The following is an 86,482-nucleotide window of genomic DNA, read 5'->3' as shown; positions in this document are numbered from 1 at the left end:
AGACAGTACGAAAAGCGGAGGCTTCTTCCCCAAAAACGGTTATCTAGTTTTGAAGGAATGAATTTCCTGTTGACAAAACCAATGACATGAATATAATAATTAGTGTCTAAGTAAATAAATCATTGCCTAGTGATGATAGCGGAGAGGAAACACCCGTTCCCATCCCGAACACGGAAGTTAAGCTCTCCAGCGCCGATGGTAGTTGGGGCCAGCGCCCCTGCAAGAGTAGGTCGTCGCTAGGCAATGTTGTATCGTTCCGCAATAGCTCAGCGGTAGAGCAACCGGCTGTTAACCGGTAGGTCGTAGGTTCGAATCCTACTTGCGGAGCCATTTTTACGCTTCCATAGCTCAGTAGGTAGAGCACTTCCATGGTAAGGAAGAGGTCACCGGTTCGAGCCCGGTTGGAAGCTCCATTGATTTTTTGGCCCGTTGGTCAAGTGGTTAAGACACCGCCCTTTCACGGCGGTAACACGGGTTCGAATCCCGTACGGGTCACTCTTTTAAATCAACCGTCCTTTTAAGGACGGTTGATTTAAAAACGTATAATTGCTCTCAAAATTGGCATACTGATTATCGAATACAATATCCCTTATGACGTTGGGCTATAGCCAAGCGGTAAGGCAACGGACTTTGACTCCGTGATGCGCTGGTTCGAATCCAGCTAGCCCAGCCATTATTTTTTTGTGCATAAAATGGTACAAGACGTAGGTCAGCATTCTCCCGACGCATCTAAGATCCTTGAATTAGCTAGTAGAGTAAGGGACGGGTAGAGCTAATCGGTACTTTAGAGTGTTATCTTAACCGTGAGCCATTAGCTCAGTAGGTAGAGCATCTGACTTTTAATCAGAGGGTCGGAGGTTCGAGTCCTCCATGGCTCATCATGATGCGGAAGTAGTTCAGTGGTAGAACACCACCTTGCCAAGGTGGGGGTCGCGGGTTCGAGTCCCGTCTTCCGCTTTGAACGGGGCCTTAGCTCAGCTGGGAGAGCGCCTGCTTTGCACGCAGGAGGTCATCGGTTCGATCCCGATAGGCTCCATCAAGAGCAGTCTACTTCGGAATGCGAAGTAGACTGCTCTTTTTTTGCCTCTAGTCTCAGCTAAATGAAAGTAGACGAGGAAGTCCCAAAGGTATAAATATTCGAAAAAGTGTCGAGTTGAGTCATCGCCCCCGTTTCCCCTACAATAAGGGCATAAGGGGAAACGGGAAAGGAGAGAAGACAACATGAAACCAATCTCTATTATCGGTGTACCAATGGATTTAGGACAAACGCGACGCGGCGTCGATATGGGGCCGAGCGCAATCCGCTATGCAGGGGTGATTGAACGGCTGGAACGTCTGCATTACGATATTGAAGATTTGGGCGATATTCCGATTGGAAAGGTGGAGCGGTTGCACGAACAGAGTGCTTCACAATTGCGTAATTTGAAAGCGGTTGCGGAAGCAAATGAAAAGCTGGCGATGGCTGTTGATGAAGTGGTCAAACGAGGGCGCTTTCCGCTGGTGTTAGGTGGTGACCATAGCATTGCGATCGGCACGCTCGCTGGAGTGGCTAAACACTATGAACGGTTGGGCGTCATTTGGTATGATGCGCACGGCGATGTTAATACTGAGGAGACTTCGCCATCTGGAAACATTCATGGTATGCCGCTGGCGGCAAGCCTTGGATTCGGTCATCCAGCGCTGACGGGGATCGGCGGATACAGTCCGAAAGTTAAGCCGGAACATGTCGTATTGATCGGGGTTCGGTCACTTGATGACGGGGAGAAGAAATTTATCCGAGAAAAAGGGATTAAAATTTATACGATGCATGAGGTTGACCGGCTTGGGATGACGAAGGTGATGGAAGAAACAATTGCCTATTTAAAAGAGCGGACGGATGGTGTCCACTTGTCGCTTGATTTGGATGGGCTTGACCCGAGCGATGCGCCAGGAGTTGGTACACCGGTTATTGGCGGGTTGACGTATCGGGAGAGCCACTTGGCCATGGAGATGCTGGCTGAAGCGCAAATCATCACCTCCGCTGAATTTGTTGAGGTGAACCCGATTTTAGATGAGCGCAATAAAACTGCCTCTGTCGCCGTAGCATTGATGGGATCACTATTTGGAGAGAAACTCGTTTGACGGGCTGCTCGGAGAGCAATGTAAAATCGCTTTTTCCTCGCTGTGATTGAGGGGAGGTCATTCGTTTGACCTCCCCTCTTTTTTCAGTTCTATGATACAATAAACATGTTGCATGAAACTTTTCTTCATCAAGCGCCGTAATATAAGATGAGCCGTAAGGGCGGGGGTATTGTATTTTATGGATCTATTTATTAAAAAAAGAATTAGGGCGATCCGAAAAGGCGACCAAAACGCATATGCCGATCTTGTCGATTTGTATAAAGATAAGATTTACCGCCTTTGTTACCGAATGCTCGGAAATCGCCATGAGGCGGAAGATGCGGCACAGGAAGCGTTCATCCGTGCTTACGTCCATATTGACACATACAATCCAAATATGAAGTTTTCGACGTGGCTATACCGCATTGCCACGAACTTAACGATCGATAAGTTAAGAAAGCGAAAACCAGATGTGTATTTGGATGAGGAATTAAACGGTACGGATGGATTGACGATGCAGGCTCAGCTTCCTTCTCGCGAGGCGTCGCCTGAAGAGGCAGTGGAAAGCTTGGAACTACAGGAGACAGTCCAGCGGGCAATTGAGCAGCTGCCGGAGAAATACCGAAGCGTGATCGTACTAAAATACATCGAAGATTTGTCATTGCAGGAGATTAGTGAGATTTTAGGCTTGCCGGTTGGTACAGTGAAAACGAGGCTGCATCGCGGCCGTGAAGCGTTGCGCAGGCAACTGGGCCATTTATAAAAGGGTGGGAGACTATGGAATGTCCGAAAGAAATAGTATCACTTATGCACAGCTATCTTGACGGCGATCTTCAGCCGGATGAGGAGCTACGGCTAAAAGAGCATTTACGTTCGTGCGCCGCTTGTGCTGCCCATTTTCATGAATTAAAAAAGACGGTCGCCTTTCTACAATATGCCTCCCACGTGACCGCACCGTCATCATTTACAGCAACGGTGATGGGGGCCATGCCGAAAGAGAGAAAGACAGTGCGGCTGCGTCGTTGGTTGCACGGGCATCCACTGTTGACTGCCGCTTCTCTGTTTCTTCTTCTCACTGTAGGAAGCGTTGCTTCCTCATGGGGGGGAAAAGGCTCATTTTCCGTTTCGGCTGATGAACCTGTCATCATCCGTGACCATACGGTCATCGTGCCAAAAGGTGAAACTGTCAAAGGGGATATTGTCGTTCGCAATGGATCGATCCGGATTGAAGGAACGGTGGATGGGAATGTGACGGTGATCCGTGGGGAGAAATATATGGCATCGGCCGGGCAGGTGACAGGCGAAGTAGAGGAAATTAATCAAGTGTTTGAATGGATTTGGTATAATATTAAAGAGAAGGCCAGCCGTGCGCTCCAATCACTTGAATGATGGCAGCCATCGTCCGATGGCTTTTTCCATGACCATCAGAAGGTTGGAATTAGAGATAAAGGAAGTGTGAAGATGTCCTTCGAAGAGCTCCCCATCGTGTCGTATTTATTGAAAGTCGTCGACATCCTTGTTGTTTGGTATGTCATTTATAAATTGATTATGATGATTCGCGGGACGAAGGCCATTCAGCTATTGAAAGGTATTTTTTTAATTATTTTAGTTCGTTTTGTGAGTAATTATCTCGGACTTACTACGCTGCAATGGCTGATGGATCAGGCGATCATTTGGGGGTTTCTCGCGATCATTATCATTTTTCAACCGGAACTGCGCCGTGCCCTCGAGCAGCTTGGCCGTGGGCGACTGTTTACCCGCAGTACTGTCAATGAAGATGAAGAGAGGCTGCGGATGGTCGATGCAATTGTGAAAGCGACCGAGTATATGGCAAAACGGCGCATCGGGGCGCTCATTTCCATCGAGCGGGAGACCGGGATGGGCGATTATGTTGAAACCGGAATTATGCTAAATGCACACGTATCGTCCGAGCTGCTTATTAATATTTTCATTCCGAACACACCGCTTCATGACGGGGCGGTGATCATTCAAAAGAATCAAATCGCTGCCGCCGCTTGTTATTTGCCGTTGTCGGAGAGTCCGTTCATTTCAAAGGAGCTCGGGACGCGCCATCGCGCGGCTCTTGGTATTAGCGAAGTGACCGACAGCGTCACCGTCATTGTGTCCGAGGAGACGGGGGCGGTGTCAGTGGCGAAAAACGGCGAGCTGTACCGCGATTTAACGATCGATGAATTCCGGGAACTGTTAACAGGCGAGCTGGCTCCAGCTGCGAAGACCGCCACTTCTTCCCGTTGGCAATGGAGGGGGAAGAAACATGGATAAATTAATGGACCACCCTTGGTTTATTCGCGTTGTTTCTTTATTATTGGCCATCATGCTGTATATGTCGGCCAATGTCGGGGCGAAAACCGGGGAGCAGACGCGCAATACATTTGGCCAGGAAGATACGGAAACATTGATCGATGTCCCGGTTGTTGCTTATTATGATGAGGAGAACTTGATCGTATCTGGTGTGCCGCAATATGTAAATGTCACGCTTCAAGGTCCGGCAAGCATTGTCAAACCAACGGCGCTGCAACGGAATTTCGAAGTGTACGTCGATTTAACGGATTTGCCGTTAGGTACGTATACGGTACCGATCAAATACAAGGACGTTTCCGAGAAATTGAAAGTGAACATTCAGCCCGCTTCGGTGAAAGTGACGATCCGCGAAAAAGTATCGAAACGCTTCCCTGTCAGCGTCGAGTTTTTTAACCGAAACAAAATGCCTGATGGCTATTCTGTCGGCGAACCGACCGTTGAGCCGGGCACTGTGACGATTACTGGATCGAAAGAGCTGATCGATGATATTTCGTTTGTAAAAGCGATCGTCGACCTGGAAGGGGCGACGGAAACGTTGGCGAAAAAAGTGCGAGTTCGGGTATACGATCGCCAAGGCAATGAAATCGATGTTGAGCCGCAGCCATCAGTTGTAGAAGTGACTGTGCCGGTCAAAAGTGCTAGCAAGACTGTGCCACTTCAAGTACAAACAACTGGGGAGCTGCCGGATGGGGTGCGTCTTGTTAGCATCCATCCAGAACCGGAGCAGGTGACGATTTACGGATCAAAAGGCGCATTGGACCGGATTAAACAACTCGATGGGCTGACGGTTGATTTAGATAATGTGAAGGATGATACGACAGTAGAGCTTGATGTTCCACTTCCTGACGGGGTGAAAAGAATTGACCCGTCCAAAATCAAGGTCCACATCGATGTTGAAAAGGTGGAGAAGGCTGAGAACGAAGAGAATAAGGTTGAGAAAGATGAGGTACGTACATGGGAAAACATTCCAATTAATGTTGTCGGCCTATCGGATTCGTACCAGGCCGACTTTTTGGAGCCTGTAGGCGGAAAGATTAACGTCCGTCTCATCGGCCCGCCTGATATCGTCCGTGGTCTGACGAAAGACGACGTTCGTCTCTATGTCGATGTCAGCGGGCTTGATGCGGGTGAGCACCGAGTCACCATTCGATGGGACAAACCGGAACAAGTCCGATGGGAGCCATCGGCAGAAACAGCGATGGTCAATATTAGTGAAAAAGCAGCTGCACAATAAATTGTACAGTAAGGAGAGATTGACCGAATGGGTAAATATTTTGGCACTGACGGTGTACGTGGAGTAGCGAATCGTGAGCTGACGCCGGAATTGGCGTTTAAAATCGGCCGCTGCGGCGGATACGTGCTGACGAAAAGTGCTGAACGTCCGAAAGTGTTGATCGGACGCGATACGCGCATTTCCGGCCATATGTTGGAAGGTGCTCTTGTTGCCGGACTGCTCTCGATCGGAGCGGAAGTGATGCGTCTTGGCGTCATCTCCACGCCAGGTGTTGCCTATTTGACGAAAGCGCTCGGGGCACAGGCTGGTATTATGATTTCTGCCTCCCACAATCCTGTGCAAGATAATGGCATTAAATTTTTTGGTCCGGACGGGTTTAAACTGTCAGATGAGCAGGAGCAAGAAATTGAAACGCTGATCGACAGCCCGGAAGATATGTTGCCGCGGCCGATTGGCTCATCGCTTGGTCAAGTCAACGATTACTTTGAAGGTGGACAAAAGTACTTGCAATATTTAAAACAGACGATTGATGAGGATTTTTCTGGAATGAAAATTGCCCTCGATTGCGCGCACGGGGCGACCTCATCGCTTGCCACCTATTTGTTTGCTGATTTGGAAGCTGATGTCATCACAATGGGCGCTTCACCAAACGGCCTCAACATCAACGAAGGAGTTGGCTCGACCCATCCAGAGGCGCTGGCGGCGTTTGTCAAAGAAAAAGGAGCCGATGTGGGGCTTGCGTTTGACGGAGATGGCGATCGTCTTATCGCCGTCGACGAACATGGCAACGTCGTAGACGGCGACCAAATTATGTATATTTGTGCTAAATATTTAAAAGAAACAGGCCGCCTCAAGCAACAAACTGTCGTCTCGACCGTCATGAGCAATCTTGGTTTTTACAAGGCGCTTGAGGCGCAAGGAATCAGCAGTGTGCAAACGGCAGTCGGTGACCGATACGTCGTCGAGGAAATGAAGAAGAACGGCTATAATCTCGGCGGTGAGCAGTCTGGACACATTATTTTCCTTGACTATAATACGACAGGGGACGGGATGCTGACGGCGCTCCAACTCGTGAATATTATGAAAGTCAAAGGCAAACCGCTCTCCGAACTGGCAGGGGAAATGAAAAAGTATCCGCAGCTGCTTGTGAACGTTCGGGTGACGGATAAAGAAAAAGCGATGGAACATGAACAAGTCAAAAAGGTCATCGCAGAAGTGGAAGCGGAAATGAACGGCAACGGACGCGTTCTTGTCCGTCCATCAGGAACTGAGCCGCTTGTGCGCGTTATGGCCGAGGCCCCGACCGAGGAAGCTTGCCGTACCTACGTCGAGCGGATTGCTGATGTTATTCGTCGCGAGATGGGTGTGGAATAACCGCATGTACTGATGATTAGCCTATGCATAACCGGAACATTATGTTCTGTTTATGCATAGGTTGTTTTATATAAAAAGAAAATGAGAGTTGACGACGATGGGAATGTGCTGTAACATTAACGTTGTTGCCTTTTACTTGAAAGGAGGCGATGGCGGGGCGAAGAGCGGAAATGGATGAACAAATGGCGTGCCGCAACCGTTGGCATGCTCGAAAAAGTGGAATGGTTGCACTGGTTTTGACGACAAAAAAGCGCCTGGACTAAGCGCGGGAACGGACGCGCGCTTAGTTGACGAGGAGGAGGTTTATCGAGGTTTTCGGCGGATGCCTCCCGGCTGGAGCGATGACAGCCGCAAGTCCTCTCTTAAAACAAAGGGGTGACCCTTTGGACAAAGGGGAGGATGTCATCGCACAAAACGAAAGGGGAGTCTGCCGCATTGACGGCGAGGCCCCGTTGTTCTTTGACAACTGAACATGGAAGGATCTCGTTAGCGGCAGCCTCCGACGTTAAAGGAGGAAATATTACCATGTGCGGTATTGTTGGTTATATCGGTTACCAAGATGTGAAAGAGATTTTGTTGCGCGGATTGGAAAAACTCGAGTACCGCGGCTACGATTCGGCGGGGATTGCCGTATTAAATGAGAACGGCGTTCATGTGTTTAAAGAAAAAGGACGGATTGCCGATTTGCGCCGCATCGTCGACTCGGACGTCAAAGCGACGATCGGTATCGGTCATACACGCTGGGCGACGCACGGGGCCCCAAGCCGGGTGAATGCCCACCCGCACCAAAGCGCCTCCGGCCGCTTTACGCTCGTGCATAACGGTGTCATCGAAAACTACGAAATGCTGAAACGCGACTACTTGGCTGGTGTCACGTTCCAGAGCGATACGGATACGGAAGTGATCGTCCAGCTCATCGAAAAGTTTGTGCAAGAAGGGCTGACGACGGAGGAAGCGTTCCGCAAAGCGCTCTCGCTGTTAAAAGGCTCGTATGCGATCGCGATGATTGATGCAGAAAACGAGGAAACGTTGTATGCGGCGAAAAACAAAAGCCCGCTCCTCGCCGGTCTCGGTGATGGGTTCAACGTCGTGGCCAGCGATGCGATGGCGATGCTTCAAGTGACGAACCAGTTTGTCGAACTCATGGACGGCGAAATGTTGATCGTCACAAGCGAGAACGTATCAATTCAAACGTTAAATGGTGAGAAAGTCGAACGGAAGCCATATACGGCAGAGCTCGATGCCAGCGACATTGAAAAAGGGACGTACCCGCATTACATGTTGAAAGAAATTGACGAGCAGCCGTTTGTTATCCGTCGCATCATTCAAAAATACCAAGATGACAACGGAGAATTGGCTATTGACCAAGCAATTGTCAATGAGGTATTGAATGCGGACCGTCTATACATTGTCGCATGTGGAACGAGCTATCACGCAGGCCTTGTCGGCAAACAATTGATTGAATCGTGGGCGAAAATTCCGGTCGAAGTGCACATTGCTAGCGAATTTTCGTACAATATGCCGCTCCTGTCGGAAAAGCCGCTCTTCATCTTTATTTCGCAAAGCGGTGAAACGGCCGACAGCCGTGCTGTGCTTGTGCAAACGAGAAAACTCGGCCATAAAGCCATTACGATTACCAACGTCCCAGGCTCGACGCTGTCGCGTGAAGCGGACTATACGCTGTTGTTGCACGCTGGTCCAGAAATCGCCGTCGCCTCGACAAAAGCATACACGGCACAAATCGCAGTATTGGCGATTTTAGCGGCGAGTGCAGCGAAAGCGAAAGGTCTCGAATTGGACTTTAACTTGATGAAAGAGCTCGCTATCGTCGCCAATGTGATGGAAATGTTGTGCGATGCGAAAGAGGAAATGGAGAAAATCGCGAGCGACTACTTAACGCTGACGCGCAACTGCTTCTTTATTGGCCGTGCGGTTGACTACTATGTCTGCTTAGAAGGCGCGCTCAAGCTGAAAGAAATCTCCTATATCCAAGCGGAAGGGTTTGCTGGTGGTGAGTTGAAACACGGTACGATCGCCCTCATCGAAGATGGCACGCCGGTCATCGCTCTCGCTACCCAAGAGCACGTCAACTTAAGCATTCGCGGCAATGTAAAAGAAGTCGTTGCCCGTGGCGCGAATCCATGCGTTATCTCGATGCGCGGCTTAGAAGGAGAAGGAGATCGCTTCATCATCCCAGCCGTCCATCCGGCTCTCACGTCGCTTGTTTCCGTCGTACCGCTGCAGTTGATCGCGTACTATGCGGCCTTGCATCGCGGTTGCGACGTCGACAAACCACGCAACTTGGCGAAAAGCGTGACGGTAGAGTGAGCGGTTCGTTGGTCGGAAAAGCTGTTGTTAAGTGACAAAAAAGTTGTATACTGGACTCTTTAAAATGAGGGTGTCCCATTTTCTACTTTGGGGATACCCACTTTTTTTAAGGGGGATTCTTCCATCCACTTTTCCAATAAAGGATTATGCCATCTTTCGTTTTCTTGAAAACTTGTGTTCGTCCGCTGTATTGTAAGTTGTGAAATCTCCCTATGTTTCTTAAAAATGAAAAGCTAGACAGATATAATTAGCTTGGATAAAATGGAAAATAAGAACATCTACACAACTGAAAAACACGATTTTTACGGAAGGAGGAGTTCCATACATGGATGCCAAGGCGAAAAAAACGGCTTTACGTGGAATTACATACGGTTTATACATTGTCGGCACAAAAGATGAAAACGGTACTGCCAATGCTTTTGCGGGAAACTGGCTGACACAAACGTCTTTTAATCCTCCATTGGTAGCGGTTGCAGTGAAAGTAGGCACCCGTTCCCAAGAGCAAATTGCCAAAAGTGGCGTATTTAGCGTCAATATTTTGGAAACAGGCCAGAAGGATATGGTCACCGCTTTCTTTAAATCTTTAGAACCGGAAGGAAATAAGCTGGCAGGGTACGAATTCTATACCGAAGAAACAGGATGTCCGATTTTTAAAGATGCGCTCAGCTTCTTTGAGTGCAAAGTTGTCGAAAAAGTAGAAAAAGGCGATCACTATATTTATGTAGGCGAAGTCATCAATGCCGGTGTGCATCGGGAAGGAGATCCGCTGACACTGAAGGAAACCGGATTTTATTACGGAGGGTGATTGGGGTACTCCTAACGTACAAGCCTGTTATAAGCGGTTGCGAAAGGAACGGATATAGAAACCACTGTATGGATGAGATGAAGCAGGCGGAAAAAGCCTGCTTCATCTTTAGCAATCGAACTAACGTTTAAAATTATGTTAATAAACAACGATAAAAGGAATAATGATCAGCTTGTTTTAGAAAACATCAATGAATCAATAATATATATCAAAGTTGCATACCTCTTTCATACATCTAAAGTTCATAGTACACCTTATTTATATGTGATAAATCAGTCAGAAGAAATCGAGATTAGTACAGGGATGAAACATCCTAAAGAACTAAGTCTTATGTTAATTGATGGAAGATTTCAGAGCAACCACCTAAAAAGACACGAAGGTAACCAATTAGTGATGCAGATCCCCCATTGTCTCCAAGAGTGAATGGAAAAACTAGTTTTTCAACAACAATCCTTTGACATCATACTTCTAAAAGAGAGGCCATTTCGCCAGACACTGTACATTTCATCACAAAACCGAGAATCATAATGATTTACCATTGTTAGAAATATACCAAAGCTGGTCATATCATGGTTGAACTTAAGAAACAACAAAAAAGCAATAGTGATGGTTGGGCGTAAATATTAAAGAATTTTCCGAATCATTTTTGGAAGCCTTGTTTATCGTCGGATAAAGATTATCAGATTCATTTGAACGAAATGGTTAACCTAATATTTCACATCGTATACTATTTTTCTTTTTAAAAGATGCTTATACATACATATAAGGAGGGTTTTTATGAAGGATATCCGAATGACGGTGGTCCTTACGTTGTTGTTGCTATTGGTGCTAGTTGGCTGTGCCAAACCGAAAGTGGAGCAAACGGTAAAATTAGGTGGTGCGGTCAAAACAATCGGTGACCTAGTGGTGCTAAGCGGAAACAGCAATCTGCCAAAAGGCGCCGTCGTGCAAATTGTGATGAAAGAAATCGAGGGGGGCAAACAGGTACTCGAGGAAAAAGTAAACGTTGGGGAAGACGGAAGTTATTCATGGAGCGCGAAAAGACCGGAGCGAGCTAAGGAATATGAGCTGGATGTGATGTTTTTGCCAGAACTGCAGCCGAAGCACGTAAAAGAGAAGTATGGTGAAAAGGGAGAGCTTATCAAAAAAGACTCGTCGGGCAGAGTAGAATATCAAACAGACGGACAAACCTATGTAGGAATTAAAATGTATGACCGCATCTTGAAAATAGGCGATGGAATGGGAGGACAGCAATCCATGTTAGCAGAAACATTGCCTCCCCCGGCACCATCTTATTAAAATGCAAGCACTGGCAGCTTACAGCCGAAAGGAACATCAAGCAATCGGTTGCCCATGCTCCGAAGGAGGGGGATCAGCCTTATGAAGAAATGGAAACTCGCCTTGACGGTGCTGGCGGATTTGTTGCTTACCATTTTCACGATTATGGCGATTATCGCGTTTGCGCAAAGCTATTCCTTGTTTCCGAGCCCGCAAATGGTCACGGTATTTTGGCAGCAATTTCAGCAGCTGTTTTGGAGCTTTTTTTCTATTCGTGATATAACGGTTTCGCTCTCGCAATGGCACAATGCTCCCCTGCTCTCAACGATGATGGAGCCGTATGCCTATTCCCTTATTATTTTATGGGGGGCGCTGGCTGTTTCCTTCCTTATAGCCGTTACGGGAGCCTACATCTGCTTTTTGCTTCCGCGTCCGCTGCAAAAAATGGTGAAAGGAATCGCGTTTTTTCTTGAGTCGATCCCCGATGTTATTTTTATTTTTTCTACGCAACTGTTTGTCATCTGGGTGTTTAAAAAGACAGATTTGCTTATGGTCAATCCTGTTGCCGGTTTTGACAATGTATACGTGCTGCCGATTGTCATGATTTCCATTTTGCCTTCCATTCTGCTGTTCCAAATGACATTTCTTGCGTTTACGGAGGAAAAAGACAAGCCATACGTCGAATATGCGCTAGCGAAAGGATTGTCAAAAACGGCAGTGCTATGGCGCCATATGTTCCGCAACGCGCTGATCACCGTGTTTTCTAACGTCCAATATTTGTTTTGGTTTATGCTGTCGAACTTGTTAGTGGCGGAATATTTGTTTAATATGCATGGATTTTTCCGGTTTTTGTATGAGCAGCGCCATACGCCGGAAGTAGTGGCTATCGGTCTTGCCATGCTGTTTTTGCCGTTTTACATCATTGATGTGGCCGGGAAACGAGTGATTGCTTATTTGACGGGAATCGAGAGGGGGGTAGCGTGATGCGCGCATTCCGCAACGTTTATTTTACGACAGGGTTTATCATCGCGGCCGGTCTATTGCTGGCCAGTTTTTTATATTCTTATTGGCTGAAAGACATCATTCCACAGCCGCCGGAGCGGATCTACAATGAGGCTGGGCGGCTCGTTGACGTTCCTCCGTACCCGCCGAGCTGGGTCCATCCATTTGGCGTCGATCGCCAAGGCGAAGATGTGTTTTGGAAGGTCATCGATGGGGCGAAATATACGATTTTCACCGCATTGGCGGTCAGTTTGCTGCGGCTGGCGTTCGGGACGGTCGGCGGAATCATGTATGCTTTTTATTTACAGAAATTTCGTTTTATTGCCGAGTCCATCGTCCGCGCCTTTCGGTTTGTGCCGGCGATATTTTTAACGATGCTCTTTTTTGCTTTCATTCCATTGGAGGAGCAAGGAGCTGGAATGGGAGTGTTGATAAAACAACTATTGGTGCTTGCGGCTGTTGCGCTTCCGCCGTTAATGCTGGTCATCGGCAATGATATCGCTGTCTTTTTGCAAAATGAATTTGTCGTTTCTTCCCGGCTGATGGGAGCTGATAACGTTTGGCTCATCCGCAAGCACGTTCTCCCGTATATGCGGCCGCGGCTGTTTTTGCTGTTTACCCAGCAGACTGTGCAGTCGCTCTTGCTGCTTGTGCATCTCGGGGCGTTTCAAATATTGCTAGGAGGCGTAAAAGTTATATACGATTCCGATGGGTTGGGCCCTCCCGAGAAGGTGGCGTTCTCCCTTTCGAATGAATGGTCCGGCTTGATCGGTCTTTCCTATCGGGAAATGATGCTTGACCAATGGATTGTTGTCGGGCCGTGTGTGGCCTTTATCGTTGCGATTTTTGCCTTCAAATTAATGGGGAAAGGGTTAGAGCAAGTAATTGCTGGAAAAGGAAAACGGAAGCAGCGGAAAAAGCAATGGAGTTCATCGGGAAAACCTGCTTCTTTTCCGCCGCAGCAGAGCGACTTTGAATTTGTACTTTATAAATAAGCTATCCTGAAAATAAGTGATATGCAAAGGATATAAACTTGATAGTATGGGCAATACAGTTGATTTTAACAGAATATCCGAAAGAAGCCTTCCACCTCAAGGAATGTGAAGGGCGACAGCCCAGTAAGTAGTGGGAGATGAATTTCGGTTGGCGATAGCCAACGAATATGATAGTCTGGTTCGAACGGATACCTTCGAAGCGAAGGAAGCATAAAGGGTTCTTGTGTGTGGCTTACTGTTCAGCGAGCACGCATAAGTCGCTTGAAGCCTCCACCTCTAAACGAAGCGTAGGAGGTGGGTAGTTTACTACCATTCGGTATATTTTTAGACATAGGTAGGGATATTCCTTTCTCTGGAATGTGTTTTGGTCCAAATCAGAGAATGCCCTGCCTTTTTTCTTTTGTTCTAGCATATTCTTTATCCATCATCTTTCTTGTATTGGGGAAATTGTCTATTTATAAATCTGGAATGTATCCATGTGCAGCAAACAGAAAATCACATATAATTCAATTGATAATAATTATCATTTTTATTACTTTTGTTTTATAAGGGTATTAGATGAATAAAAGGTAATATAATCCTATTAGGCTGATTGACATAATGAAATTACCGATTCATGCTAACACCATTATCTATAGAATAGGGCCAATGTAGCGTTTGTTTGAAATGTATTGACAGGAAGATTCTGTCTATGTAGCATAGTTAGTGAATTGTTTTTTGATAATGATAATCATTATCGAAAATGATGGTGGCCACTCCTATTTGTTTGGTTTCAAGTAACAATGTTCAATGCGGTTAGCTGAAATCAGCAAAGATAATCGGAAGGCTTGCTTCGTTGGTTGTCATCCATTGACCCATGAGTAAGAAAGGAGTGAAAAGAATGGATCAATGGGGAATAGCGGGAAAAGTGGCTCTTGTTACCGGCGCTGCCCAAGGAATTGGGGAGGCGGTAGTAAGGGCTTTTGTTAAGCATGGAGCACTAGTTGCGGCTGTTGACCGAAACGGTGGGCGGTTAGATGCTCTTGTTTCTGAATTACAAGGACAAGGGTATCGGGTGCAATCGTTTTTAGCTGATGTAGCGAATCGCACGCAAGTGGATGAAGTAGTGGAGAAAGTGGAGCATAGTTTAGGTCCAATCGAGATTTTAGTTAATGTTGCCGGCATTTTGCGGACAGGGCCTGTCAGCAGCTTGGCGGATCAAGATTGGGAAGAGGTATTCAAGGTTAATGCGACCGGTGTTTTTTATGTGTCTCGTGCAGTGAGCCAGCGTATGATTCCTCGGCGCTCAGGCGCGATTGTCACAGTAAGCTCAAACGCAGCGACGACACCACGGATGTCAATGGCTGCTTATGCAGCATCAAAAGCGGCCGCAACGATGTTTACGAAATGTCTTGGTTTAGAGTTAGCTCCTTATCACATTCGCTGCAACGTCGTTTCTCCTGGTTCGACTGAAACGGATATGCAGCGAGCGATGTGGACAGATGACAATGGGGCCAATAAAGTGATCGCTGGCTCATTAGAGGAATACCGCCTTGGCATTCCTTTGAAAAAGCTGGCACAGCCTTCAGATATTGCTGATGCGGTTCTATTCCTTGCTTCTGAGCAATCACGCCATATTACACTGCATGATCTCAGAGTAGATGGAGGCGCTACGTTGGATTCATAACATTCCATGGAGGGAACGACGGATGCAAACCAAAACAATGAATCGTGCTACCGCTGAACAGCTGCTCGCTGAATATAAAGCGGGGACATCGTTTTTTCTAGCTTCGCCGCGTCACACTCTGTTAGCCCAAGGAATGGCTGCGGTGGTGCCAACGACTGGCTATGAGAATGAAAAAGCACAAATAATTGATCATATCAAACAAGTGTTAAAAAGGGTAAAACAGCAGGGAATTAGCAATCATCCTATAGCTGTGGGCGCCATTCCTTTTGACCATTTGTATCCCGCTCAATTGGTGGTTCCTTCAGAAGTGGAATGGGCCGGTCCTCTGTCCTTTGGTCAATGGAAGGTGCCGATTGAACAACAGGTAGATCAAGAATATGAGGTAACCCCCATTCCGTCACCAGAGGGTTATAAGGATGCGGTGGAACAAGGATTGCAGCGCATCAAAGCAGGGGATCTTCGCAAAATTGTTTTATCAAGATCCCTTCAGCTGACTTCAGCCCAAAAGGTTGATATTCCGCGGCTTTTGCGGCAGCTGGCTGTACATAATCCAACAGGCTATACATTTGCCATGGCCTTGCCAGATCGAGTTGGACGTACTGATGAAGTAACCCACGAAATCACAGGGAATCGCACGCTTGTTGGAGCAAGCCCGGAGCTGCTTGTTGCCAAATCTGGTATGCAGGTGATCGCGAATCCATTAGCAGGTTCAGCGCCTCGCAGCAACGATCCAGAGGAAGATCGGCGACGCGCTCAGGAGCTTCTGTCTTCAGAGAAAAATCGCCATGAGCACGCAGTTGTCATCGAAGCAGTAGCAAATGCGCTCAGACCGTTTTGCAAGACATTGGATGTGCCGGAAGAGCCTTCGCTCATTCATACAGAAACGATGTGGCATTTATCCACGGTTATTCGTGGCGAACTGTCTTCATCGTCGATTACTTCGCTTGATTTGGCGTTTGCGCTTCATCCGACCCCAGCGGTTTGCGGGACACCGACACCCGTAGCGAAGCAGGCCATTCAAGAGATTGAACCGTTTGAACGCGGCTTTTTTACCGGAATGGTAGGATGGTGCAACGAAGAGGGAGATGGAGAATGGATCGTGACAATTCGTTGTGCCGAAATTGAAGATCGTACCCTTCGTTTGTTTGCCGGTGCTGGTGTTGTAGAAGGATCGAAGCCGGAGGAAGAATTGGCGGAAACATCGGCTAAGTTTCGCACCATGTTGTTAGCGATGGGATTACATGACGACATTCTGAAGTAAAGTATGGAGGAGAAAGCCATGTTAAGCGGATGCGTTGCGTGGCCAAAAGAATTGGCAGATTTTTATCGTAAGGAAGGATGCTGGGCTGGTGAAACGTTCGGCGGTATGTTGCGGCAACGAGCCATGAAACATGGTGAACGGATTGCCGCCACCTCTCGAAAAAGAAAGCTTACATATCAAGAGCTTGATCAGCGAGCCGATCAGCTTGCGGCGGGATTTTATCAGATGGGGATTCGCCCGAAGGATCGCGTGGTTCTTCAATTGCCTAATCAAGTAGAATTTTTTGAAGTATGTTTTGCCTTATTCCGATTGGGTGCACTCCCTGTCTTTGCCTTGCCTTCCCATCGATTCAGTGAAATTCGCTATTTTTGTGAGTTTAGTGAAGCGGTTGCCTATATTATTGCTGATCAGCATGCGGGATTTGATTTTCGAGCACTTGCCCGGCAGGTAAAGAAAGCTGTTCCAACGTTGAAGCATGTCATTGTCGCAGGAGAAGCAGAAGAGTTTCGATCATTAGAAGACTTGTTTATCGAGCCAATGGAGCTCCCTATTGTCCGTTCTAGCGATGTTGCGTTCTTTCAATTGTCGGGCGGCAGTACAGGGTTATCAAAAATGATTCCGCGCACTCATGATGATTATATTTACAGTTTGCGCATGAGTGCGGAAATTTGCCGGTTAAATCAAGACAGCATCTACCTTGCTGTTCTGCCAATGGCTCATAACTTCCCGCTTAGCTCACCAGGAGTGCTAGGAACGTTGTATGCTGGCGGAAAAGTGGTGTTATCGGAAAGCCCTAGCCCAGATGAAGCGTTTCCTCTGATTCAACAGGAGGAGGTCACCATTACGGCGCTTGTGCCGCCACTCGTTTGGATTTGGCTTGATGCCGCGTCTTCGCGGCAATATGATTTATCAAGCTTACAAGTATTGCAGGTCGGCGGCGCTAAATTTAGTGCAGAGGTGGCCAAAAGAGTCCAGCCTGTGTTGGGTTGCAAACTGCAGCAAGTATACGGCATGGCTGAAGGGCTCGTGAATTATACGAGATTAGACGATCCAGAGGAAATTGTGATTCATACGCAAGGAAAGCCGATGTCACCATACGATGAAATCCGAATTGTTGATGAGGAAGACCGCGAAGTGGAGCCGAGAGAGGTGGGGGAACTGCTAACAAGGGGACCTTATACGATCCGCGGCTATTACAAAGCGGAGGAGTATAATGCAAAAGCGTTTACTTCTGATGGATTTTACCGAACAGGTGATTTAGTGCGAATGACTCCGTCCGGTTACTTGGTGGTAGAAGGACGCGTAAAAGATCAGATTAACCGGGGCGGTGAAAAAATCGCTGCTGAGGAAATGGAACATCACCTTCTTGCTCATCCTGCGGTGCGTGATGCGGCGATTGTCTCTATGCCTGATGAATTTCTTGGTGAACGGTCATGCGCGTTTATTATTCCGCGTGATGCGTCCTTGAAAGCGACCGAATTGAGAGCATTTTTGCGCGAACGTGGGGTAGCTGCCTTTAAAATACCGGATCGAATTGAGTTTGTTGATTCATTTCCAAAGACACCTGTTGGAAAAATTAACAAAAGAGAATTGCGCAAAATGATTGCCGAAAAGCTGCAAGCATCTCAAAACACAACGGTATAACGCTGAGAAAGGAAGTGGTCATATGGGCATTCCAGCTATTCCAGCTTATCCAATGCCTTCGTTGTCAGAATTACCAAAAAATAAAGTGTTATGGAAACTTGACCCTAAGCGGGCTGTTTTATTGATCCATGATATGCAAAATTATTTTCTTGACGCTTTTACTCCCAATGCGTCTCCTTTAGTAGAGCTTGTAAGCCATATTCAACAGATTAAACGGGAATGCAAAAAGTTAGGAATACCTGTCGTTTACTCGGCACAGCCAGGAGGGCAAACTCCGGAAGAGCGCGGATTGCTTCAAGATTTTTGGGGAAAGGGCATTGCCGACGATTCTTATCAAAAAGGCATTATTGATGATCTAGCGCCAGATGACGACGATATCGTTCTGACCAAATGGCGGTATAGCGCATTCAAAAAGACGCCCCTTTCTGAAATCTTAAAAGAACAAGGGAGAGATCAGTTAATTATTTGCGGAGTTTACGCTCATATTGGCTGCTTATTAACAGCTAGTGATGCTTTTATGCAAGATATCCAAGTCTTTTTTATCGCCGATGCAGTGGCTGATTTTTCGCGTGAACATCACCAAATGGCGATCCAGTATGCGGCCAGTCGTTGCGCATTTACCATGTCTACGCAGCAGCTTCTTGATGTGTTAAAAAGAACGCAAAATCCGTTGCCACTCAGCTTAGAAGATGTACGGCGCCAAGTAGCCGAGCTTCTGCAAGCAGAAGCAGCTGATCTTTCCGATCAAGAGAATTTAATCGACAGAGGATTGGACTCCATTCGCATAATGAGTTTGGTAGAAAAATGGAGAAGAGCAGGAGCAAAAGTGACCTTTGCGGATCTTGCTGCGCGGCCAACTCTTTCCGATTGGTGGAATTTATTATATTTTCCACGAGAAAAGGTGCTATCGAATCAAGATGCGTAGTATAAGGAGGCCGAATCCATGAATCAGCGTCTGCGTTTGCCTCTATCTGGGGCGCAAGCGGGTATTTGGTTTGCTCAACAGCTGGATCCAACCAATCCCATCTATAATACAGGAGAATACATCGAAATTCACGGGCCGGTTGATCCGGCTCGCTTTGAACAAGCATTGCGTCACGTGTTGGTTAAAGCAGAATCATTGCACGCTCAATTTGGTGAAGATGAAAATGGGCCATGGCAGATCATCGATCCTTCGTCGGATTTCCCATTTTATTTCATTGATATGAGTACAGCCACAAATCCGGAGTCTGAAGCGTTGCTTTGGATGAAAAAAGATCTATTGAAACCGGTCGATTTAACATGCGATCCGCTTTTTACGGAAGCGTTATTTAAGATTTCTGATCAGCGCTTTTTCTGGTATCAGCGCATTCATCATATTGCCATCGATGGCTTTGGCTTTTCGCTGATTGCCCAAAAAGTAGCGGAGACTTATACGGCGCTCATGAATGAGCGCGTGATAGATGATGACGTCTTTGCTTCATTTCGCGAAGTGATTGAAGAAGAGGAGGTTTATCATGCTTCTGAGCAATATGGACGTGACCGTCAATTTTGGCTAGAGCGTTTTCGAGATCAGCCTGAAGCCGTAAGCCTTTCTGATCGAGCGGCGCGCGCTTCGCATACGTTTATTCGAAAAACCGTTCATTTATCTGTTGCTCAAACGGAACGGTTGAAACAGTCGGCTCAATATTGGAAAGCAGGATGGCATGAGCTTTTCCTTGCAGCAACTGCTCTTTATCTTCATCGGTTGACAGGCGCTACAGATGTGATTCTTGGCTTGCCGATGATGAATCGCTTAGGCTCCGTGGCATTGTATGTACCGGCTATGGTGATGAATCTTGTGCCGCTTCGTCTGCATCTGCATGCAGATATGAAAATGTCACAGCTATTAACCGTTGTTCGTCAAGAAATCAAAGAAATCAAGAAACATCATAAATATCGCCATGAGCAGCTGCGCCGCGATCTGAAACTATTAGGAGAAAATCAACGACTCTTTGGTGTGCAAGTCAATATTATGCCGTTTGACTATGGATTGCGATTTGACGGATATCAAGGGACTACACATAACCTTGCAGCCGGGCCTGTGGATGATTTGGCGATTAATGTCTACGATCGAACAGATGGAAATGGCCTAAGAATTGATTTTGATGCGAATCCGGAAATGTATCAAACTGATGACCTTGCCATTCATCAATCTAGGTTTTTACAGCTTTTGGAGACGCTCACATCGCTGCAAGAGGACGTGACCATTGGAAGTGTAGATGTGCTGCTTGAGCAAGAACGCCGCCAAGTAATTGAAATATGGAACGAGACGGCACAGCGTCATTCAGAAGAAAGCTTTTTACAGCTGTTTGAAAAACAAGCACAGCAGTATCCGGAAGCGATTGCGATCATTTGCGAAAGTCAGATGCTTTGTTATAAAGAGCTGAATGAACAAGCCAATCGTTTGGCCCGTTTACTTGTAGAAAAGGGAGCAGGCCCCGAACAGTATATAGCATTGGCTTTGCCACGTTCCATTGATATGGTGATCGCGATGCTAGCGGTGCTAAAAGCGGGTGCAGCTTATCTGCCGATTGATCCTGAATATCCAAAAGAGCGTTTAGCTTTTATGCTTGATGATGCTGAACCGCTTTGCATCATTACAAATTCAGCGACAAACCAGAAGTTATCGGCGATTTCTTCGTTGTCCATGATTGTGCTTGATCATCCAGAAACCGAAGAGGCAATCAAACGCTATCCTAGCACGAATGTTGGAAGTGAGCGCTCTGCTCTTCATCCGGCTTATGTGATTTATACGTCAGGCTCAACAGGAAAGCCAAAAGGAGTGGTTGTGCCATTCCAAAATCTAAATAACTTTTTATTTGCCATGCAAGACAAATTTAGGCTCAATGAGCGTGACCGCTGGCTGGCAGTGACAACGATTGCCTTTGATATTGCTGCTTTGGAAATCTTTCTCCCATTAATGAGCGGAGCAAGATTAATTGTAGCGAAAAAAGAAGCCGTTCAAGATCCGCAAACACTCGCTGCGCTGCTTTCTAAGGAAGAGATTACAATCATGCAGGCGACACCGACACTTTGGCATATGCTTGTGACGTATCATCCTGACAGCATCGCCAGGTTGAGGGTGCTTGTTGGGGGAGAGGCATTGCTAAGCAGCCTTGCATCAGCTTTGGATCAGCTCGGATGCGAGATCACGAATTTATACGGACCAACAGAGACAACGATATGGTCCACGATGGCGACTTTGCAGCAGGATGACATTCATGCTCCTGTGATCGGTAAACCTATTTGGAATACACAAGTGTATGTTTTGGATCGCCATCTGCAGCCTGTTCCTCCTGGAGTAGTTGGTGAATTATATATTGCTGGTGAGGGGGTAGCGAGAGGATATTTGAAACGGCCGGATTTGACTGCCGAACGTTTTGTCGCTAATCCATACGGTCCACCAGGCAGTCGAATGTACCGGACAGGGGATCTTGTGCGCTGGCGCAAGGATGGCTCTTTAGATTATATCGGGCGTGTTGATTATCAAGTGAAGCTGCGTGGCTTCCGCATTGAGATCGGTGAAATTGAAGCCGTATTAACCAAATACGATGAGGTAGAACGGGCGATAGTCGTGGCTCGTGAAGATCATCCAGGCGATCCAAGATTGGTGGCTTATCTCATTCCTTGCGACCCAAAAGGATCGCTTGATCTGGCTGAACTGCGGCATTATGTCAGTGAAAAGCTGCCAGACTATATGGTCCCATCGTCCTTTATGATTTTAGAAGAATTTCCACTTACTCCAAACGGAAAAATTGATCGCAAGGCGCTGCCGGTTCCCGATTGGACGATGACAATGAAGGGACGCAAGCCTCGAACACCGCAAGAAGAAATTTTATGTGAGCTTTTTGCTGAAGTGCTTGATTTGTCAGCAGTGGGTATTGACGATAACTTCTTTGAACTGGGAGGCCATTCGTTGCTCGCTGCGCGTTTAATCAGCCGCATCCGCGATGTGTTGGGCGTGGAGTTGGCCATCGGCAAGCTGTTTGAATCACCGACAGTGGCGAGCCTTGTTCATCATCTAAAAGAAGCAGCATACGGGAAACCACCAGTGAAAGCATATGCTCATAAAGACAAAATTCCTCTATCATTTGCTCAGCGACGTTTATGGTTTTTACATCATTTAGAAGGTCCAAGCCCTACGTATAATATACCGGTCGTTGTGCATTTAACAGGTGAGCTTCAGATTGCTGCTTTGCAACAAGCTTTATATGATGTGGTGGAACGGCATGAAACGTTACGTACGATTTTTCCAGATCGTTCGGGTACTTCAAGGCAAATCGTTTTGGAACCGCATCATGCACGTCCAGAGCTGATCGTTCAAGAAGTTAGCGAAAATGAGTTATCTCGTGTGCTAGATGAAGCAGTGCGTTATAGCTTTGATTTAGCAAAAGAACCACCAATTCGAGCACAGCTATTTGTAATTGGAGAGTATCGATATGTGCTGTTGCTTTTAATGCACCATATTGCAGCAGACGGATGGTCGTTAACTCCTCTGACTCGTGACTTAGCTAGTGCTTATCACGCACATTGCCAGCAGCAAAAAGTAGATTGGCCACCTTTGCCGGTCACGTATGCTGACTATGCTCTTTGGCAGCAAGAATTTTTAGGAAACGAAAACCGTCCGGATCATCTCGTTGCGAAACAGTTGGATTACTGGAAGCAGACGCTTGCCGATTTACCTGAAGAACTGGAGTGGTCGACTGACTATCCGCGTCCTGCGGAGTCCAGTTATGAAGGCGGCGTTGTCGAATTCGAGCTCGATGCGGAGCTCCATCAACGGCTATTAGCTTTGGCACGTGAGAATAAAACAAGCTTATTTATGGTGCTTCAAGCGGGATTTGCTACTCTTCTCACCCGGTTGGGAGCGGGAACAGATATTCCAATTGGCAGTCCAATTGCAGGAAGAAATGACGATGCCTTGGAAGACCTTGTGGGAATGTTTGTTAATACGCTTGTGCTGCGTATGGATACATCGGGAAATCCGAGTTTTCGAGAACTGCTTGCTAGAGTGAAGCAAGTGAATCTATCCGCTTATGAAAATCAAGACGTGCCGTTTGAACGATTAGTAGAGATTTTAAATCCAGTTCGTTCTCGGGCCAAGCACCCACTATTTCAAGTCATGTTTGTATTTCACAATACACCGGAGCCAAAGCTGGAGTTGCAAGGGGTGGAAAGTCGATTAGAAGTTCGCAGTGTCGGCTCTGCCAAATTTGATTTGACGCTCGAGCTTCGCGAAAACCGGATGGAAGATGGCTCGCCGGCTGGATTAATAGGTTTATTTGAGTATAGCCGAGATTTATTCCAGCAGGAGACCGTTGAACGATTTGCCAAGCGGTTACGTCAGCTCCTTAAAGAAGTAGTGGAGAATCCTGAATTGCCGATTGGGCAAATTCATATGCTGCTGCCAGAAGAACATCAACTCCTTCTGAATCAATCAGAGCATCGTCAACCGCATATGTCTATGGAAACACTGCCAGCTTTATTTGAAAAACAAGTCGAACGAGTTCCAGATGCGACGGCTGTTGTTTTTGAAGATCAAAAACTTAGCTATACTGAGCTAAATAAAAAAGCAAATCGGTTGGCTCATTTTCTCATCAGTAAAGGAGTAGGTCCAGAAAGAGTAGTTGCTCTTGCGTTGCCGCGTTCATTGGAAATGGTGGTCAGCATTTTATCGGTATTGAAGGCAGGAGGCACTTACTTGCCTTTAGATCCGAATTATCCTGAAGAGCGCATTGCCTATATGATGGAAGATGCACAGCCGATGTATGTGATTACCAATCAGCAAATGGCAGTGAAGCTTCCGCATACGCCGAATGTGGAGCATATCGTAGTCGATGCGGAGCCTGTTATGAGACAAATTAGCCACTATCCAGAAACGAATCCGAATGATACGGATCGAATCGAAGCTTTGTCGCCATATCATATGGCTTATATCATCTATACCTCTGGTTCAACAGGAAAACCAAAAGGCGTAATGATTCCACATCAAAATGTAGTCCGGCTGTTCCATTCGACCGAGCATTGGTTCCAATTTTCGGAAAAGGATGTTTGGACATTATTCCATTCTTATGCGTTTGACTTCTCTGTTTGGGAGATTTGGGGACCGTTCTTATATGGCGGACGTCTTGTAGTTGTTCCACACCATGTAAGCCGTTCACCGAAGGAGTTTCTTCAATTGTTGGTCGAGCAAAACGTCACAGTTCTTAATCAAACGCCATCCGCTTTTTATCAGCTGATGCAGGCTGATCGGGAAAACAGCGAATTATCGAAGCAGCTTTCCTTGCGCTTTGTGATTTTTGGTGGAGAAGCATTGGAGTTGAGCCGTTTAGAAGATTGGTATGAGCGGCATCCTGAGGATCAGCCGAAACTGATTAATATGTACGGGATTACGGAGACGACGGTGCATGTCAGCTATATTGAATTGGATCGCACGGTTCTTTCTCTGAAAGGGAATAGCTTAATCGGTGGCAATATTCCTGATTTAGAGGTGTATTTATTAGATGATCATCTGCAGCCGGTTCCGCCTGGAGTGATTGGCGAGATGTATGTGGCTGGAGCTGGACTAGCAAGAGGATACTTAGGACGTCCTGATTTAACCGCTGAACGCTTTATTGCTAATCCATTTGGACCGCCGGGTTCAAGAATGTATCGGACGGGCGATTTAGCAAAATGGCGCATAGATGGGACGTTGGATTATATTGGCCGAATCGATCATCAAGTCAAAATTAGAGGCTATCGAATTGAGTTGGGAGAGATTGAGGCCGTTTTAGCAAAACATCCTCAAATTGCCCAAGTCGCCGTCATTGTTCGGGAAGATCAGTCGGGGGATAAACGGCTTGTGGCCTACATTGTGCCGGCAAAGGATGCCGAGTTTAAATCGTCCGAGTTGCGGAAATATGTTGCGGCTAGCCTGCCTGATTATATGATTCCATCCGCTTTTGTCATGATCGAAGCTTTGCCGTTAACTCCAAATGGTAAATTGGATCGCAAAGCGTTACCAATGCCTGATTTATCGATCGAAGTAAGTGGGCGCGGGCCACGAACACCTCAAGAGGAGATGTTATGTGATCTCTTTACGGAGATACTCCGCTTACCGCGTGTCGGCATTGACGATGGATTCTTTGAACTTGGGGGCCATTCACTTTTGGCCGTTCAGTTAATGAGTCGTATTCGTGAGACGTTTGGAGTTGAGTTGAGCATTGGTGATTTATTTGAAGCTCCTACCGTTGCGGGCCTTGCTGAGAAGTTAGAAATGGGAAGCAGTCATCATGCTTTAGATATATTGTTGCCATTGCGAGCTTCCGGTACAAAGCCTCCACTATTTTGCGTACACCCAGCGGGAGGTCTTAGCTGGTGCTATGCAGGATTGATGACATCGATCGGAACGGAATATCCAATATACGGATTACAGGCTCGAGGGATTGCGAAAGCTGAGCGATTGCCAGAGACATTAGATGAGATGGCTGCGGATTATATTGAGCAAATAAAGACAGTCCAGCCGAAAGGACCATATTACTTATTAGGATGGTCGCTAGGTGGAAATGTCGTACATGCAATGGCGACACAGCTGCAGCAGCAAGGAGACGAGATTGCCCTTCTAGTGATGTTAGACGCATACCCTAGCCACTTTTTACCGATTGCTAAGGCCCCGGATGAGCAAGAGGCTTTGATTGCATTGCTCGCTTTAGGGGGATATGATCCGGATAACATGGATGGGAAGCCGTTGAATTTGGAAAATACGATTGAGATGCTTCGGAGTGACGGTAGTGCGCTAGCTAGCTTAGAAGAGTCAACCATCTTCAATCTTAAAAATACGTATGTCAATTCTGTCCGGATTTTAAGTGAATATATGCCGCGGCGCTATAAGGGAGATCTCCTATTCTTTCGTTCAACCGTTATTCCAGAATGGTTTGACCCAATTGAGCCGGAGGCATGGCTGCCATATATCGATGGTCGAATCATTCAATATGATATCGAATGCCGTCATAAGGATATGTGCCAGCCTGGTCCATTGGCTGAAATTGGCCGCATTCTTGCTGATCAATTAAGAAAGAAAGTGATTTCAGTCCGATGAATGAAGGGAGAGGTAGAACATGACCAACCCTTTTGAAAATCAAGATGGGACCTATGTTGTCTTAATCAATGAGGAAGGCCAGTACTCGCTCTGGCCGTCCTCCATTGCAGTTCCGTCCGGTTGGAAAGTTGTGTTTTCCGAAAATACACGTTCTGCTTGCCAAGATTATATTCGCACACACTGGACGGATATGAGGCCTAACAGCTTGCGAGAAATCAAAAAATAGAGCGTAGAACGTGGATCAAGTGAAGTATAGAAGAGAGACTTCTTTGGACCCTTTCACTATATGCTTAATAAAAATTGAACAATTTTCACTTCGCAATGAGCTGTACCAAATCGGAGTTGAGCAGGAAATGATCCAACCGTTAGAACACCTGCTTAACTCTTCTTTTATTTGCTTTACGATCAAGCAAAACGGAAATGAGAGAGGGGAATGCTTGCTGTGATGGAATGGGAAATGGCGGATTCTGTTCCTCATTTGACGAAGCATGCATGCCAGGTTTGGCTCGCTGACATCCGTGATCTACAACCGTGGCATATTCAATTGCTGAACCCGGAGGAAAAGGAAAGAGTACAATCATTTCGGAAAGAACAAGATCGAGCTCATTTTATCATCGGGTGTGTATTAAGTCGCTTTGTATTAGCAGCACAGCTCAATATGGCTCCACATGAAGTGCCGATTGATCGCACTTGCCCGGCTTGTCGCAAGGCTCATGGCCGTCCGCAGTTGCCTGACCGTTCATTCCAATGGTCGATTTCTCATTCCGGCGAGAGAGTTCTTGTGGCTTTTACAGCCGGCACCCCCGTTGGTGTCGACGTTGAGTGGCTCGATGACTCTTACGCTTTAGATATCAGGCAAATGGCGAATGAAGTACTGGCAGAGGAAGAAAAATATCATTTGTTTCAAGCATCACCTCAGGAGCAAAGGAGAGTTTTTTATACATATTGGACAAGGAAAGAAGCGATATTGAAAGCAACGGGTAAAGGGTTGCAAATTTCCCCATTGCATGTGATCGTATCTGCGCCTCATCAAACTCCACGGTTACTTTATTTGAAAGGCGATCCTGGTTGTCTCAACCGTGCAGCGATGTATCCATTAGAGATGGATAATGGTTATGTGGCCTCATTAGCTTTGTTGGGTGAAGCAGGAAAACAAATAGAGCGATATGATGCTCGAATGTTGCTGAGGAAAGGATTTGGCTGGAAAGATGATTATAGAAAGATGGAACAATGAATGATTGGGCAGGGATGGATATGGTTGTTCTCAACCGGAGACCAGCCTTGTTTTTTGGCTGTGTGCCTGCGGACGCCTGTGCTTCGGTTGTTATCGATAATCAACGAATGGAACTTGAATGGGAGGATATTGTGAAACAAGGAATGGTTTGATATACTGTTATAATAATGATAATCATTATCAAAAAACAAAATAACAATGAATAGTCAAAGATCGAATTAACTCGTTCTTTTCATGTATAGATAAAGAAGCAAGAAGGAGGGAGAGCATGGCTCAATCTGAAATGATCAGGCAAGAGACCACGGAGTTTGCTTGGGATCGGTCGTTTTTTAGAATGCGGGAGATGCAGTTCATCAAAGAAGAAAACGGCTGGCAGATCGAACCGCAGCTTACAACTTCTCATGTACTGATGATCGTTAAAGATGGACAAGGACATTTTATGTTAAATAGTCACAGGTATCGGCTGCGGCCGAATACCGCTTATATATGCTCGCCTGATGATACATATGGAATTGAAATAGAAGCAAGAAGTAAAATGTTCTTGTTTAAGTTTGACGTGTTTCAAAGGAAAGGTTCAAGATATGAATGCCTCTCTCATCACGGGGAATGTCTTTTCCCGTTACAGGGGGAAATCCCTGTGTTTCCTGCGGATCGGCTGATCTTATTATGTGACGAAATTTATGATCATTGGCGAAGCGAGGACGAGCTCGAACGGTTTCGCTGTCAGCTTGCTTTCCAACAGTTGCTTTATTATATCATGAAGCATCGTTCCCCTTTGCCTAAAGAATCGCGAACATCGCTAGAGGCTGCTAAGAACTATATGGAACGCTATTTTTATGAGAATTTGACGATTGAGCAATTAGCAAGGATATCCAATGTTAGTCCTAAATATTTTGTTGATTTGTTCAAAAAAACGTATGGAATGAGCGCAATGGATTATTTAACAGAGCTTCGACTGAATAAGGCGAAGCGTCTGATGGCTCAATCCGACGCGAAACTGCGTGATATCGCCCATCAGGTTGGCTATCATGATGAATTTTACTTTAGCCGTAAATTTAAAAAGAAGGTAGGAGTTACACCGACCGCTTATATGAAAAGCCGCCGGAGGAAAATTGCTGCCTATACCTCTCCGATTACTGGCCAATTGCTTGCCTTAAAGATTATTCCTTATGCGGCGCCGCTTCATCCGAAATGGACCGCTTATTACTATAAAATGTATCGTGACGATATTTCTGTCCCTCTTAGTGCTTATCGCAAAAATCAGCATTGGGAATCAAAAATCGAGACACTGTCTCATGAGCAGCTGGATGTGATTATTAGCACAGACGATCTCAAAACGATGGAGAAGGAGAGACTTGAACAGATTGCTCCTATGTTTTATGTTCCATGGATTGAGAAAAATTGGCGGGAACAGCTGATGCTGACGGCTGAATTTTTGGGGGAAGAGAAGGAAGCAGAAAGTTGGCTTCAAATGTATGAACGAAAAGTGAAGTTTGCTAGACAACAGCTAAAGCAGGAAGTCGGAGAGGACACATTTTTAGTCGTGCGCATCTCGAATCAGCATTTATATGCTCATTGCAATCGTAGCATATCAGAGGTGTTTTATCAGGATTTGCAAATGAATGCTGCGTATCCTAAGCGCGGTACTTACAATGAACCGATTACGCTTGATCAGCTTGCTCAAATCGATATGGATCGTTTGTTGCTATTAATTAGGCAGGAAGAAGAAACGTTAGCTTTTTGGAATCAATTGCAATACTCCCTTCCATGGCAAGAGCTGAAAGCGGTTCGCCATCAGCAAGTCTATGTGCTTTCTTCCGATCCGTGGATGGAGTACTCGGCATATGCCCATGATCGAATGATTGATGAATCGTTAAAGCTTTTTTCTGGAATTTGTCCAAAATGAATTTCGGATACTGTCCATGTTCAGAGTGGGAGATCCAAATTATAATCATAAATGATAATCATTATCAAAAGGAGGATAAGGGGAGGACTTAAGAGAGACATGAAGAGAAACTATCTTTATCTAGGCCTCATCGCTCTACTGATTTTTGTATTAAGCGCTTGTAGTGCGAAAGAATCATCAGCTCCTGAAAAATCAGGAGGGGGCTCGAATACAAAACAAGAAACACAAGCGAATTCGAATGAAAAACATACGATTCAGTATCTTGGAAAGGATTATACAGTTCCGGTCAAAACGGATAAAATCGTTATCACGGGAAGCATGGAAACGATGGAAGATGCGCTTGTGTTAGGAGTAAAGCCGCTTGGAGGCATTACGGTTGGTGGCAAATTCCCAGAAATGTTTAAGGACATTACAGGCTCTACTGTCTCTATCGGTGAAAAAGCGCAGCCTAATATTGAGGAAATTTTAAAATTAAAACCAGACGTTATTTTCTCAACGACAAAATTCCCGCCAGATGTTGCGCAAAAACTGGAGAAAATAGCAACGACGATTCCGATTTCTCACATCTCAACAGATTGGGAAGCCAATTTGCGTGTGTTGGCAGAAGTGACTGGAACACAAGATAAAGCTGAAGAAGTATTAAACCAATATAAAAAAGACTTAGAAGAAGCGAACGCGAAGCTGGGAGACAAGCTAAAAGATAAGAAAGTCGTGGCTGTTCGCATTCGAAGCGGTAATATTATGATCTATCCGCCAAATGTATTTTTCAACCCTTCGCTATATACGGATTTAGGATTCACAGTACCTCAAGAAATTCAAAATGCGAAAGCTCAGGAAGTCATTTCTTTAGAAAAATTTAGCGAAATGAATCCGGACTATATCTTTGTGCAATTCTCAGAAGATGAAAATAAAAACAATCCTAAAGCACTTGAAGAGCTACAAAACAATCCAATTTGGAAAAGCATCAATGCTGTAAAAAATGATAAAGTGTTCGTCAACGTTGTCGACCCGCTTGCACAAGGCGGCACAGCGTGGAGCAAAATCAATTTCTTAAAAGCAGTTGTGGAGAAACTCGGCAACGAATAATACAAGGCAGGGTAGCGTCAATATGCAATTAAGGATTTCTCCGTCAGCCCTGATTTTATGGCTTTCACCGGTTGCGATGGTGTTGATCATCATCGCATCTATTTTATATGGGGTCAAAAATATAGATGAGGTGACAGTTTGGAAAGCGATATTTGATTTTGACCCGAATGATGTGAATCATCAAATTGTCAGGCATTCGAGACTGCCAAGAGTGATCGGTGCTCTTTTGATTGGTGCATTCCTTGCGATTTCAGGAGCGATTATGCAAGGGATGACAAGGAACTATTTAGCGTCTCCCTCCATTATGGGGGTTTCAGATGGTTCGGTTTTTACGATTACACTTTGTATGATTATTCAGCCGGGCGCCTCTTCGCTTGAGATGATCATGTACTCATTGGTTGGTTCAGCGGTTGCGGTAGGCTTTGTGTTCTGGATGGCCTCCATCCTGCCCAATGGAATGTCGCCTGTTCGAATGGCGATTATTGGAATGATTATTGGAACATTTTTGAGCAGCATATCAGCCGCTCTCTCTTCTTATTTTCAAGTTTCGCAGAATGTAAGTTTTTGGTACAATGCTCGGTTGCATCAAATGGACCCTAATTTCATTAAATTGGCAGTGCCTTTTGCCATTGTTGGTCTTACTATTGCCCTTATGGTTTCTAAATCGATTACGATTTTGTCGTTAGGAGAGGAAATATCGGTCAGCTTAGGTCAGAAAACGATGGTGATCAAGGCCTTGGCGATCGCCAGCGTGGTTATCTTAACAGGCATTTCTGTTGCCTTGGCTGGAAATATCGGCTTCGTTGGTTTAATTATTCCTCATATGACGAGGTTTTTAGTAGGGGTTGATTATCGCCGAATCATTCCTTGTGCCGGTGTTCTTGGAGCGATCTTTTTGGCGCTTTCCGATATTTTAAGCCGATTTTTGAATTATCCGTTTGAAACACCGATCGGGGTCGTTACAGCTTTGATTGGTGTGCCTTTCTTCCTCTATTTAATTTATACGAGAGGGGGAGGAAAGGGTGCTTAGTCATCCAGCTAAGCGCTATTGGTTAGTACTATTTAGCAATATTGTCATGATATTAGTGGCGATTTATATTAGTCTAACAAATGGAGTATTTGATCTAAGTGTTCAAGATGTCTTAAAAACGCTGCTGCGAATGGATCCGGTTCCGGAACATGATTTGGTGATTTTGGATTTCCGACTGCCGCGTATTGTCATTGCCGCGTTGGTTGGTTTTGGATTAGGAGTAGCTGGGGCGACTATCCAAGGAATTAGCCGAAACGGTTTGGCTGATCCAGGAATTTTGGGCATTAATGCTGGGGCTGGAGCCATGATCGTCATTTTTATGCTTTTCTTTGGAGGTCGCAGGACAGCGGAAAGTGATTGGCTATCGATTTTAGCGATGCCACTGTTTGGATGGGCTGGTGGATTGGGTGCTGCTTTGCTGATTTATCTGTTTGCGCGACAAAACGGTCGTTTGGATACGCAGCGGCTCATTCTTGTAGGAATTGCCGCGGGGGCTGGTTTTGGGGCGGTATCTTTATATTTATCGTTAAAGATGAATCCACAGGATTTTGAAATGGCGACAGTATGGCTTGCGGGAAGCATTTGGAACGCCAATTGGCAATATGTTGTTGCCATGTTGCCATGGATGATTTTGCTTGTTCCCATTATTATCAGCAAAGCTTATATTCTCGATTTGTTCCAATTAGGGGAAGAGCGTGCAAAAGGGTTAGGGGTTTCTACTGAAAAGGAAAAAAATCTATTGCTATTGGCGAGTATTGGGATTGTCAGTGCGTGTGTGTCTGTGTCTGGAAACATCGGTTTTGTTGGTTTGATTGCTCCCCATATTGCCAAGCGTCTCGTCGGGGTTCATCATCAGCGTGTCATTCCCATTAGCGGAACGATTGGCATGTTGTTGGTAGTGGTTTCAGACTTTATTGCTAAAACAGTTTTTGCGCCTGTCGAACTGTCTGTTGGAATTGTCATTGCCATCATTGGTATTCCTTACTTCGTGTACTTGCTATTTAAAACAAAAGTGTAAGAGACAAGAGACATCTCGAAAACTGAAAAATGGAGGGTGACTTATGGAGCTGAGCCAATTATTGCGGGAGCGTCGTTCTGTTCATCTATTTGAAGATCGTCCTGTATCACCTGAGCTTGTCATGGAGATGCTTGATACAGCTGTTTGGGTTCCTAATCACCGTCTGACTCAGCCCTGGCGGTTCATTTTAACATATGGAGAAGGCCTTAAAAAAATTGCTGATGCCGTGCGGAAAATCAAAGAAAACAAAGAAGAGGATCCATTAAAAAAGCAGGAAATCGGTCAAAAATTTTACGATAAAATCATGTCTGTTCCGATGATTTTAACGGTAGTGATGAGAGAGAACCCTAATGAGGTAGTTAGAGAAGAAGATTATGCATCAACAAGTTGTGTGATCCATAATTTTGGTCTGCTTGCATGGGAAAAAGGGATCGGCATGGTGTGGAAGACACCTGGATGGTTGCATGATCCTATTTTTCGAGAAGCGATGGAGATTCAGCCCAAAGAGAAAGTGGTTGGCAATCTCCATATCGGCTATCCTGCCCAAATTCCACCTGCTCGGTCGCGTATTCCAGCTTCGCAATTAACGATGATTTTTGACCAAGCATGAGGCCGAGGTTTGTCATATGTTAAAGGAAGGCCATATTCGGGGAACATTGGCGACGGAGAGTTGGAGGGGGAGAAAGCTGTTGATTTATCTTCCTCCCTCTTATGTCAAAGGCGCTAGTCGATATCCAGTTGTCTATGTTCAGGATGGAGGATATTTGTTTGATCCCTCTCAAAGCGATGCTCTAGTTCAGATTGAGCTTATGTTTGCTCGCGGGGAGCTTCCCGAGCTTTTATTTGTGGGGATTGAGACAAAGAACCGATTGGATGAATATACACCGTGGCATGCGAAGGCGCTATCTGAACGGTTTGCCGATTTTGGCGGAAAGGGCTCACATTATCTTGCCTTTCTCGTCGAAGAACTGAAACCATATATCGATGCTTCCTACCAACCAGATGGACATCAGCAGCAAACGGGATTGATAGGGGCTTCGCTTGGAGGCCTTATCTCAATGTATGCGGCTTATTTATATCCGCATGTATTTGGCAAAATTGGCTGTCTTTCAGGTTCATTTTGGTATGAAGGGTTTCTTCATTTCATGGAGTCGCATATCGTTGCCCCTGAGGTAAAGATTTATATGGATGTAGGAAGCATAGAGGGCATTGAAAAGCAAAATGTGCAACGAGAAATGGTTTCGAGAACAAAAGCAGCCTATGCGATATTAATGAATCAACAGCGAAACAATAAAAGACTCAAATTGGTTATAGAGGAGGGGACTCCTCATGCTCGCCCTTTTTTTATTAGACGATTTCCGAACGCAGTGAAGTGGTTATATTCAGACACATCAAGGAAGTCGTAGAAGGTGACTGATGATTTGATGAGAAAGGAAGGAGGGAGTCGGGGTGGGTTCTAAAAAAGAGGAGTTATGTTCTTCAGCTGTTCATACAGCAGGCGTTAGTGAATTCACGATTCCGCGAACGAAGCAGCGAGTGATGTATTCTAGCTATCGGAATCGTGAATATCGGATTTTTGTCGCACAACCTGATGCGGATCCACCTCCTTTGGGATTTCCAGTGATTTATGTACTTGATGCCAATTCGGTATTTGGGACGATGGTGGAAGCGATGCGTGTGCAGGCAGGACGTCCTGATCGCACAGGAGTTGTTCCTGCGGTGATTGTTGGTATTGGTTATCCAACTGAAAAGCCATTTTCTCCTGCTCGTTTTTACGATTTTACTATGTCTGTTCCGGAAAGCGGATTACTTGTTCGTCCAGATGGAACCGCATGGCCGGAAATGGGAGGAGCAGAGGCTTTTTTGGAGTTTATTGAAACAGAACTGAAGCCTGAAATAGAGCGAGAATTGCCAATCGATCGGACGAAGCAGGCCATTTTTGGCCATTCCCTCGGTGGCCTCTTTGTTTTGCAGGTGCTTTTTACGAAGCCGACGGCTTTCAGAACGTATATTGCCGGAAGTCCTTCGATTCACTGGAGTAAACAGCTGTTGCTTGAAGCAGAACAACGTTTTGTTGCTCGTATCAAACAAGAAACGCTCAACGTTGACGTACTTTTGGCGGCTGGAGAGTTGGAAAGAAGCCACAAAAGCCGAATTAACGCTCATGCTGAAGAACTGGCAGAACGCCTTTCCGCCTTCGCTGATTTTGGGGTATATGTGGAGTTTCAGGAATTTGCCGGGGAAGGGCATGTCACGGTATTGCCAGCCCTCATCAGCCGAGCTCTACGATTTGTATCGAGAAACAGCGTATAACGAATTGTTTCGTCCTTAGGTTGCATCAAATGTTTATCTCAATTTCACACATTAGACAGTAAAAAGATTCATGTCATTCGAGGTGGCAAACAAAAAGGGCTCGGATAGGAAGGGCTGAGCCCTTATTATTATTTTTTCAATCGGATATCAGTTGCTTCTCCATGAGATCCATTCTCTTTCTGTGCAAGCCCCATTGCAATTCACATAACGTTGTACCCAAACCACAAACGCCCAGTCAATGCTTTTGTCATCTTTTTTGGTTAAGCGCCCGAAACCTTTTTGATATAGAAAGCGACCATAAGAAGCAATTCCTCGACCGTTAAGCCCCCGTACTTGATGGAAGAAGGGCTGTTTTTTTGCGAGAATCATCAACGTTTGTAACGGAGCGTTCTTCTGCAAGGGGAATGCTCTTTGTTTTTATCATGTTTCACAGCAAAAATATAATTAAATTCGATAATTATTTATTGAAAAACGATAAATGAATGATTAAAATAAAATCAAAAACAAATCAGTGAGGTGCTCGTGGTGAAACGAGAAACAATTTTTTTGAAAGTGGCTGTTGTGTTGATTGGTCTTCCCGTTCTTGCGTTGTGCATATTTTTGGTGCCTGTGCTTGGGGATGTGGCGGTCAAGTTGTTGCCGAAGTTTCCTTGGATCAAGTATTTCGTTTATCTTGTGTTTGATACGTCCGCGTTGCCGTTTTATTTTGCGCTCTATCAGGCGTTTCAGCTATTAACGTATATTGATCAAAATAGCGCGTTCTCTGAACGGTCGGTGAAGGCGTTGAAGGCAATCAAATATTGCGCTGTTGTCATCTGTGGGCTGCACATGCTTGCCTTGCCGCTGTTTTATCTTTTTGCCGAAAAGGATGACGCCCCGGGTGTCATTTTCGTTGGGTTGTTGGTGCCGTTTGCTTCGCTGGTGATCGCCGTCTTTGCCGCGGTGTTACAAAAGCTGCTTCAACAAGCGATTGAAATCAAACAGGAAAATGAGTTGACCATTTGAGGTGGATGACATGCCGATTATTGTGAATCTTGATGTCATGTTGGCCAAGCGGAAGATGAGCGTCACGGAGTTGTCAGAGAAAGTAGGGATCACGATGGCAAATCTGTCGATCTTGAAAAACGGAAAAGCGAAGGCCATCCGCTTTTCGACGTTAGAAGCCATTTGCAAGGCGCTTGACTGTCAGCCCGGGGACATTTTGGAGTATCGAAGCGAGGAAGGGGAGTCAAATCCGTGAGTAGGGAGGAGACGGCTTGAAAGGGGAGAAACACGAGGTAGCGGTGAACGAATGCCCACCGTTTTGCCTGATGATAGTCCGGGTGCGCCAGTTTTGCAGAAAATCGTGGCTGATCAAAGCGTTTGTGCAGCTCATTCGCTTCGGTTGGGCGCAGGCGTTGTCTTGCGTGTTTCCGGTTGTTATTTTTGCCTCATTGGCGCTGACGAAACTCGCGCCGCTCCCTTTGTTGCCGAGGTATGACTGGCTGCTCATCATTTGCCTGCTCATGCAATGGTGGATGGTGCGATCAGGGCTGGAAACGCGGGATGAGCTCAAAGTCATTACTGTCTTTCACTTGATTGGGCTTGCATTAGAGCTGTTTAAGGTGCGTATGGGTTCATGGGCATATCCGGAAGAAGGGTATACGAAACTGTTTGGCGTGCCGTTGTACAGCGGATTCATGTATGCAAGTGTGGCGAGCTATCTTTGCCAGGCGTGGAGAAGAATGAAAGTGGAGCTTGTGCGATGGCCGCCGTTTTGGTTGGTCGTTCCGCTGGCTGCGGCGATCTACTTGAACTTTTTTACCCATCATTATTGGGTGGACGTTCGATGGTGGTTAGCAGGCCTTGTGATCCTCGTTTTTTGGCGGTCATGGGTCGTGTATGAAGTGGGGGGAATTTGCTATCGGATGCCGCTCGTCCTTTCGTTTTTACTGATCGGATTTTTCATCTGGATCGCTGAAAACATTGCCACCTTTTTTGGTGCTTGGCAATATCCAAACCAAGCAAAGGCGTGGAGTCTCGTTCATATAGGGAAAGTAAGCTCGTGGGTGTTGTTGGTCATTGTCAGTTTTCTTATTGTGGCAACGTTAAAGCAAGTGAAAGGAAGAGCTTCTGCCGGCACCGTCGTCAATGATGAACAAAAGGCGCTGCAGACGGGACAATGAAAATGCGTTTCTCAACATATAAAGCCGAGTGGGGCTAAAGGTTGCGCCCTCGGCTTTTTGGTTCGATATAGATTTCGCTGGATCATCCAATAGCCTGTTAGGTGTATCGGGTGTACGGTAAAATCGTTTTGTGTTCGCAGTGACGGCTGTTTTGACTTGTTCAATCTCTTGCTCGTAGTGCGCCGCAACAGTGCGACGGAGTCAAACAGCAATAACGGCGTCATCGGTTTTTTTTAGAACGAACCGGCAAACGGCCATGGGCCGTCCATTTCGAGAAGTAGTTGTTCCTTTTTGTCACGCTCGCGGTAGCACACGTTTTCTCCAATCACTCTTTCTGTTCTTTGTTTGGATACAAACGAAATTTGAATGCTTTGTTTTGCTTGGTCAGATCCAATCCCCTCACTTCTGACCTTGATTTTCAATGTATTTTCTTATGACCTCGATTGGAGCGCCGTCTGTTGTAAGCAGACAAAAACTTCTTGACCAAAAAACATCTCTTTCCATAGTTTTTTCGGATATGAGGAAGATGTTTCTTTATTAGTCGAGAACTTGCACTCTTATAAGCATTGATGAACGTTGATCATTCAGAATTAGGATGTGCTTTGAATAAGATGTGAACATGATTTTTATCGTGATTCCATTCTGTCAAAGTAATGTGATATTGGCTTCCAATCTCAATAAACATATTTTGGAAAATCGAGTGTTTCATCGGTGAATACTTCTCTGCGATCCTTCACGACGAATACAAGATAGTAATGTAAAGAGAACATTGAATGGTTATTACTATCCAATTTCATTGATATATCAGTCCTTTTTTATACCTAAGACTGATTACATCAAAACCTTTGGCTAAAGCCAACCGACATTCATCTCCCGTCTACTCATTGGGCTATCGCCCTTCCCATTCCTTGAGGTGGGAGACTTCTGTCGGAAATTACGTTAAAAATGCGCTTGATTGGGCTCGTGAAGCTTGGAACAACAAGGCAGCAGGAATTGTCAGTGACGGTTCGACTGGCGTAGCCCACGCTGCTGAGCATTTGCGTGGAATTTGCGGTGAGCTAAAAATCGTTGATGTCCGTACACATCCAACATTGTCGTTGTTTACCGATTTCAAGAATGGAACCGTGTTTAAGCCACAGGCGTTCCAAGTGGAACAAGTCAACGTGATGCTTGATGAGCTTTTATTATGGAGCGTTAAAAACTGTACGATAAAATGAAGGCGAACGAATAATGGCGCAAAAATACAAATGGGCGTTATTGATTTTGCGGGTCACTTTAGGGTTGATGTTCTTTATTCACGGCGTTGCCAAATTCCAAATGGGTCTTGGCAATGTAGCCGGTTGGTTTGAAAGCATCGGTGTTGCCGGATTCCTCGGTTACGTTGTCGCCTTCATTGAATTGACCGGGGAAGTGGCCTTAATCGTAGGATTAGGAACAAGAGTTATTTCGGCGCTGCTTGCATTCGTGATGTCTGGCGCGACCTTCACTGTCAAGCTGCCGGCCGGTTTCATGGGCAATAGCCAAACCGCAGGGTATGAATTGGATGTTGTCTTATTGTCTGTAGCTATTGCCCTTTGCCTCAGCGGCAGCCAGCTATTCGCCTTGGATAATAAATGGTTTGGATCGTCAAAGAACTAATAAGACAAGATTTCCCTGTTTCTTCACTAGAAATTTACTTTGGAGCACACGTTACGGAAAAGATGGGAATCACTCCGAACGTGTGCTTTTTGTTGGACGTCCGTTTCTTTTTCCGTTGTCCTACTGTTCATCCCCATTCCTTATCAATCCGATACTTGCGAATGCGGTATTGCAAGTTTTGCCGGCTTAAGCCAAGCGCTTTAGCGGTTTTCGTGATGTTGAAGCCGTGGTGTTGCAGCGCTTTGCGGATGTAGTAAATTTCGACTTCCTCCATATATTTTTCGAGTGGCAGAATGTCTTCTGTATTAAACAAAAAGTCTGTTTTCGGTGCATCGGGTGCAAGTTTCATGCGGAACGAAGCTGGAAGATGATCGAATGTGATCGTTTCTCCCTCGTCCATCATCTCCAACGTTTCATCGATCACCGTTTCTAGCTCGCGCACGTTGCCAGGCCAGTCGTAAGCGAGAAACGCCTCTTGCACGTCATCCGCAAGTCCTTCCACGTTTAAGCCATAGCGTTCATTGCCTTGGCGGATGAAATGGTCGGCCAATGGCAAAATGTCCTCTCTTCTCTCGCGCAATGGAGGCAAAACGATACAGTGCACCGCGAGCTGGTAGTAAAGCGATTTTAGCAACTCTCCTGTCTGGACGGCGTCAATCGGGTCACCGCTTGTCGAGGTGATAAGGCGGACGTCTGCACGAACGGGCTTATGGCCATGGACGCGGGTAAACTGTTTTTCCTGAAGGAAATGCACGAGCTTTTGTTGGAGCGGCAGGCTTAACGAATCGACATCATCGAGTAGCACAGTGCCCCCATCCGCTTGTTCGAACAAACCAGGCTGGATCTCGCCGTTTTCTTCGCTGCCAAACAGCATCGTTTCCATCCAATCGTCCGGGAGCGACAAACACGTTTGCGCCAAAAATGGTTTCAAGCGCCGTTCACTTTCGTAATGAATGCAAGAAGCAAGCAAATCTTTTCCTGTCCCTTTTTCACCCATAAGCAGTACCGGGGCTTCCGAGCGGGCGGCATGGCGGGCTAGGCGAATCGCAGCTTGCATCGCTTCGCTTTGGACGATGATGCCTGCCAGTGAGCGGCTTAGTTCTCCGCGTTGGTGCTGCTCGGCAATCAGCTTGCGGAATTTCGTGACGTCTTTGGCGATTTCCACCGCTCCGATGATGCATCCGTCTTTCCATAATGGATGTGTTTGATTGATCGTTGTCACTGCTTGCCCTTTGTTGTTGAAGTATGTTTGTTGCTTGTTCAATATGCTTTCACCGGTGCGCAGCGCTTCAAGCAATGTGCTCGGCTGTTCCGGATGGAAGCGGAAGACGTCTAAAATGTTCTTATCAAGTACATCCTCGACGTCCATTCCCTCAATGTCCCGCATTTTTCGGTTGTAAATGACTGTTTTTCCTTGTTGGTCGACCGCATGAACACCAAGGTCGATCATTTCGAGAATTTGCTCATACATGGATAAAAGCGTTTCCATCTCCCGGTTCACGATCAGCACCTCTCCTTTCCTTGTATTATAACACAAGTAGCTAGCGAAGAGAGGAATGACAAGGGAGGGGAAGAAGGAGATCGAAAAAATTTTTTGCCAAATATATTGAAAATAGAAAAAATAAGCACCATAATAGAGATGCGGCTGTGAAATATGCGAAAAAAAATTTTGCCGGAGAAAAAACGCCGTTTACTTGATAGAAATGTAAGCGGTTGCGAAATCTATAAGTAGTGGAAGGGAGAGATTTGGATGCCACCAGCGCAGGAATTGAAACGAGAGCTAAAAAGTAGACATTTGTTTATGATTGCGCTTGGCGGGGTGATTGGAACCGGTTTGTTTTTAGGATCCGGATACACCATTCATGAAGCGGGACCTGGAGGAGCGATTGCCGCCTACTTATTCGGCGGATTCGTCATGTATTTGACGATGCTTTCGTTAGGGGAATTGGCTGTGAGGATCCCTGACGCTGGGTCATATCAAACGTATGCGACGAAATTCATCTCGCCGGCCGCAGGGTTTTGCATCGGCTGGCTGTCATGGCTCAACTGGTCAGTGACGGTCGGCATTGAGCTGCTTACAGTCAGCATCCTCATGAAACGCTGGTTCCCTGATGTGCCAACATGGGTGTTTTGCGCTGTCTTCGCCTTGTTGTTGTTTTTGGTGAACGCCTTGTCTGTCAAAGGTTTCGCTGAGGTGGAGTTTTGGTTTTCGAGCGTGAAGGTGTTGACGGTCATCGCCTTTATTGTTCTTGGTTTGGCGGCGATGTTCGGCATCGTCCATATGAAAAGCGGACAACCCGCCCCGTTTTTCTCGAACTTTACAGACCATGGCGGCTTGTTTCCTAATGGGTTTTGGGCGATCTTTACAACGATGATTCTTGTGAATTTTTCCTTTCAAGGAACGGAATTGGTGGGGGTCGCAGCCGGAGAAAGCCGTGAGCCGGAGAAAACAGTACCGATTGCGTTGCGCAACACGGTGTGGCGGATTTTGATTTTCTTCGTTTTGGCCATTTTTGTACTTGCTGGTTTGTTTCCATGGGAGAAAGCTGGTGTTGTGGAAAGCCCGTTTGTCGTGGTATTTGACAATATCGGCATTCCGTATGCGGCCGATATCATGAACTTTGTCATTATTACCGCGGTGCTGTCGGTAGCTAACTCAGGATTGTATGCGACGTCACGCGTGCTATGGTCGATGTCGCGCCAAGGCATGGTTACGCCGTTTTTCAGCAAACTCTCGAAGCGGGGCGTGCCGATCAATGCGCTAATCGCCAGCATTGCCATCGGATGCTTGTCGTTGCTGTGCAGCGTGTACGCAGAAGATACCGTGTATGTTTGGTTGACGGCGATCGCTGGGTTTGGCGCGGTGACTGTTTGGGCCTCCATCGCGCTGTCGAGCTATTTGGGACGGAAAGCGTTTTTGCGTGAAGGCGGCGATGTGCGCGATTTGAAATACCGGACGCCGCTCTATCCGTTCGTACCGCTGGCCGCGTTCATACTGAATATGGCGATAATTGTCGGATTGGCTTTTATCCCTGATCAACGGATCGCGCTTTACTGCGGCATTCCATTCTTGCTCGTGTGCTATGCGTATTATCACCTCGTGGCGAAAAAGCGAATCCATCTTCAACGCACAGAAGAAGAGGTAGAGCTGAAAGCCGCCAAGTAAGTAAAAATCATTGAAAAAAGCCATAATAATTTGCATAATATAACTATGAAACCGTTTTATTGCGAAAAATTTTTTTGCTCGTGAAAAGGAGGACGACGAAATGGTGCAGCCGTATAAACATGAACCGTTTACTGATTTTACCGTGGATGCGAACCGACAAGCATTTTTGGCAGCGCTCGAAAAAGTCGAAGCAGAGCTTGGCCGTGAATATCCGCTTATCATCGGCGGCGAGCGGGTGATGACTGAAGATAAGATCACCTCGGTCAACCCGGCGAACAAAGCGGAAGTAATCGGCCGGGTGGCAAAAGCGAACAAAGAGCTCGCCGAACGGGCGATGAAAACCGCTGATGAAGCGTTCCGCACATGGAGTCGGACGAGTCCGGAAGCGCGGGCGGATATTTTGTTCCGCGCAGCGGCCATCGTACGTCGACGCAAGCATGAATTTTCCGCTTGGTTGGTGAAAGAAGCTGGGAAGCCGTGGCGCGAGGCGGATGCTGATACGGCCGAAGCGATCGATTTTATGGAATATTACGGACGGCAAATGTTGAAGTTGAAAGACGGCATTCCGGTTGAAAGCCGTCCAGGGGAAACGAACCGGTTTTTCTACATTCCACTTGGGGTCGGAGTCGTCATTTCGCCGTGGAACTTCCCGTTCGCCATTATGGCGGGGACGACAGTCGCTGCGCTGGTTACGGGCAATACGGTACTCCTGAAACCGGCAAGTGCAACACCGGTCGTGGCGTATAAGTTCGCGGAAGTGCTCGAGGAAGCTGGTCTTCCGGCTGGTGTGCTGAATTACATCCCGGGCAGCGGTGCGGAGGTTGGCGACTATTTGGTTGAGCATCCGCGCACACGATTTATCAGTTTCACCGGATCGCGGGATGTCGGCATCCGCATTTACGAGCGCGCAGCGAAAGTACAGCCAGGACAAATTTGGCTGAAACGCGTCATCGCAGAAATGGGCGGCAAAGACGCCATCGTCGTTGATAAAGAAGCTGATCTGGAATTGGCAGCGCAATCGATCGTCGCATCGGCGTTTGGCTTCTCGGGTCAAAAATGTTCGGCATGCTCGCGTGCGATCATCGTCGAGGACGTCTACGACCAAGTGCTCAATCGCGTCGTCGAGCTGACAAAACAACTCAATGTCGGCGATCCAGCAGAGCAAGCAACGTTTATGGGACCGGTTATCGACCAAGGAGCATACAACAAAATTATGGAATATATTGAAATCGGCAAACAAGAAGGCCGTCTCATGACCGGTGGGGAAGGAGACGACTCGAAAGGATTCTTCATCCAACCAACGGTATTTGCGGATGTCGATCCAAATGCGCGCATTATGCAGGAGGAAATTTTCGGGCCAGTCGTGGCGTTTGCGAAAGCGCGCGACTTTGACCATGCGCTTGAGATCGCGAACAACACGCAATATGGCCTGACGGGCGCTGTTATTTCGCGCAACCGTGCGAATCTTGAAAAAGCACGTCATGAGTTCCATGTCGGCAACTTGTACTTCAACCGCGGCTGCACAGGGGCGATTGTCGGTTATCAGCCGTTTGGCGGTTTCAACATGTCGGGGACGGACTCCAAAGCCGGCGGCCCGGACTATTTAATTCTCCACATGCAAGCGAAAACCGTATCGGAAATGTTTTAATGCCGGGGTGGCCACGGCCACCCTTTTTCGATGAGGGAGAAATAAAAAGGGGGATTGTGATGGCGACGAAATCTGAACAGCTTATTGAACAGACGGAGCGGTATGGGGCGCACAACTATCATCCGCTACCGATCGTCGTTTCCGAAGCAGAAGGGGTATGGGTCAAAGATCCGGAAGGCAATCGTTATATGGATATGTTAAGCGCGTATTCAGCAGTGAACCAAGGTCATCGTCATCCGAAGATCATTGAGGCATTGAAAAAGCAAGCTGATCGGGTGACCTTGACGTCGCGCGCTTTTCATAACGACCAGCTCGGCCCGTGGTACGAAAAAGTGTGCCGTCTGACGGGTAAAGAGATGGTGTTGCCGATGAACACTGGTGCAGAAGCGGTGGAAACGGCACTGAAGGCAGCGCGCCGATGGGCATACGATGTGAAAGGTGTTGCAGACAATCAGGCGGAAATCATCGTTTGCGAAGGCAACTTCCACGGACGGACGCTCGCTGCGGTATCGTTGTCGTCCGAAGCGGCTTACAAACGCGGGTTTGGCCCGTTACTGCCAGGGATTAAAATCATTCCTTACGGCGATATCGAAGCACTAAAGGCAGCGATTACACCAAATACAGCGGCATTTCTCGTCGAGCCGATCCAAGGTGAAGCGGGCATCCGCATCCCGCCGCAAGGGTTTTTAAAGGCCGCATATGACGTGTGCAAGGCGAACAATGTCTTATTCATCGCTGATGAAATTCAAACCGGGCTCGGCCGAACTGGGAAGCTGTTTGCCTGCGATTGGGAAGCGGTTGTGCCTGATATGTATATTTTAGGAAAAGCATTAGGTGGCGGTGTGTTCCCGATTTCATGCGTTGTTGCCAATCGCGATATTTTGTCGGTGTTTGAACCGGGCTCGCACGGCTCGACGTTTGGCGGTAATCCACTCGCTTGTGCGGTATCGATCGCAGCGCTTGACGTCATTGAAGAAGAAAACTTACCGGCTCGTTCGCTTGAGTTGGGCGAGTATTTCTTAGCGAAATTGCAACAAATCCAAAATAAAGACATTAAGGAAATTCGAGGTCGCGGCTTGTTTATCGGCGTCGAACTGCACGGCCCGGCGCGTCCGTATTGCGAAATGTTGAAAGAACAAGGGCTGCTTTGCAAGGAGACGCATGAAACAGTCATTCGTTTCGCGCCGCCGCTTATCATTACAAAAGAAGAGCTTGATTGGGCGCTTGAGCGAATCGAGAAGGTATTGTCTCAACCGGCCGCCAGCCAGAAGCAATGAGGATCAGAAAATAGAGTAACGGTTGATACGTATATACTGTGAATTCAAAAAGGTGTCCTATTTTTCGATGGGACACCTTTTCTTGTTGCAAACATCCCGTTGCTCCGGCTGTGTAGATGGTTAGACAAGGGACAGTTGCCTTCATTTCCTGTTCGGAAAGAAATCGGTATTAGCCGTGTTTTTTGCTTTGCGGTAATTGCCCATTTTCTGTTAAGATAAGGAAAGGACTGTGCTCATGAGGCATACAAATCATACAGAAACGAAGGACGAGTGACTGGAGGAAGGAAACGTGCAGGCGTGGATTACTGAGTTTATGGAACAGTTCGGCTATATCGGCATCTTTTTCATGATCGCACTTGAAAATATATTTCCGCCCATTCCATCGGAAGTCATTTTGCCGTTTGGCGGATTTATGACGACATACACAACATTGACCATCCCTGGCGTCATCGCAGCAGCCACTGCCGGGTCGGTCGTCGGGGCGATCGTGCTGTATGGTATCGGTCGGTTGTTGTCGGTCGAGCGGCTCGAGCGGATCGTCGACCGCTGGGGCGGATGGCTGAGAGTGAAGCCAGAAGATATCGCCAAGGCGAACCGGACATTTCAGCGCTACGGAGTGTGGGCGGTATTCCTTGGTCGTATGATTCCATTGGTGCGCAGTTTGATTTCGATTCCCGCTGGCATGTCGAAAATGAATATATGGCTGTTTGTCTGGCTGTCGGTGTTGGGAACACTCATTTGGAATACGCTTTTAATCTCGATCGGGGCGGCGCTCGGCCAATCGTGGGAAAAAGTATCTGAAGTGATTGGGATGTACGCCGAAGTGGTGTATGTCATTATTGCTATAATTATTTTGGTTGCAGCTGTCCGCTTTTGGAAACGGCGTCGGGCTTCTTAGTTCCGATATCTTAAGGGGTTTCTTTCCAGAAAGGGCTACCCTCAAGGTTGCTTTTTTAGCCTTGGAGGTAGCCTTTTTGTTCTTCCAGTTTCGTTTGCTTTGTTCATGAGCGGTCTGAGCAGTAGAACACACGAGGGTGGTTTAGTTGGTATCCTGGATCTCTAAGCGTGAGCGTTCAACAATATAGAAAAGGAAGCTCCTGCTTCAAAGGAAACAGGAGTCGAGACAAAGATGAAGGCAATTAAACGAGCTTCGCCGCAATCTTTGGTTCACCATGTCCGTCAAAAGGATTAACGTTTCAATAATAAATAAATGAAGTACGGTGCACCGATTAATGACACAACGACTCCTGCTGGGAGCGGTTCGGCAAGGGCATTGCGCCCAATCGTGTCAGCCGTGAGCAACAGCCAGCCACCGATGAGCATCGAGGTCGGAATGGATCGCTCATGACGAGGCCCGACGATCATTTTGGCGATATGCGGCGCCATCAATCCGATAAAGGAGATGCCTCCAGTTACAGCGACGGCAGCTGCGGCGACAGCGACTGCTGTTGCCATCAGTACGAGCCGCTCGCGGCGAACATGGACGCCGACACCAATGGCCACCGGATCACCTAAATGCAAAAGGTTTAACCGTTTCGACCGGTAAAGGCCGATGAATGCACCGATGACAAGCCACGGCAGCATGGCGAAAATGAACGGCCAATCATCGCCCCAAATGTTTCCGGAAAGCCATCTAGCAATAAAATCAACTTTTGTCCGATCAGCGGCGGAAATGAGAACGATCATGAGCCCGGAGAGCGCCATGGAAAACCCGACCCCAGTGAGCACGAACGATACCGGTTGCAGCCCGGTTGTTTTATTGTAGGAAACGGCGTAAATGGCCGCTGCCGTCAACAGCGCTCCGACTAAGGCGACGAGCGGCAAGGCGTAAAGAAATGTTCCTGCTTCAATCGGGAAAAATAAAAAGAATAAAGCGACGCCGGCGCCAGCTCCGGCGTTGATGCCTAATATACCTGGATCGGCCAGCTCATTTCGTGTGATGCCTTGCAACATCGCTCCTGATAAGGCGAGCGCCATCCCGGCGAGCAACGTAATCACGATGCGCGGCAGACGGAGAGAAAATAAAATAAACTCTTCTTGCATCGAACCGTAGCCAAATAACGTTGGAATAATGCGGCCATATGAGAGTGGCGCTTCTCCAGTACCTAACGCGATGGCAACTGTTGCAGTAATGAGCAGGAAAAGCAGCACCAATACGATCGTGATGCGCATTCTCATTCAAAGCCCCTCCCTTTTTTCCGCACGACAAACAGGAAAAACGGCAAACCGATCACAGCAACGATGGCTGCCACAGGTGTTTCAAACGGGGCGTGAATCGTGCGGGCCGCAGTATCGGCGAGCACCATGGCTATCGCGCCGACTGTGGCCGACAACGGGATGACAAACCGATAATCTGCGCCGGCGATCCTCCGTACGAGATGAGGAATCATCAAACCGATAAAGGTGATGTTGCCGGCAATGGCAACGGACGCTCCTGTTAAGAAAAATACGGCCACAAACAGCCACACTTTGACGGCGGTTGTTTTTTGTCCGACGCCAACGGCGACGTCTTCACTTAAACTAAGGATCGTCAGTTGCCGCGAATACAACACGGCAATGGTGAGCCCGATCACAATGAGCGGAATGATGATCGACAATTGTTTCCATGAAGTTCCGGCCACCCCGCCTGACGTCCACATGGAGACATCTTTCGAGATATGAAAATAAAGGCTGATTCCTTCAGCTGCCGCGAATAAAAGTGCTGAGACAGCTGAGCCAGCTAAGACGATGCGCAACGGTGAGAAACCGCCTTTGCGGGCAGCGCCGATGCCAAAGACCATCCCCGCTCCGGCGGCCGCCCCAAGCAAACAGGCGACCGTGATGATGAGATAATGAGCAGAAGGAAAAAAGGCCATCGTCATCGCCAATGCCGTGTTCGCTCCAGCAGTGAGACCAAGCAGCCCTGGATCGGCAAGCGGATTGCGCGTCATTCCTTGCATGATCGCTCCGGCCACCGCGAGTCCCGCACCAACGATCGCAGCCGCCGTTTCACGCGGCAGACGGAGCTCGCGAATCAAGTCAAGTTGTTTGCCTTGTTCATCGGAAAAGAGTGCGCGCCATACGTCACTCCATGTTGTATCAGCGACGCCGATGGCCATGGATCCGAACCAGATGGCCATCAGCAGGACAAGAGAGAAGAGAAACGTATAACGAAACGGCCATAGCCGGCGGTTTGCTTCCATCGGCGGTTTCCCCCTTTTTCACAAGAAAGGACGGGACATTCACTATTTGTGAACGCCCCGTCTCATCATTATTATTGGCCTAAAAAATGCTTTTTAAAGAAATCGAGCTGGTAGTCTAACGTAATTGGGTCGTTGAAATAAAACGCTTTAGCATCAGCGACAAACATATGACCGTTTTTCACAGCAGGGATGTTTTTAAACGTATTCGTTTCCATAAACGATGTGTCGTTGTCGCCGTTTTTACTTAAGATGAGATAATCGCCGACAAACTGCGGCAATGCTTCAAGGGAAACAGCGTAATAGCCCGGTTTGAGCGCTTGTTCTTCCACGGCTTTTGGCATTTTCAGCTTCATTTCTTGATACAAAATTTCCGTGCCGCGCGCCCAGTTATTGCCGAACACATACAGCTGCTTATCAAAGTTTTCGGCTACGGTGACGGTTGCGTTTTCACCAATTTTTGCCCGGATTTCTTCCCCAGCTTGTTGTGCCCGTTGTTTGAAGTCGTCAATCCACGCTTTCGCTTCTTTTTCTTTATTTAACAGTTTACCAATTTCTAAAAACTGTGTTAAATAATCGACCTTTCCGTATGTAAAGGTGACGGTCGGAGCGATTTTGCTTAATTTGTCGACGTTTTTCGTATTGGATAATCCGATAATTAAGTCCGGTTTTAACGCCATAATTTTTTCAATGTCTTCGTCTGTCACGACTTCCGCGTCTTTCAGTTTTTCTTCAAAGAGCGGATTCATTTTCGACCATGAATCGACACCGACGATCGGAACGTCTAAGGCAAGTACATGCCCGGCAAACGTTGATAAGACGACGACCCGTTTCGGATCAGCCGGTACTTCTACTTCCCCGTTTTCCGACTGATACGTAATCGTTTCTGGCTTTTTCTCCTCCGGTGAAGCGTTATTTTTCTTGTTGTCGTCCGCCGCATTGCCGCAGGCGCTTAACAGGAGCGTAAAAAGAAGCAACAATGACAGCCATGCTTTCCTCATGATGAATAAACTCCTTTCAGCAAATGATACGTAAAACAAACCGGCTTGTTCGTCCGAGGGTCGAGGCCGATGTCAGCATCAATGCCAAACACATCGCGAAGCACATCACGGCAAATGACGTCTTCGCTCGGACCGGCTTTGACGATCGTGCCCGACTTCATGGCGATCACATAATCAGCAAACCGCGCCGCTTGGTTAATGTCATGGAGCACCATGACGATCGTCCGCCCTTCTTCTTTGTTCAGTCGTTCAAGCAACTCGAGCACTTCGAGCTGATGGGCAATATCCAAATACGTCGTCGGTTCATCCAAAAAGATAATGTCCGTCTCTTGAGCGAGCGCCATAGCGATCCAGACGCGCTGCCGCTGTCCGCCGGAGAGAGCGTCAACCGGCCGATGTCTCAAATCGGCTGTTTTCGTCACATGAAGCGCCCAATCGATCGCTTCATAATCTTTTTTTGTTAGGCGGCCAAATCCTCTTTGATAAGGAAAGCGGCCGTACGATACGAGCTCAGCGACCGTTAACCCGCTTATCGCTTCCGGTGTCTGTGGCAAAATGGCCATTTTTTTCGCCAGTTCTTTCGTATGTTGTTGTGAAATATGTTTGCCATCCAAAATGATTGTGCCAGACTGCGGAGAAATGATACGCGTTAGCGTCTTGAGCAGTGTCGATTTGCCACATCCGTTCGGTCCGATAATGGCGGTGATTTGCCGGTCGGGAATGCGAACAGATAAGTGTTCAAAAATTGTCCGGTCATCGTAGCGGACGGTCAACTCCTCGGCGTACAGGCGAACCATACGGACACCTCCTTTTGGACTAGGAAAATGAGAATCAATATCAATATTATTCCCAAACTTCATTATAACGGATTCCTTAAAAAAGACAATAGATTTTTGTGAATAAACCGTGAATTTTCATAAAAACAGTGGCTTACGTCGTTTGAAGAAGGGGGAATTTACATAGGTATAGAGCGAAATAGACGGAGAAAGCAGGGAACCATTGGAGGAAGAGCATATTTTACCATCTTTTCCGATGCTGTACGAAGTACAAAAGGCTTTTTGGCTTCCCCTCGAGCAGCGATCGGACGGAACGGCACTTATACATGGTAAACCGTCTACTTATACGCTCTGTTGCGAAAATGCAACAGATGAACGAAGGGGGATGGAGGAATCGCAACACGCTTTGCCTGTTTGTTGTATTTTTGCAACGAGTTGTTGTTGTTTTGCAACAAAACAGCGAGTAAGATGAATGGTAGAGGTTTGTCTTTTTTGAATATTCATAACAAATTGTTTTGGCATAGAAATTGCTTAAATAGAAAATAAGAAGGGCGGGGATGGCGATGAGAGTGAAAGACATAATGACGAGAACGACAACGGTTATTTTTGAAAACGATTTCCTTGAACAAACAGCTCGCATGTTGGCTGAGCGTAGGATTGAGGGAACGGTCGTATTTCGCCGCGAAGGGGAAATCTCCGGAGTGTTGACGGCCAACGACGTGTTGTTTGGCCTCATGCAAGGGAAAACGACCGTACGTGAAGTGATGCATCCGTCGTTGCCGCCTCTTTCCATCCATGACTGTATCGAAAACATCAAGTTTGGCGATGGTTCGCTCCGTCCGGTTGTTGATGAAAACGGCCGCCTTGTTGGCGTGTTGACGAAAGGACAATATTTGGAGGCGTATGCAAAAGCGGTGCAGCTCCGCTTAAAACATATGGATGCTATTTTCAACGCTGCCCATAACGGTATTATATCGATCGATGCCGAAGGGCGGATTACATCGATCAACCCGCCAGCCGAAAAAATGGCACGAACGACGAAGGAAGAGGCCATTGGCCGGTTTTTAACCGATGTCGTCATCCCGTCCGGCTTACTTGACGTCGTGCGCACGGGGGAGGGACATACGGAAAAATATCGCGTCGGCAAGCGCATCTATATTACGAACCGTTCCCCTATTATTGATGAAGGTCAGGTGGTTGGAGCGGTCGGCGTGTTCCAAGATATTTCCGAGATCGAGTTTATCTCCCATGAACTTGAGACGGTTAAACAAATCGTCAATGAGTTGCAAACGGTGATGGATGCAGCTAGCGATGGCATCGCCATTATCGATCGCCACGGGGGGATCGTCCGGCAAAACGAAAAATGGGCTGCTTTATTCCCGAGTATGGAACATCAACGTGTTCCTGCCCCACTTGAGCGGGTCGTGCGCCAGGCGTTTGACAGCTGCCAATCGTGTTCGATGCTTCATCAAGGGGCGGAAACCGGTAACACGTTGATCGTTTCCGCGGTGCCGATCATCGAGAAGGAAGGCCAGGCGGAGCGGCTCGTCCTCTATGTTAAAGATATGACTGAAATGGAACAGCTGCGTGTTGAACTTGAGGAGACGAAGCGGTTGCTCCATACGCTAAGCCAGAAGGAGGATGGCCTCATTTACCGCGCCCCAGCGATGGCGCATATGGTCAACATTGCCAAGCAGGCAGCAGCGGTCGATGTAACGGTGCTTCTGACCGGGGAGTCGGGTACCGGAAAGGAAGAGCTGGCGAACTTCATCTGGAGGCAAAGTGCTCGCAGCAACCGTCCGTTTGTGAAAGTGAACTGCGGGGCGATCCCAGAAACGTTGATGGAGTCCGAACTGTTCGGCTATGAAGCGGGGGCGTTTACCGGTGCAGCGAAAAAAGGGAAAAAGGGCTACTTTGAACAGGCGGACGGCGGGACAATCTTTCTTGATGAAATTAGCGAAATCCCGCTTCACTTACAAGTAAAGCTCCTTCGTGTGTTGCAGTCGATGGAAATCGTTCGTCTCGGGGCAGAGGCGCCGAAACAAATTGATGTGCGCGTCATCGCTGCCACGAACAAGCCGCTTGAGGAACTTGTCACCGCTGGGCGGTTTCGCGCCGACTTGTTTTACCGGTTGAACGTCATGCCGATTGTCATTCCACCGTTGCGCGACCGGAAGGAAGACATCCCGCTCTTGGTCGACCATTATCGAAAACGGTTTGCTGAAAAATATCAGAAACCACTTGTATTCACAGACGGTGCGCTCGAGGCGATGATGGATTACCACTGGCCCGGCAACGTCCGCGAACTTGTCAATGCTGTGGAGCGCATGTTTGTGACTGCCACCTCATCTATCGTTGATGAGGATCAAGTAGCGAAATGGCTCCACCTTGAGCCGTCGCCGACCATAAGCCCGGTGGCGATAGGGGAAATCATCCCGCTCAAACAGGCGGTGGCCGAAGTCGAGCGACAGCTCATGATCAAGGCGCTCAACAAAGCAAGAACGTATCGACAAGCAGCAAAGCTTTTAGGTGTTGATGCGTCCACGCTCGTGCGCAAGGCACAAAAGTACAAAATCAAATCATTGGGAGGAGAAGACGATGGAGTTTACGTTACCAGCCGAGATTGAATTTTTGAAAGAAAACGTGCGCAAGTTTGTCAGAGAAGTTGTTGAACCGGTGGCGATGGATATTGAGGAAAACGACCACATTCCAGAAGATATTATCGAAAAATCGAAAGAAATGGGCTTGTTCGGTTTAAGTATTCCGGAAGAGTACGGCGGCCTCGGCTTGTCGATGGTCGGCAAATGCGCCATTTACGAAGAGCTCGGCAAAACGCATAATGGCTATACGACGTTAATTGGCGCCCATACTGGCATCGGCACCGTCGGTATCGTCGAGCTTGGCACGGAGGAACAAAAGCAGCGCTACTTGCCGAAAATGGCGACAGGGGAATGGATTGGTGCTTTTGCTCTCACTGAACCGAGCGCCGGCTCAAACGCTGCTGCCTTGAAAACGACCGCCGTCCGCAAAGGCGACCGCTACATTATTAATGGCTCGAAACATTATATTACAAACGCCGTTGACGCCCACGTGTTCACGGTGATGGCCGTCACTGATCCGTCGAAAGGTCCGAAAGGCATCACTTCGTTTATCGTGGAAAAGGATTTTCCAGGGTTTACGATCGGCAATGTTGAACGCAAAATGGGGCTGCGTGGGTCACATTCGGCTGAGTTGTTTTTTGACAACTTGGAAGTGCCGGTCGAAAACGTGCTTGGAAAAGAAGGAGAGGGCTATATCAACGCTTTGAAAATTTTAGCGAACGGTCGCGCCGGTCTTGCCGCCCGCAACCTCGGTTCATGCATCCGCCTGCTCGAATATTGCATGGAATACGCCGAGCAGCGTGAACAGTTCGGCAAGCCGATCATCGAGCAACAGGCGATTCAACATATGCTGGCGGAAATGAGCATGTTAATTGAAGTGCTGCGCTCGACGGTCTATCGCGTTGCCTGGATGGTTGACCAAAAGATGCGTGTCGTCAAAGAAGCAGCCATCGCAAAACTATTCGGTTCAGAAGTGTACAACAAAATCGCCGATATGGCCGTGCAAATTCACGGTGGCCTCGGCTATATGAAAGACTATCCAATCGAACGCTACTTCCGTGATGCCCGCATTACAAAAATTTATGAAGGCACCTCGGAAATTCAACGCAACATTATTGCGAACGAACTGCGGAAAGAATACGGAAAAGTGCGGGTGTAAATGAAAACACTGTGTGCATTTGTATTTGCCAAAGGTGAAGGTATTGGATGAAATCGTTGCATTCGTGATTACGGTCCAGGTATAAATGTGTTGCTTGTCAAAGCCATCAATCGCATTCACCGATTGTCCAATGACATCGGGCGGCCGGCTGATTTTGCCGACTACCCGATCACGGAAGAACAGGTTGCGGGAACTGTTCCGGTGGTTGCTTCCGCCCTGGTTAGCTCCTCATGCCAACTGAAGGGATTCGGGTGAGCGGATGAGGTGTTGTCCGCCATGTAAAGAAAGGGATGTTGCCGAAAATCGTTTTTGTTGCCCTTGGGATGGAGAGAAGTCGTGACAGAACAATAGTTCTAGAGGAGACATACATGGTGCCTGAACCTTCCTTTGCAACGGGCACACGGGCTGTTGCTACATAGCCTGCTAGGGGCCGGTGATCATTCGCGCAAACGGCGCACGAGTGAATCGAGTGACCAAAGCCGGCTGCCGCTTAGCCATAAATGGATAGACATGGCGAGCAAGGCGAGATTGAATTCATAGCCCGTCTCCTGTCCGTTGCCAAGCAAGCCGGCGTCTGCTTTGACGGTGATGATCGCCCCGATCATGATGACGGCAAACGCTGCTGCCATCAGGCGCGTACCAAGTCCAAGCATCATCGCCCAGCCGCCGGCGAGCTCCACAATGGTCACGATGTAGGCAAGGGAGGCGGGAAGGCCCATCGCGAGAAATGATGCTGCTGTTTCCTCAAGCCCTTGATGCCATTTCATCCACCCGTGAACGAAAAAATAAAGCCGGTGACAATCCGCAATAGGAAAACCCCCAGTTCGTGAAGGCGAGACATTGCCGAGCCCTCCTCGTCCAATTGTCATGGTAGTACATGATATGTCTTGTTTCTTATACGAATTCCTCTCATTCGCGATTTGGAAGCCAATCGGCTACAATGGAATGGAACACGGCTCCTTGTGTGAACATAGGCCGGAACGAGGAGGATGGATATGAACATCGAAATTTGGTCTGACTTTGTCTGTCCGTTTTGCTATATCGGCAAGCGCCGTTTGGAACAGGCGCTTGAACAGTTTCCGCATCGAAAAGACGTTACGGTCGTATTCCGTAGCTTTGAGCTTGACCCGAATGCGCCAAAAGAGACGCCGTTAACCATCCATGAAATCATTGCGCAAAAATACGGGATTACGGTGGAGGAAGCGAAGCGGGCGAACGCCGATATTGGCAGACAAGCGGAAGCAGTTGGTTTGACGTTTCGCTTCGAGACGATGAAGCCGACGAATACGTTTGACGCCCACCGTCTGGCGCAATACGCCAAGGAAAAAGGGAAGCTCCAGGACGTTGTCGAACGGCTGTTTTTTGCGTATTTCACCGAATCGAAGCACATTAGCGACCGAGATGTGCTCCTTGATATCGCCGAAGCGGCTGGGCTTGATCGAAGCGAGACGGAAGCGGTGCTTGATGGCGACCGCTACACGGAGCAAGTGCGGGAAGACGAGGCAGAAGCGGCCCAGCTCGGTGTCCGCGGTGTTCCATTTTTCGTCCTTAACCGTAAATATGCGATTTCCGGCGCTCAACCGATCGAAGTGTTTCGTCAAGCGCTAGAGAAAGTATGGGAAGAGGAACAACAAGCTTCATCTTTGCAGCCGCTCGCTGACGAAGGCGGGGCATGCACGGACGGAAACTGCTCGCTCGACTAACCCGTTTGTCAAGCAAACGAAAAACCGGCTAGACTCTGCTAGCCGGTTTTTTTCGTAAGAGGAGGTGGAGAAGGTTAGCTGCGCTTTACAAAAAGCGGCAAATCCGTATGTCCCATCTCGCGCACGTAGACGAACAGCTGCCCTTTATGATGGATTTCATGGTCCATCGCCATCTGCAAAAGCTGCTTTGCTGACATTTGAACTCCGAAGATGGCAGTTAAATCGATTGTGCGATTGAATTCCTCATCACTCATTGATTCTAGCAACTGTTTCGTTTTTTCTGTATACGTTTCCGCCAGCTTGGCCAAATTCGTCTCTGGATCCTCCATTTTTGGCTGGAACAGCGCTGGATCCCCGTGTTTGGCGACGTTGGCAAAGTTGTAAAAGCTGAACACCATATGAGTCGCCAGCTGCTTCGCTGTCATCGACGTCGGTGTCGGTTTGAAGTCGTAATGTGCCTCATCGATTTTGTTGATCAGTTCCATCGTGACATGACGGTGGGAAAGGAAATATTGCACCCATTGTTGTGCGCGGGGCATAGCGATTCCTCCTTTTGGTTATGGATTCCTGTTTTCCATTCTACCATAAACGTCCTCTTTATCGTCAGCGAGGAAGCTTGACTAGAAAGGTAGTCCCTTGGCCAGGAGTGCTATGGACGTCGATGGTTCCGCCGTGAGCTGATACGAATTCGTTAGCGATAGCCAGCCCCAGTCCCGTTCCTCCGCGGTTCCGTGTTCTGGCTTCATCCGTGCGATAAAATCGATGGAACAGAAAAGGCAAATGCTCCGGTGCAATGCCGATGCCCGTATCTGTAACGGCAATTTGCAGCATGGAAGGTTCTTCGTCAATCACCACGTTCACCGTGCCGCCTTCAGGAGTATAGCGGATTGCATTGACCAACAAGTTCAGGAATACTTGGGTAATGCGATGCGGATCGACGGAGATCGTTGTGTAGTTTGTCGAACAAGTTAGATGGATGCGGATGTTTTTTTCTTCCGCGCTGGGAGCTACCCGCTCGATGAGTTGTTGCAAAAGACTTTCCATATCTGTTGGTTTCCGTTCAAGCGGCAATTTGCCAGCTTCGGCGAGTGACAGTTGATGCAAATCTTCTACGAGACGAGTCAACCGAATGAGCTCATCTTGTAGCGGCAGCAATTTCTCCGGCTCGATGGGGCGGCGTTGTTGCTGAAACCAATCAAGCTTTCCGCGCAAGATCGTTAGGGGGGTTCGCAGTTCATGGGCGACATCGGCCATCAAGCGTCGGCGAACTTCCTCCGCTTGCTGCAACTGTTTGGACATCTCGTTGAACGTTTGGGCGACTTTGCCGTATTCATCTTTCGTGATCACCGGTACCTGAATGCCGAATTCCCCTTTTCCGAGACGGTCAATCGCAGGCAGGAGAAGCTCGAGCGGTGCTGTGAACCGTTTCGACAGCCAATGGGCGACGAAGAGGGAAATAAGCACTAACGCGGCAGCGCTGAGCAAGGATAAAGTGGCGACTGAACTTGTGATTCCCTTCCGCACTTTGGCCATATTGCCGACTTCATGGTCGTAGTAGTGCAAAAACGCTACAGTTTTTCCATCTGCTTGCACCTTGGTAGAGATACCTAGACCAATCATCCATGACACTGGAACTTCCCCCGTTGTATATAGCTGCTTGCCCTCGGGAGATAGAAGAACCACCCCAGCTTGTTCATGTTTTTTCATGATATCCGTGTTGAGGCGGATGTGTTGGATGCCGTTCCAAGAGCGATGGTGCGTTTCGTAATAATGAGCAAAAGCAGTTGCCAGTTCGTTCGTTTCGTGACTTCGATCAACCTTTAGCATCACGTCCAGTATATTGATGACGACCACCTTGGTGATGAGGGAAAACATGATTCCCATGCCGATAATAAAGACGGCCATTGTAAAAAACAGCTTACGCCTAATGCTCATATCTGCTCACCGAACCGATAACCGAATCCATAGACAGTTTGGATATAGACTGGACGGGACGGATCATCTTCAATCTTTTTACGAAGTCGGCTGATATGAGCATCGACAGTTCGTTCATCGTTGAAAAGGTCATCTTCAAAAATGCTTTGCAACAGCTGCAGCCGGCTATATACGACACCTGGCTTTGCCGCTAGAGTGAGCAGCAGCTTAAATTCGGTCGGCGTTAAGGAGATTTCGCTTCCTCGTTTCCATACGCGGCATTGCGCTTCAGAAATGGTCAAGTCGCCGCGTTTCATCAGTTCCTCCTGATTGTCTTGCCCTTCGATTCGCCGCAATACGGAGCGAATGCGGGCTGCCAGTTCCCTCAGGGAAAAAGGTTTGGTGATGTAATCATCAGCTCCCACCTCTAGGCCAATGATTTTGTCAGTTTCCTCTGTCTTTGCTGTGACCATGATGATTCCAACATGGCTCGTCTTACGAAGTTCGCGGCACACATCAATCCCGCTCATTTCAGGAAGCATCCAATCAAGCACCACAAGGGATGGATTGGTTTCTTTTGCTTTTTGCAGCGCTTCCTTTCCCGTTTTGGCTGTGACAATTTCAAATCCTTCCTGTCGCAAAAAGGGCTCCATAAATTCAAGGACTCTTTCTTCATCATCCACTAATAATAACGTGTGAGGCATATCTTGTTCCCCCTTGTTTGTTCTGTTCTCTTTTCATTATAGCCCCATATGGACAGATTTAGGAAAATGTCACTAAACCTGCAAAAGTTCGTCATTAGTTTGCAACATTGTCTAGGTAAAATGTGACCGTAGCATGAAGATGTAACGACAGGGACCAAATTAGGTCATTGGACAGACCAATGTTTCGGGCTGCTTAGGACGATGAACATGAAAAATCCTTTTGATGAAGAAAGGAGGATGAACATGAAACAAATCCTTTTGAACCTGTTGGTTTTGCTTGGGGGATTGGTTGGGGGATTGATCGTATCGATTGTGGTCATCGATGTTAGCTACCAATGGTTTGGTGTATCATTCGGCTCTCTCATTCTCTTGTTGCCGGTAGTTTGTGCAGTCATCGCGCTTATGATGTTTCGGCGTAAATGGAAAGAATAGCGAAGCGGAGGGAAGACCATGAGCAAGGAAAGACATCGCAATAAAATGATGTACCTTTCACGATGGATGTTTGCCATCCTTGCGTGGGGGTTGGTTGTCAGTGTGGTGGTTCAGACGTTTTGGGCGGGGATGGCCATCTTCAACAATCCTATATATTGGAAGAATCATATTGTTTTTGTGCATTTCTTTGAAATGGTGCCCATTCTGATGCTGATCGTTGCGTTTGCGGGGCGGCTTCCAAAGAAGTTGTGCTGGCAGAGCGCAGGATTAATAGGACTAATTTTTATCCAATATTTCACCGCTAATTTGAAAATCGTCGGTATGCTTCATCCTGTGATTGCCTTGGGGCTGTTTTTCATGTCTTGGAATGTGGCTCGACAGTCAGGAACATGGCATTTGTCTACGGAACAAGGAGGAAAAGAGAAATGAAGAAGCTGCTTTTGGCTCCCTTCACTGCTTTGTTTGCTGGATTGCTTGGCGGAATCGTTCTATCGGAAATGATCGCCGTAGCAACGTGGTTCTTCCTTGGTCCGTCCCCTTGGCTGAAATGGCTGAAATATATGCCGATTTATCTGGCTGTTTTTGTAGCGGTTACTACATGGATCGCGTTACACTACAAATCAAACAGAAGGAGCGATAACATTTAGCTGAAAAATGTGGTAGCTGTATTTGTGGAGTCTTTTCTTTCTTATTTTCCTCTTTACAAATGGATTTGCAACCAAATATGAAGTTTTCAGGGGGATTGATTGAAAGCTTTACCTGGGAGCATCACCTGAAGATATAAATCAACAGGTCGCTTGGAAGTAGGATAGGAGAAAATAGTTAAGTCGCTTGAAGGAATGAAATCAAACTTTCTGAGTCACCAGTTCGGTACGGAGCATAAGGCGCAACCGCAGAAAACGGTTGCGCCTTATTTTGTTGCCCTGGGGAAGTATCTATGGCATTTTGGAATGACATGCTTATTCTAATAGTAACAAACTCCCAAATGACGGAAAGGGGAAGGGAGATGCCGAAGATTTTTCTTGATCCAGGGCATGGGGGCAATGATACGGGCGCGGTCGGCAACGGATTGCGTGAGAAGGATATCACGCTGTCCATCGCCTTGGAGATAAGCCGCATTTTGCAAAACGAGTACGAAGGAGTCTCGGTGCAGCTGAGCCGAACGAAAGATGAAACGGTATCGCTTGCTGAACGGACGAGGCGGGCCAATAGTTGGGGAGCCGATCTATATGTGTCAATTCACGTGAATGCGGGCGGTGGCACAGGATTTGAAGACTACATTTACCATGGGCTGTCGGAAAGCTCCCAAACGGCCCGCATTCGCGATGTGCTGCATGAAGAAATTGTCCGAGCGACTCAATTCCGCGACCGCGGCAAAAAGAAAGCCAATTTTCATGTGCTAAGGGAAACGAAAATGTCGGCGGTGTTGACGGAAAACGGGTTTATCGACCATAAGGAAGACGCAAAACAATTGACCGACCCTAATTTTTTGCGGATGATTGCCCGCGGTCATGTCAACGGGTTGGAACGGGCACTTGGATTGAAGAAGAAAGCAAGTAACCCGAACAATCCTCCTAGAGATCCAGACAAAGGCATGCCGAGCACTGGCCGTTTGACGCGTGTCATCGTGGATGGGAAGCAAGTCGGTGCTTTTGTTGAACCAGACAACGTGTTGCGCCAAGTGGAGCATTATTTAGGAAGAGCGAAACGGATTGTGCTTGAGCAAGTAGAGGAATGATGGGAACGCTTGCCTAGTTTTAATGAGGCAAGCGTTTTTTCGTCGGTTCTAGTGGAAATGCCGCTTCCTTCTTTGTCCATTCATCATATGAGTATAGCAATCAACGAAGGAAGGGGGAAGGGCAGTGTTTGGCTATTCGATTGTGCAGTTAGCCCGCCGTCATGCGGGGCGGCTTGATCACCCTCTCCGCCATACGCTTGTCAACATGTACAAACCGATGACACGCATGCCATGCATTTTCCACCGTTGGATCGAGCGCTGGCTGCGGAAGTGGCGGACTGTTTCTGTTCTGATCGAGGTTGATGACGATGAAGGGATTGAAGCGCTCACCGAGGCGGAACGGAATCATTTTCGCATGAAAACGCATCACCATTTCCGTCATGTCCCGATATGGAGCGCGACAGTGACACCGGCAGCACTTGAGCAGTTGCTGGAGAATCCAAAAGTGAAAAAAGTGTATCTCAACCGCACGATCAAGGCGGTATTAAACAACGCGGTGCCATCGGCCAATGCGAAACACGTCACTGTCAATGAAACAGAGCTGAGCGGCAAAGGAGTGACGATTGCGATTGTCGACACAGGCATTGACCCTCATCCGGATTTAGAGGGGCGGATTACGGCGTTTGTCGACTTGGTGAATGGAAAAACGGCACCGTATGATGATAACGGACATGGAACTCACTGCGCTGGCGATGCGGCCGGAAACGGACGCATGTCGGACGGGCTATACGCCGGGCCAGCGTATGAGGCGAACCTCGTTGGCGTCAAAGTGCTCAATCGCTCAGGGATGGGGACGCTAGAAACCATTATGCGCGGTATTGAATGGTGCATCGACTACAACAAGAAAAACCCGGCCAATCCAATTCATATTATTTCTTTATCGCTTGGTGGGGAACCACAGCCGTTCCCGGCTGAAAATGACGATCCACTTGTACAAGTCGCTGAGCGGGCATGGGAAAATGGCATTGTTGTCTGTGCGGCAGCGGGAAATGAGGGGCCGAATTATGGGACGATTGCCAGCCCAGGCATTAGCGACCGCATCATTACTGTCGGTGCCCTTGATGACCGTGATACAGCGTCAACACGCACCGATGATGCTGTAGCGCCTTTTTCGAGCCGGGGGCCGACAAGATATGGTGTGACAAAACCGGATCTGGTCGTTCCCGGGGTCAACATTATATCGCTTCGTGCCCCACGTTCGTTTCTTGACAAGATGAATAAGCAAAGCCGGGTTGGTGACTATTATATGTCGATGTCCGGCACATCGATGGCGACGCCGATTTGTGCTGGCATTGTTGCTTTAATGCTTCAGGCCAAACCAGATGCAACGCCGGACGAGATCAAGAAGGCGTTAAGGGACAGTGCCGATTTATGGAAAGACCGCGACCCGAACGTATATGGGGCGGGTTACGTGAATGCGAAGCGGGCCATCGAACAGTTACTGAAGCGTTAGAAAAAAAGAGGGAGGCGCTTATTGAGCGCTTCCCTCTTTGCTTTCGCGGTTGTTGTAGCCTCCGCGGTTGTTATAGTCGTATTTCGACGGGTCGACCGGCTCGAAGCCTTTCGGGGTATAGAACCGGAGTAAATCGCCGTAAACGACTTTATCCGATAAATCGAGCTTCGTACGGGCGATTTGTTCGAGACGTTGAATTTCTGGCGTCTCTTCAAGCGGTTCACCCGTTTTTGTATCATAGTATTTACCGTTGACTGATGTGACTGTCGGCGTGACAAAGTCGCCGTTGCGGAACGGAACCATTTCTTGATGGTCTGGCGACAACAAATCCGTTCCGAAGTGGACATAGTTTTTCGTATCGATGCCGAGCAAGTGCAACAGCGTCGGCAACAAGTCGATTTGCCCACCGAACTCGTGAATCGTGCCACCTTTGACGCCTGGCACATGAATGAACAGTGGGACTCGTTGTAACTGAGCGTGCTCATACGGCGTAATTTCCTTGCCTAGAATTTGCGACATCGCTTTGTTATGGTTTTCCGAAATGCCGTAATGGTCGCCGTATAAAATGATGACCGAACGGTCGTACAGACCGGATTCTTTCAAGTAATCAAAGAACTCTTTGAGCGACTCATCCAAGTAACGAGCCGTTTGGAAATAACGGTCGACCGAGCCATCTCCCGTCGTCGCTGGCGCAATCGTTGCTTCTTCCTCGCCAATCGGATATGGGAAGTGGTTCGACAGTGTAATAAATTTCGCGTAGAACGGCTCTTTCAACGTTTCTAACAGCGGAATCGACTCCCGGAAGAATGGTTTGTCTTTCAATCCATAGTTCAAGACGTCTTCGTCTTTCATGCTGTAGTAGCTGGCGTCAAAGAAATGATCAAACCCGAACGATTTGTAAATTTCATCACGGTTCCAGAATGATTTGTAGTTGCCGTGAAAAACAGCGCTTGTATAGCCGTATTGGCGCAAAATGGCCGGAGCCGCATGATACGTATTTTGTCCTTTTGTCGTAAAGACAGCGCCCTGCGGCAGGCCGTACAGCGAGTTTTCTAACATAAACTCCGCGTCCGATGTTTTCCCTTGTCCTGTTTGGTGGAAAAAGTTATCAAAATAGAACGTATTCGGATCGCGGGTGAGCGAGTTTAGGAACGGGGTGACCTCTTCCCCGTGCAGTTTGTAGTTAATGACAAAGTTTTGCAGTGATTCCAGATGGATGTAAATGACGTTTTTCCCTTTTGCCACACCGAAATATTTCGGATTCGGCTCAGCGTACGTCGCTTGCACATGGTTCAGCACCGTCGTAATGTCACTTTTGTTCGCAAACGCCCGCTGTGTCGATGATTTCATGCTTTGGATCGCATCGTAAATCAAGTAGTTGTATACACCTAAATATTTGACGATATAATTGCGGTCAAACGTTCTTGTCAGCAGTTGCGGACGATCGGCCTCAGCAAGCGCCAAGTTGACGCTGAACATTAAAATGGCTGAGGAAAAAATGACACCTTTTTTGAGACGACCGGCCCGCACTTGCGGGAGCGAGAACCGTTTCGAAAAAATGATGACCGCTAAAATGGCCGTGTCCAAGAAATAAAACACATCATACCATCTGAGCAACTCCAAAATACTTCCGCCCAGATCACCGAAGTTTTTCGTTTGTGTCAACGTCGGTAATGTAATAAAATCGCTGAAAAAGCGATAATAGACGATATTGGCGTATAAGATGAACGATAGAATGAAATTAATAATAATAAGCCATCGATAAAAGCGTGTTTCTTTGGCTAAGAATGCTAAACCAAGGAAAAACACCGCTGAGCTGAGCGGATTGATAAATAGCAAAAACTCCTGCATGGAGTTACTAATGCCAAGGTTAAACTCCGCTAAATAAGTGACATACGTCTTCAGCCAAAATAAGAGCACCGCAAAAATAAAAAAACCTATACCTTGGTTAGGGAGAGAACGGTACTTATTTAGCAACTTTTCCCCAATCGTTTTCACGTTCTCTTCTCCTCCTTTGTCTCATATCCATTGTCTCATATTCTTAAACAATTTATTTCTACAATTTTATATAAACAGCTACTGCACCGTGCAACGCAATTTGCGCTATTACATCATTTTACATCGGAACGTCTCCATGTCAAGTAGCATAATACTTCCATTGCCAAAAGTCAATGGAATGTTTTTTTAGGACTGCCGTATGCCTCCTTTCCTGTTGTCTGCTCCCCGTATAGTGTTGGACTTCCATTTATATACCATACATATAGACGAATGGAAGACGAAAAGGTTTCAATGTTTGTTCAAAAATATTCCGATGTCAGTGTCCATGCCCTTTACCCATTTTATTAGACAAAGAGGATGTTATGATAAAAATTGTTGTGGTTTTAATCAGTTTAAGCGGGATCAGATTGATCATCCTGAACCGATACCCCCACCCATTGTCATAGGTAAGTAGGGGGATCAATCGGTGTTTTTCCACATCGACTGTAGATGGGGGAGTGTTCAACAGCTAGCGGAAGGAAGTTGCAGGTGACACAATGCGCGGCGCTTATTACAAAAATGTGTCGAGAAGACAAGAAATATTTCCCCGGAAATCGATGTATGTCGAATGGTGAAAAAGTACCCTTTCTGTCCGGGAAAGCATATAGTGCGGCAGGGGGGATAAAAATGTGGTTATGGATATCGATGATTTTATTGGCTTTTAGTGTAAGCATAGACAGTTTGAGCGTAGGAATGTCCTACGGAATGAGAAAAGTACGTTTCCCTCTGCCTTCGTTGACACTCATTGCGTGTATGTCGGTAGTTATGATATTGATATCGATGAATATCGGTCGGCTGCTGGCGATCTTTTTGCCATGGGGAGTAGAACGGGGGCTTGCATCCTTTATTCTCATCATCCTCGGGGGATGGGCCATCTACAATGTATATAAAACAAGACAGAAGGAGGCGGTGGCGACAGAATGGGAAGATATGGGGCAAGGAAACGCGGCCCATAGCGCCCTCCAAGTATTAACAAAACCTGAATTTGGCGATCTTGACCGTTCCGGTTCAATTAGTCGAAAAGAGGCTGTATGGCTTGGTCTTGCGTTGTCAATGGATGCTCTTGGTGCTGGGATTAGCGCGTCTCTCTTGAATTTTCCATCTTTACCATTTGCTTTGTTAGTCGGATTGTTTAATCCATTGTTCATTCGGCTTGGGCTTATGTTAGGTTGCATGATGGCGGAAACGAAAATGATGAAAAAAGCGACGATATTACCCGGCATCATGCTGATTGTACTTGGATTAATCAAATTGTTTCGTTGACACCTTTGGTGCGGCTCATTCGTAATGGTGAATGAAGCATACATCATCAAAAAGGAGAGAGGTCCGTTGTGGAAAAAATTATTATCTAAATTCGGCATTGGTGCTGCAAAAGTCGATCTCGTCCTGCACCATTCCCATGTTCGGCTTGGGAAGATATTGGAAGGAGAATTTTGGTTAGAAGGGGGAACAGTGGCACAGCAAATCCGCAAACTTGAAGTGGCGCTTGAATTGGAAGTACATGTCCAAGGCAAGTCATACCGCCGCACGGTAGCGATTATTCCGGTCGCTTCTTCGTTCACGATTCAGCCTGGGGAGCGGAAGACGCTGCCATTTTCGTATCAATTGCCGCTGCACTTACCGATCAGTCGCTCGATGGTTCGTTATACGTTCGTCACCCGGCTCGATATTGCAGGTGGCGCGGATGCGTATGACCGGGATACTATCGAGATCTTGCCTCCTACAGTGCTCGAACAAATCTTTGCCGCTTTTGCAGAGCTTGGTTTCCGTGAAAAGCCGACGTCTGGACGCATTACACCGTATGGGCAAGAATTTTCGTTCTTCCCGACAGGTGAATTTCATGGGCTCGTCCAAGAAGTCGAATTTTTTGCCCTTGTCGAGGAAGAAGGCGTGCGTTTACATATGGAAGTGGACGTCCGTCACGGCTTTGGCAAGGAGCGCGAGTTGAAACGAGAACTGTTCATCCCGATCGAACAGCTCCGCGATTCTAGTGCGGCAGCGCGTCTGATTCGAGAGACCGTGGAGGAAACGGTACAGGCAGCTGGAGCGTTCAGTACGTTTGGCGGACAACCGTTGGCCACACCGTCTTCACCGATGTATCGTCATTCCGCTAGTCATTATCCATCTGCGCATCATTCGCACCATGGTCGACACGGATGGACGGGAGCCGTTGGCGGGTTTGCGGCTGGAATGTTGGCGGGAATGATCGCGGAAGAGCTGCTTGATGATGTGGTGGAGGATGTGATGGATGATGTCGCTGACGGATTAGACGTGGGTGACTGGTTTGATGGCGGCGACGGATTTGACGGTGGGGATTGGTTGTAACATTATCCCAAAAGGTAGAAATTATACGGTCTATCAGTGATGTGAAAGATCGGATTTGTTGTAGCCTTGTCGCCAAAAGGTGTCTCGCTTTGAAGTGGCCCCCTTGTAAACAGGAATAAAAACATATTTAAACAGCTTGAGTTCTGTATTCATAAGGACTCAGGCTGTTTCATTTTTGGAAAACGTTGTTGGTTATAAAAATAAATATTGTTGTGTGTGGTATTCTTCATCTCTCGCCTGGTTAAAAGCTGTTGACACACATGAAAAAGTGTTCCACTACAATGAGGAAAGCAGTTGCCTCTGGCGTGTGATCTCGTTCAGCTTTTTCATAAAGAATGTCTGCAACGAGCAAACAGCGCTGTCAATGTAACGGAAGGGAGATGTTCTCTCCAAACGAGGTAGCTTCTTCCTTGCGGCAGAGAGGAGCAGATGACTCGACGGCGAATACATAGAATACATAAAAGAAGGAAAACAGCTAAGCCGCATGGCGCTCGAGAAGAGGAAAGATAAAAATGAAGGAGGCGTCATCGATGCGTTACTATATCGTTTTTGATATCGGTGGTACGTATGTGAAGCATGCCGTCATGAACGAGCATGGCGATTTTTTACAGAAAGGGCGTTATCGGTCGGAGCGTCATAACTTTCATCAATTTCGCGATGACTTACTTCATATTGTTCGTCAAGCTCGAGCGAATTATGAGCTTTCCGGCATCGCGATCAGTTCCGCGGGCAGCGTTGATAGCGACAGCGGCATCATCGGCGGAAGCAGCGCCTTACCGTGCATTCACGGCCCAAACTTTAAAGAAGTATTTGGCGGGGCGACGGGCCTGCCGGTAGAACTGGAAAACGACGCAAACTGCGCAGCGCTCGGTGAGTTATGGAAAGGAGCGGGGCGGGGCTGCCGTGATATTGCGTTTGTCATTGTCGGCACCGGTATCGGCGGGGCGATTGTGAAAGACGGGCACATTCATAAAGGAGTGCACCTGCACGGTGGGGAATTTGGCTATATGTTGATGGATGTTCGCTATAAAAACGGAACGGTTGAATGCAAAACATGGAGTGAACTGGCGGCGACAAGTGCGCTGATCCGGATGACTGCTGAGGAAAAGGGAATACCACAGAGTGAACTGGACGGAGAAAAAGTATTTGCGTTGGCCGAGAGCGGTGATGAGGCCGCGCAAAGTGCGATCGACCGGTTTTACTTCTCGTTAGCCCACGGCATTTTTAACTTGCAGTATGCATACGACCCGGAAAAAATCATTTTAGGCGGAGCCATTAGCAACCGTCCGGATTTTGTTGACGAAATTAACAAGCGGCTTTCGGTGCTGTTGTCGCTCGTGCCGATCGCGAAAGTTCAACCGGTTGTGGCGACGTGCCAGTTTAAAAACGATGCAAACTTGCTCGGCGCCTTGTATCATTACTTAGAGCGTCGTGGAGAGTTAGGGGAAGCATCCGGCTGATCGGCATCCCACTGATGGGGCAGCCCCGTTGGATTCATCCGATCTGCGCCGTTATTTGTACAAGCAAAGCGTCCATCCGAACAATGCGTGGGTAGTAGAAATGAATGATTTATAGTACAATAGAGCAGGCGCGGCCGAAAGCGGGGTGCTATTTTGCCGCTTGGCCCATATGTATAGAAAAGGACGATCCCGCGCAGAAAGGATGGACACGGATGGATTGGATGGAGTTATTGAAGGCCGTCATTTTAGGAATGGTGGAGGGATTAACGGAATTTGCTCCTGTTTCCTCGACCGGCCATATGATTATTGTCGATGATCTTTGGCTGAAATCAACCGAGTTTTTAGGCAAATACGCTGCCAATACGTTTAAAGTCGTTATCCAGCTCGGCTCGATTTTAGCTGCTGTGGTTGTGTTCAAAGATCGATTTTTAGACTTGCTTGGTATTCGCGGCCGCCATCCGGGCGGGAAGCCGCGGCTGACGCTTCTTCATGTTATCATCGGCCTTCTCCCAGCTGGGGTGCTTGGCGTGTTGTTTGAAGACTATATCGATGAACATTTATTTTCAACGAAGACGGTGCTCATCGGCCTTGTGCTTGGTGCGCTATTGATGATCGTTGCCGACCGATTCGCGAAAAAAGCAGCACGGGCGCAGACGGTCGACCAAATTACATATAAGCAGGCGTTTCTTGTCGGCTTAGTGCAATGTTTATCGTTATGGCCAGGATTTTCCCGCTCCGGATCGACAATCGCTGGTGGTGTGCTTGTCGGCATGAGCCATCGCGCTGCGGCTGATTTCACGTTCATTATGGCTGTTCCGATTATGGCTGGAGCGAGCGGACTGTCGCTCTTGAAAAACTGGCAATACGTCACCGTGGCCGATATCCCGTTTTTTATCGCTGGTTTTTTGAGCGCCTTTGTCTTTGCTTTGCTCGCGATCCGCTTTTTCCTGCATCTGATTAACCGCATCCGCCTCGTGCCGTTTGCGGTGTATCGGATCGCGCTTGCTTTTATCATCTACTTCTTATACTTTTAAGTCATGCCGCCCGGTGGAATGGTTCCACCCGGCGGTTTGGATTTGTGGGAAAATGCGTTGTACATGGGGAAAAGGAGCGAAGAGAAGAAAGGAGAGTTTTCTTCTTAGTTGAAAAACGAGTAAACAACGAGGCGATGCCCTAAACGTGTGCTGGGCATCGCCTCTTTTAGCTAGCGGGCGGTATTTTGAATGAGAGCAAGAAGCGTTTGCAGCGGATCACTGCTGCCGGACTTCTCCATGTTTTTCTTATAGCGGTCCTTGTTTTCATACAGGCGGTGAATAGCGGCCGGCAGTGATTCGTTTGTCACTTCTTCTTCCATCAGCACCTCGGCGTAGCCTGCTTTTTCAAATGAACGTGCGTTTAGGATTTGGTCGCCGCGGCTCGCTGCTTTTGAGAGCGGAATGAGCAGCATCGGCTTACGCAAGGCGAGTAGTTCGAAAATGGCGTTCGCACCAGCGCGGGAGACGACGATATCGGACAACGCCAATAGGTCTGGCAGCTCTTCGTTGACATATTCGAACTGTTTGTATCCTTTTTGGCCTACAAGGCTTGTATCGACGTTGCCTTTGCCGCAAATGTGAACGATATCAAACTCGGAAAGAAGCACCGGCAAACTGGCACGCAAGGCGTCGTTAATTTTTTTCGAGCCTAAGCTGCCGCCCATGGCGAGCAAGACCGGTTTTTGGCCGTCGAACTGGCACAACTTCCGTCCTTGTTCTGCGCTTCCGTGCTTCAGCTCCTCGCGGACGACGGCGCCAACGTAAACGGCTTTATCGGTGTTGACGTGCTGTTTTGTTTCCGGAAAGGTGAGGCAAATTTTTGTCGCAAATGGCATGGCAATTTTATTGGCCAGCCCGGGCGTCAAGTCCGATTCGTGGATGACCGATGGCACACCGTTCAACCAGGCACCGAGAATGACGGGAACGGAGACGAACCCGCCTTTTGAAAACACGATATCCGGTTTTTCTTTTTGGATGAGGCGGTAAGCTTGCCAAACACCTTTTAGCACATTAAACGGATCTTTGAAGTTTTTCCAGTCGAAATAGCGGCGCAGTTTTCCGGTCGAAACCGAATAGTACGGCACACCGTCGATGCGCCCGATAATCTCCCGTTCAATTCCTTCATGGGAGCCGATATAGACGATGTCCCATCCTTGCTCTTTCAGTTTCGGGATGAGAGCGACGTTAACCATCACATGTCCGGCCGTACCGCCGCCGGTTAAGACGATTTTTTTTCGCAACGTAGATCACCTGTCTTCTTTACAATATGAGAACGTTCAATGACCATCTTTTCTGGCTAAGCCGCCTTTCACGATGCGGTCAATGCGGTGTTTGCCAATAGGGGTGAACCCATTGGCAAGCCGCTTTTTTACGGTCTAGAGGCCCTATATCGATATGTATTATAGCAAATTCAACATCATTTATGGAGGAAACTGAACGACTGTAATTTTCGTATAAACCAAGGAAGCGAAAAAGGTCGCGAGTCGCATGAAATTACCATAATTTTAATTTTGATTTTTCATCGAATTTATATATCATCATCATTAATCTAGCAATTTGTTTAAAAAGAAGATATCCAGTTTCTTAGTTTTTAAAGGAAGGAAATATTGATAAAGTGCTGTTGAGAGGTGAAGGCGATGTTGGCATGGCTTGTTGGAGGTTTGATGGTTGGAATCATTGGTTATGGGGTTGTGCCGACAATCGTCATTCGCAAAAAAAGGTTGCGTCTGTTTTGTGAAGGAACAGCGCCTGACTGCCTTGCTTTGACGTTTGATGACGGTCCCGACCCGTATTATACGCCAAAACTGCTCGATTTATTAAAGAAATATGGAGTGAAAGCGACCTTTTTTGTGGTCGGTCGAAAAGTGGAACGCCATCCGGAGATCGTGCGGCGGATGGTGGAAGAAGGGCATGAAGTCGGTATTCATAATTACCGTCATATCAGCAACTGGCTGCTTCCGCCGCTGTGGCTCGATTGGGGAGTGCGTCGGGCGGCTGTGGCGATTGAGCAGGCGACGGGTCAACGCCCGATGTATTACCGGCCACCATGGGGCCATTTTAATGCTTGGACGCCGGTCGTGCAAAAACGGTATACAACAGTGTTATGGTCGCATATTCTTGGTGATTGGAATGAAAAAATCGGTGCGATGGAGCTGTTCCGTCGCTTGCGCGCTGCCGTGCGCGGCGGGGCGGTCATCGTGCTTCATGATAACGGGGATGCGCTAGGCGCTAGCAAACGTGCGCCGGAACAAATGTTGTCTGCTCTTGAGCTGCTGCTCAAAGACGAAGTAGCGAAAAAGATGCGTTGGGTGACGATTACGGAACTGAGAAACGCGCAAACTAACAAACAAATCTCGTCGATGTGATGGGGGAGCTATGGATACGGGCGCATGGTTGCCTTATGTTCAGTCATATGGATATGTAATGCTGTTTTTGTTTTTATTTTGCGGCATTGTCGGCATCCCGGCACCGGAGGAAAGTTTGCTTTTCTTCGTCGGTGTGGTGATTGCGAAAAATCAATTGCTGCTTTGGCCGACGCTTGTCTCGTGCTGGGGTGGAACGATGGCCGGCATGGTGGCGGCGTATGGCGTCGGCAGACGGTGGGGGTCGCCGCTTGTGCAAAAGTATGGCAAGTATGTCGGAATTACAGACGAACGGTGGGAGCGATCCCGCGATTGGTTTTGCCGCTACGGGAAATGGGGCATTTTGTTTGGTTGCTATGTCCCGGGGGTGCGGCAAATATGTCCGTATATGGCAGGGGTGAGCCGATTCCCGTTTCGGACGTTTCTTTTGCTGGCTATGCTGGGGACAGCTGGCTGGGTCGTTCCGCTGACATTGGCTGGTCTATTGCTTGGCCAACATATCCATATCCCCCTGATTTCTTTTCCGCTTGCCGGTTTGGGATTGTTTTTGCTCTTTTTGTTGGCGACATGGGTTGGACAGCGGAGACGCAAAAAATCTGTTGAAAGCTAAAGGGTGCGATCAATGATGAAAGTGTTGTTTTTGCCGCTGTTTCAAATGAATACGGGACACCATAAAGTGGCCGATACGTTGATCGATTTTTTGCATCGCCAGTTTCCATGGGTCGAAAGCAAAAAAATCGATTTTTTAAGTTATTGCAATGAGCTGATGGAAAAAATGGTGTCGGAAGCTTATTTGCGTTGGATTCGTTCGCATCCTGCTTCATACCATCGCGTGTACAAGACGTTTATGTATGAGGAGTCTTTGCGGCTCGAGTTTGTTTCATTTGAGCCATGGCTGCCGTATTTCGAAGGCAAAATGAAAAAGATGCTCGAGCAGGAACGACCGGATTTAATCGTTTGCACCCATTCGTTCCCGTCGCGCATTTTGCAGCAGCTGAAGCGGAAAAAAGTGCTTGCCATCCCAGTAGTCAATGTCTATACAGATTTTTTTATGAACAGCATTTGGGGCAAGCGGTTTATTGATTACCATTTCGTCCCCCATCAGGAAGCAAAGCGGGAGTTGATAGTAAAACACGGGATTGACGAAAGGCGGATCGTTGTGACTGGCATCCCAGTCCATGATACATTTATGAAAATGCCAGAAGTGAGACGGAGAAGGCAGCCGCCCCATGTGCTCGTTGCTGGCGGAAACCAAGGGCTTGGCAATATGACGGCGTTTTTGCGGGCGGCTCGAACGTCGACATTGTTTCGTTATTCAGTGTTATGCGGCGCTAATAAGCAGCTGTATCATGAAATTGCTAGCTGGCAGCTTCCTCACATCCGCCCGCTTCCGTACATCAACAGTCCGGAGGAGATGAATCAGCTGTACGATGAGGCGGACGCTGTCATTACAAAACCGGGTGGAGTGACCATAAGCGAGCTGCTTCATAAGCGCATCCCAATTTTCACCATTGACTGCTTGCCCGGACAGGAGCGGATCAATTGGCAATATTTGCGGCGCAACGGTCTTATTTATCACTTGGCTGAGCCGGGCAACGGCGAACGGAAAATGATCCGCCTGTTGACCGATGATGTAGAAAAAAATCGGTTTTTTCGCCGCGTGTCTGACTATTTTGCCGGGGTGGAAAAAACGGGGCAAGAAGCGCTCGCGGAAGTGGTAACAGCAATGCCGCAGCAGCGCATGGCTTGGCGCGTTCTTCGCCCATAGACGAGCCATCTAACGGATGTTAGATGGCATTTTTTATACTGGATTGTTCCGTCACGGGTGGCGAAACAACCTGCATCGTACATATAAAATATCAGACCGTTGGGCGTGAAACGTGTTACAATAGGAACGATGGCCAAGGAAAGAGGAGGAACGATAATGAAAACGAGAGTTGGAGTGTTATACGGCGGTAAATCGCCGGAACACCAAGTGTCTTTGTCGACAGCGAGGGCGGTCATGAACGCCATTGATCCTCATAAATTTGACGTTATTCCGATTTATATTACACCAGAAGGACAATGGATTAAAGGAAAACGATTGACTGGAACGGTTGAAGAAGTGAAGCAGCTGCAGTTCACTTCGACAGCGACCGCGATGATCCCTGTGTCTTTAAACCAGGTTCCTGCATCGGGTTCTGCAACTGAGAGCGACGAGGAAACCATTGATGTGATTTTCCCGCTTTTGCATGGGCCAAACGGCGAAGATGGAACGGTACAAGGGCTGCTTGAAATGCTCAACCTCCCATATGTTGGAAATGGGGTGCTCGCTTCTGCTGTTGGCATGGATAAAGTGGTGATGAAAAACTTGTTTGCCCAAGCTGGGCTGCGCCAAGCGAAGTATGTGTCAGTGACGAAATATGAATGGAAAAAAGGCGGAGAAGCAGTGTATGACCGAATCGAACAAGAGCTTGGCTACCCGTGCTTCGTCAAACCGGCCAACGCTGGATCGAGCGTCGGTATTTCCAAATGCAAACAGCGTGACGATTTAAAAACAGCGTTTGCTGAGGCATTTAAATACGATCGGAAAATTATTATTGAGGAATCTATTGTCGGTCGGGAAATTGAGATTGGCGTTATCGGCAATGACGAGCCGATTTGTTCGGTTGCTGGAGAAATTGTACCGAAAAAAGAATTTTACGACTATGAAGCGAAATATGAAGACGGGCAAACGGAATTAATTATTCCTGCCAATGTGACAGAAGAGCAGTATGAGACGATCAAATCGATGGCCATTGCTGCGTTTAAAGCGCTCGACTTGTCTGGACTGGCACGCGTCGACTTTTTCCTTGCCGAAGACGGTACTGTTTATATTAACGAAGTCAATACGATGCCGGGGTTTACGCCGTACAGCATGTTTCCGCTCCTTTGGCAACATAGCGGCGTGCCGTACTCGGAATTGATCGAACGCCTTATTGCATTGGCATTGGAACGACATCAAGAAAAGCAGATGATTACGTACACATTTGAAAAGTAAAAGAGGGTGAGAGCGGATGATGAAACGGACGGTGCAGCAAATTGCTGAGATGACCGGCGGCCGGTACGCGAATCCGGAGTGGGGGAATATTGCTGTCAGCGGCGTATCAACTGACACGAGGACGATCCAAGCTGGCAACTTGTACGTTCCGCTGCTTGGCGAGACGTTTAACGGTCACGCTTTCGTGGAGGAAGCGGCGCAAAAAGGAGCAGCAGCTGTGCTGTGGGCCGAAGCGGAAGGGACACCGCCAGAAAGTGTTCCGGCGATTGTCGTCGATGATACGCTTTCGGCACTGCAGCGTCTCGCCGCCCGCTACCGTGAACAGCTCGGGCTGAAGGTTGTTGGTGTGACTGGCAGCAATGGCAAAACGACGACGAAAGATATGATCGCTGCGCTTCTTTCATCCCAATATCGCGTGCAAAAAACAGAAGGAAACTTAAACAACCATATCGGCGTTCCGCTCACGCTCCTTGCGCTCGAGGAGGGGACAGACATCGCCGTTGTGGAAATGGGGATGAGTGGGTTTGGTGAAATTGAGCAGCTCACGACGATCGCACGGCCGAATGCTGCCGTCATCACCAACATCGGTGAAGCACATTTGCAAGAGCTCGGGTCACGGGAAGGCATCGCCAAGGCAAAGCTAGAAATTTTATCTGGATTGCAAGGCGACGGTTTGTTCGTCTATCACGGCGATGAGCCACTTTTGGCTGAGCTCGTGCCAAGCTTGCCGCTTCCTCAGCACGTTGTGACGTTTGGGGAAGGTGAGGACAACGATTATTATCCGACAACTGTGCGCATTGAAGCAGCGGGCACGTCGTTTGTCATCAACGAGCTCCCTCGCCAGACGCTATTTATTCCAGTTTTAGGGAAACACCATGTATACAACGCGCTGGCCGCCATCGCTGTCGCCCGCTTTTTCGGCGTCAGCTGGGAGAACATTGCTGCCGCTCTCTCCCGCTTGCAAGTGACGCGCATGCGTACGGAAGTCGTTAAAACGAAGCGCGGCTTTACAGTGATTAATGATGCCTACAACGCCAGCCCGACATCGATGCGCGCTGCTTTAATGCTGCTCACGGAATTGGACGGCTATCGGAAGAAAATCGCTGTATTGGGCGATATGTTGGAGCTTGGTGACAAAGAGGTCGAGTTCCACCAAGCGATTGGGGAGATGCTGCGGCCAGAGATGGTAGATTACGTGTTTACTTACGGACCACTGGCGCGTCATATCGCTACGGCCGCCACGCCGTTTTTTGATCAAGGCCAAGTGAAGGCGTTTGACGATAAAGCGGCATTGGCCGAGGCGGTGCTTTCCGTCGCAACCCCAGACGATATCGTTTTATTGAAGGCCTCGCGTGGTATGAGGTTGGAAGAGTTACTCGGTTATTGGGGGGAAAATTAGCAAAAGCGAGAAAAACGAAAAGCGGCGCTATGGGCGCCGCTTTTCGATCAGGCCGGGGGGTGGGATCATGATCGGCTGTTTATGCATTCACGGATTTACCGGGAGTCCGGAAGAGGTGGCACCGCTAGCTAATTATTTGCGCGAGCGGACCAGTTGGATCGTAGAAACGCCGACATTGCCGGGACACGGGGACAAGTTGCAGCTCAAAGGGGTTACATATAACCAATGGATTACAGCGTCTGAGCAAGCGTTTCAGGCACTGGCTCAGCGTTGCAATACGGTGTATGTTATCGGTTTTTCAATGGGTGGGGTGATCGCCGTCTATTTAGCGGAAAAATATCCGGTCGCTAGGCTCGTGCTGTTAAGCGCAGCGTTTTATTACGTCAACCCGCGTCAGTTGTGGCGTGACATCCGTGAGATGTTTGCCAACGGTTGGCGCGGAGCGCAGGAGCATCCGCTGTTTCTCCGCTATCGAAACAAAATGATGGCGACCCCATTTTCGGCTGTTAGGGAATTTCGCAAGCTTGTTCGTCATGTGCGCCCTCTCCTTCCTTGCGTTCAAGCTCCCGTACTGATCGTACAAGGGGAGAAAGATGGGATCGTGCCGCTCAAAAGTGCTTATTATTTATATGAAAAAATCGGTTCCGCAGAAAAAACGCTGCTCCTTTTGCCGGATTCGTATCACCATGTTTGTCATAGCGCTAACCGGCATGTGTTGTTTGCTGAGACGGAGAAATTTTTGTGCGCCTCCTATCATTGCAAATGACGGTATAACATGGTATGATAACTGTCAAACCTTTCTCACGAATAAAGGGACGATTTTTTATAAGGAGTTTGGATAACATTGACGACATTTCAAGAATTAGGATTAAGTAAAGAGGTAATGAAAGCTATCGAGCGGATGGGGTTTGAAGAAACGACCCCAATTCAAGCAAAAACGATCCCGCTCAGCCTACAAAATAAAGATGTGATCGGCCAAGCGCAGACCGGAACGGGGAAAACCGCTGCATTTGGCATCCCGATCGTAGAAAAAGTGGATGTGAAAAACGGTGCCATTCAGGCGCTCGTCGTCGCACCGACACGTGAGCTCGCCATTCAAGTGTCGGAAGAACTGTATAAAATCGGTGCGGTCAAGCGGGTGCGTGTTTTACCGATTTACGGCGGTCAAGATATTGAGCGGCAAATTCGCGCCTTGAAAAAACATCCGCACGTCATCGTCGGCACACCAGGCCGCATCATCGACCATATTAACCGCGGGACACTCCGCCTCGAACATGTGCGTACGGTCGTTCTCGATGAGGCCGATGAAATGTTGAATATGGGCTTTATTGAAGATATTGAGGCGATTTTACGTCATGTGCCGACTGAGCGGCAGACGCTGTTGTTCTCTGCGACGATGCCGGATCCGATCCGCCGCATTGCCGAGCGGTTTATGAATGATCCGGAACTCGTCAAAGTGAAGGCGAAGGAAATGACCGTGCCGAATATTCAGCAATATTATTTGGAAGTGCACGAGAAAAAGAAATTTGACATTTTGACACGGCTTCTTGATATCCAGGCGCCGGAGCTGGCGATTGTGTTTGGCCGCACGAAGCGGCGTGTCGACGAGCTCGCTGAAGCGCTCAACTTGCGTGGCTATGCAGCGGAAGGCATCCATGGCGATTTGAGCCAGGCGAAGCGGCTGTCGGTGTTGCGCAAGTTTAAAGAAGGATCGATCGAAATTTTAGTCGCCACCGACGTCGCAGCGCGCGGATTAGATATTTCCGGTGTGACGCACGTATATAATTTTGACATTCCGCAAGACCCAGAAAGCTACGTCCATCGAATCGGCCGCACGGGGCGCGCCGGTAAGACAGGGGTGGCGATGACGTTTGTGACACCGCGGGAAATTGGCCAGCTTCATCATATTGAGCGGACGACGAAGCGGAAGATGGAGCGGATGAAGCCGCCGACACTCAATGAGGCGCTTGAAGGCCAGCAGCGCATCGCCATTGAAAAGCTCCTCAATGTTGCGGAAGCGGAAAACTTATCATTTTACAAGCGAGCGGCCGAGGAGTTGCTTGAAGAGCATGACTCAGTGACGATCGTCGCCGCCTGCCTGAAAATGTTGACGCGCGAGCCAGACACGACACCGGTGAAGTTGACGGAAGAACCGCCTCTAGCAGTCAAACGGGAGAAAAAGCGGGGCAGCCGCCCGGACAGTTCGGCGCGTGGTCGGACGAAAAAACGGCGGATTACGGCGCATTAAGCGCCGTTTTTTCATGACCGGATCACATGAAACATCGGTAACTGGGGACGGATGGCTAAAAAAGGAGCCAACAAGCCGCCGGTGGCGAAGCCAAATAGATGAGCCATGAGATTTCCATCTGGTTCCATCAAACTAAGCAACAAATGAATCACGACAATGACTAATAACAGTTGGGTGTGCTTTGGGGCGATTAAATCGCGGCGAAACAAGGCGAGATAGCTGTACATGCCAAACAAAGCGAAAATGGCGCCTGACGCCCCGACATGGCTGTACATCGGCGGAAGAAGCAATACGGTGGCGATATTGGCGCCGACGCCGCCCCCGATATAAAGAAGTAAAAACTTCCCTTTTCCAAGCGCACGTTCCAGCCACGGGCCGAACAGCCATAGAGAAAGGCTGTTGGCCGCCATATGGTTGAAATCGTAGTGCAGAACGAGCGGGCTAATCAGCCGCCAATATTCCCCATTCCGAATGGCGCCATTCGTCCCGATGATGTATTGCCAAACAGGTTCTAGCGCTGTAAGGGGAAGAACGAACAAAATCCATAAAACGATATGGGCGGACAACACGATCGATACAACCGGATAGAGACGGACGAGTGAGCGGACATTCCCGGCATCGTGAAACATAGCTTTGTCTCCCTTCTTTATCAAAAATCGTATATCCCCCGCGAGTGGGGAAGGTCATGTCCGTTTTTTATAAGCCATCTTATGCAAAAAGAGTGTAAAAAATTTGTCGGATCACATAGCACGGATAGGTGGAGAAAGTGATGATCGTTGGTATCGGCATTGATATTGTAGAGCTGGAGCGGATTCAATCACTCCTTGAGCGCAACCGCAAATTCCTTGACCGGATTTTAACGCCGCGAGAGAGGGAGCAGTTTGATCAGCTAGCGCCTGCTAGACAAGTGGAATTTCTCGCTGGACGGTTTGCGGCGAAGGAAGCGTACGCCAAAGCGCTTGGGACGGGGATCGGGCGACACGTATCGTTTCAGGACATTGAGATTGTTTCCGATGAGTATGGAAAACCGAGCATTGCTGCCCGTCGCGACGGAGAAGTTATTCATCTATCCATTTCCCATAGCCGTGACTATGCGATCGCCCAAGTCATCATTGAGCGCTTCGGGCCGGCCAAGCCATCAGATGCTTGCCACGGCTAGTCTGCATATTCTAGACAGTTGTCTCATATATTGTAGTGCATAGACAGAAATCGATATATGAGGCAAAGGGGTTGAAGCGATGGGTAGAAAGGTGCTTTGGGCATTGGTCGGCATCATCTTTTTGTTTGCTTTAGCTGGGTGCGGGTCGAAATCGCAGGAGGAAGTGCTTCGAGCGCTCAATGAAAAGATGGACGAGATGACAGGCTACCAAGCCGAGGCAAAAATGACGTTCCGCACCGGGGAGAAGCCACAAGTATATCATGTCGAAGTGTGGCATAAGCAGCCGTCGTACTACCGCGTCAGCTTGAAAAACGCCGACAAAGGGCAAAGCCAAATGATTTTGCGTAACGATGAGGGAGTATTCGTCTTTACGCCTGCCCTCAACAAAAGCTTCAAGTTTGTCAGCGACTGGCCGAAAAACAGCAGCCAAGCGTATTTGTATGAATCGCTCGTCAAAGATATTTCGAGTGACTCCAAGGCGAAGTTTAAGGCGACGAAAAAGCACTATGTATTTGAGACAAAAACGAACTATCCAAATAGCGAAATTGTTCCGATCCAAGAAATTACGCTGCGCAAAAAAGATTTAGCCCCCGTATCGGTCAAAGTGATGGATACAGACCGCAAAGCACTGTTGACAGTGGAATTTTCCAACGTTGAATTTAACAAAAAATTCGATGATGATGCATTCGATACGTCGAAAAACATGACCGGAGCGCGCCTCGAGGTACCAGCGATGGCGGAAGGGAAAGAACAAGTGATGGAAGTCATGTATCCGAGCCAGCTCCCAGAAGGCGTTCAAGCGCTTGAGGAAAAAGAAGTAAAAAGCGCAGACGGCACACGGGTCATTATGACATTTGGCGGCAAAAAATCGTTTACGCTCGTTCAAGAAAAAGCGGAAGTGCTCCCGGCAACGAGCATGCCAGTGCCTGTCAACGGGGATCCGGTCGATTTAGGATTTACGGTCGGTGCCCTCACTGGTCAAACGTTAACATGGTCGTACAACGGAGTGGAGTTTACGCTTGCCTCCGATGATCTAACGCCAGAAGAAATGGTGATGGTCGCCAGCTCGGTTCAAGAAAAAGCTGCGAAATAACCATGAAATGTGTGAACAAGGCGTGCCTTTCCGCTTTGAAAGCGGAGAGCCGCCTTGTTTTTTGTTGTGGGGAATGGAAATCAGAGCTGTCATCTGCCAATAAGGGTTAACAGCAAGCATAGGCTGCCTCATGCAGAGAGAACAAAGCGGCATGCCCACTTTTCCACTGCGTTCAGTCACTTTTCTGATGTCTAACCTATTCCGTCTTCACTACAGACGTGGTAAACTAAGAAAGAATGAAAACAAATTTAAACGCTTTCAAAACTTACGTGATTAGAAAGGCAGCGAGAGAGGATGGACAACTTTCACCGCGATACGTGGGCAGAAATCGACTTGGATGCTATTTACGACAACGTCGCGAATTTGCGACGCTTTTTACCGGATGGAACACAGGTTATGGCCGTTGTAAAAGCGAATGCCTACGGGCATGGTGACGCCCAAGTGGCGACAACGGCGCTAGAAGCCGGTGCTTCCTACTTAGCCGTCGCCATTTTGGACGAGGCGCTCGCTTTAAGACAAAAAGGCATCAATGCGCCCATTTTAGTGCTTGGGGCGTCCCGCCCGGCCGATGTGGAGCTAGCCGCTCGACATCGCATTACTTTAACCGTGTTTCGCGCCGATTGGTTAGAGGAGGCGGCATCGATTTATAACGGCTCGACTCCCGTTCATCTGCATTTAAAAATGGATACTGGAATGGGACGGCTCGGGGTAAAAGACGAGGAGGAGACGAAGCGTATTACGACGCTGATTGACCGCCACCCATCCTTTATCCTTGAAGGGGTATATACGCATTTTGCGACGGCTGATGAAGTGAATACAGACTATCTTTCTTATCAATATCGCCGCTTTTTGCATATGCTCGAATGGCTGCCATCACGGCCGCCGATCGTTCATTGTGCCAACAGTGCGACGGTACTCCGCTTTCCCGAGCGAGCGTTCAATATGGCCCGCTTCGGCATTTCCATGTACGGACTCGCTCCATCGCCAAGCATCAAGCCGTTGCTTCCATACGAACTAAAGGAGGCGTTTTCGCTTCATAGCCGCCTCGTGCATGTGAAAAGATTGCAACCGGGTGAAAAGGTGAGTTACGGAGCGACGTATACCGCACAAGAGGAAGAGTGGATCGGCACTCTCCCGATCGGCTATGCGGACGGATGGCTCCGTCGCCTGCAACATTTTCATGTGCTCGTGAACGGGCAAAAGGCGCCAATTGTCGGCCGGATTTGCATGGATCAATGCATGATTCGCCTGCCTGAACCGTTGCCAATCGGTACGAAGGTAACATTGATCGGTCGCCAAGGAGATGAGTTCATTTCTGTCGATGATGTCGCCCGCTATTTGGAAACGATTAATTACGAAGTGCCTTGTACAATCAGTTATCGGGTGCCCCGTATTTTTTTCCGAAATAAGCGTATAATGGAAGTGAGAAATGCTGTTTGCCACGGGTGAAGCGATGCATACTTTGCTTCAGAAGGCAAAGGATAGAAAAGGGAGAAATGACTTTGCAGCGCCGTTGTTTAATGGTATCATGAAATGGAAGCAATGAATGGTTGCAGTTCGTGGAGGTGTATGATTCGTGTCGGAATCTGGCGCAACAACGGAAATCGTCGTTCGTTTGCCGCAGTCGCTGCTGACGGAACTGGACGGGCTTGTCAAACAGGAGAACGGCAATCGAAATGAACTCATTTATCAAGCGACGAAAATGTATATTCGTGAACGGAAAAAACGGCAAATTCGCGAGGCGATGAGACGAGGCTACATGGAAATGGCCAAAATCAATTTATCTATTGCTTCTGAAGCGTTTCATGCCGAATATGAGGCCGACCACACCGTTGAACGCTTAGTTAGCGGGGGGTAATGCTTTGATTGTTAAACGTGGCGACGTTTATTTTGCGGACCTTTCCCCGGTCGTTGGCTCAGAGCAGGGCGGCGTACGCCCCGTGTTGGTGATCCAAAACGATATCGGTAATCGCTTTAGTCCGACGGTGATTGTGGCGGCGATTACGGCGCAAATCCAGAAGGCGAAACTGCCGACGCATGTTGAAATCGATGCAAAACGCTACGGGTTTGAGCGCGATTCCGTCATTTTGCTTGAGCAAATTCGTACGATTGATAAGCAACGGTTGACCGATAAAATTACCCACTTGGACGATGAAATGATGGATAAAGTTGATGAGGCGCTGCAAATCAGCTTAGGATTGATCGACTTTTGATGCGGTGCGAAGAAAGCCCCCTGCCTTAGCGAGTCAAAAAGCGGGAGAGAGCGATGTTTTGTTTGCCAAGAGCGAACGGGCGGATAGGCGAAGCGGTGTTGAACGTGCGACGCTGGACTTTATTATGGCATTTTTGCATCAATGGCAAAGACGGGCAGATCGGCTCTCACAACGGTCTGTCCTTTCATTTTTATTTCGTTCCGTAAAGGAGACTCCTAGCTTCAAGCGCACAAAAGGTGGAGCCCAGCGATTAGCGGGAGAGGAATGTCGGTTGATGTTAGGCCAAACGCATAGTAGTAGAGATGTGTGTGCTGTTCTTTGCGGACGGGATATATAGGATTGTCTGGAGAACATCCAATGCGAAACGAAGCCAAACATTTTATGCGTAAAATATTCAAGGTGCGAAAGAGCTCTCCATCGTCGGATGCCGAGGGTTGGGACGATTCGAAGTGATGCTCAGAGAGACGAAGCGTTGCTTTCGTCGTGGAACTGAGGAGCTCACTTTAAGCAAAGCGAAGTCGAAGTAGTTCACGTATATGGATCACAAAGCAGCTGCGGACAAGTAGCTCTTTTTTTTGTCATCTCGAACCGAAAAGCGCCCATTCTCAGTATGACCGTAGGTAGGAGAGCGTTCAAGCATATATTAAGGGAGGGAAACGATTGACGAACGAACAGCGGCTCATTTCAATCATTGCCACCGAGCAACAGTTGACAGTGAAACAAGTTGAAAACGTCATCTCGCTTCATCAAGAAGGCAACACGATCCCGTTTATTGCTCGCTACCGGAAAGAAATGACGGGGGCGCTCGATGAAGTGCAAATCCGTGATGTGCTCGAACGATGGGAATATTTGCAACATTTAGAGCGACGGAAAGAAGAAGTTATTCGGCTGGTTGAGGAACAAGGAAAATTGACCGAAGAATTGAAAAACGCGATTATAAGCGCTACGAAACTGCAGCAAGTCGAAGATCTCTACCGCCCATATCGGCAAAAACGGCGTACAAAAGCGACGATCGCGAAAGAAAAAGGGCTTGAGCCGCTTGCGGATTGGCTCCTTTCTTGTCCCACCGCCCCATCCCCTAATGAACAGGCTAAGGCATTCATCGATGACGAAAAAGGAGTGGCCACTGTTGACGAGGCGTTGCAAGGGGCGAAAGACATCATCGCCGAACGAGTGGCCGACGATGCCACCCTTCGCCAATGGGTGCGCGAACAAACGTGGCGAAAAGGAACGATCGCTTCGACCGCCAAAGCACCAGAAAAAGACGAAAAGAATGTGTACGAAATGTATTATGACTATGAAGAACCGATCGCCAAAATCGTTCCTCATCGCGTCTTGGCCTTAAACCGCGGTGAAAAGGAAGAGGTGCTACGTGTTTCCGTCAAGGCGCCAGTGGAAGACATCGTTCGCTATTTGCAGCGAAAAACAGTCACGAATGAATTATCCCCTGCCGCCACGCTTGTGGCCGAAGCGGTTGAAGACGGGTACAAGCGGTTGATGGAGCCTGCCATTGAACGCGAGATTCGCAACGAGTTGACGGAAAAAGCAGAAGAACGAGCGATTCATATTTTTGCTGAAAACTTGCGCAAACTGCTTCTTCAGCCACCGCTAAAAGGAAAAACGGTACTCGGCATCGACCCAGCTTATCGAACCGGATGCAAACTCGCTGTTGTGGATGAAACGGGGAAGCTGCTCCGCATTGACGTCATTTACCCGCACCCGCCCCAAGAACGGAAAGAAGAAGCACGAGCAAAGCTTCTACGCTTGCTCGATGACTATCACGTCGACATGATCGCCATCGGCAACGGAACGGCATCAAGGGAAACGGAGCAGTTTGTCGCCGATACGTTAAAGCAAGTGGAACGCGACATTTTTTATGTCATTGTTAATGAAGCTGGAGCGAGTGTCTACTCAGCATCCGACCTGGCGCGCGCCGAGTTTCCGGATTTGCAAGTCGAAGAGCGGAGCGCTGTTTCCATCGCCCGTCGTGTTCAAGACCCGCTCGCTGAGCTCGTCAAAATCGATCCGAAATCGGTGGGTGTCGGTCAGTACCAACACGATGTATCGCAAAAGAAACTGGCTGAATCGCTCCGTTTTGTCGTCGAGACGGTCGTTAACCAAGTTGGTGTCAACGTGAACACTGCCTCTGTCTCTTTATTGCAGTACGTGTCAGGGTTGACGAAAACGGTATCGGAAAACATCGTCAAGCGCCGTGAAGAGCAAGGAAAATTCCGCAGCCGCGACGAGCTGAAAACGATCCCGCGCCTTGGGGCAAAAACGTACGAGCAATGTATCGGATTTTTGCGCATTCTTGACGGGGAAGAGCCGCTTGACCGAACGCCGATTCACCCTGAGCGATACGCGGAAGTGAAGCGTCTATTGCAGACATTAGGATTTACAACCGACGCCATTGGCAGCGATGAACTGCGCCAAGCGCTGCAAGCCCTCGATATCGAAGCAACGGCAGCTGAGCTCGGCATTGGTGAGCTCACATTGCGCGACATCATCGATGCTTTATGCCGTCCGGAGCGCGATCCGCGCGACGAGCTGCCCAAACCTTTGCTTCGTAAAGATGTCTTGAAAATGGAAGACTTAAAACCAGGCATGGAGCTTGAAGGCACGGTACGCAATGTCGTCGATTTCGGCGCTTTTGTTGACATCGGTGTCAAACAGGATGGGCTTGTGCACATTTCGAAACTAAGCAAACAATACGTGCGTCATCCGCTCGATATTGTTTCCGTCGGTGATGTCGTCAAAGTATGGGTCGAGCACGTCGACGTGGCGAAAGGAAGAATTTCGTTATCAATGGTTTCCCCCGAAGAGTGAAGGAAAAAGCACTGCCTTACGAGCAGTGCTTTTTTCGATAAAAAAACCAACATTGGTTTAACAGCTTGATTTGATCGCGGTTTTTCTCATAATAGGCTCGTCTCATTTGATTTTTCAGCCACGTAGGCAAGGCAGTCACCTCCCTGACAACGGAAAGGTAGTATATAATGTATGTAGTTGCACATTGTCCTGTGCCAAAAACATAAGGGGGACGCCCGCTATGGATCAAAAACGGTTGCAAGCACTCGTTGAACAAATTTCCATAAGCATATTTGGCAAACCGTTTCGCCACACTGCCTCTTTCAACCCAAGACTTCGCACTGTCGGTGGGCGCTACGTGCTGCAAACCCACAACATTGAACTGAACAAAAAATATTACGACATGTTCGGTGAAGAAGAACTCATCGCCATTATCAAACATGAACTATGCCATTACCATTTGCATCTTGAAGGGAAAGGCTACCGTCATCGCGACCGTGACTTTCGTGAGCTGTTGAAAAAAGTAGGGGCGCCTCGCTATTGCCGCCCGCTCAAACAAGAAACAAAAGCAACTAAAGCGATCCATACATACATCTGCACATCGTGCGGATTAGTATATAACCGTAAAAGACGAATCAACACCGACCGTTACGTCTGCGGCCGTTGCCACGGTCGGCTCAAGTTGGCTGAAGATGAAACAAAGCAAAACATTTTACAAAAAAGAGGTTGACAATCAAGATTATCATATGCTAAATTATAAAAGCCGTCGCCAAACGGCGAAACAAATAACAACAAACAAAAAAACATATTGACAAACAACAAGTTGCTCAATATAATAAACAATGTCAGTTGTGACAAACGTCAGTATCGACGGAGTTGTCACGAGCAGTCCTGATGTGTTAGATTTCCTTGGATTAAAGGGTAAATGAAGGTACAGGAGATTATTTGAAGGATGCTTCTTGATTGTTCCGCAATAGCTCAGCGGTAGAGCAACCGGCTGTTAACCGGTAGGTCGTAGGTTCGAATCCTACTTGCGGAGCCACTTTATGGAGAAGTACCCAAGTGGCTGAAGGGGACGGTTTGCTAAACCGTTAGGTCGTGTCTTTACGGCGCGCGGGTTCAAATCCCGCCTTCTCCGCCACTTTTAATATACACGTGGCCCGTTGGTCAAGTGGTTAAGACACCGCCCTTTCACGGCGGTAACACGGGTTCGAATCCCGTACGGGTCACTTATAACGCGGGGGTCCCCCGCGAATTCACGGTCCCGTAGTGTAGTGGTTAACATGCCTGCCTGTCACGCAGGAGATCGCGGGTTCGAGTCCCGTCGGGACCGCCATTACACCAATCGCTGGGCCATAGCCAAGCGGTAAGGCAACGGACTTTGACTCCGTGATGCGCTGGTTCGAATCCAGCTGGCCCAGCCATTCTTATTTCATAAAAAAGTGTTATGAGCCATTAGCTCAGTAGGTAGAGCATCTGACTTTTAATCAGAGGGTCGGAGGTTCGAGTCCTCCATGGCTCACCATATTTGCGGGTGTGGCGGAATTGGCAGACGCACCAGACTTAGGATCTGGCGCCTCACGGCGTGGGGGTTCAAGTCCCTCCACCCGCACTGATAAACACGCGGTCGTGGCGGAATGGCAGACGCGCTAGGTTGAGGGCCTAGTGGGGGCAACCCCGTGGAGGTTCAAGTCCTCTCGACCGCATTTTATTAAAATAAAAAACTGTTGACAACGATGAACTGAGTTGTTAAAATAAAGTTTGTCGCTCTCAAAAGATGCGCTCGTAGCTCAATTGGATAGAGCATCTGACTACGGATCAGAAGGTTAGGGGTTCGAATCCTCTCGAGCGCGCCATGATCGGGAAGTAGCTCAGCTTGGTAGAGCACATGGTTTGGGACCATGGGGTCGCAGGTTCAAATCCTGTCTTCCCGATTCGAAAAATCATATGCGGGTGTAGTTTAGTGGTAAAACCTCAGCCTTCCAAGCTGATGTCGTGGGTTCGATTCCCATCACCCGCTCCATGAAAAAGTTGAAATGAGAAACGGTATAATCTCGTTCCTTGAAAACTGAACGAAACG

At 47.9% G+C, this 86,482-nt stretch carries 72 protein-coding genes, 18 tRNA genes, 1 rRNA gene and 3 pseudogenes; 79 read left to right on the top strand and 15 right to left on the bottom strand.

What is annotated here, in order from left to right; genetic code table 11:
• Positions 1-125 precede the first annotated feature (125 nt).
• The 36 genes from rrf (at position 126) to DSM465_RS0113675 (ending at position 36,859) form a co-directional block, all read left to right on the top strand.
• Positions 126-242, top strand: a 5S ribosomal RNA gene (gene rrf, locus DSM465_RS0113870).
• A gap of 13 nt (positions 243-255) precedes the next feature.
• Positions 256-330 (top strand) — tRNA-Asn (locus tag DSM465_RS0113865).
• Between the two features lie 7 nt (positions 331-337).
• A tRNA-Thr gene (locus tag DSM465_RS0113860) sits at positions 338-413 on the top strand.
• Positions 414-423: 10 nt separating this feature from the next.
• A tRNA-Glu gene (locus DSM465_RS0113855) sits at positions 424-495 on the top strand.
• A 103-nt stretch (positions 496-598) separates the two neighbouring features.
• Positions 599-673: transfer RNA gene (locus DSM465_RS0113850), tRNA-Gln, on the top strand.
• 132 nt (positions 674-805) lie between these two features.
• Positions 806-878: transfer RNA gene (locus DSM465_RS0113845), tRNA-Lys, on the top strand.
• A 7-nt stretch (positions 879-885) separates the two neighbouring features.
• Positions 886-957, top strand: a tRNA-Gly gene (locus DSM465_RS0113840).
• Positions 958-963: 6 nt separating this feature from the next.
• Positions 964-1,036 (top strand) — tRNA-Ala (locus tag DSM465_RS0113835).
• 185 nt (positions 1,037-1,221) lie between these two features.
• Positions 1,222-2,121 carry an arginase gene (rocF, locus tag DSM465_RS0113830; protein WP_029761592.1) on the top strand — a complete coding sequence of 300 codons (900 nt, stop codon included), beginning with the start codon at positions 1,222-1,224 and terminating at the stop codon, positions 2,119-2,121.
• A 178-nt stretch (positions 2,122-2,299) separates the two neighbouring features.
• On the top strand, positions 2,300-2,863 hold the full coding sequence (gene sigW, locus DSM465_RS0113825; RefSeq protein ID WP_029761591.1) for an RNA polymerase sigma factor SigW: 564 nt from the start codon (positions 2,300-2,302) through the stop codon (positions 2,861-2,863).
• A gap of 14 nt (positions 2,864-2,877) precedes the next feature.
• The gene (gene rsiW, locus DSM465_RS0113820) at positions 2,878-3,489 is read left to right on the top strand and encodes an anti-sigma-W factor RsiW (RefSeq protein WP_008881529.1); all 612 of its coding nucleotides are present in this window, start codon (positions 2,878-2,880) and stop codon (positions 3,487-3,489) included.
• Positions 3,490-3,561: 72 nt separating this feature from the next.
• A complete protein-coding gene (gene cdaA / locus DSM465_RS0113815; protein ID WP_008881528.1) occupies positions 3,562-4,383 on the top strand; it encodes a diadenylate cyclase CdaA in 822 nt (273 codons plus the stop codon).
• The gene (locus DSM465_RS0113810; protein WP_008881527.1) at positions 4,376-5,656 is read left to right on the top strand and encodes a CdaR family protein; all 1,281 of its coding nucleotides are present in this window, start codon (positions 4,376-4,378) and stop codon (positions 5,654-5,656) included. The genes cdaA and DSM465_RS0113810 overlap by 8 nt, the downstream gene beginning before the upstream one ends.
• A 27-nt stretch (positions 5,657-5,683) precedes the next feature.
• Positions 5,684-7,030, top strand: a complete 1,347-nt coding sequence (gene glmM, locus DSM465_RS0113805) for a phosphoglucosamine mutase (protein ID WP_029761589.1) — start codon at positions 5,684-5,686, stop codon at positions 7,028-7,030.
• Positions 7,031-7,555: 525 nt separating this feature from the next.
• Entirely contained in the window at positions 7,556-9,358 is a 1,803-nt protein-coding gene (gene glmS / locus DSM465_RS0113790; protein ID WP_029761588.1) for a glutamine--fructose-6-phosphate transaminase (isomerizing), read from the top strand.
• 325 nt (positions 9,359-9,683) lie between these two features.
• On the top strand, positions 9,684-10,163 hold the full coding sequence (locus DSM465_RS0113785) for a flavin reductase family protein (protein ID WP_011886640.1): 480 nt from the start codon (positions 9,684-9,686) through the stop codon (positions 10,161-10,163).
• A gap of 777 nt (positions 10,164-10,940) precedes the next feature.
• A complete protein-coding gene (locus DSM465_RS0113780) occupies positions 10,941-11,462 on the top strand; it encodes a hypothetical protein (RefSeq protein WP_008881522.1) in 522 nt (173 codons plus the stop codon).
• An 81-nt stretch (positions 11,463-11,543) separates the two neighbouring features.
• Positions 11,544-12,425 (top strand): ABC transporter permease subunit, encoded by an 882-nt coding sequence (locus tag DSM465_RS0113775; RefSeq protein WP_029761587.1) that lies wholly within the window; start codon positions 11,544-11,546, stop codon positions 12,423-12,425.
• The gene (locus DSM465_RS0113770) at positions 12,425-13,438 is read left to right on the top strand and encodes an ABC transporter permease (RefSeq protein WP_008881520.1); all 1,014 of its coding nucleotides are present in this window, start codon (positions 12,425-12,427) and stop codon (positions 13,436-13,438) included. The genes DSM465_RS0113775 and DSM465_RS0113770 overlap by 1 nt, the downstream gene beginning before the upstream one ends.
• Before the next feature lie 880 nt (positions 13,439-14,318).
• On the top strand, positions 14,319-15,104 hold the full coding sequence (locus DSM465_RS0113765) for a 2,3-dihydro-2,3-dihydroxybenzoate dehydrogenase (RefSeq protein ID WP_029761586.1): 786 nt from the start codon (positions 14,319-14,321) through the stop codon (positions 15,102-15,104).
• Positions 15,105-15,126: 22 nt separating this feature from the next.
• Positions 15,127-16,365, top strand: coding sequence for an isochorismate synthase DhbC (dhbC, locus tag DSM465_RS0113760; RefSeq protein ID WP_029761585.1), 1,239 nt, complete (start codon positions 15,127-15,129; stop codon positions 16,363-16,365).
• An 18-nt stretch (positions 16,366-16,383) separates the two neighbouring features.
• Complete coding sequence (locus tag DSM465_RS0113755) at positions 16,384-18,009, top strand: (2,3-dihydroxybenzoyl)adenylate synthase (RefSeq protein ID WP_029761584.1); 1,626 nt, start codon at positions 16,384-16,386, stop codon at positions 18,007-18,009.
• A 22-nt stretch (positions 18,010-18,031) separates the two neighbouring features.
• Positions 18,032-18,934 (top strand): isochorismatase family protein, encoded by a 903-nt coding sequence (locus DSM465_RS0113750; RefSeq protein WP_029761583.1) that lies wholly within the window; start codon positions 18,032-18,034, stop codon positions 18,932-18,934.
• 18 nt (positions 18,935-18,952) lie between these two features.
• A complete protein-coding gene (locus tag DSM465_RS0113745; RefSeq protein ID WP_029761582.1) occupies positions 18,953-26,107 on the top strand; it encodes an amino acid adenylation domain-containing protein in 7,155 nt (2,384 codons plus the stop codon).
• Between the two features lie 19 nt (positions 26,108-26,126).
• A complete protein-coding gene (locus DSM465_RS0113740; protein WP_029761581.1) occupies positions 26,127-26,333 on the top strand; it encodes an MbtH family protein in 207 nt (68 codons plus the stop codon).
• Positions 26,334-26,552: 219 nt separating this feature from the next.
• Positions 26,553-27,341, top strand: a complete 789-nt coding sequence (locus DSM465_RS0113730) for a 4'-phosphopantetheinyl transferase family protein (RefSeq protein ID WP_223812946.1) — start codon at positions 26,553-26,555, stop codon at positions 27,339-27,341.
• Positions 27,342-27,609: 268 nt separating this feature from the next.
• Positions 27,610-29,247 (top strand): AraC family transcriptional regulator, encoded by a 1,638-nt coding sequence (locus tag DSM465_RS0113720; RefSeq protein ID WP_029761579.1) that lies wholly within the window; start codon positions 27,610-27,612, stop codon positions 29,245-29,247.
• A 99-nt stretch (positions 29,248-29,346) separates the two neighbouring features.
• Positions 29,347-30,333: an ABC transporter substrate-binding protein gene (locus tag DSM465_RS0113715; RefSeq protein WP_029761578.1), complete on the top strand. Its 987-nt coding sequence runs from the start codon at positions 29,347-29,349 to the stop codon at positions 30,331-30,333.
• 22 nt (positions 30,334-30,355) lie between these two features.
• On the top strand, positions 30,356-31,363 hold the full coding sequence (locus DSM465_RS0113710) for a FecCD family ABC transporter permease (protein ID WP_029761577.1): 1,008 nt from the start codon (positions 30,356-30,358) through the stop codon (positions 31,361-31,363).
• Between the two features lie 46 nt (positions 31,364-31,409).
• Complete coding sequence (locus DSM465_RS0113705; RefSeq protein WP_051358537.1) at positions 31,410-32,381, top strand: FecCD family ABC transporter permease; 972 nt, start codon at positions 31,410-31,412, stop codon at positions 32,379-32,381.
• A gap of 43 nt (positions 32,382-32,424) precedes the next feature.
• Positions 32,425-32,991, top strand: coding sequence for a nitroreductase family protein (locus DSM465_RS0113700; RefSeq protein WP_029761574.1), 567 nt, complete (start codon positions 32,425-32,427; stop codon positions 32,989-32,991).
• 79 nt (positions 32,992-33,070) lie between these two features.
• Positions 33,071-33,787 (top strand): alpha/beta hydrolase, encoded by a 717-nt coding sequence (locus tag DSM465_RS0113695; RefSeq protein ID WP_230459252.1) that lies wholly within the window; start codon positions 33,071-33,073, stop codon positions 33,785-33,787.
• Positions 33,788-33,830: 43 nt separating this feature from the next.
• A complete protein-coding gene (locus DSM465_RS0113690; protein WP_029761572.1) occupies positions 33,831-34,694 on the top strand; it encodes an alpha/beta hydrolase in 864 nt (287 codons plus the stop codon).
• 525 nt (positions 34,695-35,219) lie between these two features.
• Complete coding sequence (locus tag DSM465_RS0113685) at positions 35,220-35,699, top strand: DUF2975 domain-containing protein (protein WP_008881516.1); 480 nt, start codon at positions 35,220-35,222, stop codon at positions 35,697-35,699.
• A gap of 10 nt (positions 35,700-35,709) precedes the next feature.
• Positions 35,710-35,934, top strand: a complete 225-nt coding sequence (locus tag DSM465_RS0113680; RefSeq protein ID WP_008881515.1) for a helix-turn-helix domain-containing protein — start codon at positions 35,710-35,712, stop codon at positions 35,932-35,934.
• 16 nt (positions 35,935-35,950) lie between these two features.
• A complete protein-coding gene (locus DSM465_RS0113675; protein WP_008881514.1) occupies positions 35,951-36,859 on the top strand; it encodes a DUF817 domain-containing protein in 909 nt (302 codons plus the stop codon).
• 325 nt (positions 36,860-37,184) lie between these two features.
• Here DSM465_RS0113675 and DSM465_RS19035 read toward each other — a convergent pair whose 3' ends face one another.
• Together DSM465_RS19035 and tnpA are read right to left on the bottom strand one after the other, a co-directional pair.
• Positions 37,185-37,262 (bottom strand): helix-turn-helix domain-containing protein, encoded by a 78-nt coding sequence (locus DSM465_RS19035; protein WP_080320074.1) that lies wholly within the window; start codon positions 37,260-37,262, stop codon positions 37,185-37,187.
• Positions 37,259-37,656: pseudogene (gene tnpA / locus DSM465_RS19030) on the bottom strand (IS200/IS605 family transposase). The gene DSM465_RS19035 and the pseudogene tnpA overlap by 4 nt, the downstream one beginning before the upstream one ends.
• 126 nt (positions 37,657-37,782) lie before the next feature.
• Between tnpA and DSM465_RS0113665 the strand changes: the two are divergent.
• A pseudogene (locus DSM465_RS0113665) lies at positions 37,783-38,076 on the top strand (NADPH-dependent FMN reductase); the annotation flags it as partial.
• A 13-nt stretch (positions 38,077-38,089) separates the two neighbouring features.
• Positions 38,090-38,497: a DoxX family protein gene (locus DSM465_RS0113660; RefSeq protein WP_029761568.1), complete on the top strand. Its 408-nt coding sequence runs from the start codon at positions 38,090-38,092 to the stop codon at positions 38,495-38,497.
• Between the two features lie 127 nt (positions 38,498-38,624).
• Here DSM465_RS0113660 and DSM465_RS0113655 read toward each other — a convergent pair whose 3' ends face one another.
• On the bottom strand, positions 38,625-39,998 hold the full coding sequence (locus tag DSM465_RS0113655; RefSeq protein ID WP_008881512.1) for a sigma-54 interaction domain-containing protein: 1,374 nt from the start codon (positions 39,996-39,998) through the stop codon (positions 38,625-38,627).
• A gap of 249 nt (positions 39,999-40,247) precedes the next feature.
• Between DSM465_RS0113655 and DSM465_RS0113650 the strand changes: the two genes are divergently transcribed.
• The 4 genes from DSM465_RS0113650 (at position 40,248) to DSM465_RS0113635 (ending at position 45,486) form a co-directional block, all read left to right on the top strand.
• Positions 40,248-41,663 carry an amino acid permease gene (locus DSM465_RS0113650; protein WP_008881511.1) on the top strand — a complete coding sequence of 472 codons (1,416 nt, stop codon included), beginning with the start codon at positions 40,248-40,250 and terminating at the stop codon, positions 41,661-41,663.
• 100 nt (positions 41,664-41,763) lie between these two features.
• Positions 41,764-43,311: an L-glutamate gamma-semialdehyde dehydrogenase gene (pruA, locus tag DSM465_RS0113645; protein WP_008881510.1), complete on the top strand. Its 1,548-nt coding sequence runs from the start codon at positions 41,764-41,766 to the stop codon at positions 43,309-43,311.
• A gap of 59 nt (positions 43,312-43,370) precedes the next feature.
• Entirely contained in the window at positions 43,371-44,588 is a 1,218-nt protein-coding gene (locus tag DSM465_RS0113640) for an ornithine--oxo-acid transaminase (RefSeq protein WP_008881509.1), read from the top strand.
• A 289-nt stretch (positions 44,589-44,877) separates the two neighbouring features.
• Positions 44,878-45,486, top strand: a complete 609-nt coding sequence (locus DSM465_RS0113635) for a DedA family protein (RefSeq protein WP_008881508.1) — start codon at positions 44,878-44,880, stop codon at positions 45,484-45,486.
• A 290-nt stretch (positions 45,487-45,776) separates the two neighbouring features.
• Here DSM465_RS0113635 and DSM465_RS0113630 read toward each other — a convergent pair whose 3' ends face one another.
• The 4 genes from DSM465_RS0113630 to DSM465_RS0113615 form a co-directional block, all read right to left on the bottom strand.
• Positions 45,777-46,766 carry a FecCD family ABC transporter permease gene (locus tag DSM465_RS0113630; protein ID WP_008881507.1) on the bottom strand — a complete coding sequence of 330 codons (990 nt, stop codon included), beginning with the start codon at positions 46,764-46,766 and terminating at the stop codon, positions 45,777-45,779.
• The gene (locus tag DSM465_RS0113625) at positions 46,763-47,770 is read right to left on the bottom strand and encodes a FecCD family ABC transporter permease (RefSeq protein WP_011886651.1); all 1,008 of its coding nucleotides are present in this window, start codon (positions 47,768-47,770) and stop codon (positions 46,763-46,765) included. Before DSM465_RS0113625 ends, DSM465_RS0113630 begins: the two co-directional genes overlap by 4 nt.
• Positions 47,771-47,841: 71 nt before the next feature.
• Positions 47,842-48,768, bottom strand: coding sequence for an iron-hydroxamate ABC transporter substrate-binding protein (locus DSM465_RS0113620; protein ID WP_008881505.1), 927 nt, complete (start codon positions 48,766-48,768; stop codon positions 47,842-47,844).
• Positions 48,765-49,565 carry an ABC transporter ATP-binding protein gene (locus DSM465_RS0113615; RefSeq protein ID WP_008881504.1) on the bottom strand — a complete coding sequence of 267 codons (801 nt, stop codon included), beginning with the start codon at positions 49,563-49,565 and terminating at the stop codon, positions 48,765-48,767. Before DSM465_RS0113615 ends, DSM465_RS0113620 begins: the two co-directional genes overlap by 4 nt.
• A gap of 536 nt (positions 49,566-50,101) precedes the next feature.
• Here DSM465_RS0113615 and DSM465_RS0113610 point away from each other — a divergent pair.
• Both DSM465_RS0113610 and DSM465_RS0113605 read left to right on the top strand, forming a co-directional pair.
• Positions 50,102-52,171, top strand: a complete 2,070-nt coding sequence (locus DSM465_RS0113610; protein WP_029761567.1) for a sigma-54-dependent Fis family transcriptional regulator — start codon at positions 50,102-50,104, stop codon at positions 52,169-52,171.
• Entirely contained in the window at positions 52,143-53,303 is a 1,161-nt protein-coding gene (locus DSM465_RS0113605) for an acyl-CoA dehydrogenase family protein (protein WP_011886655.1), read from the top strand. Before DSM465_RS0113610 ends, DSM465_RS0113605 begins: the two co-directional genes overlap by 29 nt.
• A 437-nt stretch (positions 53,304-53,740) precedes the next feature.
• Here DSM465_RS0113605 and DSM465_RS18390 read toward each other — a convergent pair.
• A pseudogene (locus DSM465_RS18390) lies at positions 53,741-54,144 on the bottom strand (DoxX family protein).
• Positions 54,145-54,298: 154 nt separating this feature from the next.
• Here DSM465_RS18390 and DSM465_RS0113595 point away from each other — a divergent pair.
• Positions 54,299-55,006: a DsbA family oxidoreductase gene (locus tag DSM465_RS0113595; protein WP_029761566.1), complete on the top strand. Its 708-nt coding sequence runs from the start codon at positions 54,299-54,301 to the stop codon at positions 55,004-55,006.
• Between the two features lie 74 nt (positions 55,007-55,080).
• On the opposite strand, the gene DSM465_RS0113590 is transcribed toward DSM465_RS0113595, so the two are convergent.
• From DSM465_RS0113590 to DSM465_RS0113580, 3 genes are all read right to left on the bottom strand, one after another.
• Positions 55,081-55,545: a DinB family protein gene (locus tag DSM465_RS0113590; protein ID WP_029761565.1), complete on the bottom strand. Its 465-nt coding sequence runs from the start codon at positions 55,543-55,545 to the stop codon at positions 55,081-55,083.
• Between the two features lie 64 nt (positions 55,546-55,609).
• Complete coding sequence (locus DSM465_RS0113585) at positions 55,610-56,941, bottom strand: sensor histidine kinase (RefSeq protein ID WP_029761564.1); 1,332 nt, start codon at positions 56,939-56,941, stop codon at positions 55,610-55,612.
• Entirely contained in the window at positions 56,938-57,624 is a 687-nt protein-coding gene (locus DSM465_RS0113580) for a response regulator (RefSeq protein ID WP_008881497.1), read from the bottom strand. Before DSM465_RS0113580 ends, DSM465_RS0113585 begins: the two co-directional genes overlap by 4 nt.
• Positions 57,625-57,867: 243 nt before the next feature.
• Between DSM465_RS0113580 and DSM465_RS0113575 the strand changes: the two genes are divergently transcribed.
• The 5 genes from DSM465_RS0113575 to DSM465_RS0113555 all read left to right on the top strand — a co-directional run bounded on the left by DSM465_RS0113575 (position 57,868) and on the right by DSM465_RS0113555 (position 61,247).
• Positions 57,868-58,056 carry a hypothetical protein gene (locus DSM465_RS0113575; protein ID WP_230459251.1) on the top strand — a complete coding sequence of 63 codons (189 nt, stop codon included), beginning with the start codon at positions 57,868-57,870 and terminating at the stop codon, positions 58,054-58,056.
• Positions 58,057-58,074: 18 nt separating this feature from the next.
• Positions 58,075-58,485, top strand: coding sequence for a DUF6220 domain-containing protein (locus DSM465_RS0113570; RefSeq protein ID WP_008881495.1), 411 nt, complete (start codon positions 58,075-58,077; stop codon positions 58,483-58,485).
• The gene (locus DSM465_RS0113565; RefSeq protein ID WP_029761562.1) at positions 58,482-58,703 is read left to right on the top strand and encodes a DUF5957 family protein; all 222 of its coding nucleotides are present in this window, start codon (positions 58,482-58,484) and stop codon (positions 58,701-58,703) included. Before DSM465_RS0113570 ends, DSM465_RS0113565 begins: the two co-directional genes overlap by 4 nt.
• 359 nt (positions 58,704-59,062) lie before the next feature.
• On the top strand, positions 59,063-59,794 hold the full coding sequence (locus tag DSM465_RS0113560) for an N-acetylmuramoyl-L-alanine amidase family protein (RefSeq protein ID WP_011886659.1): 732 nt from the start codon (positions 59,063-59,065) through the stop codon (positions 59,792-59,794).
• A 124-nt stretch (positions 59,795-59,918) separates the two neighbouring features.
• On the top strand, positions 59,919-61,247 hold the full coding sequence (locus tag DSM465_RS0113555; protein WP_029761561.1) for a S8 family peptidase: 1,329 nt from the start codon (positions 59,919-59,921) through the stop codon (positions 61,245-61,247).
• A gap of 18 nt (positions 61,248-61,265) precedes the next feature.
• Here DSM465_RS0113555 and DSM465_RS0113550 read toward each other — a convergent pair whose 3' ends face one another.
• Complete coding sequence (locus DSM465_RS0113550) at positions 61,266-63,245, bottom strand: LTA synthase family protein (protein ID WP_008881491.1); 1,980 nt, start codon at positions 63,243-63,245, stop codon at positions 61,266-61,268.
• A 666-nt stretch (positions 63,246-63,911) separates the two neighbouring features.
• Between DSM465_RS0113550 and ytaF the strand changes: the two genes are divergently transcribed.
• The 4 genes from ytaF to DSM465_RS0113530 all read left to right on the top strand — a co-directional run bounded on the left by ytaF (position 63,912) and on the right by DSM465_RS0113530 (position 68,103).
• Complete coding sequence (gene ytaF, locus DSM465_RS0113545) at positions 63,912-64,547, top strand: sporulation membrane protein YtaF (RefSeq protein WP_008881490.1); 636 nt, start codon at positions 63,912-63,914, stop codon at positions 64,545-64,547.
• A gap of 66 nt (positions 64,548-64,613) precedes the next feature.
• Positions 64,614-65,609, top strand: a complete 996-nt coding sequence (locus tag DSM465_RS0113540; RefSeq protein WP_029761560.1) for a sporulation protein — start codon at positions 64,614-64,616, stop codon at positions 65,607-65,609.
• A 530-nt stretch (positions 65,610-66,139) separates the two neighbouring features.
• Entirely contained in the window at positions 66,140-67,069 is a 930-nt protein-coding gene (locus tag DSM465_RS0113535; RefSeq protein WP_029761559.1) for an ROK family protein, read from the top strand.
• Positions 67,070-67,281: 212 nt separating this feature from the next.
• On the top strand, positions 67,282-68,103 hold the full coding sequence (locus DSM465_RS0113530; RefSeq protein ID WP_008881487.1) for an undecaprenyl-diphosphate phosphatase: 822 nt from the start codon (positions 67,282-67,284) through the stop codon (positions 68,101-68,103).
• Positions 68,104-68,273: 170 nt separating this feature from the next.
• On the opposite strand, the gene DSM465_RS0113525 is transcribed toward DSM465_RS0113530, so the two are convergent.
• Positions 68,274-69,344 carry an undecaprenyldiphospho-muramoylpentapeptide beta-N-acetylglucosaminyltransferase gene (locus DSM465_RS0113525; protein ID WP_008881486.1) on the bottom strand — a complete coding sequence of 357 codons (1,071 nt, stop codon included), beginning with the start codon at positions 69,342-69,344 and terminating at the stop codon, positions 68,274-68,276.
• Between the two features lie 396 nt (positions 69,345-69,740).
• Between DSM465_RS0113525 and DSM465_RS0113520 the strand changes: the two genes are divergently transcribed.
• From DSM465_RS0113520 to DSM465_RS0113490, 7 genes are all read left to right on the top strand, one after another.
• Positions 69,741-70,469: a polysaccharide deacetylase family protein gene (locus tag DSM465_RS0113520; RefSeq protein ID WP_029761558.1), complete on the top strand. Its 729-nt coding sequence runs from the start codon at positions 69,741-69,743 to the stop codon at positions 70,467-70,469.
• Positions 70,470-70,479: 10 nt separating this feature from the next.
• Entirely contained in the window at positions 70,480-71,076 is a 597-nt protein-coding gene (locus DSM465_RS0113515) for a DedA family protein (protein WP_029761555.1), read from the top strand.
• 12 nt (positions 71,077-71,088) lie between these two features.
• Positions 71,089-72,234, top strand: a complete 1,146-nt coding sequence (locus tag DSM465_RS0113510) for an MGDG synthase family glycosyltransferase (RefSeq protein WP_029761554.1) — start codon at positions 71,089-71,091, stop codon at positions 72,232-72,234.
• Between the two features lie 156 nt (positions 72,235-72,390).
• Positions 72,391-73,485 carry a D-alanine--D-alanine ligase gene (locus DSM465_RS0113505; RefSeq protein WP_008881482.1) on the top strand — a complete coding sequence of 365 codons (1,095 nt, stop codon included), beginning with the start codon at positions 72,391-72,393 and terminating at the stop codon, positions 73,483-73,485.
• Between the two features lie 16 nt (positions 73,486-73,501).
• Positions 73,502-74,884, top strand: a complete 1,383-nt coding sequence (locus DSM465_RS0113500) for a UDP-N-acetylmuramoyl-tripeptide--D-alanyl-D-alanine ligase (RefSeq protein ID WP_029761553.1) — start codon at positions 73,502-73,504, stop codon at positions 74,882-74,884.
• A 67-nt stretch (positions 74,885-74,951) separates the two neighbouring features.
• Complete coding sequence (locus DSM465_RS0113495; protein ID WP_008881480.1) at positions 74,952-75,650, top strand: alpha/beta hydrolase; 699 nt, start codon at positions 74,952-74,954, stop codon at positions 75,648-75,650.
• A gap of 78 nt (positions 75,651-75,728) precedes the next feature.
• Positions 75,729-77,132, top strand: coding sequence for a DEAD/DEAH box helicase (locus DSM465_RS0113490; RefSeq protein ID WP_008881479.1), 1,404 nt, complete (start codon positions 75,729-75,731; stop codon positions 77,130-77,132).
• An 11-nt stretch (positions 77,133-77,143) separates the two neighbouring features.
• Here the strand turns inward: DSM465_RS0113490 and DSM465_RS0113485 are convergent, their stop codons facing one another.
• Positions 77,144-77,761 carry a rhomboid family intramembrane serine protease gene (locus DSM465_RS0113485; RefSeq protein WP_008881478.1) on the bottom strand — a complete coding sequence of 206 codons (618 nt, stop codon included), beginning with the start codon at positions 77,759-77,761 and terminating at the stop codon, positions 77,144-77,146.
• Between the two features lie 140 nt (positions 77,762-77,901).
• Here DSM465_RS0113485 and acpS point away from each other — a divergent pair, with 140 nt between their 5' ends.
• The 6 genes from acpS (at position 77,902) to DSM465_RS0113445 (ending at position 84,423) form a co-directional block, all read left to right on the top strand.
• Entirely contained in the window at positions 77,902-78,291 is a 390-nt protein-coding gene (gene acpS / locus DSM465_RS0113480; RefSeq protein ID WP_008881477.1) for a holo-ACP synthase, read from the top strand.
• Between the two features lie 79 nt (positions 78,292-78,370).
• Positions 78,371-79,384 (top strand): LolA family protein, encoded by a 1,014-nt coding sequence (locus tag DSM465_RS0113475; RefSeq protein ID WP_008881476.1) that lies wholly within the window; start codon positions 78,371-78,373, stop codon positions 79,382-79,384.
• 294 nt (positions 79,385-79,678) lie between these two features.
• On the top strand, positions 79,679-80,833 hold the full coding sequence (gene alr, locus DSM465_RS0113470) for an alanine racemase (RefSeq protein ID WP_029761552.1): 1,155 nt from the start codon (positions 79,679-79,681) through the stop codon (positions 80,831-80,833).
• A gap of 127 nt (positions 80,834-80,960) precedes the next feature.
• Entirely contained in the window at positions 80,961-81,242 is a 282-nt protein-coding gene (locus DSM465_RS0113460; protein ID WP_008881474.1) for a CopG family ribbon-helix-helix protein, read from the top strand.
• Between the two features lie 4 nt (positions 81,243-81,246).
• A complete protein-coding gene (gene ndoA, locus DSM465_RS0113455; RefSeq protein ID WP_003253417.1) occupies positions 81,247-81,597 on the top strand; it encodes a type II toxin-antitoxin system endoribonuclease NdoA in 351 nt (116 codons plus the stop codon).
• 660 nt (positions 81,598-82,257) lie between these two features.
• Complete coding sequence (locus tag DSM465_RS0113445) at positions 82,258-84,423, top strand: Tex family protein (protein WP_029761551.1); 2,166 nt, start codon at positions 82,258-82,260, stop codon at positions 84,421-84,423.
• Positions 84,424-84,439: 16 nt separating this feature from the next.
• On the opposite strand, the gene cmpA is transcribed toward DSM465_RS0113445, so the two are convergent.
• On the bottom strand, positions 84,440-84,553 hold the full coding sequence (gene cmpA / locus DSM465_RS19305) for a cortex morphogenetic protein CmpA (protein WP_087959817.1): 114 nt from the start codon (positions 84,551-84,553) through the stop codon (positions 84,440-84,442).
• A 90-nt stretch (positions 84,554-84,643) separates the two neighbouring features.
• Here cmpA and DSM465_RS0113440 point away from each other — a divergent pair, with 90 nt between their 5' ends.
• The 12 genes from DSM465_RS0113440 to DSM465_RS0113385 all read left to right on the top strand — a co-directional run bounded on the left by DSM465_RS0113440 (position 84,644) and on the right by DSM465_RS0113385 (position 86,425).
• Positions 84,644-85,132 carry a SprT family protein gene (locus DSM465_RS0113440; RefSeq protein WP_008881471.1) on the top strand — a complete coding sequence of 163 codons (489 nt, stop codon included), beginning with the start codon at positions 84,644-84,646 and terminating at the stop codon, positions 85,130-85,132.
• Between the two features lie 237 nt (positions 85,133-85,369).
• A tRNA-Asn gene (locus tag DSM465_RS0113435) sits at positions 85,370-85,444 on the top strand.
• A gap of 6 nt (positions 85,445-85,450) precedes the next feature.
• Positions 85,451-85,543, top strand: a tRNA-Ser gene (locus DSM465_RS0113430).
• 16 nt (positions 85,544-85,559) lie between these two features.
• Positions 85,560-85,631, top strand: a tRNA-Glu gene (locus DSM465_RS0113425).
• A gap of 31 nt (positions 85,632-85,662) precedes the next feature.
• Positions 85,663-85,738: transfer RNA gene (locus DSM465_RS0113420), tRNA-Asp, on the top strand.
• Between the two features lie 13 nt (positions 85,739-85,751).
• Positions 85,752-85,826, top strand: a tRNA-Gln gene (locus DSM465_RS0113415).
• Between the two features lie 25 nt (positions 85,827-85,851).
• Positions 85,852-85,927, top strand: a tRNA-Lys gene (locus tag DSM465_RS0113410).
• Between the two features lie 5 nt (positions 85,928-85,932).
• Positions 85,933-86,014, top strand: a tRNA-Leu gene (locus tag DSM465_RS0113405).
• A gap of 11 nt (positions 86,015-86,025) precedes the next feature.
• Positions 86,026-86,108 (top strand) — tRNA-Leu (locus DSM465_RS0113400).
• Between the two features lie 73 nt (positions 86,109-86,181).
• Positions 86,182-86,258, top strand: a tRNA-Arg gene (locus tag DSM465_RS0113395).
• Between the two features lie 4 nt (positions 86,259-86,262).
• Positions 86,263-86,336 (top strand) — tRNA-Pro (locus DSM465_RS0113390).
• Between the two features lie 15 nt (positions 86,337-86,351).
• Positions 86,352-86,425: transfer RNA gene (locus DSM465_RS0113385), tRNA-Gly, on the top strand.
• Positions 86,426-86,482: the final 57 nt, after the last annotated feature.

Origin of the sequence: Geobacillus thermodenitrificans subsp. thermodenitrificans DSM 465 (assembly GCF_000496575.1) — a bacterium.
Classification (GTDB): Bacteria; Bacillota; Bacilli; order Bacillales; family Anoxybacillaceae; genus Geobacillus; species Geobacillus thermodenitrificans.
The sequence above is the reverse complement of the archived record's forward strand: the minus strand, read 5'-3'. Positions and strand labels throughout refer to the sequence as shown.

Excerpts from the sequence above, each read along its gene's own strand:
- DSM465_RS0113605 (WP_011886655.1), top strand. The coding sequence starts at position 52,143 with ATGGAGTTTACGTTACCAGCCGAGATTGAATTTTTGAAAGAAAACGTG.
- DSM465_RS0113740 (WP_029761581.1), top strand. The coding sequence starts at position 26,127 with ATGACCAACCCTTTTGAAAATCAAGATGGGACCTATGTTGTCTTAATC.
- acpS (WP_008881477.1), top strand. The coding sequence starts at position 77,902 with ATGATCGTTGGTATCGGCATTGATATTGTAGAGCTGGAGCGGATTCAA.
- DSM465_RS0113715 (WP_029761578.1), top strand. The coding sequence starts at position 29,347 with ATGAAGAGAAACTATCTTTATCTAGGCCTCATCGCTCTACTGATTTTT.
- DSM465_RS0113710 (WP_029761577.1), top strand. The coding sequence starts at position 30,356 with ATGCAATTAAGGATTTCTCCGTCAGCCCTGATTTTATGGCTTTCACCG.
- rsiW (WP_008881529.1), top strand. The coding sequence starts at position 2,878 with ATGGAATGTCCGAAAGAAATAGTATCACTTATGCACAGCTATCTTGAC.
- DSM465_RS0113610 (WP_029761567.1), top strand. The coding sequence starts at position 50,102 with ATGGCGATGAGAGTGAAAGACATAATGACGAGAACGACAACGGTTATT.
- pruA (WP_008881510.1), top strand. The coding sequence starts at position 41,764 with ATGGTGCAGCCGTATAAACATGAACCGTTTACTGATTTTACCGTGGAT.
- DSM465_RS0113730 (WP_223812946.1), top strand. The coding sequence starts at position 26,553 with ATGGAATGGGAAATGGCGGATTCTGTTCCTCATTTGACGAAGCATGCA.
- DSM465_RS0113590 (WP_029761565.1), bottom strand. The coding sequence starts at position 55,545 with ATGCCCCGCGCACAACAATGGGTGCAATATTTCCTTTCCCACCGTCAT.
- DSM465_RS0113580 (WP_008881497.1), bottom strand. The coding sequence starts at position 57,624 with ATGCCTCACACGTTATTATTAGTGGATGATGAAGAAAGAGTCCTTGAA.
- DSM465_RS0113770 (WP_008881520.1), top strand. The coding sequence starts at position 12,425 with ATGCGCGCATTCCGCAACGTTTATTTTACGACAGGGTTTATCATCGCG.
- DSM465_RS0113520 (WP_029761558.1), top strand. The coding sequence starts at position 69,741 with ATGTTGGCATGGCTTGTTGGAGGTTTGATGGTTGGAATCATTGGTTAT.
- DSM465_RS0113565 (WP_029761562.1), top strand. The coding sequence starts at position 58,482 with ATGAAGAAGCTGCTTTTGGCTCCCTTCACTGCTTTGTTTGCTGGATTG.
- DSM465_RS0113720 (WP_029761579.1), top strand. The coding sequence starts at position 27,610 with ATGGCTCAATCTGAAATGATCAGGCAAGAGACCACGGAGTTTGCTTGG.
- DSM465_RS0113475 (WP_008881476.1), top strand. The coding sequence starts at position 78,371 with ATGGGTAGAAAGGTGCTTTGGGCATTGGTCGGCATCATCTTTTTGTTT.
- DSM465_RS0113440 (WP_008881471.1), top strand. The coding sequence starts at position 84,644 with ATGGATCAAAAACGGTTGCAAGCACTCGTTGAACAAATTTCCATAAGC.
- DSM465_RS0113560 (WP_011886659.1), top strand. The coding sequence starts at position 59,063 with ATGCCGAAGATTTTTCTTGATCCAGGGCATGGGGGCAATGATACGGGC.
- alr (WP_029761552.1), top strand. The coding sequence starts at position 79,679 with ATGGACAACTTTCACCGCGATACGTGGGCAGAAATCGACTTGGATGCT.
- DSM465_RS0113485 (WP_008881478.1), bottom strand. The coding sequence starts at position 77,761 with ATGTTTCACGATGCCGGGAATGTCCGCTCACTCGTCCGTCTCTATCCG.
- DSM465_RS0113780 (WP_008881522.1), top strand. The coding sequence starts at position 10,941 with ATGAAGGATATCCGAATGACGGTGGTCCTTACGTTGTTGTTGCTATTG.
- glmS (WP_029761588.1), top strand. The coding sequence starts at position 7,556 with ATGTGCGGTATTGTTGGTTATATCGGTTACCAAGATGTGAAAGAGATT.
- rocF (WP_029761592.1), top strand. The coding sequence starts at position 1,222 with ATGAAACCAATCTCTATTATCGGTGTACCAATGGATTTAGGACAAACG.
- DSM465_RS0113660 (WP_029761568.1), top strand. The coding sequence starts at position 38,090 with ATGGCGCAAAAATACAAATGGGCGTTATTGATTTTGCGGGTCACTTTA.
- DSM465_RS0113585 (WP_029761564.1), bottom strand. The coding sequence starts at position 56,941 with ATGAGCATTAGGCGTAAGCTGTTTTTTACAATGGCCGTCTTTATTATC.
- DSM465_RS0113785 (WP_011886640.1), top strand. The coding sequence starts at position 9,684 with ATGGATGCCAAGGCGAAAAAAACGGCTTTACGTGGAATTACATACGGT.
- DSM465_RS0113705 (WP_051358537.1), top strand. The coding sequence starts at position 31,410 with ATGATATTAGTGGCGATTTATATTAGTCTAACAAATGGAGTATTTGAT.
- DSM465_RS0113745 (WP_029761582.1), top strand. The coding sequence starts at position 18,953 with ATGAATCAGCGTCTGCGTTTGCCTCTATCTGGGGCGCAAGCGGGTATT.
- DSM465_RS0113750 (WP_029761583.1), top strand. The coding sequence starts at position 18,032 with ATGGGCATTCCAGCTATTCCAGCTTATCCAATGCCTTCGTTGTCAGAA.
- cdaA (WP_008881528.1), top strand. The coding sequence starts at position 3,562 with ATGTCCTTCGAAGAGCTCCCCATCGTGTCGTATTTATTGAAAGTCGTC.
- dhbC (WP_029761585.1), top strand. The coding sequence starts at position 15,127 with ATGCAAACCAAAACAATGAATCGTGCTACCGCTGAACAGCTGCTCGCT.
- DSM465_RS0113500 (WP_029761553.1), top strand. The coding sequence starts at position 73,502 with ATGATGAAACGGACGGTGCAGCAAATTGCTGAGATGACCGGCGGCCGG.
- DSM465_RS0113535 (WP_029761559.1), top strand. The coding sequence starts at position 66,140 with ATGCGTTACTATATCGTTTTTGATATCGGTGGTACGTATGTGAAGCAT.
- DSM465_RS0113700 (WP_029761574.1), top strand. The coding sequence starts at position 32,425 with ATGGAGCTGAGCCAATTATTGCGGGAGCGTCGTTCTGTTCATCTATTT.
- DSM465_RS0113575 (WP_230459251.1), top strand. The coding sequence starts at position 57,868 with ATGAAACAAATCCTTTTGAACCTGTTGGTTTTGCTTGGGGGATTGGTT.
- DSM465_RS0113570 (WP_008881495.1), top strand. The coding sequence starts at position 58,075 with ATGAGCAAGGAAAGACATCGCAATAAAATGATGTACCTTTCACGATGG.
- DSM465_RS0113515 (WP_029761555.1), top strand. The coding sequence starts at position 70,480 with ATGGATACGGGCGCATGGTTGCCTTATGTTCAGTCATATGGATATGTA.
- DSM465_RS0113650 (WP_008881511.1), top strand. The coding sequence starts at position 40,248 with ATGCCACCAGCGCAGGAATTGAAACGAGAGCTAAAAAGTAGACATTTG.
- DSM465_RS0113510 (WP_029761554.1), top strand. The coding sequence starts at position 71,089 with ATGATGAAAGTGTTGTTTTTGCCGCTGTTTCAAATGAATACGGGACAC.
- glmM (WP_029761589.1), top strand. The coding sequence starts at position 5,684 with ATGGGTAAATATTTTGGCACTGACGGTGTACGTGGAGTAGCGAATCGT.
- sigW (WP_029761591.1), top strand. The coding sequence starts at position 2,300 with ATGGATCTATTTATTAAAAAAAGAATTAGGGCGATCCGAAAAGGCGAC.
- DSM465_RS0113595 (WP_029761566.1), top strand. The coding sequence starts at position 54,299 with ATGAACATCGAAATTTGGTCTGACTTTGTCTGTCCGTTTTGCTATATC.
- DSM465_RS0113530 (WP_008881487.1), top strand. The coding sequence starts at position 67,282 with ATGGATTGGATGGAGTTATTGAAGGCCGTCATTTTAGGAATGGTGGAG.
- DSM465_RS0113615 (WP_008881504.1), bottom strand. The coding sequence starts at position 49,565 with ATGGTTCGCCTGTACGCCGAGGAGTTGACCGTCCGCTACGATGACCGG.
- DSM465_RS0113680 (WP_008881515.1), top strand. The coding sequence starts at position 35,710 with ATGCCGATTATTGTGAATCTTGATGTCATGTTGGCCAAGCGGAAGATG.
- DSM465_RS0113810 (WP_008881527.1), top strand. The coding sequence starts at position 4,376 with ATGGATAAATTAATGGACCACCCTTGGTTTATTCGCGTTGTTTCTTTA.
- DSM465_RS0113630 (WP_008881507.1), bottom strand. The coding sequence starts at position 46,766 with ATGAGAATGCGCATCACGATCGTATTGGTGCTGCTTTTCCTGCTCATT.
- DSM465_RS0113620 (WP_008881505.1), bottom strand. The coding sequence starts at position 48,768 with ATGAGGAAAGCATGGCTGTCATTGTTGCTTCTTTTTACGCTCCTGTTA.
- ytaF (WP_008881490.1), top strand. The coding sequence starts at position 63,912 with ATGTGGTTATGGATATCGATGATTTTATTGGCTTTTAGTGTAAGCATA.
- DSM465_RS0113505 (WP_008881482.1), top strand. The coding sequence starts at position 72,391 with ATGAAAACGAGAGTTGGAGTGTTATACGGCGGTAAATCGCCGGAACAC.
- DSM465_RS0113625 (WP_011886651.1), bottom strand. The coding sequence starts at position 47,770 with ATGGAAGCAAACCGCCGGCTATGGCCGTTTCGTTATACGTTTCTCTTC.
- DSM465_RS0113775 (WP_029761587.1), top strand. The coding sequence starts at position 11,544 with ATGAAGAAATGGAAACTCGCCTTGACGGTGCTGGCGGATTTGTTGCTT.
- DSM465_RS0113640 (WP_008881509.1), top strand. The coding sequence starts at position 43,371 with ATGGCGACGAAATCTGAACAGCTTATTGAACAGACGGAGCGGTATGGG.
- DSM465_RS0113755 (WP_029761584.1), top strand. The coding sequence starts at position 16,384 with ATGTTAAGCGGATGCGTTGCGTGGCCAAAAGAATTGGCAGATTTTTAT.
- DSM465_RS0113765 (WP_029761586.1), top strand. The coding sequence starts at position 14,319 with ATGGATCAATGGGGAATAGCGGGAAAAGTGGCTCTTGTTACCGGCGCT.
- DSM465_RS0113495 (WP_008881480.1), top strand. The coding sequence starts at position 74,952 with ATGATCGGCTGTTTATGCATTCACGGATTTACCGGGAGTCCGGAAGAG.